At 67.7% G+C, this 115,343-nt stretch carries 80 protein-coding genes, 1 tRNA gene and 1 other RNA gene (1 of these 82 running past the window's edge); 45 read left to right on the top strand and 37 right to left on the bottom strand.

Annotation, left to right across the window (positions count from 1 at the left end; genetic code table 11):
* From N2652_07265 to rsmB, 5 genes are all read right to left on the bottom strand, one after another.
* Positions 1-184 (bottom strand): type I restriction-modification system subunit M N-terminal domain-containing protein (locus N2652_07265; GenBank protein ID MCX7818987.1); only part of this gene is annotated, 184 nt, incomplete at its 3' end.
* A gap of 64 nt (positions 185-248) precedes the next feature.
* Positions 249-325 (bottom strand) — tRNA-Pro (locus N2652_07270).
* A 38-nt stretch (positions 326-363) separates the two neighbouring features.
* Positions 364-1,047 carry an HAD family hydrolase gene (locus N2652_07275; GenBank protein ID MCX7818988.1) on the bottom strand — a complete coding sequence of 228 codons (684 nt, stop codon included), beginning with the start codon at positions 1,045-1,047 and terminating at the stop codon, positions 364-366.
* The gene (locus N2652_07280; GenBank protein ID MCX7818989.1) at positions 1,044-1,391 is read right to left on the bottom strand and encodes a hypothetical protein; all 348 of its coding nucleotides are present in this window, start codon (positions 1,389-1,391) and stop codon (positions 1,044-1,046) included. The genes N2652_07275 and N2652_07280 overlap by 4 nt, the downstream gene beginning before the upstream one ends.
* Positions 1,392-1,533: 142 nt before the next feature.
* The gene (rsmB, locus tag N2652_07285; protein ID MCX7818990.1) at positions 1,534-2,778 is read right to left on the bottom strand and encodes a 16S rRNA (cytosine(967)-C(5))-methyltransferase RsmB; all 1,245 of its coding nucleotides are present in this window, start codon (positions 2,776-2,778) and stop codon (positions 1,534-1,536) included.
* 158 nt (positions 2,779-2,936) lie between these two features.
* Here rsmB and N2652_07290 point away from each other — a divergent pair, with 158 nt between their 5' ends.
* Positions 2,937-4,748, top strand: a complete 1,812-nt coding sequence (locus tag N2652_07290) for a response regulator (protein ID MCX7818991.1) — start codon at positions 2,937-2,939, stop codon at positions 4,746-4,748.
* Positions 4,720-5,112 carry an Hpt domain-containing protein gene (locus N2652_07295; protein ID MCX7818992.1) on the top strand — a complete coding sequence of 131 codons (393 nt, stop codon included), beginning with the start codon at positions 4,720-4,722 and terminating at the stop codon, positions 5,110-5,112. The genes N2652_07290 and N2652_07295 overlap by 29 nt, the downstream gene beginning before the upstream one ends.
* Before the next feature lie 37 nt (positions 5,113-5,149).
* Here the strand turns inward: N2652_07295 and N2652_07300 are convergent, their stop codons facing one another.
* Positions 5,150-6,040 (bottom strand): glycoside hydrolase family 16 protein, encoded by an 891-nt coding sequence (locus N2652_07300; protein MCX7818993.1) that lies wholly within the window; start codon positions 6,038-6,040, stop codon positions 5,150-5,152.
* Positions 6,041-6,196: 156 nt separating this feature from the next.
* On the opposite strand from N2652_07300, the gene N2652_07305 reads away from it, so the two are divergent.
* A complete protein-coding gene (locus tag N2652_07305) occupies positions 6,197-7,108 on the top strand; it encodes a prenyltransferase (protein ID MCX7818994.1) in 912 nt (303 codons plus the stop codon).
* Between the two features lie 33 nt (positions 7,109-7,141).
* Here the strand turns inward: N2652_07305 and ssrA are convergent.
* Together ssrA and lhgO are read right to left on the bottom strand one after the other, a co-directional pair.
* Positions 7,142-7,491, bottom strand: a transfer-messenger RNA (tmRNA) gene (gene ssrA, locus N2652_07310).
* A gap of 107 nt (positions 7,492-7,598) precedes the next feature.
* On the bottom strand, positions 7,599-8,804 hold the full coding sequence (gene lhgO / locus N2652_07315) for an L-2-hydroxyglutarate oxidase (GenBank protein ID MCX7818995.1): 1,206 nt from the start codon (positions 8,802-8,804) through the stop codon (positions 7,599-7,601).
* Positions 8,805-8,959: 155 nt separating this feature from the next.
* Between lhgO and N2652_07320 the strand changes: the two genes are divergently transcribed.
* The 4 genes from N2652_07320 to N2652_07335 all read left to right on the top strand — a co-directional run bounded on the left by N2652_07320 (position 8,960) and on the right by N2652_07335 (position 16,018).
* Positions 8,960-10,690, top strand: a complete 1,731-nt coding sequence (locus N2652_07320) for an arylsulfatase (protein MCX7818996.1) — start codon at positions 8,960-8,962, stop codon at positions 10,688-10,690.
* A 96-nt stretch (positions 10,691-10,786) separates the two neighbouring features.
* Positions 10,787-12,370 carry a DUF1549 and DUF1553 domain-containing protein gene (locus tag N2652_07325; GenBank protein MCX7818997.1) on the top strand — a complete coding sequence of 528 codons (1,584 nt, stop codon included), beginning with the start codon at positions 10,787-10,789 and terminating at the stop codon, positions 12,368-12,370.
* 69 nt (positions 12,371-12,439) lie between these two features.
* Positions 12,440-13,744: a DUF1501 domain-containing protein gene (locus N2652_07330; protein ID MCX7818998.1), complete on the top strand. Its 1,305-nt coding sequence runs from the start codon at positions 12,440-12,442 to the stop codon at positions 13,742-13,744.
* Between the two features lie 21 nt (positions 13,745-13,765).
* Positions 13,766-16,018, top strand: a complete 2,253-nt coding sequence (locus N2652_07335) for a PPC domain-containing protein (protein MCX7818999.1) — start codon at positions 13,766-13,768, stop codon at positions 16,016-16,018.
* Between the two features lie 205 nt (positions 16,019-16,223).
* On the opposite strand, the gene N2652_07340 is transcribed toward N2652_07335, so the two are convergent.
* A complete protein-coding gene (locus N2652_07340; GenBank protein ID MCX7819000.1) occupies positions 16,224-17,138 on the bottom strand; it encodes a PmoA family protein in 915 nt (304 codons plus the stop codon).
* 309 nt (positions 17,139-17,447) lie between these two features.
* On the opposite strand from N2652_07340, the gene N2652_07345 reads away from it, so the two are divergent.
* Positions 17,448-17,609 (top strand): hypothetical protein, encoded by a 162-nt coding sequence (locus tag N2652_07345; protein ID MCX7819001.1) that lies wholly within the window; start codon positions 17,448-17,450, stop codon positions 17,607-17,609.
* A 751-nt stretch (positions 17,610-18,360) separates the two neighbouring features.
* Complete coding sequence (locus N2652_07350; GenBank protein ID MCX7819002.1) at positions 18,361-18,627, top strand: hypothetical protein; 267 nt, start codon at positions 18,361-18,363, stop codon at positions 18,625-18,627.
* An 89-nt stretch (positions 18,628-18,716) separates the two neighbouring features.
* On the opposite strand, the gene N2652_07355 is transcribed toward N2652_07350, so the two are convergent.
* Positions 18,717-19,175: a hypothetical protein gene (locus N2652_07355; protein ID MCX7819003.1), complete on the bottom strand. Its 459-nt coding sequence runs from the start codon at positions 19,173-19,175 to the stop codon at positions 18,717-18,719.
* Between the two features lie 187 nt (positions 19,176-19,362).
* On the opposite strand from N2652_07355, the gene N2652_07360 reads away from it, so the two are divergent.
* From N2652_07360 to N2652_07410, 11 genes are all read left to right on the top strand, one after another.
* A complete protein-coding gene (locus tag N2652_07360) occupies positions 19,363-20,814 on the top strand; it encodes a hypothetical protein (protein MCX7819004.1) in 1,452 nt (483 codons plus the stop codon).
* The gene (locus tag N2652_07365) at positions 20,814-23,162 is read left to right on the top strand and encodes an ammonia-forming cytochrome c nitrite reductase subunit c552 (GenBank protein MCX7819005.1); all 2,349 of its coding nucleotides are present in this window, start codon (positions 20,814-20,816) and stop codon (positions 23,160-23,162) included. Before N2652_07360 ends, N2652_07365 begins: the two co-directional genes overlap by 1 nt.
* Complete coding sequence (locus N2652_07370) at positions 23,159-24,901, top strand: bifunctional chorismate-binding protein/class IV aminotransferase (protein ID MCX7819006.1); 1,743 nt, start codon at positions 23,159-23,161, stop codon at positions 24,899-24,901. Before N2652_07365 ends, N2652_07370 begins: the two co-directional genes overlap by 4 nt.
* A gap of 134 nt (positions 24,902-25,035) precedes the next feature.
* Positions 25,036-27,321 carry an FAD-dependent oxidoreductase gene (locus N2652_07375; protein ID MCX7819007.1) on the top strand — a complete coding sequence of 762 codons (2,286 nt, stop codon included), beginning with the start codon at positions 25,036-25,038 and terminating at the stop codon, positions 27,319-27,321.
* The gene (locus N2652_07380) at positions 27,318-28,631 is read left to right on the top strand and encodes a BNR repeat-containing protein (protein ID MCX7819008.1); all 1,314 of its coding nucleotides are present in this window, start codon (positions 27,318-27,320) and stop codon (positions 28,629-28,631) included. Before N2652_07375 ends, N2652_07380 begins: the two co-directional genes overlap by 4 nt.
* Positions 28,632-28,859: 228 nt before the next feature.
* Positions 28,860-36,119 (top strand): lamin tail domain-containing protein, encoded by a 7,260-nt coding sequence (locus tag N2652_07385; protein MCX7819009.1) that lies wholly within the window; start codon positions 28,860-28,862, stop codon positions 36,117-36,119.
* 96 nt (positions 36,120-36,215) lie between these two features.
* On the top strand, positions 36,216-37,013 hold the full coding sequence (locus N2652_07390; protein MCX7819010.1) for a peptidylprolyl isomerase: 798 nt from the start codon (positions 36,216-36,218) through the stop codon (positions 37,011-37,013).
* Positions 37,014-37,029: 16 nt separating this feature from the next.
* Positions 37,030-38,070: a phenylalanine--tRNA ligase subunit alpha gene (gene pheS / locus N2652_07395; GenBank protein MCX7819011.1), complete on the top strand. Its 1,041-nt coding sequence runs from the start codon at positions 37,030-37,032 to the stop codon at positions 38,068-38,070.
* Positions 38,071-38,189: 119 nt separating this feature from the next.
* On the top strand, positions 38,190-38,933 hold the full coding sequence (locus N2652_07400) for a MotA/TolQ/ExbB proton channel family protein (protein ID MCX7819012.1): 744 nt from the start codon (positions 38,190-38,192) through the stop codon (positions 38,931-38,933).
* Entirely contained in the window at positions 38,930-39,346 is a 417-nt protein-coding gene (locus tag N2652_07405; protein ID MCX7819013.1) for a biopolymer transporter ExbD, read from the top strand. Before N2652_07400 ends, N2652_07405 begins: the two co-directional genes overlap by 4 nt.
* A complete protein-coding gene (locus N2652_07410) occupies positions 39,289-41,652 on the top strand; it encodes a tetratricopeptide repeat protein (protein MCX7819014.1) in 2,364 nt (787 codons plus the stop codon). Before N2652_07405 ends, N2652_07410 begins: the two co-directional genes overlap by 58 nt.
* Before the next feature lie 15 nt (positions 41,653-41,667).
* On the opposite strand, the gene N2652_07415 is transcribed toward N2652_07410, so the two are convergent.
* The 3 genes from N2652_07415 to N2652_07425 all read right to left on the bottom strand — a co-directional run bounded on the left by N2652_07415 (position 41,668) and on the right by N2652_07425 (position 45,484).
* The gene (locus tag N2652_07415) at positions 41,668-43,689 is read right to left on the bottom strand and encodes a tetratricopeptide repeat protein (GenBank protein ID MCX7819015.1); all 2,022 of its coding nucleotides are present in this window, start codon (positions 43,687-43,689) and stop codon (positions 41,668-41,670) included.
* Positions 43,690-43,775: 86 nt separating this feature from the next.
* Positions 43,776-44,501: a DUF1080 domain-containing protein gene (locus tag N2652_07420; GenBank protein MCX7819016.1), complete on the bottom strand. Its 726-nt coding sequence runs from the start codon at positions 44,499-44,501 to the stop codon at positions 43,776-43,778.
* Positions 44,498-45,484: a bile acid:sodium symporter family protein gene (locus tag N2652_07425; protein MCX7819017.1), complete on the bottom strand. Its 987-nt coding sequence runs from the start codon at positions 45,482-45,484 to the stop codon at positions 44,498-44,500. The genes N2652_07420 and N2652_07425 overlap by 4 nt, the downstream gene beginning before the upstream one ends.
* A 176-nt stretch (positions 45,485-45,660) precedes the next feature.
* On the opposite strand from N2652_07425, the gene N2652_07430 reads away from it, so the two are divergent.
* From N2652_07430 to N2652_07455, 6 genes are read left to right on the top strand one after another with little or no spacing between them, the layout of a single operon-like run.
* Positions 45,661-46,245 (top strand): type II secretion system GspH family protein, encoded by a 585-nt coding sequence (locus N2652_07430; GenBank protein MCX7819018.1) that lies wholly within the window; start codon positions 45,661-45,663, stop codon positions 46,243-46,245.
* A gap of 3 nt (positions 46,246-46,248) precedes the next feature.
* Complete coding sequence (locus N2652_07435; protein MCX7819019.1) at positions 46,249-46,977, top strand: prepilin-type N-terminal cleavage/methylation domain-containing protein; 729 nt, start codon at positions 46,249-46,251, stop codon at positions 46,975-46,977.
* Complete coding sequence (locus tag N2652_07440) at positions 46,974-47,507, top strand: prepilin-type N-terminal cleavage/methylation domain-containing protein (protein MCX7819020.1); 534 nt, start codon at positions 46,974-46,976, stop codon at positions 47,505-47,507. Before N2652_07435 ends, N2652_07440 begins: the two co-directional genes overlap by 4 nt.
* 8 nt (positions 47,508-47,515) lie before the next feature.
* Positions 47,516-48,301, top strand: coding sequence for a prepilin-type N-terminal cleavage/methylation domain-containing protein (locus tag N2652_07445; protein ID MCX7819021.1), 786 nt, complete (start codon positions 47,516-47,518; stop codon positions 48,299-48,301).
* Positions 48,298-50,670 (top strand): pilus assembly PilX N-terminal domain-containing protein, encoded by a 2,373-nt coding sequence (locus N2652_07450; GenBank protein MCX7819022.1) that lies wholly within the window; start codon positions 48,298-48,300, stop codon positions 50,668-50,670. The genes N2652_07445 and N2652_07450 overlap by 4 nt, the downstream gene beginning before the upstream one ends.
* 23 nt (positions 50,671-50,693) lie before the next feature.
* The gene (locus N2652_07455; protein MCX7819023.1) at positions 50,694-51,137 is read left to right on the top strand and encodes a YraN family protein; all 444 of its coding nucleotides are present in this window, start codon (positions 50,694-50,696) and stop codon (positions 51,135-51,137) included.
* Here N2652_07455 and N2652_07460 read toward each other — a convergent pair.
* Genes N2652_07460 through pyrE form a run of 3 tightly spaced genes read right to left on the bottom strand, consistent with a single transcriptional unit; the run spans position 51,134 to position 53,761 of the window.
* On the bottom strand, positions 51,134-51,772 hold the full coding sequence (locus tag N2652_07460; protein MCX7819024.1) for a Maf family protein: 639 nt from the start codon (positions 51,770-51,772) through the stop codon (positions 51,134-51,136). The genes N2652_07455 and N2652_07460 overlap by 4 nt on opposite strands.
* A gap of 11 nt (positions 51,773-51,783) precedes the next feature.
* Positions 51,784-53,157 (bottom strand): TrpB-like pyridoxal phosphate-dependent enzyme, encoded by a 1,374-nt coding sequence (locus N2652_07465; GenBank protein ID MCX7819025.1) that lies wholly within the window; start codon positions 53,155-53,157, stop codon positions 51,784-51,786.
* 34 nt (positions 53,158-53,191) lie between these two features.
* Complete coding sequence (gene pyrE, locus N2652_07470; GenBank protein ID MCX7819026.1) at positions 53,192-53,761, bottom strand: orotate phosphoribosyltransferase; 570 nt, start codon at positions 53,759-53,761, stop codon at positions 53,192-53,194.
* A 344-nt stretch (positions 53,762-54,105) separates the two neighbouring features.
* On the opposite strand from pyrE, the gene N2652_07475 reads away from it, so the two are divergent.
* Positions 54,106-57,051 (top strand): vitamin B12-dependent ribonucleotide reductase, encoded by a 2,946-nt coding sequence (locus tag N2652_07475; GenBank protein ID MCX7819027.1) that lies wholly within the window; start codon positions 54,106-54,108, stop codon positions 57,049-57,051.
* Positions 57,052-57,088: 37 nt separating this feature from the next.
* On the opposite strand, the gene N2652_07480 is transcribed toward N2652_07475, so the two are convergent.
* Genes N2652_07480 through N2652_07490 form a run of 3 tightly spaced genes read right to left on the bottom strand, consistent with a single transcriptional unit; the run spans position 57,089 to position 61,676 of the window.
* Positions 57,089-58,936, bottom strand: coding sequence for a trypsin-like peptidase domain-containing protein (locus tag N2652_07480; GenBank protein MCX7819028.1), 1,848 nt, complete (start codon positions 58,934-58,936; stop codon positions 57,089-57,091).
* Positions 58,933-60,354: a PDZ domain-containing protein gene (locus N2652_07485; protein MCX7819029.1), complete on the bottom strand. Its 1,422-nt coding sequence runs from the start codon at positions 60,352-60,354 to the stop codon at positions 58,933-58,935. Before N2652_07485 ends, N2652_07480 begins: the two co-directional genes overlap by 4 nt.
* The gene (locus N2652_07490) at positions 60,351-61,676 is read right to left on the bottom strand and encodes a Gfo/Idh/MocA family oxidoreductase (GenBank protein ID MCX7819030.1); all 1,326 of its coding nucleotides are present in this window, start codon (positions 61,674-61,676) and stop codon (positions 60,351-60,353) included. Before N2652_07490 ends, N2652_07485 begins: the two co-directional genes overlap by 4 nt.
* Before the next feature lie 167 nt (positions 61,677-61,843).
* On the opposite strand from N2652_07490, the gene N2652_07495 reads away from it, so the two are divergent.
* From N2652_07495 to N2652_07560, 14 genes are all read left to right on the top strand, one after another.
* Positions 61,844-65,551, top strand: a complete 3,708-nt coding sequence (locus N2652_07495) for a hypothetical protein (protein MCX7819031.1) — start codon at positions 61,844-61,846, stop codon at positions 65,549-65,551.
* Between the two features lie 136 nt (positions 65,552-65,687).
* Entirely contained in the window at positions 65,688-66,125 is a 438-nt protein-coding gene (locus N2652_07500; GenBank protein ID MCX7819032.1) for a hypothetical protein, read from the top strand.
* Positions 66,122-67,798 (top strand): ribose 5-phosphate isomerase B, encoded by a 1,677-nt coding sequence (gene rpiB, locus N2652_07505; protein ID MCX7819033.1) that lies wholly within the window; start codon positions 66,122-66,124, stop codon positions 67,796-67,798. Before N2652_07500 ends, rpiB begins: the two co-directional genes overlap by 4 nt.
* A 1,025-nt stretch (positions 67,799-68,823) precedes the next feature.
* Positions 68,824-70,317, top strand: coding sequence for a sulfatase (locus N2652_07510; protein MCX7819034.1), 1,494 nt, complete (start codon positions 68,824-68,826; stop codon positions 70,315-70,317).
* 4 nt (positions 70,318-70,321) lie between these two features.
* A protein-coding gene (prfB, locus tag N2652_07515) for a peptide chain release factor 2 (protein ID MCX7819035.1) occupies positions 70,322-71,459 on the top strand; the annotation gives its coding sequence in 2 pieces (ribosomal slippage) (positions 70,322-70,396 and positions 70,398-71,459; 1,137 coding nt in all).
* Positions 71,456-72,268, top strand: coding sequence for an indole-3-glycerol phosphate synthase TrpC (trpC, locus tag N2652_07520; GenBank protein MCX7819036.1), 813 nt, complete (start codon positions 71,456-71,458; stop codon positions 72,266-72,268). The genes prfB and trpC overlap by 4 nt, the downstream gene beginning before the upstream one ends.
* Entirely contained in the window at positions 72,237-73,460 is a 1,224-nt protein-coding gene (locus N2652_07525) for a UDP-N-acetylglucosamine pyrophosphorylase (protein ID MCX7819037.1), read from the top strand. The genes trpC and N2652_07525 overlap by 32 nt, the downstream gene beginning before the upstream one ends.
* Before the next feature lie 5 nt (positions 73,461-73,465).
* The gene (locus N2652_07530; GenBank protein MCX7819038.1) at positions 73,466-74,908 is read left to right on the top strand and encodes a hypothetical protein; all 1,443 of its coding nucleotides are present in this window, start codon (positions 73,466-73,468) and stop codon (positions 74,906-74,908) included.
* 14 nt (positions 74,909-74,922) lie between these two features.
* Positions 74,923-75,681 (top strand): ABC transporter permease, encoded by a 759-nt coding sequence (locus N2652_07535; protein ID MCX7819039.1) that lies wholly within the window; start codon positions 74,923-74,925, stop codon positions 75,679-75,681.
* Positions 75,678-76,457 carry an ABC transporter ATP-binding protein gene (locus tag N2652_07540; protein ID MCX7819040.1) on the top strand — a complete coding sequence of 260 codons (780 nt, stop codon included), beginning with the start codon at positions 75,678-75,680 and terminating at the stop codon, positions 76,455-76,457. Before N2652_07535 ends, N2652_07540 begins: the two co-directional genes overlap by 4 nt.
* Positions 76,454-77,446: an MlaD family protein gene (locus N2652_07545; protein MCX7819041.1), complete on the top strand. Its 993-nt coding sequence runs from the start codon at positions 76,454-76,456 to the stop codon at positions 77,444-77,446. The genes N2652_07540 and N2652_07545 overlap by 4 nt, the downstream gene beginning before the upstream one ends.
* 35 nt (positions 77,447-77,481) lie before the next feature.
* Positions 77,482-79,803, top strand: coding sequence for an ATP-binding protein (locus tag N2652_07550; protein ID MCX7819042.1), 2,322 nt, complete (start codon positions 77,482-77,484; stop codon positions 79,801-79,803).
* A 44-nt stretch (positions 79,804-79,847) separates the two neighbouring features.
* Positions 79,848-80,849, top strand: coding sequence for an ROK family protein (locus N2652_07555; GenBank protein ID MCX7819043.1), 1,002 nt, complete (start codon positions 79,848-79,850; stop codon positions 80,847-80,849).
* Positions 80,810-81,667, top strand: coding sequence for an SDR family NAD(P)-dependent oxidoreductase (locus tag N2652_07560; protein ID MCX7819044.1), 858 nt, complete (start codon positions 80,810-80,812; stop codon positions 81,665-81,667). Before N2652_07555 ends, N2652_07560 begins: the two co-directional genes overlap by 40 nt.
* Here the strand turns inward: N2652_07560 and N2652_07565 are convergent.
* The 18 genes from N2652_07565 to dnaG form a co-directional block, all read right to left on the bottom strand.
* Positions 81,639-82,574 carry a lysophospholipid acyltransferase family protein gene (locus N2652_07565; GenBank protein MCX7819045.1) on the bottom strand — a complete coding sequence of 312 codons (936 nt, stop codon included), beginning with the start codon at positions 82,572-82,574 and terminating at the stop codon, positions 81,639-81,641. The two genes, N2652_07560 and N2652_07565, sit on opposite strands and share 29 nt — an antisense overlap.
* A gap of 37 nt (positions 82,575-82,611) precedes the next feature.
* A complete protein-coding gene (locus tag N2652_07570) occupies positions 82,612-82,800 on the bottom strand; it encodes a ferredoxin (GenBank protein ID MCX7819046.1) in 189 nt (62 codons plus the stop codon).
* Between the two features lie 45 nt (positions 82,801-82,845).
* The gene (locus N2652_07575; GenBank protein MCX7819047.1) at positions 82,846-83,853 is read right to left on the bottom strand and encodes a dihydroorotate dehydrogenase-like protein; all 1,008 of its coding nucleotides are present in this window, start codon (positions 83,851-83,853) and stop codon (positions 82,846-82,848) included.
* A gap of 26 nt (positions 83,854-83,879) precedes the next feature.
* Positions 83,880-87,461, bottom strand: coding sequence for a pyruvate:ferredoxin (flavodoxin) oxidoreductase (gene nifJ / locus N2652_07580; protein MCX7819048.1), 3,582 nt, complete (start codon positions 87,459-87,461; stop codon positions 83,880-83,882).
* 615 nt (positions 87,462-88,076) lie between these two features.
* Positions 88,077-89,033, bottom strand: a complete 957-nt coding sequence (gene cysK, locus N2652_07585) for a cysteine synthase A (protein MCX7819049.1) — start codon at positions 89,031-89,033, stop codon at positions 88,077-88,079.
* Between the two features lie 4 nt (positions 89,034-89,037).
* Entirely contained in the window at positions 89,038-90,210 is a 1,173-nt protein-coding gene (locus tag N2652_07590; GenBank protein ID MCX7819050.1) for a cystathionine gamma-synthase, read from the bottom strand.
* Complete coding sequence (locus N2652_07595; protein MCX7819051.1) at positions 90,207-91,598, bottom strand: cystathionine beta-synthase; 1,392 nt, start codon at positions 91,596-91,598, stop codon at positions 90,207-90,209. The genes N2652_07590 and N2652_07595 overlap by 4 nt, the downstream gene beginning before the upstream one ends.
* A gap of 20 nt (positions 91,599-91,618) precedes the next feature.
* Positions 91,619-92,062 carry an OsmC family protein gene (locus tag N2652_07600; GenBank protein ID MCX7819052.1) on the bottom strand — a complete coding sequence of 148 codons (444 nt, stop codon included), beginning with the start codon at positions 92,060-92,062 and terminating at the stop codon, positions 91,619-91,621.
* 32 nt (positions 92,063-92,094) lie between these two features.
* Positions 92,095-93,399, bottom strand: a complete 1,305-nt coding sequence (locus N2652_07605; protein MCX7819053.1) for an O-acetylhomoserine aminocarboxypropyltransferase/cysteine synthase — start codon at positions 93,397-93,399, stop codon at positions 92,095-92,097.
* Positions 93,400-93,461: 62 nt separating this feature from the next.
* Positions 93,462-93,902, bottom strand: coding sequence for an Rrf2 family transcriptional regulator (locus tag N2652_07610; protein MCX7819054.1), 441 nt, complete (start codon positions 93,900-93,902; stop codon positions 93,462-93,464).
* A 517-nt stretch (positions 93,903-94,419) separates the two neighbouring features.
* The gene (locus tag N2652_07615; protein ID MCX7819055.1) at positions 94,420-95,241 is read right to left on the bottom strand and encodes a 16S rRNA (uracil(1498)-N(3))-methyltransferase; all 822 of its coding nucleotides are present in this window, start codon (positions 95,239-95,241) and stop codon (positions 94,420-94,422) included.
* Positions 95,213-96,388 carry a molecular chaperone DnaJ gene (gene dnaJ, locus N2652_07620; protein ID MCX7819056.1) on the bottom strand — a complete coding sequence of 392 codons (1,176 nt, stop codon included), beginning with the start codon at positions 96,386-96,388 and terminating at the stop codon, positions 95,213-95,215. Before dnaJ ends, N2652_07615 begins: the two co-directional genes overlap by 29 nt.
* Positions 96,381-96,983 (bottom strand): nucleotide exchange factor GrpE, encoded by a 603-nt coding sequence (locus N2652_07625; GenBank protein MCX7819057.1) that lies wholly within the window; start codon positions 96,981-96,983, stop codon positions 96,381-96,383. Before N2652_07625 ends, dnaJ begins: the two co-directional genes overlap by 8 nt.
* A 109-nt stretch (positions 96,984-97,092) precedes the next feature.
* Complete coding sequence (locus tag N2652_07630) at positions 97,093-99,657, bottom strand: PAS domain S-box protein (protein MCX7819058.1); 2,565 nt, start codon at positions 99,655-99,657, stop codon at positions 97,093-97,095.
* A gap of 84 nt (positions 99,658-99,741) precedes the next feature.
* Complete coding sequence (locus N2652_07635) at positions 99,742-100,509, bottom strand: hypothetical protein (GenBank protein ID MCX7819059.1); 768 nt, start codon at positions 100,507-100,509, stop codon at positions 99,742-99,744.
* A gap of 12 nt (positions 100,510-100,521) precedes the next feature.
* Positions 100,522-101,847 (bottom strand): AGE family epimerase/isomerase, encoded by a 1,326-nt coding sequence (locus N2652_07640; protein ID MCX7819060.1) that lies wholly within the window; start codon positions 101,845-101,847, stop codon positions 100,522-100,524.
* Positions 101,848-102,327: 480 nt separating this feature from the next.
* Positions 102,328-102,858 (bottom strand): hypothetical protein, encoded by a 531-nt coding sequence (locus N2652_07645; protein MCX7819061.1) that lies wholly within the window; start codon positions 102,856-102,858, stop codon positions 102,328-102,330.
* 222 nt (positions 102,859-103,080) lie between these two features.
* The gene (gene dnaG, locus N2652_07650) at positions 103,081-104,889 is read right to left on the bottom strand and encodes a DNA primase (GenBank protein ID MCX7819062.1); all 1,809 of its coding nucleotides are present in this window, start codon (positions 104,887-104,889) and stop codon (positions 103,081-103,083) included.
* 301 nt (positions 104,890-105,190) lie between these two features.
* Between dnaG and N2652_07655 the strand changes: the two genes are divergently transcribed.
* The 4 genes from N2652_07655 to N2652_07670 all read left to right on the top strand — a co-directional run.
* Complete coding sequence (locus N2652_07655; protein ID MCX7819063.1) at positions 105,191-108,652, top strand: pyruvate carboxylase; 3,462 nt, start codon at positions 105,191-105,193, stop codon at positions 108,650-108,652.
* Positions 108,653-108,654: 2 nt separating this feature from the next.
* Entirely contained in the window at positions 108,655-109,452 is a 798-nt protein-coding gene (locus N2652_07660) for a biotin--[acetyl-CoA-carboxylase] ligase (GenBank protein ID MCX7819064.1), read from the top strand.
* Positions 109,453-109,731: 279 nt separating this feature from the next.
* Complete coding sequence (locus tag N2652_07665; GenBank protein ID MCX7819065.1) at positions 109,732-112,191, top strand: fibronectin type III domain-containing protein; 2,460 nt, start codon at positions 109,732-109,734, stop codon at positions 112,189-112,191.
* A gap of 149 nt (positions 112,192-112,340) precedes the next feature.
* On the top strand, positions 112,341-115,343 hold the 5' portion of the coding sequence (locus N2652_07670; GenBank protein ID MCX7819066.1) for a hypothetical protein. The gene runs 558 nt beyond the window's last position; only the first 3,003 of its 3,561 coding nucleotides appear in the window; its start codon is at positions 112,341-112,343; its stop codon lies off the right edge, out of view.

The following is a 115,343-nucleotide window of genomic DNA, read 5'->3' on the forward strand; positions in this document are numbered from 1 at the left end:
GGTAATCCTCAAATGCGTCGGAAATGTATTTGAGGAAGATGAGGCCGAGCACGACGTGCTTGTAGTCGGCGGCGTCCATCGCACCGCGCAGCGCATCGGCCATGCGCCAGAGCTCCGCTTCGAATCCGGTGGTCGCACCGCTCGCGGAGCCGTTCCTCTCTGCTTTCAAACGACGTGGTGGCATCGCCCATCTCCGCCGGTTGTGATGCGCTGGGACGCTCACCGGCCCCCCCGCTTTCGCGCTGACATGGTCGGGGCGGTGGGATTTGAACCCACGACTCACAGCTCCCAAAGCTGTCGCGCTACCGGGCTGCGCCACGCCCCGACCCGCCCCATTCTAGCACAGGAACTGCGCAGCCGCGCTCAGATGCCGAGCTCGCGCAGCGTCCGCACCACCGGCCAGCCGGTCGCCGCCAGCCGTGCCGCGCTCTGATGCCCCGCCAAAACCAGCCGGCATTGTGCACCCATCGCCCGCGCGATCGCCGCGTCGTGCGTCGTGTCGCCAATCACCAGCACCTCGCACCCCCGCCAACCGGCCGCTCGAAACCACTCGAGCGCCCGCTCGCCCTTGCCGGCCGCGTAGATGTCATGGGCACCGACAATCGCCTCCATGTACCGATCCAGCCCAAAATGTCGCAGCAGCTGGCGGAGCGTGTCCTCGCGATAGGCCGAAATCACCGTCTGCCCGATGCCGCGCCGCGCAAGCCGCGTGATCGCCGCGCGCGCGCCGCGCCGCAGCCGGCACTCCAACTTCCGCCGCTCATACTCCTCGATGAACTCCGCGCCGACGCGCTCAAACGGCGTGCGCGCAAAGTCAAAGCCGAGCCGCCGATAGTAGTCGCGCACCGGAAAATCAAACGTCGCGGCATAGCGCTCGGGCGTGAGGCCGGGCAGTCCGTAGCGCCGCAGCAGGCGATCCATGATCTCCACGCACAGCCACGCGTCGTCGAACAGCGTCCCGTTCCAGTCCCACACCACATGCCGGACACTCTGCAGCACTTCCGCACACGCGGCCGAGGAGGGCGGACGGGGCACCGTGGCGCTCACCGCTCGAACACGCCCGCCGCCGACGCCCGTCCGCAGTACATGCAGATCGGACGGCCGCGCGTCATCGGGCGATGACCATGCGGGCATTCGCGCACCGGCGCCGCGCCGACGCGCCCGTTCGCGCGACCATCGTGCAGATCAATCTCCATCACCCGCCGGAACAGGTCCTCGTCGGTGTAGCCGTGCGGCTCCTTCCAGAAGGTCCACAGCGCCTCGCAAATCCTCAGCAGCCGCTCGATCTCGAACCGCCAGGGCTCCGGCGCCGCTGTCGGCCAGGCAGCGGGAAGCTCCGCCGACGACCCGGCGCCTTCGTCGAGCCGCTCTTGCAGCAGCGGGAACAGCATCGCGAACTCCTTTCGTTCGGCCGGCCGTCGGCGTGCGGCCGCGGGCTGGGCCGGCCACCACATTCTAGCCGGACACGAGAGCGTTGCGAGGGCCCACTCGCCGTCGCACCGCAGTTCCAGCACCGCGACGAGCGGAGGCTCTTCAACCGCGGCGGACGAGCAACGCGGCGTATGCGCCGTCGGTCGCCGTATCGGTCGGCACCAGTAGCCGCTCCGCGACGAGCACGAAGTCCGGCCGCCGGCCGAGGAACGCGACGATCTGCCGGTTGTTTTCTTCCGGCTCGAGGCTGCAGGTGCTGTAGACGAGCCGGCCACCGCCACGCACACGCGGTGCCAGCGCGTCGAGCAGCGCGGCCTGCAGACGGCACAGACGCTCCAGACGTTCCGGCGAGAAGGTCCAGCGCGCGTCGGGGCGGCGGCGGATCACACCGGTGTTCGTACAGGGGGCATCGAGCAGGATCGCGTCGAACTGCGCGGGCTGATCGGGGCCGGGGGTCCAGGTCGCCGCGTCCGCGCGCACGATCTCGACGCGCTCAAGGTGCAGGCGCTGCAGGTTTTCGCGCAGCCGGTCGAGACGGTCCTCGTGCAGCTCGAGCGCGATCAGCCGTCCGCGGCCGTTCATCCGCTCCGCGAGCAGCGCGGTCTTCCCGCCGGGGGCGGCGCACGCGTCGAGCACCGTTTCGCCCGGCTGCGGTGCGAGCAGTTCCGGCGCCACGGTGGTGGAGGGATCCTGGAGGTAGATAAGGCCCTCCTGAAACAGCGGCAGCGACGCCGGCCGAATCCCGTGGCCGAGCTCGACGAATCGGTCCGGCGCATATGGGTGCGGCTCGGCGGTGCAGCCGCGCTCACGCAGCTGCGCGACGTAGTGCTCCACGGGCGGGGCGCCGGGGCGCAGCCGCACGCACACGCGCGCGGGCTGATTGTTCCACTCGCAGAGGCGGTGCGCGCGCAGCGCGCCGAGTTCCCGCTCCCAGCGTTCCACCAGCAACGGCGGATGGGACAAGCGCACCGAGGGTGGCATGCGGCGCAGCCGCAGCAAAATCTCGCTGCGGTTCCGCTGCGCGCGGCGGAGCACCGCGTTGACCAGTCGCACGGCCCAGCCCAGACCCAGCTCGCGCGCGGCCTCCACCGTCTCGTGCACCGCCGCGTGGTCGGGCATGCGGTCCATGAAAAAGAGCTGGACCAGCCCGATGTGCAGCAGCGCGCGCAGCGGCGGAGCGGGCCGATCCTTCAGGTGCGTGCGCAGGATCCAATCGAGCGTTTCGCGCCGGCGCACCGCGGCGAACACCAGCTCCTGCACCTCCGGGCGGCGGTCCGCGACGCTCTCGAGCAGTCGGTTAGGGAACGCCCCGCTGCGGAGCCATCGCGCGAGCATGCGCGCGGCCACCGCACGGACGGAGTCGGCAACGGGCGACGGGGATTCTGGGGAGCGTGCATGCACGCGCGAGAGTATTCGAGCCGAGCGGGCGGGCCGCAAGCGGCATCGCGGCTTGTGCAGTACCGGGCCTGCGGGTAAAAGAGGACGGCCCGGACGGAGCCGCACGGATGACCGGAATCGCCACAGCTGTGCTTGCAGCGGCAGCCTTTCTGGCGGGATGGGCGGCCGGCTGTTTTCGCCGGCGACGCGAGCTGGAGCAGCGCAGCGCCGAACTGGAGAAGCTGCGGAAGGAGGCGGAGGCCGCGACCGCGGAGGCGCGCCGGCTCGCGGAGGAGGCGCAGCAGGCGAATCGTGCGAAGAGCGAATTCCTCGCGAACATGAGCCACGAGATCCGGACCCCGATGAACGCGATCATCGGGCTCACCGGCCTTTTGGAGCAGACGCCGCTGACCTCGGAGCAGCGAGACTATGTGCGCACGATCAGCGCCAGCAGCGAGTCGCTGCTGACCCTGATCAACGACATTCTCGATTTTTCGAAGATCGAGGCTGGTAAGATCGGCATCCACCGGGAACCGTTCGACCTGGTGCGGATGGTGGAGGGCGTGCTGGATTTGCTGGCCGGCGCAGCCTCCTCGAAGCAGCTCGAGATGGTGGCGCACGTCGCGGACGAACTGTCGACGATGGTGGTCGGCGACGAGGGGCGGGTGCGGCAGGTGCTGATCAACCTGGTCTCGAACGCGGTGAAGTTCACCGAGCGCGGCGAGGTGGTGGTGACGGTGCGGCCGGCGGAGGGCGCGGCGGAGGGGCGCATCCGGTTCGAGGTGCGCGACACCGGCATCGGCATCCCGCAGGAACAACGAGAGCGGTTGTTCCGCGCATTCTCGCAGCTGGACAGCTCGCTCACGCGCCGGCAGGGGGGCACAGGGCTGGGGCTGGCGATCTCGCGGCGGCTGGTGGAACTGATGAACGGCGAGATCGGCGTGGAAAGCGAACCGGGCCACGGCTCGACGTTTTGGTTCGAAATCCCGCTGTCCCCGGCGCCAGATCAGGAACGGCCAGCGCCGCTGGATCTCAGCGTGCTGCGGGGTCTGCGAGTGCTGATTGTGGACGACAACGCGACGAACCGGCTGATCCTGGAGCGCCAGGTCGAGGTCTGGGGTATGCGGTCAGAGACGGCGGTGGACGGGGTGGAGGGGCTGGACCGTCTGATCCGCGCGGCGGAGGCCGGCCAACCGTTTCAGATTCTGCTCACCGACATGATGATGCCGCGCATGGACGGCGCCGAGCTGGTACGGCGGATGAAGGAGGATCCGCGCCTTCGGGACGTACGGGCGGTGCTGATGACCTCGATTGGGCGGTCGGTGGTCACCGACCGCATCCGCGACGCGGGCCTGGCGGAATGCCTCACCAAGCCTGTGAAGCGAACGGTGCTGGCGGAGCTGCTGACGCGCCTGGCCACCGAAACGCCGGCGCCGGCCGCCGGACCACCCCCGCCACCGCCACGGCCGCGGCCGCGGCACGGCCGGTTGCTGGTGGTGGAAGACAACCCGGTGAACCGCAAGGTGCTGCTGCGGCAGCTCGAACGGCTCGGCTACCGGGCAGACGCGGTCGCGGACGGCATGGAGGCCCTGGTGGTGTTGCGGGCGGTGCCGTACGACGCGGTCTTGATGGACTGCCAGATGCCGGAGATGGATGGCTACGAGGCGACACGCCGGATCCGCGAAATGGAGGCGCGCCGGCGCGAGCAGGTCGAGCGAATGCTGCCCGGCATCAGCGTGGGCGCGCCGGCGCGAACGATCATCATCGCGATCACCGCCCACGCGATGCAGGGCGACCGGGAAAAATGCATTGAGGCGGGCATGGACGACTACATCGCCAAACCGGTTCGGCCGGAGGAGCTGCAGGCCGTGCTGGAGCGCTGGTTAGGTCAGCCCGGTGGGGAACCCGAACATGACCGAGCCGACACCCTCCGCACCTGAGTTGTGGGCCCACGAAGGCATCGCGTATTGGCGAGATCTGATTCCGGATATTGAAACACGAGCGGCGCCATTTCGGGTCTCCGAGCCGGCGACCGACGCGGAGATCCGCGAGATTTTCTGTGATCATCTGGCCGAGCAGCTGGGCGCCGCTCGCAACGCCTGCGCCGCGCACGATGCGGAGGCGGTGCGTGCGCTCGGGCACTCGCTACAAGGGGCGGGCGGAACGGTTGGCCTGGCGGCAGTCTCGGTGGTGGGTCTGGAGCTGTGCAGCGCCGCTCGGGCGGGCGAGTGGGATCGCTGCAGCGCGCTGCTGGAGCGGTTGCAGCAGTGGCTGACCGCGGCGCGCCGCGGCCCAGGTCCGTGACGGAAGCACCCTCCTGCCGGCCGGCGAGGGGGCGTTCTCAGCGGCCGGTGGGCGTTTCTTCGGTGGGCGGCGCGTACACTCGCACGTAGTCGCAGAACATGTGCGCTGGCGTTTCGACCCGCATTGGGCGATTCGGACCGCGCGGGTCGGGCAGTAGGGCCAGACAGATGAACAGCGGAACCTGCGCGACGCCGCGGCCGGTGCGCCAGCTTTCGCGGCCGTCCACGAAGAACACGTATTCCCGCTGGGTCCAGAGAAGACCGTAGGTGTGGAATCCGCCGCCGCCATGGTCTGCGGGGGGCGGCGTCAACACACCAACGCCGGCGGGAGGCGGCGCATTGGACACGACACGCACGACGCCGTCGCGGTTCGTGGTCAGATACGGGAACCCCTCGGGTGCGTTCCAGTAGACCGCGTGACCAAACGAGCGCTCGGCGAGGTCGGCGGTGATGCGGCTGAGGATCTGCACCTCTGCGCCGGCCGCGTCAGGGCGGTCTATTGGCTCGCCGAGTGTCGGGCTCATCAGCCAGAATGCGGCGCGCCACCCGCGCGCGGGTGGTGTGGCGAGTCGGGCTTCGAAATAGCCGTAGCGTCGGCGGTAGACGGCCTGACTGGACACCCATCCGAACAGGAAATCGCGCTCGTCTCGAATCGCGCTGAGCACCAGATTGCTGCCGTCATGCCCCACCGCCTGGCGCGAGGCCCTCGCCCAACTCTGGCGGTCGGGCGGGACAAACACTGACCAGCGGTCGGAGGAGATCGGCACATCGAACTCGTCGTGCCACTCCAGCGTGTAGCCCGGCGGCAGAGGAGCGGAGGGACGCGGCGCATTGGTGCTGGCCACAGCGGCCGCGATGCCGGCGAGCACAACGGCGCCCACTCCAACGTGGCGTCGCGTCGGCCCGAAGTTCGTCCGTGCGAAGTTCATCTCGCCCAGCATACTGGGCTGCGGCGCGCCGGCAACTGCCGCCGCTCTCCCTCCGCCCAGCCTCTTGACGGCTCGGTCGCTTCTCGTCACGCTGAATGGACCCGAGCGCGCCCGACTTCGGACGACGCCGGACGGCTGATGTGGAGAGAACCCCAGATGAAGGGACGACCCGGATGGGTGATGCGGCTGTGGGTTGCCTGCCGGCCGTGGAGTGCGCCGATTTCGACGATCCCCGTGTTGCTGGGCGTGGCCGGCGCGGTGGTGGTGGCCGGGGCTCCGATGCGCTGGGGCCGGCTGGTGTTGACGCTGCTAGGTTCATGGTTCGCGCACGCCTCCGCGAACCTCTGGAGCGATCTGGCAGACTTCCGCCGCGGTCTTGACCGGGTCGCGCTGCCGGTCAGCGGCGCGCTGGTACGCGGCTGGCTGAACGAGCAGCAGACGTTTGCGATGGCGGTCACCACGCTGCTGCTGGCCGGCGTCTGCGGCCTCGCACTGGCGGCGCTGGCAGGGCCGGTGCCGCTGTGGATCGCGGCGGCGGGATTTCCTCTGGCGCTGGCCTACCCGTGGCTGAAACGCATTGCGGCGGGCGACGCGGCGGTGTTTGCGGCGTTCGGTCCGCTGATTTCCGCGGGCGCCTGGAGCGTGATGACCGGCCGATTTTCCTGGGTTCCCGTCCTCTGGGCGGCGCCGTTCGGCCTGCTGGTCATCGCAGTGCTACACGCGAACAACTGGCGGGACGAGGAGAATGACCGGTCACTCGGCGTGCTCACCGTCGCGGGTGCACTGGGGCCGGAGGGTTCTCGACGGTATTTCGGCGTGCTGGTCTTCGGAGCGTTCGTGTTGACGGCCGCGCTGATCGTGGTTCCCCGCTGGGTACCGGCACTGCGCACGGCGGCGATGCCGTGGACGGCCGGACTGGTGTTCGCGGCACTGCCGAAGGCACTCGTCCTGTGGCGGCACGCCCGCGCCGCACCGCGGCCCACGACGCTGGACGGGGAAACGGCGGCGTTCATGTTGCCCTTCGGCGTGATGAACGTGGTGGGGCTGCTTTTGGCGGCCTGGTTCTGACCGCCGGCGCATGTCCTGAAGAGCGCCGCCAGATGGTGGAGGCGGGGGGGATCGAACCCCCGTCCGCACGAGTGTCCTCCCGGCTTCTACGCGCGTAGTCGTTCTTTCGGTCTCGCCCTTCGCGCTGCCGAACGACAGGCCACGCGAAGCGCCAGCGGCCACGTGGAAGTCTCGCTCCTCCCCCCGGCCACCCGGGCTCGGAGCCAGCCTGCTCAACCGTTCGACCCGCTCAGCAGGCGTCGGCGGCGAACGTCGCGGACTTAGGCCGCGAGAGCCATCTCAGCGTTGGCTGTTGTGTGTGTCCCGGATGATTAACGAGGCCAACCGGGATCCTCGGCGCGCAACCGGAACTCCACTTCGCACGTCGAAACCGCGTCGCCCCCACGGCAACATCTCCGCGGCCGCTCGCGCGAGCGGGCCGGTTCCACGGCTCAACTCTACATCCGCAGCGGTCCCCTAGCAAGCGGCCCGCACCCTCCTCGCCCGGTGTTCAGCCGAAATTTTCCAGCGCATAGCGGGCAATGCTGCGACCGATCGCGATCGAGGCGGTCGCCGCCGGAGAGGGCGCGTTCAGCACGTGGACCATCCGGGGCGCTTGCACGATGCGAAAGTCATCCACCAATGAGCCGTCGCGCGCGACCGCCTGCGCGCGGACGCCCGCCCCCCCAGGCGCCAGGTCATCGTCCCGGATCTCGGGCACCAGGCGCCGGAGTGCCTCCGCAAAACGGTGGCGGCTGAGCGAGCGGCGGAACTCGTCCAGCCCCATGCGCCAGTGCCGCGCGGCCATTCGCCAGAACCCCCCATACGTGGCCAGCTCCGCCAGGTCCAGCAGCGATACGTCGCTGCGCCGATAACCCTCTCGCCGGAACGCGAGCACCGCGTTCGGCCCCGCCTCGACCTCGCCGGTGATGCGTCGGGTGAAATGAACGCCCAGAAACGGGAACCGCGGGTCCGGCACCGGATAGATCAGGTTGCGAACCAGCCAGCGGCGCTCCGGCCGGATCGTGTAGTACTCGCCCCGAAACGGCACGATCGCGACGTCCGGCTCCACGCCGCACCGCCGTGCGACGCGATCGGAGTGCAGCCCCGCGCAGTTCACGAGGCCACGCACATACAACCGCTCCCGCGGTGTGTGCACGATCAGTCCGCTGCTTTCCGGCCGCGCCGCGAGGAACGGCGTACCCAACCGCACCGCGCCACCGCGCTCGCGCACTTCGTCGGCCATCGCGCGGCAGACCTCGCGGAAATCCACGATCCCGGTCTGCGGCACATGGAGGCCATCCACGCCGGCCGCGTGCGGCTCGATCGCACGGATCTCGGCAGGGCTCAGACGCCGAAGACCCGTCAGGCCGTTCGCCCGGCCGCGCCGTTCCAGCTCGTCCAGCCGGGCGCGGTCGCGCTCGTCAGTCGCGACGACGATCTTGCCGCACCGCTCGCACGGAATGCCGCGCCGTGCACAGAACTCGAACATCGCCTCGCGCCCGGCCGCACACAGCCTCGCCTTCAGCGAACCGGGCCGGTAATAGAGGCCCGAATGGATCACACCGCTGTTGCGCCCCGTTTGGTGCGCGGCAAGCTCCGTTTCCTTTTCCAACACCAGCACCCGGCGCCCGGCCTCCCCCAGCGCCATCGCGGTCGCAAGGCCGACGATGCCGCCGCCGACCACCACCACGTCGAACGTTTCGACTCCGCTCATTCGCTCGAGGATCCGCCGGCGCTGGACCCGTTCGCGCGCCGGCGCGCGAACTCTACCTGATCCGCCCCCACCGGAGCCACTCGGTTACGGCGCTGCGTGCTGCTAGTATGCGCGGCTAGCAGGCGGGACGCTCCCGCACGCTCGGAGGTTCGCCGATGAAGTCGGCCGGCATTCTCGGCGCGCTGCTCGCGGCGCTCGGTGCCATCGCCGCGCCCCGCCCAAACGTCGTGATCATCCTCACCGACGACCTGGGCTATGGCGATCTGGGCTGCCATGGGAATCCGATGATCCGCACTCCGAACCTCGACCGACTCCACGCCGAGAGCGTCCGGTTCACCGACTTCCACGTGGATCCGACCTGCTCCCCCACCCGCGCGGCGCTGATGACCGGCCGCTACTCCACGCGCGTCGGCGTCTGGCACACTGTGATGGGCCGATCACTGATGTTCCGCGACGAGACGACGATCGCGGAGGTCTTCGCCGCGCACGGCTACCGGACCGCCTGCATCGGAAAGTGGCACCTTGGCGACAACTACCCCATGCGCCCGCAGGATCGCGGCTTTCACGAGACGCTGATCCACGGCGGCGGAGGCATTGGCCAGACGCCGGACTGGTGGGGCAACGATTACGTCGACGACCACTACCTGCACAACGGCGAGTGGCGTGCGTTCAGAGGCTACTGCACGGACGTGTTCTTCGATGCGGCGATCGCCTTTATAGAGCGCCACCGCGACCGGCCGTTTTTCCTCTATCTGGCGCCAAACGTACCGCACTCGCCGTACCGCGCACCGGAGGCTTACCGGCGCGCCTGTGCAGATCGCGGCGTGCCACCGCCGATGGACGCCTTTTACGGCATGATCGAGCATCTCGACGAGGCGATCGGCCGGCTGCGCGAGCGTCTCCGCTCGCTGGGTGTTGCGGACAACACGATCCTGATGTTTCTGAGCGACAACGGCACTGCGGCGGGGATGCGACACGGGTCAGGTCGACCCGGCGAGTGGACCGGCTTCAACGCCGGCATGCGCGGCCAGAAGGGCAGCGCCTACGAGGGCGGCCACCGCGTGCCGTGTTTTCTGCACTGGCCCGCGGGCGGCCTCGCGGGCGGGCGGGACGTGCGCCAGTTGGCGGCGCACTTCGACTTGCTGCCGACCCTGGTCGAGCTGTGCGGTTTGAGCTGGTCGTCGCCCCGACCGCTGGATGGCCGCAGTCTGGTGCCACTGCTGCGCGGTCGGGAGGCGGAGTGGCCGGACCGAACACTCTTTGTGCACGTGCAGCGGGAGGAGATTCCGCCAAAATGGCGGGCGAGCGCGGTGATGACGCAGCGCTGGCGACTGGTGGACGGTCGAGAGCTTTACGACATCACCGCCGACGCCGCCCAGCAGCGCGACGTCGCGGCGCAATATCCGGCAGTCGTCGACGAGCTTCGGGCGCGGTACGAGGCGTGGTGGGCAACACTGGAGCCGGTGTTCGACCGCTATGCGTGCATCGTCGTCGGTGCTGACACGGAAAACCCCTGCCGCCTGACCTGCATGGATTGGCACGCGCCCAGCCTCGACGAGGTGCCTTGGGATCAGTCCCAAGTTGCGCGGCTGCCGCGCGCGAACGGGTGGTGGATGATCGAGGTCGCGCGGGCCGGCCGCTATCGTGTGACGCTGCGACATCAGCCCGCGACGGCACCCCGGCGGCTGGAGGCGCGCGTCGCGAGGGTGCGAGCGGGGGCGATCGAGGCGTCCCGGCAGGTTCCGGACGGTGCTGACGCGGTCGCGTTTGAGCTGGACCTCCCCGCCGGCCAGATGCGGCTACAGACCTGGCTGGAGGATCCTGCCAGCGGCGCTTCGCGCGGCGCGTTCTTCGTGGATGTGGAGCGACTGAACGACGGCCGATGAACGCCCCCGCACAAACGGGGGGAGAAAACACCCCCAGGAGGCCGGCAAATCAAACCTCTTGCGGCACAATATCGGCCGATGCCGCCCGTTTTTTCTATGGTGACACTGCAAACCGCCAACGTGTTCGCGGCCTTCGCGTTCGTGGCCGGCTCAGTGCTCGCCGCGGAGGGGCCGTCGGAGGTGTTTGACGGCGGGCCGGCCCGCCCGCGGGGGCGGATTGACGAGCTGGTGTGGGCGCGGCTGACGGAGCTGAAGATCCTGCCCGCCCGCGATTGTTCGGACAGCGTCTTTGTTCGCCGGGCGTACCTGGACATCATCGGGACGCTGCCGACCGAGCCGGAGGTGAGCAGGTTCCTGCGCGACCCTGCGCCCGACCGGCGGGCGAAGCTGATTGACGCGCTGCTGGAGCGCGAGGAGTTCGCTGACTATTGGGCGATGAAGTGGTGCGACCTGCTGCGCGTAAAGGCGGAGTTTCCGGTGAACCTCTGGCCGAACGGGGTGCAGGCGTACCACCGCTGGATCAGGGATTCAATTCGTCAGAACCTCCCCTATGATCGGTTCGCCCGCGCGCTGCTGACCAGCAGCGGCAGCAACTTCCGCGATCCGCCGGTGAACTTCTACCGCGCCGCGCAGGGAGGCGACCCCGTCGCGGTCGCGCAGTCGGTCGCGCTGACCTTCATGGGGGTGCGGCCGGACCGGCTGCCGCCGAGGACGCTGGCGGGCCTCGCCGCGTTTTTCACCAAGGTCGAGTTCAAGGGCACCGGCGAATGGAAGGAGTCGATCCTCGTCTTCAACCCTGCCCGGACGTGCACGAACCCGGCGGTCGCGCCCGCGCCGGTGTTCCCTGACGGGTCGCCCGCGCGCATCGCCCCAGGCCAGGATCCGCGCGTGGTGTTTGCGGACTGGCTCGTTCGGGCTGAGAACCCATGGTTTGCACGTGCGATCGCGAACCGCGTGTGGGCCTGGCTGCTTGGGCGCGGCATCGTGCACGAGCCGGACGATTTCCGCCAGGACAACCCGCCGTCCAACCCTGCGCTGCTGGAGTACCTCTCGCGGCGGCTTGCCGAGCTGAACTGGGACCTCAAGGGGCTGATGCGCGAGATTCTCAACTCGCAGACCTATCAGTTCTCCCCCATCCCCGCCGCCGAGCACCCGCAGGCGGCCGCGCAGTTCGCGTACTATCCGATGCGGCGGCTGGAAGCGGAGGTGTTGATGGACGCGCTGTGTATGATCACGGGCACCACCGAGGAGTACCAGAGCCCGATTCCGGAACCATTCACCTGGGTCCCCCGCAACGTTCGGACAATCCAACTGGCGGACGGGAGCATCACGAGCCCGTTTCTGGAGATGTTCGGCCGGCCGCCGCGTGACACGGGGCTGGAGTCTGAGCGCAGCAACCGCATCACCCCCGACCAGCGGTTGCATCTGCTCAACTCCACGCACATTCGCCGCAAGATCGAGCAGGGGCCGAAACTGGCGCCGATTTATGCGATGGTGAACAATCAGCCCGCGGAGATGGTCCGCCGAATCTACCTGACAATCCTCTCCCGCGAACCGACGCCGGCGGAGCGCCAGCGGATCGAGGCATATGCACGCTCCGGCGCCGCCCGCGGTCGCGAGCTGGCGGTGGATCTGGTATGGGCGCTCATCAACAGCTCGGAGTTTCTCTACCGGCACTGAGATGAACCGACTGGCTCCCAACCCCGACAGGAGGACCCATCCGTGAACACCCCGCATGGCCCACTGACCATGAACCGGCGCGAAGCGCTGAAAACCACACTGGTCGCCTCCGCCGGCTGGTGGCTGACGAACCGCGCGATCGCGGCGCCCGCCATCCCGACCGGCCGGGCAAAAGCGGTGATTCAAATCTGGATGTGGGGCGGCCCCTGCCACATCGACACGTTCGACCCGAAACCGAACGCCGGCCACGACTACTGCGGCGATCTGGACAAGGACATTCCGACGAACGTGGACGGCATTCGGATCAACGCGAACCTGCCGTTGCTGGCGAAACAGGCGGACAAGTTTTCGATCATCCGCAGCCTCACGCACGGCAACAACGCGCACGAGACCGCATCGTACATCGTGCAGACCGGTCGCAAAGCGGGCGACGGCCAGGTGTGGCCCAGCGCGGGCGCAGTCGTCTCCTACTTCAAGGGGTACAACGGCGGCTACAAGGGGCTGATTCCGCCCTACGTCGTGCTGACGCGTCCGCAGGGCCGCTTCTCGGAAGCCGGTTTTCTTGGCAACCGCTACAAGCCGTTTGCGACCGGCGGCGACCCGGCGAGCCGGACCCGGTTCGTCGTGGAGGGGGTAGTGGCGGAGGGGATCACCGAGGAGCGTCAGCGGGCGCGGCGGGACCTGATGCTGGGGCTCGACCAGCTGCGCGCGCGCCGACGGGAAGACCCGGCGGTCGCCGAGCTGGAGCGCGCAGATGCGCAAGCCTACGACCTGATTCTCGGTGACGCGGGCAAGGTGTTTGACCTGAGCGAGGAGAAAGAGGAGCTGCGCGAACGGTACGGCCGTACCCGCTTCGGCCAGTCCTGCCTGGTCGCGCGCCGCCTGGTCGAACGCGGCGTGCCGTACGTGACCATCAACTATGAGGGCTGGGACACGCACAAGCTGCACTTCCAGGCAATGCGCCGGATGTTGCCGGATCTCGACCGCGGCATGGCCACGTTGATCGAGGACCTGCACCAGCGTGGGCTGCTGGACTCCACGATCATCTGGTGGAGTGGCGAGTTTGGACGCACGCCGCGCGTGCAGTGGGAACCGCCCTGGAATGGCGGCCGCAACCATTTCGGCCGGGTCTTCTGCGCGGTGGTCGCCGGTGGCGGCTTCAAGGGCGGCCGCGTGGTCGGCAAAACCGACGAAAAAGGCGAGAACCTCGTGGAGCGGCCGGTGTATCCCTGGGATCTGCTCGGCACAATGTACGCGCTGCTGGGGATTGACGGCGCGGCGAAACTGCCGCACCCGCAGGGCAAGCCCGTCACCGTCAGCCCGCAGCCGGACGAGGGTTACGAGAGCGGCGGGCTGCTGACCGAGCTGGTGTAGCCCGCGCGGAGGTCTTGCACGATGACCTCGGCGGTTCCATTGCAGATCGGGCGTGCACGAACGCCCCTGGCGGCCGTGCTGGCGGTCGCCACCGCCACCGCGCAGGTGCGCGAGCCGCACGCGGGCTACATCTTCCCGGCCGGCGGCATGCGAGGCACCACTTTCGAGGCTGTCCTCGGCGGGCAGTACATCGAGGGGGCAACGAATTTGCTCGTCAGCGGCGGCGGCGTATCGGCGCAGATTCTGCGGCACGTGCGGCTGCTCGCGCCGCAGCAGCTGAACGGGATTCGAAACAACTTCGAGAAGTACATCCAGCTCGTCGACATGGGGCGCACAAATGCGCAGCGGAAGGCGGAGGCCGAAGAGCTGAAACAGCGCCTGATCGCGCAGTTGCGCGAAATCGGCATCGACGAATTCAGCATGCGGGCGCTGCAGGAGTACCGCCGCATGATGAGCGATCCGAAGCGCCAGGTGAACCCGGCGATTTCGGAGTACGTGAAACTGCGGATCACGATCGCGCCCGACGCCACGCCGGGCGACCGGGAGGTCCGGATGATCGGCGCGCTCGGCATGACCAACCCGCTGCGGTTCCAGGTGGGCGTGCTGCCGGAAAAAACTGAAAAGGAGCCGAACGACACCGGCCCGAACGTCGTCGCTGGTGAGCTGCCGTTGGTGCTGAACGGCCAAATCATGCCGGGCGACGTGGACCGCTTCCGCATTCGCGCCCGCAAGGGGGAACGTCTGGTCGCCTGGGCCCAGGCCCGCGCGCTGATCCCCTACCTAGCCGACGCAGTCCCCGGGTGGTTTCAGGCGGTGCTCTCGCTGCGCGACCTCGAGGGGCGCGAGCTCGCGTACTGCGACGACAACCGCTTCGATCCCGACCCCGTCATCTCCGTCGAGATCCCGGCCGACGGCGAGTACGACCTCGAAATCCGCGACGCGATCTACCGCGGTCGCGAGGACTTCGTCTACCGGATTGCGGTGGGCCGCATCCCGTACATCCAGGGGATCTACCCGCTGGGTGGCCCGCTCGGCCGGCCGACGACCGTTCAGCTGACCGGCTGGAACCTGCCGAATTCCGCGATCCCGTTCACCCCCGCCGCAGCGGGCGTTCAGAAAGTCGCCGTGCGGGCCGGCGAGCTCCTCTCGAACTGGCAGCCGTTCCTGGCCGACACCTGGCCGGAACTGTATGAGCGCGAACCCAACGATGACAGTGCGCGCGCCACCGCGGTCGTCGCGCCGGTGATCGCGAACGGCCGCATCGGCGCCCCCGGCGACCGCGACGTGTATCGGTTCGAAGCCAGCGCCGGCGTGAAGGTCGTTGCCGAGGTCTTCGCGCGCCGCCTGAATTCGCCACTCGATTCCCTGCTGCGGATCGCCGACGCGGCCGGCCGCGAAATCGCGGCAAACGACGACTTCAATGACAAGGGCGCAGGTCTGGTCACTCACCAGGCGGACTCTCGCATCGAGGTGACGATGCCGAGCAATGGTGTCTACACCGTCACGGTCGCCGACGCCCAGGGCAAGGGCGGCCCCGATTACGCCTATCGGCTGCGCTTGGGCGTGCCTCGGCCGGACTTCGAGCTGAGAGTCGTGCCCGCCACCGTGAATGTTCGACCGGGCCAGACCGTCGCGCTCACCGTGCACGTGTTGCGGCGCGATGGTTTTGACGGCCCGGTCGAGCTCCGGTTGACGAGTCCGACGAACGGCTGGTCGCTGACCGGCGCTCGGATCCCGGCCGGCGCCGATCATGTTCGGGTGACACTCACCGGCCCCGCGACCGCGCGCGGCACCGAACCGGTGGCGCTGAAGATGGAAGGTGTCGCCACTATCAGTGGGCGCGAGGTGCGGCGGGCTGCGACGCCGGCGGACGATCTGATGCAAGCGTTTTTCTACCGGCATCTGGTCCCCGCGGAGTCATGGCTAGCATGGACGGTATCGTCGCGGTTTGGCCCGATGCCACCTGTCCAGCTCGTCGGTGCAACTCCGGTGCGGCTGAGCCCGGGTGCGACCGCCTCCGTCCGTGTCCGGGTCCCCATGGGCGCGGGTCGACGCCGGTTCCAGCTGGACCTTAGCGACCCGCCCGAGGGGATCGGGTTGGACAAGGCCAACTGGAGCAGTGACCAGGTGGAGCTGCTGTTCAAAGCCGATCCGGAAAAGGCGAAGGCCGGCACGAGCGGGAATTTGATCGTGGAGATTCTTGCGGACGCGGGCGGTCGGCGCGTGCCGGTGGGGGTATTGCCCGCGATTCCTTTTGAAATTGTCCGCAACTAGGGACTTTCGGGCGCGCTTCCCTGCAGAGACGGCGCGGATGGGTGTTCCGGACGGAGTGGAAGCCGTCCCTCCAAGGTGACGGGTTCCTCCGCAATCTTCGGCGCAAATGGAGGGCCAGGTTCCACCCCGGCTGATGGATGGAGGGAGGGAGACTTCGGGGGTTTCGCGGACGGCGTGGAAGCCGTCCCTCCAGGGTGACGGGATCCTACTGGCTCCCTCGTCGGACCGATGGTTCGGCATCCCGCGGCAAGTCGGCGAACCAGCGCCATACTTCCTCAAGTCGTGACGGCGCTGGCATGCCCGAGTGCACGTAGAGTCCGTACCGCAAGCGCAGCGGCGGCTCTTCGCGCACCACCAGCGGCCCTCGCAGCGTAAGGCATGGTCCCATCCACCCATCATCCCGCACATGAAAGGGTGTTGGATGGTTCGGATTCTCGGGGTGATCGAGCAAGGTCAACCCCTCCACAATGCCGGGTGCAACCGGACCGGTGTAATCCACCCACTTCGCGGGACGCCGGAAGACGCCGGCTTCGTTGACGCCGCCTTCGGAATTGCGAATGGTCCCTCCCCCATCCTTCACGCCGAGGGTCTTCGCCACCCGCACTCCGAGGATGCCAAACGGTGTGGCACCAAGTTCAACCTCACCGGCGACCGCCCGCAGCTCAACGTCGAGCAAGAGAAGCCACTCGCGATTCGGCATCGCGCGTACCGCGATCCGGCGCCGCTCGAGCAGAATCGGCGCGCCGTTGGTGCCCAGCCACTCATTTTGGCAGAGCACCGCGGCCTCTTCCGCCCCGTCCGTCAAACGCTCGATCCGCCGGTGCGCGATCCGCGCCGGCCCGGGGCGGTCCTCCCAAAAGTTCACCCCCTCCACCGACTGGTGTGAGATCCAAACGGAGTTGTGATGCCCATGGCTCTCCGGATCGTGGGGATGTCCCATGCGCGTAAGGACGCGCCCCGCCGGGCCGATGACTGGAAACACGAACGGGCGGCGGAGCTCCGGCCCGAAGTGATAACGGGCGATCTCCAAACCGTCTCGCTGAAAAGAAATCTGATGGTAGGGCTGCGGGACCGCCTGCAGCGCCGGTACTACCGCCGTCGCCCCAGTCGCAAGGGCCATGAGCGCGACCTCGAGGGCCGCAAGACTAACAAGCGGACCAGGGATCTCGTGCTTCATCGGCTCCACTCGTCCAGGCCTCGGCCGCCCTCTGTGGGCCCACACCCCGCGCCCGGACGCAAGGTAAACTCATCGCAGAATTGTCACGGCGTGTAAACGTCTGCTCCGGCGCGCCCGCGGCCTCCAGTGTTTTTCCTCGCTCAACCATTGGGCAAGCTCTTGACGCCGGACCGCCGGTGAATATCATAGACGGCCGAATTGCTGCTATGGGCGCAAAGTTCCGACCCAAAGGCAGCATGGAGGACAAACAGAATGAAGACGATTGCGAAGGCACTCGCGCTGGTGGCGGCGATCGGCGTTGTGACCGCGATGGCGGACGCTGGCTGCGCGAAGAAGGAGGAGAAGAAGGAAGCTCCTGCGCAGACGAACGCCCCCGCGGAGAAGGCCCAGAGCCAGACCGGCGCGAACCAGTGACGTAGGCGGGGCCCGCGCGGTTCGCGCGGGAGACCGACGTTGTGAGCCCGTCGTCCTCTGGACGGCGGGCTCATTTCGTTTCCTCACCCGCTTTCCCGGTGGCCACCGGAGACTTTCGAGCCCGACCTACTTTTGCACGCCGCCGTCCAGAGTTCTCCGCCCGCCTTGTGGCCGGGCGGCCAACGATCACCACCTGAAACCGCCGATTTACAATGACAACTCGGGAGACGGCGAAGTGCTGCGTCATGACGCGGGAGCAGGAAGGACCGGGCGTCTCCTGCCGCACCTCTCACGAGGTCGTGGTCTGCCGCGGCACGCCCCCGGGTCAAGTTGACGTTCACCAGCCGCGCCGGCGGTGGTCGGATCCGACAGTGGACCGTCGACGCCCACCTGGAACCGCCGGAGGCTGGCCACGGCTCTCACGTGGAGGTCGAGAAGTTCCGCTGGAAGACATCCCCGTCCGCAATCCTAGCGCTGGCGATTGTCGACACGGATCTCGGCGGATGGGCGGAAGTGCTGTGCCGCCTAGTGGAGACCGACTACTTTCCGGAAACGTATCGAGGCCACGATGAGGTGTTCCGCGCGGTTGTTTCACCTCTCCGCATGACTCGGTTGACCAACCGACCCGCGCAGCCGTGGTACGGACGGATCACTGCGCCGCTGGTTCGGGCGTATGTGGGGCGGAAACGGGCCGTCCGGGTGCGCGTGGGGCCCGATGTCGGTCTTTGGAGGTCTTCTCGGAGCGTTGTCGGTGCCCGCGATCCCCGTCGAGGCCGTGGTCGACCGGATCCGGTCGCGACGGCTCGGCGAGGTGTTCTGGTTCGCAATGGTCTACCCATGGACGATCATGGTCACGATGGTCTCCTACCTCTCCTCGCTGCGCTGGCTGGCATGCGCGACGTATTTCCGCACACGGGTAGCGGGATTTCCAAGGCTGCCAGCATCGGGAGCTGGCAGAGGATCGCAACACGGGCACCGCAACGACACCAGCGACAGCAGCGAGGGGGAGACCGGCTGATCGCGGGTGCGACGCCAGAGACTCAACTGCGACAACGCGACCAGGACTCGGCGGCGACCCGGCGCTCATTCCTGAGGAGCCAGGGCGTCCTAACGTCGGACCCACACCTGAGTGTGGGGGGACTGCCCCTCGACAACCTCCAACACAAGCCGGTCGTTGGATTCCAAGCGGCCAATCTTCACCACATCATAGTTTTTGGATGGGTGATTCACATAAAGAATATGCTCTTCGACACGGACGCGCCCGTCCGGCGCAATCGCCGCTTCGGTCGGCACGGGGTACACGACCGGGTTCTTTGGATCCTGCCTGAATCCCTCGACCCGCGTGGTGCCGGCGTAGAGGCGACCATCCCACTTCAGCGTCATCGTCTCGGTTTTCCACGTCCAGGTGCCCTCGAGCGGGGCGGCGCGGTCGCGGTCATCGCGCTGGTCCGGCGGCGGAGACTCGTCGTCCCACGGCGCCTCGCAACTGGCAAGCAGCGCACCGACCGCGATCGCGAAGAACAGCTGGAAGGTGTCACGACGACTGGCTCTTCGGTGGTGGTGCATGGGCTGTTGTGGTTTTCTTCGTTCCGATTAGATCGCGCACATTGCTAGCGGGAGACGTCGAGGCGGTCAACTCGAACCACAAACCGCTACGATCGCTCGTCGGCGAGCCCGATCCTACGGAGCGGCCGACGCTTGGCGGGAACCCCCTCATACGATATCGTGCGCGCGACAACAGGAGTTGTCCGTCATGAACTCGAGCACCCGCACTCCGGCCGCGATCGAGGCCCTCTACCAGACCCGTCTCCGGCGCTATGTCACCGCGTTGCGCAACGAGAAGCCCGACTGTGTGCCGGTCCGCCCCTTTGCGGCGGAAATGACCGCGGTGCACTGCGGCTACACCTGCCAGGAGGTCACCCACGACTACCGGCTCGCGTTCGAAGCGGTGATCCGCTGCTGCAAGGACTATGACTGGGACGCCGCGGTCGCGAACATGGTGTACGTCTGGACCGGGCTCAGCCAGGCGCTCGGCCTCACCTACTACGGGATTCCCGGCCTCGACGTGCCACCGGACACCGGCTTCCAATACCGAGAACCGGATGCGGAACATGCGTTCATGCGCGCCGACGAATACGACGCGCTGATCGCAGACCCCTGCGCGTTTCTCTATGAAACCTGGCTGCCCCGCGTTTCGAACGCGATCGCGGGACCCGACCGGCCGAACACGGCGCGCAGCATGCAGGCGCTGGTGAAGGGGGCGATGGCGATGCTCTCCTATTTCTCCGCGTTCGGTCCGCAGGTACAGCGCATGCGCACCGAATGCGGCACAGTTTCTGCGATCGCAGGTATTCTGAAGGCACCCATGGACATCCTCGCGGACAAGCTCCGCGGGTACCTCGGGCTTGCGGAGGATCTGATCGAACGTCCCGCGAAGGTGAAAGCCGCTTGCGAGGCGCTGATGCCGCATCTGTTTCACGTGGCGCTGACCTCCTCCGACCCCTCGGGGTTGGTGCCGATCGGGTTCTGGATGCATCGTGGTTGTGTGCCGTTCGTTTCGATGAACGACTTCGAGACGATCTTCTGGCCGACGCTGCGTCCGATCATCACGGAGCTCTGGCGGCACGGACGTCAGACGATGTTCTATGCGGAGGGCAACTGGGATGCGCACCTGGACCGGTTCGCGGAGCTGCCCGAACGCAGCATCATCTACCACGTGGACCGCGGCGACCTGCGCCTGGCCCACCGGAAACTGCACCACAAGTTTGCGCTCAGCGGCGGCATTCCGAACTTCTTGCTGGCGTACGGCACGCCCGAACAGGTTCGCGCCTGTGTGCGCGATGCGATCCGAGATGTCGGCGCGGACGGCGGGTACATCGTGGACGCGTGCGCGATCATGCAGAACGAGGTGCGACCCGAAAACGTGCGGGCGATGACGGAGGCCGCGCGCGAGTTCGGAGTCTACAGCGGAGCGCCGACCGGTGACCTGCCCGTGCGACCGCCGGCCGACGGCGCCGAACGCCCGCCGCCCGCGCCCGAGCTGGCAGTGCCGCGCGTGCCACCGCCCGGCGTCTGCCGGACCTGGGACCAGGTTGCGCCCGAAATGCCCCCCGTCACCGGCGACGCAGACCTCGTGCGCCGCATCTGGACGGAGGTCGAGGGGTTCGCACACATGTTCATCTGGCAGGTGCTACTCTCCTTCTGATGATGGTGCCGGTCCGGTGTTGGCGGAGCGCGGCGGCGATCGGTGCGATCGGGGCGGCCGCAGCGGGGGGCGAGGTCCCCCTGAGCGCGATCTTCACCGGTTCCTCCGCCTGCCGCGACTGCCACCCGCGCTTCTACGAGCTCTGGGAGTCGTCGCACCACGGTCGCGCGATGCAGCCGGTCGGCGCGGTGCTTGCGCGCGGCGAATTGACCCCGCACGAAACACCGCTCGAGATCCCGCCGTACCGCTACCAGATGAGGCTGGAGGGCAATCGCGCTGACATGCTGGAAGAAGGGCCGGAGGGGCGAAAGACCTACCCGGTGCTGTACACGCTGGGCGGAAAAAACGTGTTCTACTTCCTCACGCTGCTGGACGGCGGACGCCTGCAGGTGATGCCGGTCGCCTACGACGTGGTCGGCCGGCGCTGGATCGACACCACTGGCAGCATGGTGCGCCACGCGGAAGGTCTGAACGACGAGGCGCTGTACTGGAAGGAACGGCCACTGACGTTCAACACCTCCTGCTTTGACTGCCACGTCAGCCAGATGTCCCGCGGCTACGACCCGGCGACCGACTCCTACCGCACCACCTGGAACGAGCCCGGCATCAACTGTGAGGTCTGCCACGGCCCCGGCGCTGAACACGTCCGCCGCTTCCGCGAAGCGCAGCAGCGCGGCGAACCGCCGCCCACGAACCTGTTTCTGATCCGAATGAAGGACCTCACGCCGCAGCAGCGCAACGACGCTTGTTCGCCCTGCCACGCAAAAATGCGGCCGCTGACGCCGCAGTACATCCCTGGCCAACGGTTTTGGGACCACTACGACCTGGTCACCTGGGAACACCCGGACTACTACCCTGACGGGCGCGACCTCGGCGAAAACTACACCCTGGGCTCCTGGTTGATGAGCCCCTGCGCGCGCAAGGGGGGCATGGACTGTCTCCACTGCCACACGTCCAGCGGCCGCTACCGCTTTCGCGGAGAAACCGCCAATCACGCCTGTCTGCCCTGCCACCGCGAGCGAGTGGAGAACGCAGCGGCACATACCCACCATCCCGTCGGCAGCAAGGGCAACGAGTGTGTGTCCTGCCACATGCCGATGACGTGGTTCGCCCAAATGCGCCGCAGCGATCATTCGATGCGCCCTCCCGCACCGGCCGCAACGATCGCGTTCGGCTCGCCGAACGCCTGCAACCTCTGCCACTCGAACCAGACGCCCCAGTGGGCCGACACGAAGGTGCGGGAGTGGCGCACGCGTGATTACCAGGCGCCGGTGCTCGCGCTCGGCCGGCTTGTGCAAGCGGCCCGTTCCAACGACTGGTCGCGGCTGCCGGCGATCCTCGAGTATCTGGGCCGACCCGATGCGGAAGTGATGGCCGCCGCCTCGTTGCTGCGCCTGCTGGCGGACTGCCCCGACCCGCGCGCCGCAGCGGCCGCCCGCCAGCGCCTTGCCATCGACCCCTCACCCCTGGTGCGCGCGGCCGCGACCGAACTGCTCGGACGACAGCGCGACGCTCCCCCCAATCGTGCCGCGCTGTTCGCCGGCTGCCGTGACGAGGCGCGCCTGGTGCGCATCCGCAGCGCGCTGGCTCTGTCCGGCGCGGTCGGACCAGCCGATCCCGAACCCGACCGCACCGCCTGGTCGGCCGCCATCGCGGAATACCGTGCCTCGCTCGACTGTCGGCCGGACGACTGGGCCTCGCACTACAACCTCGGCAATCTCCATCTCGACCAGGGCGACCCGCGCGCGGCGGTCGCCGCGTTCGCTGCCGCGGTGCGGATCGCCCCCGAACAACCCATGGCCTGGGTGAACGGTGCGATCGCGCACGCCCGCGCGGGCGACCTGGCACAAAGCGAGCAATGGCTCCGCCGTGCGCTTGCGATCGCGCCTACCAACGCGGTGGCAAACTTCAACCTCGCTCTCGCCGTCGCGGAGCGCGGCCGCCTCGACGAGGCCGAAACGCTGCTGCGCCGCGCGCTGGCCAGCGATCCACGCATGGCCGAGGCCGCGTACAACCTCGGGGTGCTGCTCGGGCGCCGATCGCCGGCGGAAGCCATCGAGTGGACCGCGCGGGCGGTTCGTTTTCGTCCGGCCGACCCGCGGTATCGCTGGACACATGCGTTCTACCTGCACCGCGCCGGGCGAATCGCGGAGGCGCGCGCGGAGCTTGAAGACCTGATGCAGCGGCGCCCGGTCTTTCCGGACGCGGTGATCCTGCTCGGCGAAATCTACGAAACCGAGGGCCGCGCGGCGGACGCGCGCAAGATCTACGAACTGGCGCTCCAAGACCCGGCACTCCCGTCCGACGCAGTACGCACGATCCGCGCCCGCCTTCGCGCGATGCGATGAGACGCCGCTCGGCCGTTGTCCCCATTCGCTTCCGAGACCCCGACCGCGGCGTCGAGTGGCGATTCTGGGCCACGGATGTGTTGTGCGCGAACCGACTTGCCGACGTGTTTCCGCTGCTGGAGGAGGTGGCCGCCGCGACGCGACGGGGCTGGTGGGCGGCGGGTTTTCTCGCGTACGACGCCGCGCCCGCCCTCGACCCGGCGATGCGGGTTCGCGGCGGCTGGCGCGGGCCGCTGGCGTGGTTCGCGCTGGCCCACGCCCCGCGCACCACTCCCGCCCTGCCCCCCGCGCGACCGCCCGCACCGCCGCGCGTGCAGTGGCACCCCCGGCCGGGTTCACTGACGTTTCGCGCCGCGGTCGCGGAAATCCGCCGCCGCATCGCCGCCGGTCGCGTGTACCAGATCAACTACACGATTCGTTGGTGCGCACGGCTGGCACCGCATATCGCACCCCGCTGGTTCGCCGCGCTGCTGGCAGCTCAGCCGCGCTCGTTTGCGGCGCTCATCCGGACCGCCACATGGACAGTCTTGTCGGTCTCACCGGAACTGTTTTTCCGGTTGGAAGGCACCCACATCGAAAGCCGGCCGATGAAAGGCACACGCCCCCGCGCGCCGGACGCGGCCGGTGACCAGCAACGCCGTTGGGAACTGGCCGCCTCGCCGAAAGACCGCGCCGAGAACGTGATGATCCTCGACATGGTCCGCAACGACCTCGGCCGAATCGCGCGGCCCGGCAGCGTGACGGTGCCCGCACTATGGACGGTCGAGCGGCATCCCACCGTCTGGCAGATGACGTCCACCGCCGCGGCGAAAACCGATGCGCCGTTGCCGGAGATCTTCCGCGCGCTGTTCCCGGCCGCCTCGATCACCGGCGCCCCGAAAATCGAGGCGATGCGCACCATCGCGGAGCTCGAACGCGCACCGCGTGGCCTCTACACCGGCGCCATCGGCGTGGTCGCACCGCGCCGCCGCGCCGTCTTCAGCGTCGCCATCCGTACCATCTGGCACGCTCACCACCGCGCAAGCGCCCGGTATGGCGCCGGCTGCGGAATCGTCTGGGACTCCGAGCCGCACCGGGAGTGGCGTGAGGCGGCCGACAAGACCCGCGTGCTCCAGCACCGATGGCCCCGCTTCGATCTGCTAGAGACCCTTTTGTGGCGGCCGAACCACGGCTACCGCTACCTGCGCGCCCACCTCGCGCGGCTTCGCGCCAGCGCTGAGTACTTCGAACGGCGCTTCGATCCGGCGGGCGTTCGTTCCTCGCTCGCCCGCGCAGTGCATGGCGCCGCCACCCCTCTGCGGGTACGGCTGCGGCTCGATCCGCAAGGACGCGCATCGGTCCAGGCAGAACCGTTACGCAACGGCCCCGCCGTTCGAATCGTTGGTCTCGCGCGCACCCCGGTGCGATCGGACGACCCGTTCCTACACCACAAAACCACCCACCGCGAAGTCTATGAGCGCGCGCGCCGGGAGCGGCCCGAGTGCGACGATGCGATCCTTGTGAACGAACGCGGCGAGATCACCGAGAGCACCATCGCCAATGTCGTGGTACGGCGAAACGGCGAGTGGTTGACGCCGGACGCCCGTTGCGGCCTGCTCCGAGGCATCCTTCGGGAAGTGCTTCTGGCGCAGGAACGAATCCGCGAAGCGGTGCTGCGGCCGGCCGACCTGCGCACCGCAGAACAGATCTGGCTGATCAACTCCGTTCGCGGCTGGATGCCGGCGCGCCTGCGCGATTGACCCCCGTTACTCCCGGTCACCCCGGAGGGACGGTCTGGCACCGGTATTGTCAGGTACCCCAGTCTGGGGCATGTTGTTCAGGTCCGACGAGGTGGTGTTCGCCAGGCCGCTGAATGCTCGAACGGAGGTGCGCGATGGGTGGGATACAATGGCGATTGGGTCTGGTGGCGTTGCTGACGGGATTCGGCGCACAGGGCGCGGTGCTGATCGAAGCGGAGTCGTTCGAGAACCTCGGCGGGTGGACGCTCGATACGCAGTTCATCCACATCATGGGGTCGCCCTATCTGCTCGCGCACGGTCTTGGCCGGCCCGTCGCTGACGCGGTAACGCGCGTGCGTCTGCCCAGCGCCGGCCGGTACCGCGTTTGGGCGCGCACAAAAGACTGGGTGGCGCGATGGGGGGCACCCGGCGCACCGGGTCGCTTCCAGATCCTGATCAACGGCCGCCCCCTTCCGCAGACCTTTGGCGACCGTGGCGCCGAGTGGCACTGGCAGGACGGCGGCGTTGTCGAACTCGACTCCGCGGAGGCGACGATTGCGCTGCGGGACCTCACGGGGTTTGACGGCCGTTGTGATGCGATCGTGCTCGCCGCGCCCGACGCCCCGCCACCGCCGGCCGGTGGCGACGCGCTATGGCGCTGGCGTCGGGAACGGCTCAACGCAACCGAGCCCGAGGACGGCGGCGAAGCCGATGTGGTGGTCGCCGGTGGGGGGTTGGCCGGCACGGCCGCGGCGATCTCCGCCGCGCGGATGGGATGCCGCGTGATTCTGATCCAGAACCGACCCGTGCTCGGCGGCAACGCGAGCGCGGAGATCCGCGTGTGGCCGCAGGGCAACACGCGGCTGCCACCTTTCCCGCGCATCGGTGAAATCGTCGAGGAGATCGCCGGCAAACCCAGCGAGAGTCCCGCGCGAACGGAGGAGTACATCGACGACAAACGCGAGGCGGTCGTCCGCGCGGAGCCGAACATCGCCCTGTATCTCCTCCATCACGTTCACCGCGTCGAAATGGAGGGCGGGCGCATCCGCGCGGTGATCGCGCTGGACGTGCGGCGCGGCGTCGACAAGCGGTTCCGGGGCCGCATCTTCGTCGACGCGACCGGCCACGCGGATCTCGGGGTGCTTGCGGGCGCGGACCACACGATCGCGGAGCGCGGCCACATGGGCATGAGCAACATGTGGCGGTGGCGCCGCGCGGACGGCCCACGGCCGTTCCCGGATGTGCCCTGGGCGCTGCCGCTGGAGCTGAACGACTTCCCCTTCCCGAAGAATTTCAAGGGCGAGTGGTTCTGGGAAAGCGGCTTTGACCTGCATCCGATCGACGATCTGGAAGAGGTGCGTGACCACAACCTTCGCGCGGTGTTCGGCGCGTTCGCAGCGATGAAGCGTGCGGAGGCGGGCGGCAAGCCGATGTTTCCGGATGCGGAGCTGGAATGGGTGGCTGCGATCGGCGGCACCCGCGAATCGCGCCAACTGCTCGGCGACGTGATCCTCACCGAGCAACACATCCGGCAGCGCACGGAGTTTCCGGACGCCTGCGTGCCGACCACCTGGGACATTGACCTGCACTATCCCGACCCGAAGTACACCAACGCCGCCCCCCATGCGCCGTTCATCTCTCGTGCGGTCTTCGGCAAGGCCGTGGACCGCACCGTCGGCTACCCGATTCCCTACCGCTGTTTTTACTCGCGCAACGTGCCGAACCTGTTCATGGCAGGTCGGTGCATCAGTGTCACCCGGGAGGCGCTCGGCACGATCCGGGTGATGAAGACGGGCGGCATGATGGGCGAGGTGGTGGGACGCGCCGCATCGGTGTGTCTGCGGAACAACGCGGATCCCCGCGACGTGTATCTGCGCCATTGGGCAGAGCTGCGGTCGCTGCTGGAGCTGCCGGGCGTCGCCCGACGTGCCCACTACCGGGATGAACCCGTCGTCCCACCCGACGCCCCCCCGCCCGCCCCGCCGCCGGCGCCGTCCAACCCAGATCGCAAACCGGGCATCTCGCCGGCAACCTTGCGGGGGGTGGTGGTCGACGACGAAGCTGCACGACTTTCGGGAACCTGGACGGCCGCCGACGGCTTGGAGGGATACGTCGGCATCGGCTACCGGTACAGCTCACCCGGCCGCGCCGCGACCGCGCGGTTTGAGTTCCCGCCCTCCCTCGCCGGTCGCCACGAAGTGCGCTTCGCCTATCGCCCGCACGAAAACCGCGCCTCGAACGTGTTGGTGCGCGTGATACACGCGGACGGCGAAGCGACCATCCGCCTCAACCAGCGGGAATCGCCGCCGCTGCCGGGCGGTATGGTCTCGCTCGGCACCTTTCGGTTCGAGGCCGGTCGCCCCGGCGCAGTGATCGTGGAGACCGGCGACGCGGGCGGTCACGTCTGTATCGACGCGGTGCAGGCGCTGCCATCCCCGTGAAACCGCAGCAAGTCGCCGCCGTACTCGGGTGGGCGGCGGGCGCTGGGTGGTCGGCTTCCGAAGAGATCACCGTGGACCGCGTCTGGGCAGGCCATCCCGTGCAGTTCGCACTGCTCACCGCCCCACCCCATCAATATGTCGGCTACTATGACGCCGACCGGTGGATGACCATTGCGCAGCGTCGGCTCGGCGCGACCAACTGGACCCGCTTGCGGCTGGACAGTCAGCTCGGCTGGGACTCGCACAATTCCATCGCGATGGCGGTGGATCGCACGGGTCGCCTCCACGTCGCTGGCAACATGCACTGCGTGCCGCTGGTGTACTACCGCAGCCGGGAACCTGCCGATGTCACGACACTTCAACGGCAACCCGGCATGGTCGGCGAACGGGAGAGCAGTGTCACCTACCCTGTTTTCTTTCGCGACGCGGCCGGCCGACTTCTGTTCCGATATCGGGAGGGACGCAGCGGCCGAGGGGATGACCTGCTGAACGTGTGGGACGATACGACGCAACGCTGGCGGCACTGGCTCGACACGCCCCTGTTCAGTGGAGAAGGCAAGATGAACGCCTATGCGACGGTGCCCACGCAGGGGCCGGACGGCCGGTTTCACATCGTGTGGGTCTGGCGCAACTCCCCCGACTGCGCCAGCTCGCACTCACCCGGCTACGCCCGCAGCCGCGATCTGTGCGCTTGGGAGGACGCGTTCGGACGGCCGCTGCCGCTGCCGATCACGCCGGCCGCCGGCGGAACCGTGGACCCTGTGGCCCCCGGCGGTGGCGTCATCAACGGCAATGTACGGCTGGGGTTTGACTCCGCAGCACGCCCCATTGTCACTTACCACAAGTACGACGTGAAGGGGGATCTCCAAATCTTTGTTGCGCGGCCGGAGTCAAACCACTGGCGGATTGTGCAGGTCAGCGATTGGGCCGGCTATCGGTGGTCGTTTGGTGGCGCAGGCTCGATTGCGTTCGAGGTACGGGTTCATCCGATCCGGTGGATCGCACCGGGCCGACTGCTATTGAGATGGCACCGACGCGACGAGTCCGGCGTATGGCTCCTGGACGAAACCACCCTTCGACTCCTCCCCGCGCAAGCGCCTCCTGACATCGCGGGGGCACGGGAGGCTGCGGAATGCCGACTTTTTTCAGAGCGGCCCGACCTCGAGCTGCGCACCGCACCCGACAGCGGTGAATCGCCGTCGGGCACCGTCTACCGACTTGTATGGGAAACCCTCGGCCCGAATCGCGACCGACCCCGCAACCCGCCATGGCCGGCCCCATCCCGGTTGCGTGTTGTCCGGATGAAGTAAGCGCGGCGCGGTTCTAGCGGCGAATCTGGGCGGCCGCGCAGGCCGTCACCTTCGCCAAGGGTCCCCCGGGCCGAACTACGTCCCCCGCCCCAGAACGGCGCCGACTTCTAGAGAACGCCACAAAAGCCGCCGCCAGACCCGGCAGACCATCGCGAGGGGCCACCCCCCTGCGGTTTGGTGAGGGGGTCGAACATTGTCAACAGCGGCATCCGTGGTAGTGTTGAGGTAATGAAGAAGGCTCCCTCACTTCTGCAGCCGCGTTACTTCGCGCACGCAGCGGCCATCGTGCTCGGGGTATCCGCCGCAGCGCAGGTTCCGACGACCGGTGTCTTTCGAGAAGTCTTTACTGACCTGGCCGGTAGTTCAGTCTGGAACCTCACGAACATGCCGGTCTATCCCCTCGGCCCGACCCTTGAAGGGTTCCTGCCCCACTTCGAAAGTCCGACGAACTGGGCGGACAACTACGGCCAGCGGTTGCGCGCACTGCTGCTGCCACCCACCAGCGGTCTGTACCGGTTTGCGATCGCCAGCGACGATGCGTCGGTGCTGTATTTGAGCCCGACCACGAATGAAGCCCAAAAAATCCCCATCGCCTCGGTCAGCGGCTGGACCAACTTCCGCCAGTTCGACAAGGAGACCAACCAGTGGTCGTCTCTGATTTCGCTGACGAACGGCTTCGCCTATTACATCGAAGCGATCCAGAAGGAGGGCACGGGGGGAGACAACCTGACCGTGATGTGGGTGCGTCCGGGCGGAGTGACGAACATCCCGATCCCCGGTGCAGTTCTTCGCCCGGTTGGTATGACTCCGCCGGTGATCACCTCGCAGCCGCCCGCCTCGCTGGTGATGATGGCCGGCGACCAGAGCGAATTCGCCGTCGCGGTGAGCCGCCAGCTGAACACCGGTTACCGATGGCAGCGGAACGAAACGGATATCCCCGGCGCAACGTTCTCCTCGTACTGGTTCGGCCCAGTGTCGCCGACGAACAACCAGGATCGGCTCCGCTGCATCGTCACGAACCTCCATGGCGCCACAACCACGCGCACCTGCGTGGTTACCGTCGTGCCGGACAACGTGCCCCCCACCATTACGGCCAGCCGCATGGTCGGCCCGCGCCACATTGAGATCTGGTTCAGCGAGCCGGTGAACGTGGACTCGGCGACCTGGGTGGTGGAGGGGGGAACGCCGACGACCGTGCGGCAATCGGGGGACCGTCGGTCGGTGTTGATCGCGTTGGCCGCGCCCGCGCCGACCGGTGTGACCGTGCGGGTGAGCGGAGTCCGCGATCTCGCGGAGCCACCGAACACGATTGCGGCGAACACACCAGCCGCGTCCGTGTTTGGGCCCGGCCCCACCCCCTTGGAGCTTTTGCTGGGAGGCCGCGAAATCGCCGGCCCCAGCAGCCGTCGCACCCCGATCGCGATCACCGAGATCCATTACAACCCGCCCGATCGGGCCGACGGTCGAGATGTGGAGTTCATCGAACTGTACAACTCGGTGGAATGGCCCTGGGACATCAGTGGGTACCGACTTGGTGGTGAGATCAGTTTCACCTTCCCGCCGGGTACCGTGATTTCCGGCCGCTCATACCGGGTGGTCGCGAAGGTGCCCGCCGACGTGCAGGCCGTCTATGGATTGGCCGCCGTGGACGGTCCATACGACGGGCGACTGTCCAACGGGGGCGGCGACCTCCGGCTCTACGGGCGCCTGGGCGAGCTGCTGCTCGAAATGGAGTACGACGACGAGGCGCCCTGGCCGGCTGCGGCGGATGGCGCCGGCCACTCGCTGGTGCTTGCGCGGCCGTCGTACGGCGAACGCGACCCCCGCGCGTGGTCCTCCAGTACACTCTTCGGCGGATCGCCCGGCGGCGGCGACCCGGTCGCCACCCAGTCCTGGCGGGGAGTCCTGATCAACGAGTGGCTCGCCCACACGGACGATCCGCAACAGGACTTTATTGAGCTCTACAACGCGACGACGCAGGCAGTCAGCCTCGCAGGGTTCTGGCTGTCCGACGACCCATCCACAAACAAGTTTCGCATACCCGAGGGCACCGTGATCCCCGCGGGAGGGCATCTGGTGTGGACACAATCGCAACTGGGGTTTGCGCTGGACGCCGCAGGGGAGTTCGTGGTGCTGCGCGCACCTGACGGTGCGACGGTGGTGGACATGGTCGCCTTCGGGCCCTCCGCGAACGGCGTCGGCTCCGGCCGCGTGCCCGATGGCGCGCCGGACTGGTGTGAACTTGCGGCGCTCACGCCCGGTGCGCCGAACGCGGGGCGGCGTTTGCGGCCCGTCGTGATCAACGAGGTGATGTATCACCCGATCACCGAGGACGACCTCGACGAGTTCATCGAGCTGCACAACTGGAGCGACCAACCCGTGAACGTGGGCGGCTGGCGCATCCGTGGCGGCATTTCGTTCAACATCCCCACGGGCATCGTGATCCCGGCCGGTGGCCATTTGGTGATTGCGGCCGATGCGGCGCGCCTGCGCCAACGCTGCTCGTGGCTGAACACGACGAACTGCGTCGGCAATTTCGCCGGCCGCCTCTCCGACCGAACCGACACGATCCGGCTGCAGATGCCGGAAGACCTCATCGCCACGAATGCCGCCGGCCAGTGGACCACTAACCGCGTGTACGTGATGGTGAACGAGGTCACCTACTGGGATGGCGGCCAGTGGGGCAGGTGGTCGGACGGCGGCGGCAGCAGCCTGGAGCTGACCGATCCTCGGGCCGATAATCGGCGCCCCGCCGCGTGGGCCGACAGCGACGAGAGCCAGACGTGTGGGTGGGTGACGATCGAGCACACCGGCGTGCTCGACCATGGCCACAGCTCCTATTCCGCAAACGAGCTCCACCTGATGGCGCTGGGGGCCGGCGAGTACGACGTCGACAACGTGCAGGTGTTGAACGCCTCGGGGCAGAACCTAATCACCAATGGCACCTTCACCACCGGCGCGGAGGGATGGACGCTGCGTGGCTCGCACCAGGACAGCACCTGGCGCGCGGACGCCGGCGAAAGTGGCGGCGGACTGCGACTGATCGCTTCGTGGCGCGGCGACCCCGGCGTGAATCGCGCCGGCGCAAAACTCACCGCAACCCTCGCCACCGGCACCGTCGCCACCCTCCGCGCCCGCGTCCGTTGGCGCGCAGGCCACCCCGAGGTGCTACTGCGACTGCGCGGCAACTGGCTGGAGGCAACGGGGCCGTTGCTGACCACGCAGGTGTTCGGTACGCCAGGCCGGCCGAACAGCCGTCGCACCACGAACTCGCCGCCGCAGATCTGGAACGTCACCCATCGCCCGATCCTGCCAGCGACCAACCAGCCCGTGGAAGTCTGGGCGCAGGTGGACGACCCGGACGGTTTCTTCATGCCGCGCTTGGTGTACCGATTGGACGGTGCCCCCGTCCGCAGTGTGGTGCCGATGGAGCCGCGCCGCGGCGGCTACTTTGTCGGCTCCATCCCGCCACCGGGCGGCACTACGGCGGTCACGTTCTACGTCGAGGTGGAAGACGCTGCGGCCGCGGGATCGTATCGTCGTTTCCCCGCAAATGCGCCCGCCAACGAGGGTCTGATCCGTTGGGGCGAGACCAACCTCGCCGGCACGTTCGCGCACTACCGGCTCTGGATCACGGAAGCAACGCGACGGATCTGGACCGACCGTGACAAAAACAGCAACCACCCTCTGCCCGGCACCTTTGTCTACAACGCGGATCGGGTGATCTACGACATGCGCTGCATGTACAGCGGCAGCCCCTTCCACACGCGTGGCTTCAATGGGCCGACGGGCAGCGCCTGGTGCGACTACTCCCTGGAAATGCCGAAGGATCAGCGGCTGCTGAACGCGACCGACTTCGTGCTGCAAATGGTCAGCGATGACGGCACCCGTCTGCGCCAGCAGGTCGGCTACTGGGCGGCTGAGCAGCTCGGCGTCCCCTACCTGCACCGTCGCTATCACCACCTCTCCGTCAACGGCGTCCGCCGCACGCCGCTGTCCGAGGATTCCCAGCAGCCTGCCGGCGACGTGGTCGAAGAGTTTTATCCGAACGATGATCGCGGGCCGTTGTACAAGATTGAAGATTGGTTCGAGTTCCAGGACGACGGCCTCACCTTCGCGAACGTGAACGCGACGCTGGGTGATTTCCGGACCGCCGGCGGCGTCCGCAAAACCGCGCGCTATCGCTGGAACTGGCGCCCGCGCGCGATCCGCGGCACCGCGAACGATTTCTCCCAGCTCTTCACTCTCGTGGACGCGGTGAACGCCACATCGCCCTACCCCTACGAGGCGGTCGTGCCGGCCACGCTGGACGTCCGCGAATGGATGCGGGTGTTCGCGTTCGAGCGGGTGTTCCGCAACTATGACTCCTACGGGTTTCAGCGGGGCAAGAACATGTACGCGTACAAGCCGGCGCAAAGCCCGTGGCAACTGCTGATGTGGGACATTGACTTTATCTTCGCCACCAGCAGCACGAACGAACCGCTGTTCGGCAGCGAAAACGACCCCGCGATGGCCCGGCTGAAGTCGTATCCACCGTTTCAGCGTCTGTTCTGGGCCGCGGTAAAAGAACTGCTGGACGGCCCGTTCCGCGAAGAAGTACTCGGCCCCCAGATGCAGATGCGGTATTCCGCGCTCGTCAGCAACGGTGCGACGCCCTCCGCCTACAGCAGTCTGCTCACCTTCGTGCGGGACCGCCGCGCGTACGTGCTGCAGCAGCTCGCGAGCGTGCAGTCGCCGTTCACCGTTGCACTGCCGCCGATCGTCTCCACGAACGCGAACTTCATCGAGTTGACCGGTACCGCACCGGTCGAGGCCGACCGGATCACCGTCAACGGCGTGGCGCGGACGCCGGAGTGGCTCTCGATGAACCAGTGGCGCGTGTACCTGCCCCTGGCGGAGGGCACCAACGCGATGCGCATCCACGCGGTGGACGTGCGGGGCTCGCCGATCACCAACGCGGCGGTCGATCGTGTGATCATCTCTGGCGCCGCGACCGAACCGGCCGTCGGCAATGTGGTGATCAATGAAATCATGTACCAGCCCGTCACCTCCGGCGCTGCGTTCGTGGAACTGCACAACGCGGCGACCTCCACCTGGTACGACCTCTCGCGCTGGGTGCTGCGCGGGGTGGGGCTGACGATCCCCGACGGCACGGTCCTGCCCCCCGGCGGCTTTGCAGTGTTTGCGGCGAACCGGGCGATGTTCGCACAGGTTTACGGGGCCGGCGTGCCGGTGGCGGCTGAATATCCGGGCGGGCTGGCCGACGAGGGCGAAACGCTCGCCCTCATCCGGCCGGGCCCCACCCCGGCGGAGGACGTCATCGTGGACCAGGTCGCCTATGAGTCCCGCCCGCCCTGGCCCCTCGAGGCCGCAGGACTGGGCGCATCCTTGCAGCTGCGTCATCCCCGGCTCGACCGACGACGCGCCGGCAACTGGGCCGCCACGCTCGGCTCCACCACCGCCACACCCGCGCAAACGCTGGTCGCGATGACAAACCTCTGGCGATACAACACCGGCGGCACAAATCTCGGCGCCGGTTGGATCGTCCCCACCTACAACGACACCGGATGGTCCACCGGCCGCGCGCTGCTCTACAACGACATTGCGCCGATGCCCGCCCCCACCAACACCTGGCTGCCGCTCACCAATGCCGCGGGCGACCGCATTGTCACCTATTATTTCCGCACACCCTTCGTGTACACCGGCAACCCCGCCGACATCACGCTGCGCATGACCACTGCGCTGGACGATGGTGCCATCGTGTACCTCAACGGCACCGAGGCACTCCGCATCGGCATGCCCGATGGACCCGCCGCGTGGACCACGCTGGCCGCGCGCGCCGTCGGTCACGCGGTGATCGAAGGCCCCTTCGATCTGCCCGCCGAGCTGCTGGTCCCCGGCACCAACTTCGTCGCGGTCGAGGTCCACCAGAACGCCACCAACAGCTCCGACGTCGCCTTTGGTCTGGCGCTCGTCGCGGAGCCTCGCTCCGTCGCCGCGGCGACGCCCGGCACGACGAACGCCGTGCTGTGCAGTCTGACCGACGTTCCCCCGTTGTGGATCAACGAACTGGTGGTCTCGAACCTGACCGGCCACACCGACAACGCCGGCCAGCGTGACCCGTGGCTTGAGCTCTACAACGCCCACTCCAACGCGATTCCGCTCGACGGCTGGGCGCTCACCGATGACCCTGCCGTGCCGTTGAAATGGCCGTTCCCCGCCGGCTCGTCCGTGCCCGGCCGCGGCTTCCTCGTCGTCTGGCTGGACGGCCAACCGACCCAGTCCGTTGCGGGTGTACCCCACACCTCGTTCCGAATCGGCGGATCGACCGGCGTCGTCGCGCTCGTGTGGGCGGGCTCCAACCGCGTGGCCGTCGCCGATCACATTCGGTGGAGCGGCGTCCCGGCCGACCGTGCGTTTGGGTCGTGGCCCGACGGCGACCCGATCGCCCGCAAGCTGCTTCGCACGCCCACCCCCGCCGCGCCGAACGACGGCACCGCCCCCCCTCTCCAGCTCCGCATCAACGAGTATCTGGCCGACAACGTCGCCGCGTTCGCCGATCCGGCAGACGGTCAGTTTGAGGACTGGTTCGAACTGTACAACCCGACCGACGACCCGATGGATCTGGGTGGTGCGTACCTGACCGACGATCTCTCCAACCCGACGAAGTACAGAATCCCCGCGGGCTTCTCAGTGCCAGCGCGCGGCTTTCTTCTGGTGTGGGCCGACAACGAACCTTCCCAGAACAACCTTTCGGTGCGTCCCGATCTACACGTGGGTTTTGCACTGAGCAAATCGGGCGAGGCCATCGCGCTCTACGACGCGGACCGCCGGCTCGTGGACTCCGTTGTGTTCGGCCCTCAGGTGACCGATGTCACCGAGGGCCGCTATCCCGATGGCGGCCCGCTCGTGGGGCGGCTCCCACGCCCGACCCCCGGCGCCGCGAATGCCGCGCCGGTGACGAACACCCCTCCACGCCTGCGGCCGCTGCCCGTCCAAACGGTGTTCCGCGGAGCTGTGCTGCGGCTGACATTCGTCGCGGACGATGCGGACCTGCCCCCGCAGACTCTCACGTACGCGGTGGACGGTCTGCCGCCGCTCGCGCAGTTTGATGCTGACACCGGCGAGCTGGTGTGGGCAGTGCCGGCAGTCGGTGGAGTGGAATCCATCCGTCTGGTCGCCCGCGTCACCGACTCGGGCACACCACCGCTGTCGGACGAACGCGAAGTGTTCGTGGTGGTGCTGCCGCTGCCAGAACTATCAGCGGCAGTGCCCGGCTCGCTCCCACCGGGCGCCGCGCCGCCCGGTTTCCGATTCGGCACGGTGCCGGGTCGCACCTATCAGATCGAATACACCGACTCGCTGTCGCCGGCGAACTGGCGCCCCTGGAGCTCGCTCTTCGTGGCGGAGGGCGAAACCGTGGAGTTTTACGACCCGGGCGTTGGTCGGCAGCGGTTTTACCGCGTCCGCGACGCCACCGCTCCCTGAGCGCCGGCCCATCCCGCGCTCGACAAGCGCATCGGGGAGGGGCAAAATGCCGCCGTTCCATCTGCGGTAGTTGAAGCCGAGGGAAAGGTGCACAGCATGCAGAAGATCATCCTGAGCCTGTCGCTGGGGGCCGCCGTCGCCATCGCCGTCGCGCAGCAGCCCGGTGCGACCAACGTGTTGCCCCACGTGGTGGACCAGACGATCGCCGCGGAACTGCTTCGGGGCGCAGTCGCCAATCAGTCCCTCAATGTGCTGGTCCAAAGTCCGGACCTTCAACGCAACTACGTCATCGGTGTGATCGAACAAGAGCTCGTGCAGGAGGCCGCCCGGCGGGGTCTGCAGGAACGGCTCGACGTACAGCGCGCTCTGATGCAAAGCCGCTACCAGATCCTCATCCAAGCGCTGCAGCAGGATGTCATGCGGCGCGTTCCACCACCCGCGGATGCGGAAGTGCAGGCCGCCTATCGCAAGGACAAGGATCGCTGGGTGATGCCGGAAGCGTATCGGCTCCTGATCTTCGCGGCCGACGACACCAACACCAACGCGGTCGCCGCGCTGCGCGCAGCCGCCGGCACAACCCCGCCGAACGCGGAGCGACTCACCGCCGCCGGCGCCCGCCCGCTGCTGCCCCCCGCCGCCGGGGAGATCTGGGTGACCGAGCGCGACATCGTGCCCGAAGTCTGGAAGGCGCTGCCCTCGCTGCGCGATGGCGAGTCGCGGACGTTCGGCGTACAAAACAGCGTATGGCTCGTCCACCGCATCGCCTACCGCAAGAGCGGGCCGATGACCTTCGAACAGGCGAGGGATGCGATTCGCGCCGAACTGTTGCAGCAGCGGCAGCGGCAGGAATGGGAGGCGTTCCTGGATGCCCGCCGCCGCGCGCTCGGGCTCTGAACCGACCGACCGGCCGGTGAGCGACACCCCCGATTCCGCCCCCACCGTCACCGAGGTCGCGCAGAGGACGGCGGCCGCCGTAGCGGAAATCAGCGCGGCGCAGGACCTCACCGCGCTCGAGGCGCTTCGCATCCGATACCTGGGGCGCAAAGGCCTCGTGCCCGCGCTAATGGACCGGCTGCGCGAACTGCCGGCCGAACAGCGCCGGGAGTACGGACGGGCAGTGAACGCACTGAAGGATGCGGTTGCGCAAGCCGTGGCCGAACGGAAGGCCACACTCGAGCGCGCCGCCGCACAGCACCCCCGCGCCGACGTCGACTGGACGCTGCCCGGCGAATGGCGCGGCCTCGGCCGGCTGCACCCCGTCACCCAGATCATCGAGCGGTCGGTCCAGATTTTTCGATCGCTCGGTTTCACCGTCGCGACGGGACCGGACGTTGAAACCGTGTACAACAACTTCGATGCGCTCAATACGCCGCCTGACCATCCCTCGCGCGACCCCCAGGACACGTTCTACCTTGACAATGGTGACCTGCTGCGCTGCCACACCTCGCCGGTGCAGGTGCGCTACATGATGTCGCGCCCGCCGCCGGTGCGAATCGTCGCGCCGGGACGCTGCTACCGGCGGGACACTCCCGACGCGACCCACAGCGCGAACTTTCATCAGATCGAGGGTCTCTATGTGGACCGCGCGGTCTCGCTCGCCGACCTAAAAGGCGACCTCTCCTACTTTGCGCGCGAGCTGATGGGGCCGGACGTACGCGTACGATTTCGCCCCCATTTCTTCCCGTTCACCGAGCCGAGCGTCGAGGTGGACTTCTCCTGCCACGCCTGCCGCGGCAGCGGTTGCCGGATCTGTAAGCAGAGCGGATGGATCGAGATCGCGGGCGCGGGCATGGTGCATCCAAACGTGTTCCGCGCAGTGGGCTATGACCCAGAGGAGGTCAGCGGCTACGCGTTCGGGATGGGCATCGAGCGCATCGCGATGATCCTGTTCGGCATTCCCGATATCCGCCTCCTCTACGAGAACGATCTTCGTTACCTCTCGCAGTTCTGAGCTGGCGCGGCGCCCCGCTCGTGGCTGGCGACAACCGGTTGGAGTTTTCCCGGGTCGCACGATATGCTTCGTTTTTGTGTGATGCGGCCCCGATGAGCGGGCCGCAAGGGGATAGCGCGATGAATCAGGTCGTTTTGATCCGACGTTGTGTCTGGCTCGCCGTCGCGACACTGTCCGTCGCCGCGCTCGCCGACGAGCCGACCGCTACGGACGCCGCGACGCGGATGATGACGCTGCGCGAGATCCTCGAGGCCGGCGGTGCGCTGATGTATGTGCTCGGCGCGCTCTCGGTCGCCGCGCTCGCGTCGATCCTGTACCTCGCGGTGACGCTGCGCCCAGCCGCGGTCGCGCCGGCGGATCTGCTGCATGACCTGCGCGAAATGCTCGGCGCGGGCCGCCGCGAAGAAGCGCGGCTGGCCTGCCGCCGAAGCCGCTCCGCACTGGCCGCGATCGGCGAGACCGCGCTCACCTGGCTGCAGCGTAACGAGGGCGGCGACCCGGCGATGTTGAAGGAGGTGATGGAAGGAGAGGGCAGCCGCCAGGCCGCGCTGCTGCAAAACTCGACCCAGTACCTGCACGACATCGCGGTGATCGCGCCGATGGTCGGCCTGCTGGGCACGGTGATCGGCATGTTGCGCGCGTTCAACGCGGTCGCGCTGGACCTCGCGCGCGCGCGCCCCATGACGCTCGCCGCCGGCGTTGCGCAGGCGCTGATCACCACCGCCGCCGGCCTCATCGTCGGCATTCCCGCGATGGCCTTCTACTCCTACTTCCGCGGCCGCGTCGCGAAGCTCACCGCCCAGCTCGAGACCGCCGCCGCGGACCTGCTGGCGATTCTGTCACCGGAGCGGAGGACCCGATGAACTTCCACGCCCGGCTGCGGCCCGAACCAATCGGCTTCCAGCTCGCACCGATGATTGATGTCGTATTTCTGCTGCTCTGCTTTTTCATGACCAGCCAGTTGTTTGCGCAGTGGGAGACGGACGTTCCGCTCACGCTGCCCACCGCGCGCACCGGGGAGACCTCCCGCCGATTGCCCGGCGAGATCACCCTCAACATCACAGCGGACGGGCGGGTGATCGTGAACGCAAAACCGTACACCGATGAGGAGCTCGCCCGTATGCTGGAACGGCTCGCCAAGCTGTATCCCGGCCAGCCCGTGGTGCTGCGCGCCGATCGCTCCACCCCCTACGAGCAGATCATCCGCGTGCTCGATCTGTGCCGTCAATCCGACATCTGGAATATCTCGTTCGCGACGCTGCCGCCGTCCCGTTGAGCCCTCGCGCCCCTTGGGCGGCGACCCTCGCGATCGCGGCGCTGCTCGGCCTGGCGACCGGTGCCGGCCATTGCGCCACGCTCGAAGAGCAGCAGCAGTTCGCCGATGGTCTTTACGCACGCGGACTCTACGAACTGGCTCTGCGCGAGTACATGGCGATTCTTCGCGTCGCACCGCAGTACTCCGCGCTGGACCAGGTGCTCTACCGTGTCGGCGAATGCTACCGCGAGCGCGGCAACGTCGCCGCCGCGGACCTGTTCTACCGGCGCGTGATCGCCGAACATCCCAACAGCCCCTTCCGCGCGCGGGCGGAACTCCGCCGTGCAGAACTGTTCCTCGGCGAGCGACGACCCGCCGAGGCGATCCAGATGCTCCGCGAGCTGGTCGCGCGGGCTCCGCCACCCGAGATCGAAGCCGGCGCGCACTACTACATCGGGATCGCGGCCCGCATGACCAACGGCCTCGCGGACGCGGAGGCCGAACTGCGCCAGGTGCTCGAGCGGTTTGCAAAAACGCCCTTCCATCCGCTCGCCGCAATGGAGCTGGCGGACCTCCGTCAGCGCGCCGGCGCGCCGCTCGATGAAGTGGCGCAGCTCTATCGCGAGGCGGCGGTTCATGCCGCTTCCAGTAACCTCGCCGCGGAGGCCTGGCAGCGGCTCGGCAACGCCGCGTATGCGGCCACGAACTACCCGCTGGCGGCGGAGGCCTACGGTCGCCTGCTCCAAGACCATCCCGGACATCCACGCGCGGCCGAGGCCTCGCTGCCCGCCGCCTGGTCGCTCTACCACGTCGGCCGGCCCGCCGACGCGCTCGCGCTCGCGGAGCGCGAAATCGCCGCGCGAGGCGAAACGGAGGAGTGGCTGTACCTAGCTGCAAATGCGCGCCGGGCGCTGCTGGACACGGATCGCGCAGTCGACACGTACGACGCGCTTGCCCGTCGGTTCCCCGCCAGCCGCCTCGCCGCGGCCGCGCGCTTTGAAAGCGCGCAGGCGCTCTTCCGCCAGCGCCGCTACGTGGAGGTGATCCGCCGTCTCGATCGCGCAGACTGGGAACCCGACCTGCGCGCAGAGGTGGACTGGATGCTCGCCGAATCGTACGCGCAGACCGGCTCGCCGGAGACCGCAATCCAGCACTACCGGCGCGTCGTCGAGGCGCAGCCCCCCTCCCCACGTGCGCCGGAGGCAATGTACCGGCTCGGCACGATGCTGGTGGAGCGCGGTGCGCGCGCGGAAGCCTCCGAGCTTCTGCGTGCGATGGTGGCCCGATATCCCGATCACCCGATGGCGCCCGCCGCGCTGCTGACCTCGGGCTTCGCGCACGCCGCCGACGAACGGTGGGAGGAAGCGATCGTGGACTGGGGCCGCGTGGAACGGTCCTGGACGAACTCTCCCCACGCGGAGGAAGCGCTCTTTCAGAAGGGTCTCGCGGAGCTGCGGCTGAAGCGCCACGCCGCCGCCACCGCATCGCTGCAGGCGCTGCTGCGCCGCTTTCCCTCCACCGAGCGCGCGGCAGAGGCGAACTACTGGCTGGCCGTCCTCGCCGACCAGTCCGGCGAAACGGCCGAGGCGGAAAACCGGCTCCGGCGCGTTTTGGAACTCGACCCGTCGCCGGATCTGCGCCGCAACGCGCGTTTTCTGCTCGCGCGCACGCTGCAGAAGCTGCGGCGCGACGCGGAGGCCGCCGACCTCTGGCAGGAGCTGCTCGCAACACCGTCGCGCGCAGAGATGCCCCCCGATCTGTTGGAATGGCTCGCGCTGTTCCGCCTCGAGCACCGCGCCTACTCGAACGCGCTCGCGGTCGCCGAAACGCTGCTCGCCGGTGCGCCAGACGACGCCTGGCGGCAAATCGGCGCTCATCTGCTCGGACGCGCGCGCGAGGGGCTCGGCGACACGACGGGCGCGCTGGCGGCGTTCGAGCAGGCCGATCGTGGCGCACCGGTCACCCGCGCTCGCGTCGAAGCACTGCTCGCCGCCGCCCGTCTGCGGCTGGCCGCCGGCGAAACGGAACGCGCCGAGCACGCCGCCCGCCGCGCTGCGGAGTTCGCCTCCGACGACCGCCTCGCCGAGCTGAAGGCGCGCGCGCTCCGCCTGCTCGGCGAAATTGCAGAAGCGCGCCGTGATCTCCCCTCCGCCGCCCGCTACTATCTCAGCGTCGCGATTCTCTACGACCACCCGGAGCTGTCGCCGGAGTGCCTCTGGCGCGCGGCCGCCCACCTCGCAACGCTCGGCGATACCAACGAGGCCGCTCGGCTGCGCGCGGAGCTCCGTCAGAGGTATCCCGACAGCAGCTACGCAAAACAGCGCTGACCAACCCCCGCGCGTTCAGCGTCCGCCACGCGCGCGCAACCACTGCCGGATCTTTTCTGCCTTCGGATCGTTTGGCGACAGCTCAAGGAACTTCCGCAACGCGCGGGCCGCCTCGATCTCACTGCCCGGATCGCGACTGAGAATCACGCCCAGCAGATAGTGCGCCGCCGCATGGTTCGGATCCCGCGCGATCAGCTGCGCCAGCTGCTCGCGCGCCACCGCGGTCTCGCCCAGCATGTCGAGCACCAGCGCCAGGTTGTAGCGGGAGTCGTTGTAGTCCGGATTCACCATCAGCGCCCGCCGAAACGCCTCGCGGGCCAGGTCCAGTTCGCCGGCGCGCAGGTACACGTCGCCCAAGTTGTGATAGGCCAGTAGAGACTGCGGATCGAGTTCGATCGCGCGCAGATATTCCTTTGCGGCACGGTCGAGGTCGCCGCGCTGCACGTACGCCCGCGCTCGATTGAACGCCTCCGTCGACGCCTTCAGGTCCCGCCGGTCCGACGCACGCACCGGCAGCGGCCGGCCGGCCGGCGGCGGCACCGCCGGGTCGGGTGCGGCCGGCGCAGCGGGGCGAACCGGCGGCGCGGCGGTCACCGCCAGCACGGGGAGACGAGCCGGTTGCGCGATCGCCCGCAACCGCTCCGCCGCCGTCAACGAGCGCGGGTCGCCCGCCGCGCGCCGCACGAACTCCTCGTATTCGCGTCGCGCATCGGCGGGGCGGTTCAACTGCTCGTCGTACAGCCGCGCCAGCGTCCAGCGCGACTCCGTGTCATCCGGATCAATCTCGAGCACTCGCCGCAGCGAGAGCACCGCCGCATCCATCTCCTCGCCGTTGCTGGACAGTGCGAGCCGGGCAAGCCCCCGATGCGCGTCGGCCAGCGCGGGGTTCAGCTCAGCCGCCTTCGCATAGGCCGCCCGCGCTCCCGTCGAGTCGCCCCGCGCCTCCAACCAGCGCGCCAACGCCAGATGCGCGGCCGGCTCCTCCGGCCCCAGCTGCACCGCGATCCGCAACGCGGTCTCCTCCGCCGCAGCGTCGCCCGCCGCGCGCGCCCGCGCGGCCGCCTCCAGGCACCGCTCCACCGCCTCCGCAGGCCGCCCGCGTGCGGCCAGGCGACGGCCGGCCTCGACCAGATCCGCCGGCGTGGGCGAACGTGCGCTGACGACTACACCGGTCGGTACCGGGACCGCACCTACCGCCGAGGTCGGAGCCGGCGGTCCTTTCACCACCGCCGCCGTGGCGGTGCCCAGCAGAGCCCGCGGCGCAACCACCCGGCTGCCCCCGCGCCGCGCTTCCAGCCACGCCCGGACCCCTACCGCTCGCGGGTCCTCCGCCGGCGCCGCTTCGAGAAACTGTTGCGCATAGGGTTCGGCCGCCGTCGCGTCGCCCAGCGCATGCGCATGGATCACATACAAGTTGTAGAGCGCCGGCGCATACCGCCGGTCGTGTTCCAGCGCTTTCAGCAGAAACTGAACCGCGGCCGCCGGACCGCGCCGGTGCAGTTCCACCTCCGCGAGCGAGGTGAGAATGCGCGGCGAAGTCGGGGCACGCTCGTGCGCGGCCTGCCACCGCGCCGCCGCGTCGTTCCACTGGCGGTGATCCGCGTGAATGCGGCCGATCATCTCCAACGGGCGGGGATCGTCCGGCGCCAGCCGCGCCGCCTCCGCAAAAAACTCGATCGCACGGTCGTACTGGCGCGCCTGGCGATACAGACATCCCAGGTTGTACCACGGCGCCGCCAGCGCCGGATTTAGACGGCGGCTCTCTTCAAACGCCCGCGCCGACGCGCCGAGATCCCCCAGCGCATGATGCGCCAGCCCCAGCAGATTGTACGCGACCGCGTTGGTCGGATGCCCCGGGCGCAGCTGAATCGAACGGTCCAACAAATCCCGGGCACGCACCGCCCGCCCGCGCTCCAGTTCGCGCCGGCCCAGCTCAAATTCCGCCTCGCCGCGCCCGCGGCAGGCGGCGGCCAGCACACACACGCCCAGCCCGCAGACAAGGCCCCGCCACCACCCAGCATCGGGAAGAGTCTTCACATCGGCGTCGCGCGATGGTAGGCCCCCGCACCGTCGCGGGCAAGCGCCCTCTCCAGACGCGATCCGCAGCCCGACTCCGCCCGAACTCAGCGGCCCGTCGGCCCTCCCCCAGCGCCGGCGAGATCGCGAATCCGAATGTTGCGGAACGCCACCTCGTCCCCATGGCCCAGAAAACCGATCCGCCCCGACCGGCGGTGGACGCCGCCGTGCTGATCCAGCCCCTTGCCATCTGCGGTGCCGCTCAGTTGCGAAAGATCCGCGTCCATGATCGTGCGGCCGTTCAGCACCACCGTGATCCGACTGCCGACCGCCCGCACCTCCTGCTCGTTCCACTCTCCCGGCGGTCGCAGCGCTCCCGGCGTCGCAGCCACCACTCCGTAGATCGAGCCGTGCTTCTGCCACGGCTGAAGTCGGTAATTGTGCACTTCAAAGTAGTTGTCGTCGTCAATGATCTGAATCTCCAGACCGTCATACGACGGATTTCCTCGCTCCGGAGCTCGGATCGCCAGGCCGTTGTTCGCACCGCGTGTGAGCCGGAACTCAAACCGAATCACGAAGTCGGAGAATTCCCGCCCGTAAAAAAGATTGTTCTTGCACCCCTTCGGGCAGATCAGCAGCCCGTCGCGCACCTCGTACCCGCTGCCGTCCGCCAACCATCCCTCCAGATCCCGTCCGTTGAACAGAGGGACAAATCCCTCCTCGCCACCGTTGGTCGCCGCCGGCCCCGCGCCGCGAGACGTGACCCCGATGCCCAGCACCAACGCCGCGATCACTGCCGCGCGCTTTCCCACGCCGCCACCCGCCCGATTCATGTGCTCTCCTTCCCTGGCGCCGGCCCGCCTCCCGTGGCCGGCTGCCTTCCATCCTGTGCCAGCGGAGGCGCCGGGCGCAACCGCCACCACGCCGCCAGCGCCGCCCCAATCACACAGTGGCAGAACGCCGAGATGGCAGCGGGCGCCGCGGCCGCCGGATGCGGCAAGTTCCTCGCCAGTGCCGAACCCAACCCCGAATTTTGCATGCCGACTTCGATGCTGATCGTCCGCCTCCACATCACCGGATATCCCCACGCGCGTGCCAGCGCATACCCCAGCGAAAATCCGAGCCCATGAAGCGCAACCACCGCACCAACCAGCCGCACGCCGCTCTCCAGGATCACCCGCCGCTGCGCGCCCGCGATCGCGCCGACGATCAGCACGATCCCCACCACTGAGATGAGCGGCGAAATTCGTTTCACCACGCCGAGATACCGGCCGGACATCTGGTTGATCGTAATGCCCGCCGCAACCGGCAGCAGCACGACCATCGCCGTGTCGCGGATGAGCGCAGCGCGGTCCACCGGCACGTACTGACCGGCCAGCCATCCGGTCAACAGCGGCGTCATCACCACCGCCAGCAACGTCGAGCACATCGTCATCAGCACGCTCAGACACGTGTCGCCGCGCGCCAAATGCGTGATCACGTTGCTGGCGGTCCCGCCCGGACAACACGCCACCAGAACCAGACCGGCCGCCAGACCCGCGGGCAAATTCGAGAGCCGGGCGATGAGCCAACCGCACAGCGGCATGATCAGATACTGGGCGAACACCCCGCTGCCAACCACCACCGGGCGGCGAGCGACCTCCCGAAATTCCCGCACCGTCAGCGTCAGCCCCATGCCGAGCATGATTACCGCCAGCCCCGGCGCAATGTAGGGCAGGAACCACGTGAAATCCGTCGGCCGCCACCAGGCCCACCCCACCCCCAGTACCGTCCACAGCCAAAAGAGATTTGTCAGCCGCTCAATGAACATCCGCATCCCGTCATCGTGCCCGATTTTTGAAGCCCCGCAACCCGCCACCCTTCCCGAGCCGGGGATGGACAGCGCGGCCGCGGGCGGCACAGCTTGCATTCGTGTATCGCGAGCCGATAATGCAGATGGAGAGCGGTAGGCCCCGTTGCGGCGGCGCCGCCGCTCCGAACCCGAGGTGCGCGATGACGTGTCCGCCCAGCCGAACGCGAAACCGACGGCGGCGCGCCATTCGGAGTCGGCGAAGCCTCCGCGCGACCGCGTTCACACTGGTCGAAATGCTCATTGTGATGGGCATCATCGGCATTCTGGTCGCGCTGCTCTACCCCACCATTCGAAGTTCACGGCTCGCCGCCGAACGCAACGAGGCCGGCCGCGCGGTCGCCGCGATCGAGGCTGCGATGAACGCCTACCAGAACGAATACGGGCGGTTCCCGCTCCAGCAAAGCGGCGCCGGCGATCGCGAGTACACCGGCAGCGACTACGTCGCTCTCTGGCGCATCTTGAGGGGACTCGATGCCCAGTGGAACCCCAAGGGACTGCCGTTCATGGACCTCCCCGACAAGGCGCTGACCTCCGACGGCCGTTTTCTCGACCCGTGGGACACCGAGTTCCGCGTCTTCGCCGATTTCAACAACGATCGGCAGATCAGCGCGGGCCCGTACGGGGTGGTCTTCGGGCGCAGCGTGGTGGTCTGGTCCCGGGGACCTGACCGGCAGGACACCACCCCCACCAACCGCGCCGACGACGTGCGCTCCTGGGGAGGCTGACCGATGAGCGCATCGGTGGTTCGCGGTGGCTGGAGCCGACGGGTGGACCGGCGGCGCGCGATGATTCGAAGGGCGTTCACGCTCGTCGAGCTGCTCGTCGTCGTCGGGATCATGGGCATGATGCTGGCGATCACCGTCGTCGCGTTCGAGGGAATCGGTCGCGGCGCGAAGATGCGGGCGGCTCTGATGACGATCAAATCCACCCTCGCGCTCGCCCGGCAGTATTCGATCACCGATCGCACTCTCTGCTTCGTGGTTTTTCCGGACGATCAGGTGAATTTCTCCGCCGTGACGAACCTCGGCGCGACCCGCTACTCGGCGATGTTCATCGGCACCACCGCTCGATGGAGCCGTATGCTCGCAAAGTGGTACCACCTGCCGCGGGGCATTGTGTTCGACCGCGACCGGCAGCCCCCCGCCTACCCCCGAGTGCTCAACGTGTTCGACCGCAGCAATACTAACAACGTCTCCGGGATTCCCTTTCCGATTGAGGCATCGAACCAGGTGGACCAACTGGTCGCATGCATGCGCTTTCACCCGAACGGCCGGCTGCATCAGCCCGACGCGATGACCGACCCGGCGATCATCATCACGGAGGGGACCATTCGCTACGATCCGTCAACCTCCGCGCTTCTGGAGTACTTCAAACAGCCGAATGCACCGGCGTACATGATCGAGGTGCGACCGCTCACCGGACGGACGAAAATCACGGAGCTTCCGCCGAACCCATGATCTTCCGACGACGTGTCTGCGGCCGTCAGGGCTTCACGCTCATCGAGATCGCGCTCGCACTGCTGGTGATTTCGATCGGAGTGCTCGGCGCGTTTTCGCTTTTCCCCCATGGCCTCGCCGAAGCGCAAATGGCGAGCTTCGAGACGCAGGCCGGCCTGATCGGCGAAATGATCTTCCGAAGCTACCGGGCGCTGGCGGTGACGCAGTCATGGAATTCGATCAACTCCTCGCTGCGAGTCCGCGTGCCCGGGGTGGAACCCGGCATCTGGAGCGGTAGCAGCACCACCGCGGAAATCTTCCCCGACGGCGCGGTGCGCGAACTGGTAATGGCCGCCAACATCCCCGCCGCGACCGGCGGCACCGGCGAGACCATTGACCATGCGATGCGCTACCGGCTGATCATCGAGGACCGGGTGCCGCAGCGGTTGAAGCGGTTCACGCTGTACCTCTGGCCGGGCCGCTACGGCTCGACCGACCCGTCGCTCGCCCGGATCTATGTGACGGAAATCTACAACATCCGAATGCAATAGGGGGCCCCATGAACCGGAGGCACCGGGCCGGCTTCAGTCTGATCGAAGTTCTCTCCGCGATGGCGATCCTCTCGATCATCGTGTTGATGGCCGCCCGGCTGTTCAACGACAGCGTTCAGATGTGGAAGATCGGCAGCCGCCGCGTCGAACAGGACATCAATGCGCGCGCATCGCTGGAGCTGATCGGTCGGCAGCTGACGATGGCGATGGTGGATCCAGTGCTGCAGATGCGAGTCGCGAACGGCGCGCAGGACTTGTACGGCAATCTCAGCCACACCGTCACCTTCGCCTCGTTCGATCACCGCGCGGAAAACAAGTGGTTTCAGAGCCTCAACGCGTCCCGCCCGTACCGTGACATTCAGCAGACGCGGTACGCCCTCTTCCGCCCCGCCACCAATCCGCCGATCGGCTTTCTGCTCCTGCGGGTGGTCACCGAAGACGAGTCGTGGACCACCTTTCGCGCCTACAGCGACCCCGCCTGGGCCGAGACGTTCACCGTCGGCATCACGAACGTGATGGCGGAACACGTCGCGCGCTTCAACATCTACACCTATTTGCCCGGCCCCGGCGGCCAGCCCGTGCGGCGCGACAGCTACGACTCCCGCTACGATCCGCCGCCGCTGTGGTTTGACATCGTGCTGTACCTGCTAGATGAAGACGACGCGATCAAGGCCGCGAACCTCACCGGCGGCACGCGCAACAACTTCCTCGATCGCAACGTGCGACGGTACGTCCATCGCGCCTATCCCCACAACGTGCCGGGCATGAACATCCTCGGGAGACCGACGCCGTGACCACCGCAGCCGCCGACCGCCGCCGCGGCATCGCCCTGGTGATCGTGCTGGGCCTGATGGCGATGCTCGCGATTCTCGGCATCAGCTTCGCGACGACCATGCGCACCGAACACCGCGCCGCCCGGATGGGTGGCGACAACCTCGGCGCGATCGAAATGACCTACTACGGCCTCGCCGAGGCGCTCTACCACATCGACCGCGACTCCGAATCGGCTCAGTGGGTCGCGCCAAACTGGACAAAATATACGATCCACTCCGGCCAGAACAGCTACCACCCCGACCGACAGGGTTCCGGGTTGAACGACATGCTCGTCGGCTACGGCGTGTGGTTCACCCCCAGCGCGATCGTCGGCGGCCCCGCGGGCGGCGGGGCGCGGGACGAGACGAACAACGTCCGCTGGATCCGCGTAAAGAGCCCCGAAGGTCAAGTGATTGGCCAGTTCTGCTACATGCTGATCGACGTCAGCGGCTTTCTCGACCCGAACGGCAACTACAGCATGGTCCCGGAGCTTGCCCGCAGCCAGCCGCGAATGTTCGGGACCAACGTGACGGAATTGGCGTTGACGAACCCGATCCTCCGGGAATTGAGAACCGGCCGCGAGCGCTTCATCTACGATGGCCGCATCGGCACGCCGCGGCGAAAACCCTACGGCCGCATCGAAACGCTCGCCGACATGCGACCGGCGCTCGCCTGGCAGGACCTCTGGGAAGGTACCGCGCCGATGTTGAACATCATCGCCACCAATTTCTTCCCCTTCTCGTACTTCCTCCCCGGTTATGCGGATGCCGCCACCCGAGAGGCAAAGCCCCAGACCGACCTGCGCGGGGGCGGCGCAGAGCTGGCCGCGCGCATCAACGAAATCCGCGCCGCCTGTCAGGGAATCCTCCCGTCCTCCGAGGTCGACATGTTCGTGAACAATTTGATTGATTACGTCGACAGCGACTATGTGCCGGGCGGTCTCGAAGAAACGATCAAACCGGGCGAGAACAACGCCGACTCGTTCTGCACCGAACCGGTGCCGATGCTCAACGAGCTGCAAATCGGCTGCGTGTATCAGGCCAGCGGAACGAAGTATCTTCTGCGGTTCCGCATTCATACCGAACTTTTCTTCCCGTTCCTGTTCACCAGCAATTCGATCGCCTCGGCACCGCCGTCCCCGATTCAGCTTCGTTTCCGCGGCCGCCTCGAGGGCGGCACGTTCGAGCCGAAAACCTTCAATGAAGTCATGACAATCGGATGGAACCCAAACTGGTGGGTCCGCAACCACGCCACCGCCGCGGCAGATCCGACCAGCCCGCAGATCACCACCTACGCGATGAACCTGACCATGTCCGCGGACAACACCAACGCGGTGGCGCCCGAGCGTTTCGTGATTGAAGACTGGAGCGTCACGCTGCCCAATGGCGTCGTACTGGACCGCCTCTCGCCCGCTGCGGGCGGGGTCGTCGCCTCGCTGCCGATGGATGAATATCTCAGCAGGAACATCAACTCACCTCAGGCCTTCTATTGCGGCTGGGAGTGCAATGACCCGCGCATCAACTGGCTGCTCGGGAACACGACCCACTGGCCCTATTCATACAAGGCCCGCGCGCTGAGCAACCCCTTCGATCCCGACGCAACCACTCTGAACAGGATCAACCGGTTAGCCGCCAAGGAGCAGGGCGAATGGGTGATGTACGTCAGCAACGGCCCGCTCTATTCGATCGGCGAACTGGGGTACCTTCTGTTTCACCGGAACCGGCCTTGGACGACCATTTCGTTCTTCCCCGCCGCCGGCGGCAGCGTGGCGATCATGCCCGTGCTGGACCGTTTCACGTTGTTCCCATATCCCCGACACGGGCTGGTCAACATCAACACCCGCATCACCAACGTCCTGGCCACCGCGTTCCACATGTGCCCGGTGGAGCTGGCGCCAGGAATACGCCTCAGCGGCAGCGCCGGCAACCCCGTGAACCCCGCCGAGGCCATGGAGCTGGCGGGCTGGATCGTCAGCCGACGTCCTTCCGTCGGATTCATCAACATGTCGGACATTCGAAACGTTCCGGAACTAGGCACCGCCGTGCCGCGCATCACCTCCTGGCTCGCCCGGGAAGGCCTCATCCGCAACACCCATGGGCTGCTCGGTATCCGGCAAAACCTGATCATGGCCCTCATCGCGGGACAGTCTCTCGAGCAGTTCACCGACCCAGAGAGCGGCAGCACCTCCGTCACCCGACTCGCCGGCCACCGCGCGTTCGCAACGATCTGGCGCGACCCCTACAAGGAAAATATCGGCGGACAGCTCATGCACCGGACGTTCGTCCGCAACTTCCGCTGGTACGACGAGTGGGTTGGCACCGGTGAAATCGTCGAGCCGGGCCTGCCGTAACCCCCCCGCGGCGCCGTTCGTTCATGTGGAAATGGTTTGAGCGGGCGATCCTTCGTTTAGGCCTCTTCGTTCGCCCCGTGTCTCCGCGTCGACCGGGCGAGTGGGGCGAGCGGGTCGCCGAGTGCCACCTTCGGCGCGCCGGCATTCGGATCATCGGCCGGAACGTCCGCGTCGGCCGACGTGACGAGCTGGACCTCATCGGTTGGGACAGCGACACGCTGGTCTTCGTAGAGGTCAAGACCCGCGCCTCTGAAGAGTTTGGCCCGCCGGTGAGCGCGGTCGGGCCGGCGAAACGCCGCCATCTCTCGAGGGCCGCGGTGCGCTTTCTCCGCGGACGATACCGCGGCCCGCCACCGGCCTATCTTCGTTTCGATGTGGTCGAGGTCGTTGGTCGGCCCGATCAGGGCAAGCCGCTCGTCCGGCACCTGCGCAACGTCTTCCCTCTCGAAGGCGGTTACCGCCCCTAAGCGCGGCCTTCGATGTCCGGGCTCGGCCGAACGCCCAGCCGCTGCAGCTCCACGACCACTTCCGCCAGGGGCAGCCCAATCACATTCGTCACTGAGCCGCACACCGCGCGCACAAAATGGGCCGCTCCCTCCTGAATCCCGTACGCGCCGGCCTTGTCCATGGGATCACCACTGCGGACATACGCCGCAATTTCCGCCGCCGAGAGACGGCGGAAAAGCACTCGAGTCTCCACCGCGAATACTCGCCGCCGCGGCCGCTGGCCCGGCGCTTGCCGGATCAGCGCCACGCCAGTGATCACCGAGTGCGAGCGGCCGCTGAGTTGCCGAAGCATCCGCCGCGCTTCCGCAGCATCCCTCGGCTTGCCAAGGATGCAACCGCCGAGCGCCACCACCGTATCGCACGCCAGTACAACCCGGAGCCGGCGGGCGGCAGCGAGCCCGTCAGCGGCCGCCCGTGCCTTCTCCAGTGCCAAACGCTGAGCACAGTCCGCCGGCGACTCTCCCCGGCGCGGCCGCTCGTCCACCGTCGGCACCACGACCCGCGGCCGATAGCCCGCCCGCCGCAACAGCACACGACGCCGCGGCGAAGCGCTGGCCAGCACCAGCTCAATCTCGCCGGCCGGCGCAGGAGGCATCGGCGGCCGCCTCACGCCAGCGGCGGCGGCTTCGGCAGGTTCGCCACCGCCTCCAGCGAACGCCGCATCTCCTCCTCCGTCATCACGTAGTTCTGCAGCCGGCCCGACAGAAACGCGTCGTAACCCGTCAGATCCATCAGCCCGTGCCCGGACCAGTTCAGTAGGATCACCTTCTCCCGCCCCTCCTCCGCCGCACGACGCGCCTCCCGGACCGCGGCCGCAATCGCGTGGGAAGTCTCCGGCGCCGGAATGAAGCCCTCGGTCCGCGCCCACATCACCGCCGCCTCATAACACTCCAGCTGCGGCAACGCGACCGCTTCGATCAAATCCAGCCGGCGCAAATGGGAAACCAGCGGCGCCATGCCGTGGTAGCGCAGACCGCCCGCGTGGATCGGCGGCGGCACAAATGTGTGCCCGAGGCTGTACATCGGCAGCAGCGGCGTCATCATCGCAACGTCGCCCGAGTCATACACGTACGGTGCCATGCTCATGCGCGGCGCCGCCGCCGGCTCCGCCGCAATCACCCGCAGATCGCGGCCATGAATCTTGTCGCACACAAACGGAAAACTGATCCCCGCAAAGTTGGACCCGCCACCCGCGCAGCCGATCACAATGTCCGGATACTCGCCGAACGCCGCCATCTGCTTCTTCGCCTCCAGACCGATGATCGTCTGGTGCAGGCACACATGGTTCAACACGCTGCCCAGCGAATAGCGCGTGTTCGGCGAGGTCACGCAGTCCTCAATGGCCTCGCTGATCGCAATACCAAGACTCCCCGGGGTGTTCGGATCCTTCTCCAGGATCGCCCGACCGGTCTTCGTCGCCGGGTTCGGGCTCGGCAAACACTCCGCGCCCCACGTCTGCATCATCATCTTGCGAAACGGTTTCTGATCGAACGAAATCCGTACCATGTAGACGCGGCACTGCAGCCCGAACAACCGGCACGCAAATGCCAGCGCGCTGCCCCACTGCCCCGCGCCCGTCTCGGTGGTCAATCGCTGAATGCCGAACACCTTGTTGTAGTAGGCCTGCGGCACCGCGGTGTTCGGCTTGTGGCTGCCGGCGGGAGAGACGCCCTCGTTCTTGTAGTAGATCCGGGCGGGCGTCTTCAGTGCCTGTTCGAGCGCGCGCGCCCGATACAGCGGCGTTGGCCGCCACAGCAGCAGTTTGTCCAACACCGGCTCCGGAATATCAATCCAACGCTCGGTCGAGACCTCCTGCTCGATGATGTTCATCGGGAAGACCGGCGCCAGGTCCTCCGGCCGCACCGGAGATCCGTCCGGTCGGATCGGTGGCGGCATCGGTTTGGGCAAGTCTGCCGCGATGTTGTACCACTGCCGCGGAATGTCCCGCTCGTCCAGCGTCACCTTGATTCGTTCCACCATGTGCGTCACCTCCCGCCGCCCCGGCGGCGCTTCCTCAGCTTCCCGGATGCTCTGCTCGTGAGCCGGCCGCGCACAGCGGACAGCTCGCCGGCGCCCACGTCGAGGGCGTGATCCTCAACAGCGAGATCAGCGGCACCGAAAACTGCGCCGCGCCCCCGCTGCGGTCCACCAGCACTGTAACGCCCACCGCGATCCCGCCGCCCTCGCGCACAATGTCGAGCGTCTCCTGCACCCGCCCCCCGCGCGTCACCACGTCCTCCGCAACCAGAAACCGCTCGCCCGGCCGGATTCGGAAGCCCCTGCGCAACACGAGCCGCCCCTCCTGCTTCTCCGCAAAAATCGACCGCACGCCCAGCGCGCGCGCCAGCTCGTGGCCCACAAACAACCCCCCCATCGCCGGCGCGATCACCGCATCCGCGGTCCACCCCGCCGCGCGCACGCGCCGCGCCAGCTCACCGCACAGCCGCGCCGCATGCGCGGGCCACTGCAGCACCAGCGCACACTGCACGTACTGGTCGCTGTGCAGTCCCGACCGCAACTCAAAATGCCCCGAGAGCACCGCGCCGGTCTCGCGCAGAATCGCGAGCACATCCGCATCGCTCATCGGACCGCCGCCGCCAACCCCGTCCGCACCCACACCGGCACCTCCCGCCTCCAAGGCTTGGAAGCACTCACCGCCAGCCCGTCCAACCCTTGGAATCGCGCACATTCTGCCGGCCTCACCGCAAAAGAAAAGCCGTTTCACCATCGCCGTGGGCATCTGGCACCTACGGCCGGGAACCCGCCGCCGGCCCTCCGAAATCCACCGGCCGCAGCGGGCATTGCGTTCCCCAACATTCGGTGTAGAGTTTGTCCGCGCTCGCCTATGGGTTGTGGTTTGGCCCGCGAGTGGCGGAGCTGGACGGCCGAGGTGAAAACGCGGATCATGAAACCCGGAGGATCTCTTCGATGATCGAACACGGCGGACGATTGTCTCCGACGAACACCGACGATCAGTCCACCGCGGCCCGCAGTGTGGACGCGACGGCGCGGCCGCGCAGCGCGCGCGGTCGGCGTCCGCGGCCGCTGAGCTGGCAGCGCGTGTTCACCGATCCGGCACGCGACGTCTTTGACACCGTCACCTGGGAAACGCGCAAGGCGCAAATCACCGACGACCGCGGCGAGGTGATCTTCGAGCAAAGCAACGTCGAGGTGCCCGCGTTCTGGTCGCAGCTGGCGACCAATGTGGTCGCGTCGAAGTACTTCTACGGGCCGCACGGCTCGCCCGAGCGCGAACATTCGGTCCGTCAGCTCGTTCACCGTGTCGCCCGCACCATCGCGGACTGGGGTCTTGAGGACGGCGTCTTTGCGTCCGCGGCCGACGCGGAGTCGTTCTATCAGGAGCTCGCCTGGCTCTGCCTGCATCAGTACGGCTCGTTCAACTCGCCGGTGTGGTTCAACTGCGGTCTGTACCAGATGTACGGCGTCGGGCGAGATGGCGGCCCGGGCCTGTGGTATTTCGACCGCGAGCTGAACGCGGTGCAGCGCGCATTGACCCAGTACGAGCACCCGCAGTGCTCCGCCTGCTTTATTCAGTCGGTGCAGGACACGATGGAGAGCATCATGGACCTCGCCCGCAGCGAGGCGATGCTCTTCAAGTACGGCAGCGGCAGCGGCACAGATCTCTCGCCGCTGCGGTCGTCGCGCGAGCGCCTCAGCGGCGGCGGCAAGCCGAGCGGCCCGCTTTCGTTTCTGAAGGTGTACGACGCGATCGCGAGCGTCGTGAAGTCGGGCGGCAAAACCCGGCGCGCCGCAAAGATGAACACGCTGAAGATCAGTCATCCGGACATCAAGGAGTTCATCCTCGCCAAGCTGAATGAGGAGAAGAAGGCCTGGGCGCTGATCGAACAGGGCTATTCTGGCAGCTTCAACGGCGAGGCCTACGCGTCGGTCGCATTTCAGAACGAAAACCTCAGTGTGCGTGTCACCGACGAGTTTCTGCGCGCGGTGGAAGAGGATCGGGAGTGGACCACCCGCTGGGTCACCGATCCCTCGAAGCCCGGGCCGACCTACCGTGCGCGCGACCTGATGCGGTGGATCGCGGAGGGCGCCTGGACCTGCGGCGATCCTGGTGTGCAGTACGAGGATACGATCCAGCGCTGGCACACCTGCAAGGCCGACGGCCCCATCAACTCGAGCAACCCCTGCAGCGAGTACATGTTTCTCGACGACAGCGCCTGCAACCTCGCCTCGCTGAACCTGATGAAGTTCTGGCGTGAGGAGACCGGCGTGTTCGATGTGCCGCGATTCCTCGCCGCGGTGGAAACGTTCATCACCGCGCAAGAAATCATCGTGGACCGCGCCAGCTATCCGACCGAGCGGATCGCGCTGAACAGCCACCGGTACCGGCCGCTCGGGCTCGGCTACGCGAACCTCGGCGCGCTGCTGATGGCGATGGGGCTGCCCTACGACAGCGACGAGGGCCGCGCGGTCGCCGCCTGCCTGACCGCGCTGATGCACGGGCACGCGTATGCGCACTCCGCCCGCCTCGCCGAGGCGCTCGGGCCGTTCGAGGCGTTCGAGCGCAACCGCGAGCCGATGCTCGGCGTGCTCGAACTGCACCGCAACGCCGCGCTCGCGATCCCGACGCTCGCGCCCCCCGAGCTGCGCACCGCCGCAATCGAACGCGCCGAGGCCGCGCTCGCCGCAGGCCGCACGCACGGCTTCCGCAACGCCCAGGTCACCGTGCTGGCGCCCACCGGCACCATCGGCTTCATGATGGACTGCGATACCACCGGCGTGGAACCGGACATTGCGCTGGTCAAGTACAAGACGCTCGCGGGCGGCGGGCTACTGAAAATCGTGAACCGCACCGTCCCGCTCGCGCTGCGCCGTCTCGGCTACGACGAACGCACCATCGCCGCGATCGTCGACCACATCGACCGCACCGACACGATCGAGGGCGCGCCCGGGCTGAAACCCGAGCATCTGCCGGTGTTCGACTGCGCGTTCCCACCCCGCAACGGGCGCCGCAGCATCCACTATCTCGCCCACCTGAAAATGATGGCGGCGGTGCAGCCGTTCCTTTCCGGCGCGATCTCCAAAACCGTCAACATGCCGAACTCTGCGACGGTGGAGGACGTCATGCAGGTCTACATGACCGGCTGGAAACTCGGCCTGAAGGCGGTCGCGATCTACCGCGACGGCAGCAAACGCAGCCAGCCGGTCAGCACTGCGAAGGAGGGCGAACGGAAGCCCTCCGCGGCCACCGTTTCGGCCGCCGCCGCACCGGGCGGCAACGGCGCACGCGCACGCCCGCTGCGCCGTCGCATGCCCACCACGCGACGCTCAATCACCCACAAGTTCGACATCGTCGGCCATGAGGGCTACCTCACCGTCGGCCTGTATGACGACGGCACGCCCGGCGAGCTGTTCATCACGATGGCGAAGGAGGGCAGCACCATCGGCGGATTGATGGACTCTTTCGGCACCGCCATCTCGCTCTGCCTCCAGTACGGCGTGCCGCTGAAGACGCTGGTCGAAAAGTTCGCGCACTCGCGGTTTGAACCCAGCGGCTTCACGAAGAATCCGGACATTCCGATCGCAAAGTCCATCACCGACTACATCTTCCGCTGGATGGCGCTGACCTTCATCGAGCGCCGCGAACCGTCGGAGCCGGACTCCGGCGCCACCTCGAGCAACGACACGCCCGAGCGCCGCACCATGTCCGGGACCGCGACCAGTGCGCCGCCGGCGAAACCGGCCCGGCCAGAGCCAGCCAGTGACCGAATCGACGCGCAGTTCCGGCACTTCATGGAGGACGCCCCGGTCTGCGACCAGTGCGGTGCGATCACCGTCCGCAACGGCGCCTGCTATCGCTGCTACAACTGCGGAAACTCGATGGGATGCTCGTAGTTCCGCGGGCGCGTCCCAGCGCCTCCCCGGCAGGCGCTCAGTTGCCGGCGGGCGGTGGGGTGTCGGTGTCGGCGGGGTCGGGCTCTTCGGGAGGGGAGTCGAGCGCCCAGATCGCGCGCCGGACCGCACGGGCGAACGCCCGCACGGAGGCGCGGTCGGCACCCGTCGCGGTGATCCACCGACCATCCGTCACCATCGCGCCGCCGACGTAGCGGCCGCCCAGCCTCTTCACTTCCGCTGAAAGTGCCGGATCCGTCGTCAGCTTTCGGTTGCGCAACTCCGGTACGCCCTCCAGCACCACCAGCACCGCCGGCCCCATCGCCGCCACCACACCGCCGCCCGCCCACACCGCCGCCAGCTGCCGCGCCACATCCGCGCGTCCCCGAAGACCTCCGACCGCATCGGCCAGCACCACCATCGCGTCCGGCGCCGCTGCCGAGCCGCTCTCCACCGTTTCAATCTCCGCGCCGTCCGCCAGCAGCTCCCGCCGCACCAGGTCCGCAAACACTGTGTTGGTGGTCGCCGCCAGCCATCCCACACGACGGCCTGCCAGCGGATAGGCCGGCGCCAGCGCGGTGGGCAGCCGCCGCCGTCCGCGCACCGCCTCGAGCTCAATCTCGGGAAGCCGCCGGGCCAGATTCGACTCGAGCACGGCGACGAACGTCGCCGCGTCCGGCGTCGGCCGGCCACCGAGCGATGTGACGATGTCGAACCTCCGCAGCCCCGCGCGCGCAGCCGCGCTGTAGGGTTGGACCGTCTGCACCAGCACGCCGCAGTCGTCCGGCAGCGAATGCAGCAGGCGGTGCAGCGTCACGATGGGCAACACTCCCAGCCCAAGCGCCTCAATGCGGGTCTCAACCAGTTCCCCGGCATGCCGCCCCATCGCCGGCAGCGGCTCCAACGCTTCCAGCCGCGCCCGTACCGTCAGGTTCGTGACGCCGTGGGCTGTCCGCCGCCGCACCGTGTAGGCCACCGTTTCTCCCGGCTGCCGAATGGACTGCTCCCACTCGAAGTCCAGCAGCTCCACCCGCCGCCGCGCCGAGCAGGGACGGCCGTCCACCTCGATCAACACGTCGCCATCCCGCAGCCCGGCGCGATGCGCGGCCGAACCTGGCAGCACGAAGTGAATCAAGATGCCGCGGTCTACGCCCATCGCGCGCGCGAGCTCGTCGTAGAGCTCGTCGGTGAGGAACAGCGGCACCACCGCCCGCACAAACCGCCCATACCGCAGGAAGTGGTCACGCAACACCAACGCGACATCAATCGGGATCGTAAAGCCGAGATTCTGCCCGCGCCCCGCATAGGTGTTCAGCCCCAGGACCCGCCCGTCACGGTCAAACAAAGGGCCGCCGCTGTTGCCCGGATTGATCGCAGCGTCCGTTTGGAACACCCGGGTCTCCGTACCGAGGTCCGCGCGTTCCACATTGCTCAGAATGCCGCGCGTGTAGGTCCGTTTGAGCCCAATCGGCGTGCCCACCGCGAAACACACCTGCCCGACGTGCGCCTCCCGAGGGTTCGCGAACTCGACCGGCCGCACCGGCCGGGGCGGATCCACTTTGAGCAGCGCGACGTCCGGATCCAGCGAAAACCCGATCACGCGCGCGGGCAGCTTCTGTTCGTCGTACATCACCACTGTGATCGAGCGCGCCGGCTGCGTCGGGTCCTCTTCGTCGTTGCCGCGCACCACGTGGCCGTTCGTGAGAAGGTAACCATCCTCCGAGATGAAAAACCCGCTGCCGGCCGCCCGCTCGTGCTGAATCGCGACGACGGAGGGATCGACCCGTCGCACGACATCATCGGTGATCTCATCCGTCGGCGCGGCCGCCAGCCGCATCCGGGTCGCGGTGGCGAGGATCACCATTGTCCACCGCCGGCCTGCGCTCATGGCGCAGCCCTCCGCGCCGCCCGGCCCAGCGTCAGGTTGAGCGCCTCGAAGTCGGTGGTACGGCCGCGCACGAGCCGGATCAACACCACCTCCGCGCGGCGCGCGCGCAGATCGTCGAGCACCGCGCGGAACCGGGCGACGTCGGGCGTCGGCCGCCCATCCATCTCCACAATCACATCGCCCGGCATGATCAGATTCCTACCAAACGCGCTGCCGGTCGCCGCGGGGCTGCCCTTCTCCACCGCGGTCACCAGCACGCCCCGCTCGACGAACAGCGAGCGCTGAAACACATCGAAGTCTTTCACCGTCTGCACGGTCAGGCCGAGATCCTCCGCCTGCAGTGTCTCCGGCTCGGGCCGCCGCTCGAGACGCCCCGCCAGCTCGAGAGTCCTCCCCTCCCGAAGCACGCGCAGACGGAACGGTTGGCCGGGCCGGTTACCCAACGTCTGAAAGAAAAACTCCGTCGCTCGGGCGCCGTAGAGCCGGATCGCTTGCCCGTTCACGTGCGTGACGACATCCCCCGCCCGCAGGCCGACCTTCGCGGCGGGGCTGCCCCCCGCGACGTGCGTCACCCAGATCGCCGAGGCCGGCCAGCCGCGACGCCTTGCAAGATCGCGATTCACCGGCTCGATGAACACGCCCAGCCAGCCCCGCGCCGCCATCACCGTGCCCGTGCCGCCGTCGCCGCGCGCCTCCGCCAGCAGCACCTCCAAATCCTCCGCCAGATCTTGGGCAACCAGCACCGATCGCCCGTCGAAAATGCCGGCCCAACGGCCCCGCAGGTCCGCCACCGGCGCTCCCCGCGCCTCCGACGGCAGCGACTCCACCAGATGACGGCGATATCGGCCCGCAATCTCGCCACGGCTGATCGCGGGAAACATGAAGCGTTCGTCCGCCTCCGCGGTGACGGTCGGCACGACCGCGACCAGCCAGTCGCCGGCGGCTGGCGGCGGCGCGGGCGACCGGTCCAGCGGCGCGAGCGGTGCCCGAGGCCGAAACTTTAGAATCGTGAGGTTCAGCGTGTCGCTCGATCGAACCGGCCGAGCGGGGTACGCATCCACTCCGATTCGCACCTCGATGCGGCCACCGTAATCGCTTTTGTACCGACCGGGCACCAGCACATGGCCCTCCGGCGTAAGCACCGTTCCGGTCAGATGCACCGCCGTCGGCGCCGCCGCTGCGGCGCCCTCGCCGGTGCGGCCGCTCTCACCGGCGGGGGGCGGTTCCGGCTCGATCGTGACGGCAACCACCGATGGCTCAATCGCGCGGGCCGCGTCGGCAAGGCCCGCGCGCAGCGACGCAGCGGCCAGCCGGCCCACGGCCGGTCTTGCGAAGCCTGCACACCCGCCGGCCGCCACGGCCGCCAGCAACACCGCGCCCACGCGGACCGCTGTCGCCACCAGGCGGCCTGTGCTCATGGCTGCAGTGGCCAGCCGTCCCGGTAGGTCCGCCGGAGATACGCGTTGGCGTCCGGCACGTTTGTGACCACGCCCCGCTCGCCGTCGTACTGCAGCTTCTTCCCCGCACGGTACGCCACCAGCCCCAGCAGCATCATCTCGATCATCAACCCCGCGTAGTCGAAGTTGCACGAGGTGCGCTTGTCCCCCTTGCACGCCTCGATCCATTCCCGCTGAAAGTGCTTCGGTTTCGGCAGCCGTTGGTCCGGCGAGCGCGGCCGGTAGTAAGTAAAGTCTGCTCCGTCGCCGACCGGAATCACCATCCGCGAGGTGAAATCGGCAACCACCACGCCCTGCGTACCCTTGAACATCGCGCCGTGGTCGATCTTCTTCAGATCCACCCAATCCTTGGGCGACTTCGGCATGTGCCCCCCCTGGCACCACTGCACCGTGATCGCGGGCCGCCAGTCGTTTTTCGGTAGCTCGAATGTCGCGGTGAGTTCCACCGGCGTGACGTCCGGGTTGAACGGCTCGCCCGTCGCCTCCGCCGACACCGGATGCGTGCCGTCCACGACGTTCCACACGATGTCCATCGTGTGACTGCCCATGTCGCCCACCTGGCCGCTGCCAAAGTCCCAGTACATGTTCCACTGCAGACAGTTCGCACCCGGGCCGCCCGAGAAATAGCCGGGGTTGTACGGATGGTACGGTGAGGGTCCCAGCCAAAGGTCCCAATGCAGCCACGGGGGCGGGTCGCCCGCGGGGGGCAGGTAGCCGCTGCGGCGGATCTGGCGATTGCCCCACGCCCACGCCGCCCGCAGCTCACCAATCACGCCGTCGTGAATCATTTCGCGCAGCCGGTTGAAGTTCTCGTGGGCATGGCGCTGCGTGCCCACCTGCGTGGCCAGCCGGTCGCGATTCTTCAGGTAGGTTGCGCGCACCACCCGGGCTTCCTCGACGCTGTTCGCGAGGGGCTTCTCCATGTACACGTGCAGCCCCCGGTGCATCGCCCAGTTCGCAATGTGCGCGTGCGTGTGATCCGCGGTGCAACAAACGATCGCATCCAGGTCCTTCTGCTCGATGCACTTTCGCCAGTCCACATACGTCTTCGCGTTCGGATACTTCTTCGCCGCCTCCGCGAGATGCTGCTCGTTGATATCGCAGAGCGCCACAATGTTCTCGTCCTTCAGCGCGTCGTACAGCGCCAGCGCCCGCCCCCACACTCCGATCATCGCAATGTTCAAACGATTGCTCGGCGCACCTGGCCCTCCCAACGCTCCCCCGCGAAGAATCAGGAAGCTTCCCACCGACGCGCCGGCGCGAAGAAAGGTACGCCGTTTCATGCTGACCACTCCTTGGTTGGGGCACACACCGCGCCGCACTCTAACGGACCTGTCACACACCTTCAAGCATTGCCAGTGCCGCGGCGCCGCACCAACCGCCCGGCCACCGTTCCACCGGTTGACATCGCCGAGCCGGTCGAGCACCTTCTGCGGTCAAAGGAGCCTCCATGCCTTCGATCGAGCGGTTCCTCGCCGTCGTGGTTTTCGCGCTGTTGCCGCTGGTCGCCACCGGCTGGTCCGGTCACCACACCCACGCCGACGGGCTGTGGCTCTCGATCCCCGAGATCGCACCGGTCGAACAGCCCTCGCTGCCGCAGCCGGTGGTGGTCGTTGTGTCCAACGGGCGGTCGAGCGAATGGCGGGGGCAGCTGCGAATCGAACATCTCGTGGACGACTGGCACTGCGACGGGCCGGACCGATTCGCGATTCAGCTGCCGGCCGCATCGGCGACCGCGCTCTCCACCCGCATTCGCAGCGGAGCGTTCGTGTTCGATGCGCTCTATCCTCTGCACGCACGGCTCTACCCAGAAGGAGCCAGCACCGCGCAGCTGCACGCGGTCCGCATTTTCGAAGTGCGACGCCCGGCGACCGCCGTCCGGCCACCTACCGTCGCGACCAACCAGACGATTCGTCTGCCCTTCGATCGCGCGATCGCGCTGCGGCCGACCCGCGCCCACCGGTTCGGCTGGGCCTATGACGGCGGGCCCGAACGGTTCGCCGCGGCCCCCGGCTGGACCGGCTCGGACCCCGTCTCGCGCGCGTCCATCGTGTTCGAACGGGTGTCGGCACCGGATCCCCGAGATGCGGTTGGACTGCACGTCCCCTTTGAAGGCGGTGTCGGCCGTGCCTGGGTTGAATGGACGGTGTCGCTGCCGCCGGCTGGCCCGGTGGAACTGCGCAGCGCTACGACGATCTACCACGCCGGTGAGAGCGCTCGCGGCCGCAGCGACGGCATCGTGTTTCGCGCGATGGTGATCGCCCCCCCGGCGCCACCGGTGTTGGTTCGCGAAGAAATGTGCACGAACCGCCAGTGGCAGAGTTTTTCTGCGGACCTCAGCGCTTGGACGGGCCGAACCGTCGCGATCCGTCTCGAGTGCGATCCAGGCCCGAAACGCAACACCGCATTTGACCAGGCATGGTGGGCGGAGCCGGTGCTGGTGGCCGGCAGCGCGCGCGAGCTGCTCCCCCCGCCCCGGTTGCTGCCGCCGCAACCGGAGCAGACGCGTTCGCTGCGACAGTTGGCCGAGGAGGTTGCCGCAGGACGGCGGAGCGCCGACGGCGCGGAGAGCTTTGCGCTTGGCCACAGCGCCGCGGCGGCACTGCGGCCAGGGCCGGCAGGTCTGCTGGACGGCCTCATCGCGCTGGCTGCACACAACGCCGGTTCGGTTGCGTTGGCCGGGCTGGAAGTGGATGTGGAAGGCCGTCCCGCCGGCCGTTATCCGAGTACCGTGCTATGCCGTGGAGCCGACGTCATGCGAGTTGATCGCGGGGTGCGCGTTCGTCACCGCATGGCGGACGAGCGGGGCGAGTTTCTCCTCGACGTGTCCGTGTGCGCAGAACGTGGCGCGCTGCGCCTGGCCGTCCAGTGTGAGCGCGAGGTGACCGCATTGCGGCTCGCTCCATGGGACCGTGTCCCGGCACGGGTGTACTGGGGTCACGGATACGTGGTGGAACAGCCGGACGCGAACGTCTGGCATGCCGGCGGCCACGGCATGGCCAGCAGCCATGTCGGCATCGAGTTCGAAGGGGGACCCGCGGTGCTGCAGGGGCTGGACGTTCCGCCCGCGTTGTTCACCGTGGACCCGGCTCGTCGGGTCGCCGCGATCGAGACCCGCATGGCCGGCACGCTCTCCCTCATGGTGGGGCGCCGCGCGATGGACCTGGCGATTGGCTGGCGCCAGGCCGATCCACGGCGCGCCGCCCCCGCGGTGCCCACGCTCGCCGGACGCTACGTTTTTGATATCTGGGGCGGCCGTTTCGCCGAGATCGAGACAAATCTCAACTGGATGGTGCGTTACGGGCTCACGAACGCCGTTCTGATCATCCACAGCTGGCAGCGGTGGGGCTACGACTATCGCCTGCCGGACATCTGGCCGCCCGATCCGCAAATCGGCACGATCGAGGACCTCCGACGCATCGAAGCGCTCGCTCGGACCTCGAACGTGCTGTGGGGGCTCCACGACAATTACATCGACTTCTACCCGGACGCGGAGGGCTACAGCTACCGACGCATCTACTTTACCGCCGATGGCCGACCGCACCCCGCCTGGTACAACGAGGGTCGCGACGCGCGCTCCTATAAATGGCGGCCGGACGCCATTCTGCCCTTCGTCCAGCGCAACGTGGGCCTGATCCGTGCGCACGTCCGACCCACCTGCAGTTTCGTGGACGTGTTTGCGTCGCAACCGTGCTGCGTCTGGTACGACCACGAAGGGCGCCGACACACTCCGGCTGAAATGCGCGACCACTGGGGCGCGGCGTTCGATCTGATTCGCCGCACGTTCGACGGCGCCCCCACAACCTCCGAGGCGGGCCATGATCACCTGATCGGCTGGCTCGACGGTGCCGACTGCCAGTGGCTGCGCCTGACCGACGAACCCCGCGCAACGTTTTCGATCTTCACCCGCGCCCGTCGTTGGGCGCGTGTGCCGTGGATGGATGCCGCCCACCACGACCGGTTCGTGCTGTATGGCGCGGGATATTCCTCCCGGTTCGCCGCCGGTCGCGGCCGATGGCACGGCATCAACAGCGACGAGTACCTCGCCGCCGAAATCCTTGGCGGTCATCCCCCCATGACGGACGCACCTTCATGGGGAGCCGCCGCGGTCCGCAAATACTGGCTGATGGCAGAGGTGGCGCGCACGCTGGCCATGTGCCAAATCGTCGCGCACGAGTTTGCCGATGACGACATCGCACGCCAGACCGTCCGATGGAGCAACGGCTCGATCGTGTCCGTGAATCTCGGCGACAATGACTGGAGCGTCGGCGGGCACACACTGCCCCCTCGCGGCTGGTATGCGGCGACGCCCACCGTCACCGCCGCGGTGGAGCGGATCGGTGCTCACCTTGTCGAGTGGGCGATCGGGCGCGGCACCGCCTACCTCTCCGCACGCACCTCGTTCCACGAACCCGAATCGCGTCCCCTTCGCGTGCGCCCGAGCGTCTCGAATCTCCGGATGGAAAACGGACGGCTCCACTATGAACTGAGCTGGGACTGCCGTCAGTCGCCGGGACGCAACCTGACGGTCTTCGTTCATCTCGCCCGGGAGAAGTTCGCCGACGAGAGCGGACCCACCGTCGCGCAGGACGATCACGAGCCGCCGCGCCCGACGCAGGAGTGGAGCGGCCAGCTGCAGTACGAACGCACGATGACGCTCCCGCCCGGGCTCCGCGGACGTCACCGCCTCCTGGTGGGCCTGTACAACCGGTGGGGACGCCGCCGGCTCGAAGGCACCGACGACGGCGAACTGCGGATCTGGGTCGCCACGTTGAAGTTCACCCCCTCCCCAACCGGGTCTCCTTCGCTCACCGTCAGTGCGCCGCCCGCCGCGCCGATCGCAGATCCTCCCGGCCTCAATCCGGAGGGAACCGCGGTGGACATCGGATGGGCCGCGACCGACGGTGCGTTCCGCCTCGAACTCGACGGAGCCGGCGGAGGGCGCATCGTCCCGTTGCCCGGCCACCCGCCCTGCGAAATTCGTCTTCGCCCGGCCCGTCTGCCCAATCTGGCCGACCCCAGGGTGGTTGAAGGTGAGCCGGCCTCGGACGCCACCACCGTTCCACCGGTAACATTCCGCTGGCAGGACGGCGAGCTGGTCATCCGTCACAACCCGGTGTTCCGCGCATATCGCTGGGCTCCAGCGCCCGGCCGCTGACCACTGCCGCGCGCGGTTGGCGGGTTGCGGCTGCCCCCTGGCAAGGCTAGCATGAAGCGCCGTGAACGGGACGCCCCCTGCGCGCGCAAAGCAAGAAATTTTATTTGTCTGCACCGGGAACACGTGCCGAAGCCCGATGGCCGAGGCGCTCTTCCGGCTTCGCAGCGGGCCCCGTTCCGACTGGACCGCGGCCTCGGCCGGCCTTGCGGCGGCGCGGGGCCATCCGCCCTCCTCGGCGAGCATTGAGGTGATGCGAGAGCTGGGCGTGGACATTTCCGGACACCGCACGCGCCCGCTGACCGCCGAACTGGTCGAGCGCGCCGCGTGGATCATCACAATGACCGGTGCACAGGCAGCAGAGATCACAGAGCGTTTCCCCGGAGTGACAGGCCGTGTACGAAGGCTTGGCTCGTTCCGGGTTGGCGATGCCGGCGACATCCCTGACCCGCTCGGCGGTCCCGTCGAATCTTACCGCCAGGTGCGCGACGAGATTGACAGGTGCGTGATGGATCTCGTGTTGACGTTGCGCGATGCGGACCCGGCCACGCACCGAGGCGAAAGGACCAGCGCATGAAGCTCGCCATTGCTTCCGACCACGGCGGATTTGCACTGAAACAGCACCTCGTCCGCCGGCTCACCGATCTCGGCCACGAGGTGGAGGACCTCGGCCCACAGACCGCCGAACCAGTGGACTATCCCGACTACGCGGTGAAGGTCGCCCGACGCGTCGCGGAAGGCCGCGCCGATCAGGGAGTCGTGGTCTGCACCACCGGCATCGGCGTTTCCATGGCCGCCAACAAGGTGCCCGGTGTCCGAGCGGCGCTCTGCATGACGCCGCGCATGGCGGAGATGGCGCGCCGCCACAACAACGCCAACGTGCTGGCGCTCGGCGGCGGACTGATTCCCCCCGCCGACGCCGACCGGATTCTGGAGGCGTGGCTCGCCTCCGACTTCGAGGGGGGACGCCACGAGCGCCGGGTTGGCAAGATCCGGTCACTCGAAGCGGCCGCGGGCAGCGAACTGCTCGCGAGGGAGGACCCCGAAGTGGCGGACGCGATCGCGGCGGAAGCCGCGCGCCAGCGAGACAATCTTGAGCTCATCGCTTCGGAGAACTACACCAGCCGCGCGGTGAGGGAGGCGACCGCCTCCGTGCTGACCAACAAGTACGCGGAGGGCTATCCCGGTAAACGATGGTACGGTGGCTGCGAACACGTGGACGTCGTCGAGCGCCTCGCGATCGAGCGCGCAAAAGCGCTCTTTGGCGCCGAGCACGCGAACGTGCAGCCGCACTCCGGCAGCAATGCGAACCTCACCGTCTACCTCGCACTGCTGAAACCGGGCGACACGCTGATGGCGATGAGCCTCGCGGAAGGCGGCCATCTGACGCACGGTCATCCGATGAACATCTCCGGCCGCCTCTATCGGATTGTCCCCTACGGTGTCGCGCGCGACACCGAGCGCATCGACTACGATCAGCTCGAGCGCATCGCGACGGAATCCCGTCCCGCCATGATCATGGCCGGCGCCAGCGCCTATCCGCGCCTTTGGGACTTCGAACGTTTGCGCGCCATCGCTGACAAGGTCGGTGCGCGGCTTGTCTTCGACATGGCCCACATCGCCGGTCTCGTCGCCGGCGGCGCGCATCCGAACCCCGTGCCGTGGTGCGACGTGGTCACCACCACCACCCACAAAACTCTCCGCGGCCCCCGCAGCGGCTTGATCCTTTGCCGCGCTCAGTTTGCCGCCGAGATCGATAAAGCCTGCTTCCCCGGCGTGCAGGGAGGGCCGCTGATGCATGTGATCGCGGCGAAGGCCGTCTGCCTGAAAGAGGCGATGAGCCCGGAGTTCCGCGACTACGCGCGCCGCGTCGTTGAAAATGCGCGCGTGCTGGCCGCCGCACTGGCGGAGGGCGGCGTGCGCCTCGTGTCCGGCGGCACCGACAACCACTTGATGCTCGCCGATGTCGGCGCGATCGGGTGGACCGGCAAAGACGCCGCCGCCGCGCTCGACCGCGCCGGCATCACCGTGAACAAGAATGCGATTCCGTTCGACTCTCGCAGCCCCTTTGTGACCTCCGGCATCCGGATCGGCACACCCGCGGTGACGACTCGAGGCATGGGGCCGGAAGAAATGCGGGCAATCGCCGGCTGGATCTTGGAAGTCCTGCGCACGCCTGGCGATGAATCCGTGATTGCGCGCGTCGGCGCGCAGGTGCGCGAACTCACCAGCCGGTTCCCCGTTCCCTAGCGGCGCAAGGACCATATGGCAGGCTCCTCCGATGGGGGGGCTTGCGGACCGCGGCGCGCCGCCGGCTGTGCGCGAGAACACACGGCAGCTCAACTTCCGGCCCGCGAGACTGTGCCCGAGGGCACCCTCCTCGCTCCGTCCCCGTTCGACTCAAGCGACCCTCAGCAGGGATGGAGATTCGCACGCGCTCGCCGCGAATCAAGTTTGGGCTTCCGCCGAGCAGAGTTTTGTACGGGTGCCCCGCAGTCCCTCGTCACTCCCGGCCGAAGGATCCATCCCGGGAAACAACCCGTGCCCGGAAACGCAAGGTGGGGCAGACCTTCAATTCTTGAACGCCCTGAGCACTCAGAGCTCGGTTCTCCAACGATTTCCAGGTCGCTCCACCTCCGCCGCGCCGCCCCCCCCCCGCGCCCGACCGGAATACGACGGCCCCAAGCTCTGTCCCTAAGGCCTTCCCTCAAGCTCCCCTCAAGCTCTGTCCCTTGGGTGCTTATCAGCTTTGTCTCTCGGGCGCTCTACCCGGCAGTCGAATCAGAGGACAAAAGTAACCGAGCTTCAGCCAATGCCCCCTCGGCACGCTCCCTGAAGGTGTCTGCGGTAAAAGTGAATATTCCGTGGAGACACTCGCGCCATGCACATGGGCGGCGCCGGCTGTGTGGTCAGCGCTGTCGCCCGGCTGGCCACACGGAGAACTGGAGCGTTGGGCGCGCGCGTCCAAGCTTTGGACACTGCCGGGCCAAACCTGTCCAAGAATTGGAAGACACCCGCCGATGGGATTTCCGCGCTGTCCGATGGGCGAAAACCTGGTTCAATGGCAGCGACGAGCTTCACGCGGGAATCCTGTGACCGCCCCGTGAAAGGCTAGCTCTGGCGCCAACTGGCCGGCCGTGGGCGACCGGCAACTACACACACCCACTCGGACAATGCCAGAACCTAACGCACCGGTTGCATCACAGCTGCGGAGGTGCACTTTCAGCAACGGCCAGTTGGTGCCGCACAGCCACCTTGGTATCATGGAAGGCACGATGAAGGCGCAGATCGCTAGATTGCTTGGCTGCATCGGCGTGCTCGTCAGCCTCTCCGGCGCACTGGCGGACGAGCGGCTCAATTTCGTGGTCATCTTTATGGACGACATGGGCTATGCCGATCCGGGTTGTTTCGGCGGCGCCGCCGGCCTGACGCCGAACATTGACCGGTTGGCGACGGAGGGCATGCGGTTTACGAACTTTCTCGTGTCGCAGGCGGTGTGCAGCGCGTCGCGAGCGGCCCTCCTCACCGGTTGTCACGCAGTCCGCGTGGGGGTGCTGGGTGCGCTGCCCCCCAACGCTCCGAAGGGGCTGGCGCCGGAAGAAGAGACGATTGCCGATGTTCTGAAGAAGCTTGGTTATGTGTCGGCGATGATCGGCAAGTGGCATCTCGGCGATCGGCCGCCCTGGCTGCCCCTGCAGCAGGGGTTCGACGAGTTCTTCGGCCTGCCCTACTCCAACGACATGTGGCCGGTGGACTTCGATGGCACCCCGATTCCGCCCGAGGGCCAGCCGTGGCCACCGAAGGATGGCCGTCCTCACCGCCCGCGCTATCCACCCCTGTACCTCATGGAGGGCAACGAGCAAGTCCGGGAGATCCGCACGCTCAGCGATCAGAACGAGCTGACGCGGCTTTACACCGAACGCGCGGTCCGATTCATCGAGCAAAACCGTCAGCGACCCTTCTTTCTGTATCTCGCCCACTCAATGGTGCACGTGCCCTTGGCGGTGTCCGACCGCTTCCGCGGGCGTAGCGGCCGGGGGCTGTACGGCGACGTGCTGATGGAGGTGGACTGGTCGGTCGGCGAGATCGTCGCGGCGCTGCGCCGCAACGCGCTGGAGCGGCGCACACTGCTAGTGTTGACCTCCGACAACGGCCCGTGGCTGAACTATGGTGACCACGCAGGTCAGGCCCGGCCGCTGCGGGAGGGCAAGGGCACCTCGTGGGAGGGGGGCGCGCGGGTCCCCTGCATCGCGTGGTGGCCGGGCCGCGTGCCGGCCGGCACGGTGTGCGACCGCCTGGCCGCCACGATCGACCTGCTACCGACCTTCGCAACCCTCGCCGGCGCGCCCCTGCCAAACCGCAAACTCGACGGGGTGGATATTTCGCCGCTGCTGTTCGGACAGCCCGATGCCGAGCCCCGCACGGAATACTGGTACTACTACGGGCGCACACTCACCGCGGTCCGGTGGCGCAACTGGAAGCTCATGCTCCCGCACGAGTCCCGAACCTATGAAGGGTTCGAACCCGGCCGCGGCGGCTTGCCCGGCCCCACCGGCATGCGGCAGGTGCCACAGGCGCTGTACGATCTGGACCGCGACGTCGGCGAGACGACGGACGTCCAGGATCGTCATCCCGAAATTGTTGAGCGCCTGCGAAGCATCGCCGCGGCCGCTCGCGCGGAGCTCGGTGACGAACCCTCGCGCCCCGCCGGCGGCCGCGCGTCTCGCTCGCAAGCCGAGGCGCCGCCCTCCCCCCCCAACCGGAGATGATTCCATGACCCTCCTTCTCGAAGACCTCGCCCAGCGGCGTGATCGCCTGGCGGCCCGCATGGACGACATGCGGGACTATCTTTGACCTGGAACATCGCCAGCGGCAGTTGACCGAGCTGGAAACGGCCGCCGCCGCGCCGGACTTCTGGAACGACACCGCGCGCGCCCGGGAGACCCTGGCTCGCGCAAACCGGTTGCGCTCGGTGCTGAACGCGTGGCGCGAAGCCCGCCAGGCGGTCGACGACGCCGCCATCTACGTCGAAATGGCATCCACGGAAACCGCCGAAACCGCGCGGCAGGCCGCGATCGCGGAGGGCAACGCGTTGCTCGATCGGGCCGAGACCATCTTGAACGATCTTGAAATCCGTTCGCTGCTGAGTGGCCGGTTCGACGAGCGCAACTGTTATCTCGAGCTCCACGCGGGCGCAGGCGGCACCGAGTCGTGCGACTGGGCCGCGATGCTGCTGCGGATGTTCAGCCGCTACGCGGAACGCAACGGATTCGCAGTCGAGGTGCTCGACGTCCAGCCGGGGGATGAGGCCGGCATCAAAAGCGCCAGCCTCTTCGTCTCCGGCCCCTACGCCTACGGCTATTTCAAATCCGAACGCGGCGTGCATCGTCTTGTCCGCATCAGCCCCTTCGATGCGAACCGGCGCCGGCATACGTCGTTCGCGGCGCTGGACGTCGTCGCGGAGCTGGACGACGACGTGGAAATTGAAATTCAGGACAAAGATCTGCGCATCGACACCTACCGCTCGGGTGGCGCCGGCGGCCAGCATGTGAACAAGACCGATTCCGCAGTGCGGATTGTGCACCTGCCCACCGGGATTGTCGTCGCCTGCCAGGCGGAACGCTCCCAGCACGCAAATCGCGAACGGGCGATGCGCATGCTGAAGGCGCGCCTCTACGAGATGGAAATGGACCGCAAGCGGCGGGAAATGGAGCAGTTTTACGGCGAAAAAGGCGAGATCGCCTGGGGCCGTCAGATCCGCTCGTACGTGCTGCAGCCCTACCAGATGGTGAAAGACCACCGTACCGACGTCGAGGTCGGACGGGTGGACGCGGTGCTCGACGGCGACCTGCGCCCGTTTGTGGACGCGTATCTGCGGAAGTTTCGTCCGCGGGATGGAGACGGCATGTGAGCGTGCTGGAGCGGATCCTCGCGGACAAACGGGCGGAGATCGCGCGACGACGGCGCGGTGGCTCCCCCCCTCCTCCCACGCAGCCTCCGCCGCCTTTCGCCGCCGCGCTGCGCTCGGTGCCGATCGGCCTGATTGCGGAGGTCAAGCGGCGCTCGCCCTCGGCCGGCGTGATCCGCGAGCCCTGGGACCCCGCCGCAATCGCGCTCGCCTACGCCGCGGCGGGCGCGCAGGCGATCTCGGTGCTTGTGGACGAGCCGTACTTCGGCGGTGGCGAAGCGGACTTCCGGGCGGTGCGGTCGAACGTGCCACTGCCGCTCTTGTACAAGGAATTTGTGCTGGACGAGTGGCAGGTCGCGCACGCGGCGTCGCTGGGCGCCTCCGCGGTGTTGCTGATCGTCGCGGCACTGGACGACGTCGCGCTGAAAGATCTGTCGGCCGCGTCCGCCGCCTACGGCCTCGAAACCCTCGTGGAGGTGCACAACGAGCGGGAACTGGAGCGGGCGCTCGCGGCCGGCGCCACCCTGATCGGCATCAACAATCGGGACCTACGAACCTTTCGGACGGACCTCACCGTGAGTCTGCGGCTGGCGCCGGCAGTGCCGCGGGGAACGACGCTTGTCAGCGAAAGTGGCATCCGCGATGCGGAGGACGTCCGGCGTTTGCAGAGTGCCGGTGTGCATGCGATTCTCGTCGGCGAAAGCCTGCTGCGACAGTCCGATGTCGCCGCTGCGGTACGGCGCCTGATGGCGCCGGCGCGCGGCGGGGAGGTGCCAGGCGATGGATCAACCTACGGCCCGAAAATGGATTGAGCGCGGTCTCGTGATGCCGTTGCCAGAGACGGTCGAGATCGCCCCAGAGGTCCGCCCCGAGCGAATTGCGCCGGGTGTCGTGATCCACCCCGGCTGCCGCATTCGCGGCGCCGAGACCTCCATCGGCCCGGGCTGTGTGTTGGGCGAGGAAGCCCCCTTGACGCTGGACAACTGCCAGTTGGGACATCGCGTTCGGCTGGCCGGCGGCGCCTGTTCCGGCGCGACGTTCCTGGATGGGGCCGCACTCGGCAGCGCCGCGCACGTTCGGCCCGGCACATTGCTGGAGGAAGAGGCCTCCTGCGCGCACGCGGCGGGTCTCAAGCAGACCATCCTGCTGCCTTTTGTGACGACGGGTAGCCTCGTGAACCTGTGCGACCTGCTGATCGCGGGCGGCACGTCGCGACGTCACCACACCGAGGTCGGTTCGTCCTATGTTCACTTCAATTTCACCCCCCACGGCGACAAGGCCACCGCCTCCCTGGTCGGCGACGTGCCACGAGGGGTGTGGCTCGACCAGCCGCCAATCTTCCTGGGCGGCCAGGGAGGGCTCGTCGGGCCGTCGCGGGTCGCGTTCGGCGTCGTGATCCCGGCCGGCATCATCTGGCGCGGCGACGCACTGGAGCCGGAAACGGTCGCGGTGCCGCCCCCTTCGGCCTCGCCCATGGCCCGGCCGTTCGTCGCCGGTGCGTACCGATCGGTGCGGCGGATCGTGCACGCAAACCTGACGTTCGTGGGAAATCTGCTGGCGCTCACCGCGTGGTACCGCCACATCCGCGCGCGATGGATGCAGTCCGACCCTTGGCGCGCCGAGTGCCATGCGGGGGCGTTGAGGCGCCTCGCCGAGGGAGTGGAGGAGCGGCTGCGGCGCCTTGACGAGCTGGCCGACCGCATGGAGCGATCGGTCCAGCTGGCCCGCAGCGACCGCCGATGCGCAATTCCGGCGGACTTGATCGCGGAGCAAGAGCGGTTCCGCCGGCAGTGGCCGGCGATCCGCGAAGCGATCCGGTCCTGTGGTGACTTTGAACCGCCACCGGAACTGGTTGCCGCCGTCGCCGGCGCGACCGCCCGCGAGGCGACAGACTGGCCCGCGGTAGTTCGCGCCGTGCCGGACGAGGTTCGTCATGCCGGCCGGGAGTGGCTAGAGCGCTTCGTGGAACGCTGCCGCTCATTGTGGCCGGCCCGCACGGGCTGACCGCGATGTCGCGTCGCCTGCCGACCGTATTCTTCGCCGGGGCAGCGATCCGCGCCGCGGCGATGTCCGACAGTGTGGTGGATTGGGGACCGTTGTACTACCGCGTGCAGTTGTCCGGCAGCGGCACCATCGAACGGGCGGTCGGGCCATTGTGGGAACGGCGAATCTCCGCGGACGGTCGGCTTTGGGCTCTTCGGCCGTTCATCGCTCGCGCAGCCAGCGCGACAAACCGTGTCGAAGGGGATCTGCTTTGGCCGCTGGGCGAATTCTCTGCGCTGCCCCCCGAGCGAGGGTGGCGGGTGCTCACCGCGTGGTACCACTGCTTCGATACGACCGCGGCTCGTCCGCGCTGGCGCCTCTGGATTTTGCCCGTCTATATCCAGGGCCGCAGCGCGGCCGGCAGGGACTATCTCGGCGTGGTCCCGCTCGGCGGACGCATCGAGGAATTCTTCGGCCTGGACGAATGCACCTTCGTGCTGTGGCCGGTGTGGTCACGACAACGCGATGGCCATCTGCTGACCACCGCGTGGCTCTACCCGATCTGGAGCCGGACGCAGGGCCCGACGGAGGAACGGTTGCGGGTTTTCCCGTTCTACGGCCGCGCCCGGCGGCACGGCCAATACGAAAAGCAGTTCATCCTGTGGCCGATCTGGACCTGGGCCCGCTACCACTATCCCACTTCGCACGGCACCGGTTGGATCCTGTTTCCGTTCTACGGCCGTCTGGACCTCAGCGACCAGACTTCCCGCCTGATCCTGCCCCCCTTCATTCGGATCACGCACGGCCAGGAGGTCCGGGGCATGGATGCACCCTGGCCGTTCGTGCGGTACCAAACGGGGCGCCGCAATCGTCTGCACATCTGGCCGTTTTACGGGCGCACGACGGACCCGGCGATCGACCGGGCCTACTTTGTGTGGCCGCTGGTGTGGCGGCTGCGCGTCACCCGGCACGACGAGATCCATCGCTCTTGGCACATCGTGCCCTTCGCGCACTGGCGCAGCTCCACGCCGCCGCAGGCGTCGCCGTCGCGGCGAGAGGGGCGCATCTGGCCACTGCTCTCCTGGTCGTGCGAGGGCGAGGCGTGGCACTGGCGGGCACCCGAGCTGTGGCCCACCTGGCCGCTGGCGCCGGTGGAACGGTCGTGGTCGCCGCTCTGGACGCTGATCCGCTACAGTCGCAGCGCCGGCGAAACGGAGTGGGAACTGCTCTGGGGCCTCGTGCGCCACCGCCGCGACGCGCAGCTCCGCCACACATCCGTGTTTCCCCTATGGGAGGCCAGCACCGCGACGTCGGCCCACCGCACATCGTGGTCGGTCCTGAAGGGACTGGTGGGCGTCCGTTGCGACGGGGCGAACGTCCACCTGCGACTGCTCTACGCACTTGACGTTCCGATCGGAGGATCCCGGCCATCGTCCTGCACGAACCCGACCACTTCGAGCCGCCGCTGAACCTGTTCGCGGCGGTGGGGCGTCGGTTGCTACTGAGCTGCCGCAACGCCGGCCGCGGGCTGATCGTGCTCGGCGGGGCGCTGCTGGAGCTGCGTCACATGCTTTCGCGACGCAACCGTCGCGAAGTGCTCACGCAGCTGTTCATCACCGGCATCAAAAGCCTTGGGGTGCTGACCGTGGTGGCGATGTTCACCGGCATGATCCTCGCGCTGCAAACCGGCCTGGAACTGCGGCGCTACGGGCAGGAGGTGAACATCGGCACCGCGGTGACGGTGGTGATGGTCCGTGAAATGGGCCCCTTCATGACGGGGCTGGTGATCGCGGCGAGCGTGGGCTCCGCCATCGCCGCACAGCTGGCGACGATGACCGTATCCGAAGAGGTCGCGGCGCTCGAGGTGATGTCGATCAGCCCTGTCCGCTTCCTGGTGATGCCGCGGCTCGCCGCGCTCCTCATCATGATGCCGGTGCTCACCGTCTACACCAACGTGCTGGGCGTGATCGGCGGCGCGATCGTGGGCCGCACCCAGCTGGGCGTCTCGCTGCCGGCCTACTTCGATAACGCGATCCAATACGTGCGCAACAAGGACCTCTACGTCGGGCTGCTGAAAGCCACCGTGTTCGGCGTGGTGATCGCAACGGTCGCCTGCCAGCAGGGCTTCCAGGCGACGGAGGGCGCGGTCGGCGTGGGCCACGCGACCCGCCGGACCGTGATCATTTCCTTCCTGACCATCCTGATGCTCGGCTACATGATCACCAGGTTGTTCTACCAGTGAGTGCGACGCCGGCGATCCGATTTGAGCGGGTGGTGAAGCGGCTGGGCGGCCGCCTTGTGCTCGACGAGGTCTCGTTCGAGGTCCAGCGGGGCGAAGTGTTTGTGATCGTCGGCGCGTCGGGCTCGGGCAAAAGCGTCACGCTCAAACACATGGTGCGGCTGCTCACGCCGGACGAGGGCCGCGTCTGGGTCGGCGAGGACTGCATCAGCGAGGCGCGCGGCCGCCGGCTCGCCGAACTCCGCGACCGCTTCGGTGTGCTGTTCCAGAGTTCCGCGCTGCTGCAGTGGATGACCGTCGAGGAGAACGTCGCGCTGCCGCTGCGCGAGAAGACCGCGCTGAGCGAGCCCGAAATCGCAGAGCGGGTGCACCGGCAGCTCGCCGCGCTCGGCCTCGAGGACGCGGCCGACAAATTCCCCGCCGATCTCTCCGGCGGCATGCAGAAGCGCGTCGGCCTTGCCCGCGCAATGGTGCTGAACCCTGAAATCATCCTGTACGACGAGCCCACCTCCGGTCTGGACCCCGTCACCTCGCGCCGCATCGACGACCTGATCCTGGAGCTGCGCCAGCAACACGGCATCACGAGCGTGGTCGTCACGCACGACCTTCACTCCGCGCTCGCGATCGCGACCCGCATCGCGGTGATCCACCAGGGCCGCGTGGTCGAGGTCCGCCGGCCCGCAGAGTTTTTGCGCTCAACCAACGAGATTGTTCGGTCGTTTCTTGACGCGCAGTACATCACGCGCCGCGGCGCGTGGGAGATGGAGACGATTCAATGAGACGGGAACGGATTCGCGAGACTTCAATGGAGGTCACCGTCGGCGCGTTCCTGTTCATGGTGCTGCTCGCGCTGGCGGTCTTTACGATCATTCTCAGCCGCCAGAGCCTGTTCGAGCGCACCGTCTACTACGAGGTCACGTTCCGCACGGTGCTGGGTGTGCGCGAGGGGGACAACGTCTACCTCCGCGGCGTGATCATCGGCAAGGTGGACGACGTGATCGTGGAGCGCCAGGGGGTGCGCGTGCGACTGGCGGTGAACCGCCCTCTCGACCTTCGCGAAAATTACCGCATCGAAATCCTTCCCTCCTCGCTGCTGGGCGGCCGCTACCTCGAAATCGAGGAGGGCGACGAGGACCGGCCCGCGATCCCGCCCGGCACGCCGCTGGTGGGCACCACGCCGAAAGACCTGCTCGACGAAGCGACCCGCGTGGTCGCTTCGATCCGGTCCACGCTGGAGGGCGGCGTGCTCGACAATGCGCGCACGATCGTTTCGAACGTGAACGCGATCGTTGCGCGGGTCGAGCGCGGCGAGGGTACGCTCGGGCGGCTCGTTCGCGACGAGACGGTGTACAACGACGCTCGCGCGATCGTCGCCAACGTCCGCGAGATCAGCGAGCGGCTGAACCGCGGCGAAGGTTCACTCGGCCGGCTGCTATCGGACGACGGGTCGATCTACCGGGACATCGAACAAACCGCCGCGAATCTCCGGCGCGCCTCCGACGATCTCGCGCAGGGCCGCGGACTGCTCGGCAAGCTGATCTCAAGCGATGATGCCGTTTACGACGACCTGCGTGCCACGGTCGCGTCGGTCCGGGAGGTGGCGGAGGGGCTGCGGCGGGGTGAGGGCACGCTGGGCCGGCTGCTGAAAGAAACGGAGGTCTACGAAGACCTGAAACAGGCACTTCGTGAGCTGCGCGCGACCATTGACGACTTCCGCGAAACCGCACCGATCACCACTTTTTCGAGTATTTTCCTCGGAGCGTTCTGACGTGTGGCTCGGCCGCGAAACCGAAAAAACCTGACATGCTGACGACAGTGCTGGCGACGCTGCTGTGGATGACCGGCCTGGCGGAGCTGGTTGCCGCCGCGAGCCTATTCCGGCGCACCCGCCGCCCCGGCATCCGGCCGTTGGCCGTGTTGCTGGCCGCGCTCAGCGTGTACACGGTTGCGTACGGCTTTGAGATTCTGCGCCCGTCGATCCCCTGGATGCTCGGCTGGCTCCGGGTCGAATATCTGGGGGTACCGTTCATCGGATGGGCATGGTGGTGGCTCGCCTGGGAAGTCTCCTCCGGGCGCAGTGGCGCGCCCCGGTGGCGTGGCTGGCTCGCGGTGGTGCCGGCGTGCACCGCGGCGGTTGCGCTATTGGGCGGTGGGAGTCAGTGGATCCATGCCCCCCCACATGAGGTCCGACTTTCCCCGATACCGATCTTTCAGTTCGAGCCCGGTCCGCTCTACAGGGCGATTTGGGCCTACAACTGGACGCTCGCCGCGCTCGGCACATCGCGGCTGCTGACGCGAGCCGCCATTTATGGCGGTGTCTATCGGCGCCAGCTCCGCGTCTGGTTGGCCGCGTTTGCGGTGCCCGCGCTCGCCAATCTCGCCTATGCGGCCGGCCTGCAACCGTCGGGCGCGTTCGACATCAACCCGTTCGCCTTCGCCATCGGTGGGGCGATTGTCGCCCCCGTGGTTCTCCGTAGATCGCTGCTGGATGTGATCCCGATTGCGCGGGCCCGCGCGTTGGACGCGCTCAGCGAGGGTGTCATCGTGATGGACGCCGACGGTGTGGTGCTCGATGTGAATCCCGCCGCGGCTCGAATGATCGGTGCCGCCCGGATTGGGCGCTCCTGCGAGCTCGCGTTCGAGATGTCGGCGGAGTTCGGACGCGCAATCTCCGCTGCAGAGGGGAGTGGCCCCAAGATTCTCCATGACGCCGGGCCCTCCCGGCGAGTGATCGAGTGGCGGCAACAACCGATCGGCGATCCCGCCTCGCCGGAGGGCCGCGTGGTCTGGCTGCGGGACATTACGGAGGAGTACCGAATGCAGGCCGAGCTCCGCGCCCGGGACCGGTTGCTCGCCGCGCTCGCCCGATCGGCCCGGCTGCTGCTGGGGCCGGCCGGCCTGCCGGAACTGCGCGGCTACATCCACGAGCTCGGCCAATCCTCCGGGGTGGAGCGTCTGCACCTGATCCTCGGAACGTTGCCGGACGGCACCACGCTGAGCGCACCGGTGGAGGTCGCGCGGTGGGATGCCGCGGAGCCGACGGCGGTCTCGCCGACGCCACCGCGCTGCCCCGCCGAGAACGCTGCCGATGTGCTCCGCGAGTGGGTGGCCGACCTGCGAGGGGCACAGAGCGTGGCGGGCATGCGGGAGACGTTTGCGCCTCCCGCGCGCGCGCTCCTGGAAACCCTGGGCTTGTCGGCAGCGGTCGCCGCACCGATTCTCTGGGGTCGCGATGCCGGCGGTCTGCTGATGCTCGGCCTCACGCGCGAGCACCGCGCGCCCACCGCCGCGGAAATCGAGTTTGTGCACGGCGCCGCGCTGCATCTCGCGCTCGCGCTGCGGCGCGACCGGATGGAGGCCGCGGCGCACGAGGCGCGCCAGACCGAATCCGTCGGCCGGCTGGCGGCCGGTCTCGCGCGCGATTTTAATAATCTCAACCAGGTCGTGCTCGGCTACACGGAGACGCTGCGCGACGCGTTCTGCGAGGGGGATTCGCGCCGTGCCGACCTCGCAGAGATTGAAGGTGCGGCCCGGCGTGCCGTGCAGATCACCCGTCAGCTGCTGGCCGTCGGCGAATCGCTGAACCTCTCCATGGTACCGATGGAGGTGCACGCGCTGCTGCGCCATCTGGCCCCGATGATCGAACGCATGCTCGGTCCCTCAATCGTCATGGAGCTGCGACTGGACGCGCCCGACGACCACGTCATCGCCGACGCATCGCTCATCGAGTACGCGTTCCTCGGTCTGGTCGCGAACGCGCGGGACGCAATGCCGCTGGGGGGACAGCTTCTCATCCGTACCCGCAACATCGAAATTGCCACGGGAGACACTGCGATTGGCGAGCTTGCCGCCGGCCGCTACCTGGGTGTGGACGTTAGCGACAACGGCATCGGCATGAACGAGACCACGCGCAGCCATCTGTTCGAGCCGTTCTTTTCGAGGAACCCCGGGGGGCGGAGCATCGGCCTGAACCTCGCGGCAATTCGCGGCACGCTCAAGCAGCATGGAGGGGATGTTCGGGTCGAATCGGTTGAGGGCCGAGGTTCCACCTTCACCGTGCTGCTGCCGGTTCGCGCGCCTCCTTCCCCCTCGGCTGCGGCGCCGGCCACTGCGCAGGCCGTTTGAGTTTCTGCAGGTCCACGCCCATACTGGGGGGTTGAGATACGGCGATGAAACCAGCACTGGGCGTGGATTTTGGTGGCACCGCGGTGAAAATCGGCCTGGTCAACGCGCAGGGGCGCGTGCTCGGCGAGGACGGCTTCGCCACCGCCGGCGTCCGCGGAGTCGAGCGATGGCTGGACGAGGTCGCTGCCGCGGCAGAACGGCTGGGGGTTCCCGCCGGCCGGTGGTCGCGGGAGCTCTCCGGCATCGGCGTCGGCGTGCCCGGGTTTGTAGATTTCGAACGCGGATTCATTCACAACCTGACGAACGTACCCGGCTGGACCGCAGTACACCTCGCGCGGCTGATGCGGGAGCGGTTTGGTGTACCGGTGGTGGTGGACAACGACTGCAACGCAATGGCGTTCGGGGAGTGTCAGTTCGGCGCGGGCCGCCGCTATCGTCACGCGGTGTTTCTCACGCTCGGCACCGGTGTCGGCGGCGGGATTGTGCTGGATGGCCGCGTCTGGCGGGGCGCATATTCGATGGCCGGCGAGATCGGCCACGTGCCGATCGATCTGCACGGCGTGCGCACGCCGACCGGCCGCGGAGGACTGGAAGAATATGTCGGCAACCGGCAGATCGTCCGTCGTGCCCGCCGCCTGCTCCGTCACCGGCGGTCAATTCTGCCGGATCTGGTGGGTGGCAACCTGCGCGAGCTGACCCCGCGGCACCTCGCCGACGCCGCTGCGAAGGGCGACGCGGTTGCGCTGGAGGTGTTCGACTACATGGCCGACTGTCTGGCCACCGCGCTGGCCGGCATCACCTACCTGCTGCAGCCCGAGGCGTTCATCGTCGGTGGCGGCGTCGCAGCCGCCGGCGACGTGCTGTTTGGGCCGTTGCGCCGTCATCTGACAGAACGGCTGAGCCCGTTCTTCGCCAAATACATTCGCGTGGAACCAGCGGCGCTGGGCAACCGCGGTGGGATGATTGGCGCCGCCGCGCTGGTGTTGAAGTCGAACGAGTCTTCCCCATGCATCGGCCCGCGGTCCAGACGCGCTCGGCGGTCGTAACCGGCTGTTCAACCGGTATTGGTCGCGCGACCGCGCTGCTGCTTCGAGAGCGCGGCTGGCGGGTGCTGCCCACCGCGCGCAAGCCGGAGGACCTCGATCGCCTCCGGAGCGAAGGATTCGAGGCGGTGCGGCTCGATCTGGCCGATGAGGCCTCGGTCGAAGCGGCAGCCCGGGAAGTTCTGGAGCGGCTGCACGACGGCCTCGGCGGCATTGTAAACAATGCCGGCATCGGCGTGGGCGGTGCGGTCGAGGATCTCTCGCGCGAGGCGTTGCGCCGCCAGTTCGAGGTGAACGTGTTCGGATTGGTGGATTTCACAAACCGGCTTCTGCCCGCGATGCGCGCGCAGGGCTGGGGCCGCATTGTGAACGTCAGCTCCGTGCTCGGCCGTGTTGCGACGCCGCTGGTCGGCGCCTACTGTGCGAGCAAGTTTGCGCTCGAAGCGCTCTCCGACGCGTGGCGGGTGGAGTTGTGGGCGACTGGTATCGCCGTGAGTGTGATCGAGCCCGGGCCCATTGAGTCCGAGTTTCGACGCAACGCCGCGGAGACGGCAGCTCGGCTGCTGGATCCGGAGCGCTCGCGGTTCGGCCGGGAAATTCGCCGCCAGATTGAACGCCGACAGGCCCGCGACGAAGGCCGCCGCAGATGGATGTGGCCGCCGGAGACCGTCGCGCGGGCGATCGCGCACGCGCTGGAGTCGCAACGGCCACGCCGGAGGTATCCGGTCACCTGGCCGGCCCGGGCCGGCGCGCTTGCCGCGCGCTTCGCGCCGATGGCCTGGCTCGACTGGATCAATCGACGGGCCGTGCCGGACGGCTGAGCCGCCCGGCGGGCGCATCTCCTGCCGCGGGCAAGGGATCGAGAACCCAGCGCCGGTTGTACCAGAAATACTGTTCCGGCCGCTCGAGGATCACCGGCGTCAGCACATCAAGCACATCCTGCAGGAGGCGACGCCTCCGCTCATGCCGAGATCCCTCCGATGGCGGCCGCACCGCCGGCCAGATCCGCACGGTGTGATCGAAAGTGGAGGTTCGCCAGACCGCGCACGGTAGCACCGGCGCATGCCCCAGTTCCGCAAAAAAGGCGAGCCCGCCAGCGAGATTCGCCTCCCGGCCGAGAAACACCGCACGTACCCCAGGGCGCGGCGAGCGCAGATCGACCGGCATCGCCAGCACCGCCCCCTCCGCAAGCGCCCGGAGGATCCGTCGCGTCGCGGTTCCGCCCCGCGGCACCACCGTCACCCCCCGCCGCGCGCGCCAGCGAACGAGGTGGCGGTCCACCAGCGGATTCCGCTGCCGCGCGACGAGGGCGACCAGCCGGTAGCCGAACAGCGGTCCGAGCATGCCCGCCATCTCCCAGCTGCCGAGGTGGGGCACGGCGAGGACGGCGCCACGGCCCTCCGCCAGGGCTCGGCGAAGGTGATCCTCCCCCTCCACGCGAAAATGTCGCCGCACCCATTCGGGCGAATGTCGTGGGGCGTACACCGCATCCACCACCGCCCAGAAAAAATGGCGCAGCCCCTCCCTGGCGATTTTCTCCGCCGCCGCGCCCGCGCCCAACACCCCGGCCACGCGGCGCATCGCTTCGGACCGCCGCCACCCGAAGTCGAAGAGGATCCGCGCGGCCGCTGCCGCCAGCCGGAGCGCCACCCCGTAGGGGAGCACCCCGGCGACCATCAGCGCGCCGCGCAGCGCAACATACTCGGCAACATGCCGCGGCCGGGCCATTCGCCGGCGCCCGCTGCCTGCGGACCGTCGGCCGCCCTTACTCGGTCACCTGAATCGCCTGCACCGGGCAGTTGGCGGCCGCGTCGCGGACCGCATCCTCCAGCCCGGCCGGCACCTCGTCCACCTTCACCTTCGCGACCGAGCCGTCCATCACAAACACGTCCGGCACCGCATCACAGCAAAGCTCGCACCCGGTGCAGGTATTCGCGTCCACCGTCGCTTTCATCTTCGGCATCCTTTCACATCTCCGCCGGGCCGGGCGGACCTCGCCTCAGGCGATCGCATAGCGGCTCTTGTACTCTTCGAGAATCCGGATGTAGTTGGCGCGCTCGAACGCAGCCGGATTCGCGACCGCCCGCTGGCTCATCGCGCCGCGCATTTGTGCGACCGACTCGTACTCTTTTTCCGCCATCCAGCTCTCCAGCTCCTGCAACATGGTGCGCAGATGGCCGATCCCGTTTTTCAGCAACGCGGAGCAGGTCTGCACCAGGTCCGCGCCGGCCAGCAGAAGCTTTGCGACGTCTAGCCCGCTATGCACACCGGTGGTCGCCGCCAGCGAGAGGTTTACGCGGCCGTGCAGAATCGCGATCCACCGCAGCGGCAGCCGCATCTCCGCCGGCGTGCTCAGGTGAAGGTCCGAGCGGACGTCCATTTCGTCGAGGTCAAAGTCGGGCTGATAGAAACGGTTGAAGAGCACCACACCGCGCGCGCCGGCCTGCTCCAGCCGGCGCACCATGTTCGCGATCGAACTGAAGAACGGCCCGATTTTGACCGCGATCGGCACCTGAACCGATCGCGCGACCGCGCTGACGACATCCACGTACATCTGCTCGACCTCCGCGCCGGACCGATCCGGGTCGGTCGCCAGGTAGTAGGTGTTCAGCTCGATCGCCCGCGCGCCCGCCTGCTCGATGCGCCGCGCATAGTCAATCCATCCCTCCTTGGAAACGCCATTCAAGCTGCCGATCACCGGGATGGACAGCGCCTGCGATGCCTCGTGTACGAGCTCCAGATAGCGCTCCGGTCCCACCAGGTAGTCGCCCACATCCGGGAAGTAGGAGAGCGCCTCCGCGTAGCTTTCCGCGCCCGCGCTCATGAGGTGATCCAGCGCTTCCGCGTCGTGGTGAATCTGCTCCTCAAAGATCGAGAACATCACCACCGCGCCGGCGCCCGCGTCCTCCAAGCGGCGCAGGTCGTCCAGCCGCTGCGAAAGCGGCGAAGCGGCCGCGGCCAGCGGATTTCGAAGCTTCAAGCCCATGTAGGTGGTCGTCAGGTCCATGGTCGGCTCCTCGTCGTTCTGTCCGCTCAAGCCCGCGCCGGGGATTCCGCGGCCTTCGCATCTTCCGCCATCCAGCGCTGATAGAGCTGCCAGCGGCGCTCCACGTCCGCTTGCGCCAGCTGCAGCAGGCGTTCGGCCTCCTGCGGCCGGCTCATCGCCAGCATCTTGAAGCGCGTCTCGTTGTACGCGTAGGCCTTCAGCGGAATCGACGGCGCGCGGGAGTCGAGAATCAGCGGTGACTTGCCCTGCGCAGCCAGCTCGGGATTGTACCGGTACAGCAGCCAGTGGCCGCTCTGTACCGCCAGCTTCTGCTGCTCGAGCCCTTTCTGCATGTTGATGCCGTGCGCAATACAGTGTGAGTAGGCGATGATCAGCGACGGCCCGTCATACGCCTCCGCCTCAAGGAACGCCTGCAGCGTCTGCCGCGGATTGGCGCCCAGAGCGACGCGCGCCACGTAGATGTTGCCGTAGCACATCGCCATCATCCCCAGGTCCTTCTTCGCAGCGGGCTTACCACTGGCCGCAAACTTCGCCACTGCGCCGCGCGGCGTCGCCTTGGACGCCTGCCCACCGGTGTTCGAGTACACCTCGGTGTCGAGCACCAGCGCATTCACGTTCCGACCGCTCGCCAGCACGTGGTCCAGTCCCCCGTAACCGATGTCGTACGCCCAACCGTCCCCGCCCACCAGCCAAACGCTGCGGCGCACCAGGTTGTCCGCAATCGCATCGAGCTGTCGCGCCTCCGGCGACGACAGGCCGGCAATACGGCGCCGCAGCTCCGCAACCCGCGCCCGCTGCGCGGCGATGTCCGCCTCCGTCCGCTGCGGCGCCTGCAGCAGCGCCTCCACCAGATCCCCGCCGATCGACTCGCGCAGCCGGCCGAGCAGTTCCGCCGCATAGGCACGATGCTGATCGATCGTCAGCCGAAAGCCGAACCCAAACTCCGCGTTGTCCTCGAACAGCGAATTCGACCACGTCGGTCCCCGGCCATTCGCATCGGTACACCAGGGCGTGGTCGGCAGGTTGCCCCCGTAAATTGAGGAACAACCGGTCGCGTTCGCGATCAGCGCACGATCGCCGAACAGCTGGCTGAGGATCCGCACATATGGCGTCTCCCCACAGCCGGTGCAGGCACCGGAAAACTCAAACAGCGGCCGCGCAAACTGCACGTCACGAACGGAGCTCAAGTCCAGCTCGGCTCGATCGGTGTCGGGCAGCGAGAGGAAAAAGTCCCAGTGGCGACGGCCCCGTTCGTGGATCGGCTCCTTCTCGGCCATGTTGATCGCCTTCCGGCCGACTTGCTCCTTGCTTTTCTTCGGACAGGCCTCCACGCACAGCGCACAGCCGGTGCAATCCTCGATCGCGATCCCCAGCACGTACCGCAACCCCGGCCGCTGCGGGTCCTTCCACTCCGCAGAGAGAAAGCCCTCCGGCGCACCCGCCAGCGCCTCCGGCGGCACCCGCTTCGCGCGAATGCAGGAGTGCGGGCACACCAGCGCGCAGTTCCCGCACTGGATGCACAGCTCGGCATCCCAGACCGGCACAAACAACGAAATGTTCCGCTTCTCCCACTGCGTCGTCGCGGTGGGAAACGTCCCGTCCGGCGGAATCCGGCTGACCGGCACCTCGTCGCCCCGCCCCGCGATGATCGGCGCCAGCACCTCGCGCACAAAGGGCGGGGCGGACTCCGGCACCGGCGGCGGCAGCTCCCGCGTGCTTGTTGGGGCGGCCGGCACCGGAATCTCCCGCAGGTGCTCCAGCGTCATGTCCACCGCACGGAAGTTCTTCTGAACGATCTCCTCCCCTTTGCGCCCGTAGGTCTTCCGGATCGCGGCCTTGATCTTCGCGATCGCCTCGTCCCGCGGCAGCACGCCCGAAATCGCAAAGAAACACGTCTGCATGATTGTGTTCACGCGGCTGCCCATCCCCGCCTCGATCGCAACCCGGGAGCCGTCAATCGCGTAAAACTTCAGCTTCTTCTCGATGATCTCCTGCTGCACCTTCCGCGGCAGGTGGTCCCACACTTCTTCCGGCTTCCAGGGACTCGAGTTCAACAGAAACACCGCGCCGGGCTTCGCGTACTTCAGGATGTCCACCTGGTCGAGAAACACGAACTGGTGGCAGGCGACAAAGTTCGCAGACTCGATCAGATACGGCGCCGGAATCGGCTCCGGTCCGAAGCGGAGATGCGACACCGTCCGCGAGCCGGCCTTCTTTGAGTCGTACACGAAGTAGCCCTGCGCGTACATGTCGGTCTCTTCGCCGATGATCTTGATCGAGTTCCGGTTCGCGCCGACCGTGCCATCCGCGCCCAGTCCAAAGAACATCGCGCGCACAACGTGGTCCGGCTCAATGATGAAGGAGGGGTCGTACTCCAGGCTCGTGTGCGTGACGTCGTCACGAATGCCCACTGTGAAGCGATTCTTCGGCTCCGGCTTCGCCAGCTCGTCGAACACCGCCTTCGCCATCGCCGGCGTGAACTCCTTGCACGAGAGCCCATAGCGGCCCCCGATCACGCGCGGCAGCGCAAACGGCAACCGCCCGGCCGCTGCACGCTCACCCAGCGCGGTCACCACATCCTGATACAGCGGCTCGCCCGCCGCGCCAGGCTCCTTCGTGCGGTCCAACACCGCGATCGCCCGCACGCTCGCCGGCAGCGCCGCGATGAAGGCGTCGGTGGAAAACGGCCGATACAGCCGCACCCGCACCACCCCAACCTTCGCGCCGCCGCGGTTCAACGCGCGGACCGTGTCCCATACCGTTTCCGCGGCCGACCCCATGATCACGATCACCCGGTCCGCGTCCGGAGCCCCATAGTAGTCGAAGAGCCGGTACGAGCGGCCGGTCAGCTGCGCGAAGCGGTCCATCATCGCCTGCACCACCGCCGGACACCGCTGATAAAACGGGTTGCACGCCTCGCGCGCCTGGAAGAAGAAATCAGGGTTCTGCGCGGTTCCCCGTATCACCGGCCGGTCGGGCGACAGCGCCCGCCGGCGATGCTCCAGCACTCGCTCCTCCGGAATCATCGCCCGGATCACGTCGTCCGTCACCAGCTCGATTTTCTGCACCTCGTGCGAGGTGCGAAAACCGTCGAAGAAGTGCAGAAACGGCACCCGCGACTCCAGCGTGGAGGCCTGCGCGATCAGGGCCATGTCCATGACTTCCTGCACGGAGGCCGACGCCAGCATCGCAAATCCCGTTTGCCGTACCGCCATCACATCCGAATGATCGCCAAAGATCGACAGCGCATGGGTCGCCACCGTCCGCGCCGACACGTGGAAAACCGTCGGCGTCAGCTCCCCCGCGATCTTGTACATGTTCGGGATCATCAACAGCAGTCCCTGCGCCGCAGTGAACGTCGTCGTCAGCGCGCCGGTCTGCAGCGCGCCATGGACCGCACCTGCTGCGCCCGCCTCGCTCTGCATCTCGATGACCGTGGGCACCGACCCCCAAATGTTGGTGCGCCCTTCAGCCGACCACTGGTCCGCCCACTCGCCCATGTTCGACGATGGCGTAATCGGATAAATTGCGCAGACTTCGTTGGTCTTGTGCGCGATGTACGCGGCGGCCTCGTTGCCGTCCATAATGACGATTTTGCTGCTGTCCATGGTCTGAATGTCTCTCCGCCGGCGAAAAACCGGACGGTCCTGTATACACGGTCATCTGCCCGCGGGCAAGCAGTTCCACCGGCCGCCAGAGTGCCGCACAACCCCTGCTGGCTCAGAGCGTCCCGCCTCCCAGCGCTCCCCCCTCTGGCCCACCGCCGGCCACCTCACATCGGAACACACCGGAACGGGCGGGCGCCGGTCGGAGGGAGGGGGCCCGAGATCCCCCCTGTACCCGGTCCAAGCGTTGGAGGCCTTGCTCCCGAAGCGCCCCAACCCTTGGAACACGTATGCCGGGCGGCATGGCCACCTCCCGACAGAACCAGCCCACCGCGTTCTCTCGACCCTCCGGTGAAGGCTTGCGATCTGCGCGCTCGGACTACCCGCACTGGGTCGCCCATCCGTGGCTCAGTTCGTGCCGACGCGGAGGCTGCGAACACCATCCGGACTCGTCGGTTGACGAAAAAGGATCGGAGCTGTATGGTATCGGAGGGTGGCGCGCGTTTTCCCTGGGTTCCCCACCCAACCTCCTTGGCGCGCGCCGCCCTTTTTTTTACCGGCTGCCCTCCGCCAGCGGCCGCGCGCTCTCCGCCACCCCCTACCTGAGAACGTGACCCCTCAGCCAATCCCTTCAAACAGAGCCGTGGAAAGGTAGCGCTCGCCCGCGTCGGGCAGCACAACGACAATCGTCTTGCCGGCCATCTCCGGTTCCCGCGCGACGCGCACCGCCACCGCCGCGGCCGCCCCGCACGAGATGCCGCTGAGAATTCCCTCCTCACGCGCGAGGCGGCGGGCCATTTCGATCGCCTCCTGGCTGTCCACCTGCTCCACGCGGTCCACCAGCGAAAGATCGAGCACATCCGGGATGAATCCGGCACCGATCCCTTGGATTTTGTGCGGGCCGGGCTTCAGCTCCTGCCCGGCCAGCTTCTGCGAGATCACGGGGCTCTCACGTGGCTCAACCGCGATCGACAGCAGCGGCCGTCCACGAACGCGCTCAAAATAGCGCGACACGCCAGTGATCGTCCCACCGGTGCCAACGCCGGCCACCAGCACATCCACCTGTCCATCCGTATCGTTCCAGATTTCCGGGCCGGTCGTCGCCTCGTGGATCGCCGGATTGGCGGGGGTTTTGAACTGCTGCGGCAGGAAATAGCGTTCCGGGTCCGAGGCGGCGATCTCCTCCGCGCGGCGGACCGCGCCGCGCATGCCCTCGTTGCCCGGCGTCAACACCAGCCGCGCGCCAAACATCGCCAGCACCCGGCGACGTTCCAGGCTCATCGTCTCCGGCATCGTCAACGTCAGCGGATAGCCTCGTGCGGCGGCGACGAACGCGAGCGCGATGCCCGTGTTGCCGCTGGTGGGTTCGATGATCTCCATCCCTGGCCGCAACACACCGCGCTTCTCCGCGTCCCATACCATCGAGGCGCCGATCCGGCACTTCACGGAATACGCGGGATTGCGTCCCTCGATCTTCGCCAGCACCGTTGCCTTTGCGTTGCCCACCACGCGATTCAGCTTCACCAGGGGCGTGCGGCCAATGGACTGCGAGTTGTCCGCGTAGATCGTGCTCATGCGTTCAGTCTCCTTTCGATGCCGCCGGCGCGCAATCCGGCTGCAGGCCCTGCGCGAGGTCGGCGATCAGATCGTCGGGGTGTTCCAGCCCGACCGATAGACGCACCAGGTTGTCGCCAATCCCACGCGCGCGCCGTTCGGACGGCGGAATCGAAGCGTGCGTCATCCGCGCGGGGTGGCACACCAGCGATTCGACCCCTCCCAAACTTTCGGCGAGCACAAACAGCTTCAGCCGGCTCACCAACCTCTCCACGGCGGCAAAACCGCCGGCCAGTTCGAAACTGACCATGCCCCCCCCAGCGCCACCCATCTGCCGCCGCACCAGCTCGGCCTGAGGATGGTCCTCCAATCCCGGATACAACACCCGCTCGACCGCGGGTTGGCCGCGCAACCACTCCGCGACACGCCGCGCGCCACGACAATGCGCCGCCATCCGAACACTCAGCGTCTTCAGACCGCGCAGCACCAGCCAGCAATCCCACGGTCCCGGCACTGCACCGAACGCGTTTTGGTATAGACGCAGCCGGCGCCCAAGCTCCGCGTCCGACCAGATCACCGCACCGCCAATCAAATCGCTGTGGCCGCCGATGTACTTCGTTGTGCTGTGGACCACCAGATCCGCCCCCAGCTCGAGCGGCCGTTGCAGACATGGAGTCGCAAAAGTGCTGTCCACCGCCAGGTGCGCGCCATGCTCGTGCGCCACCTGTGCGACCGCGGCGATGTCGACCAGCCGCAACAGGGGATTCGTCGGCGTTTCAATCCAGATCAGCCGGGTTTCCGGGCGCATCGCCCGACGATAGGCCTCGGGCTCGGTCGCGGTCACATAGTCGAATCTTAAGCCCCACGGCCGAAAGTATCGCTCGAACAGCCGGTACGTGCCGCCGTACAGATCGTCCGCCGCCACCACATGATCGCCGGGCCGCAACAGGTGAAGCACCGCCGCGGTCGCCGCAACGCCCGAAGCAAACGCCGCGGCGCCACCCCCTCCCTCCACCGCGGCCAGTGCCGTTTCCAGCGCGGTACGCGTCGGATTGCCCGTCCGGGAGTACTCGTAGCCGCGCGGCCGCCCGATTCCATCCTGCTGGAACGTCGAGGTCTGATACACCGGTACCGTCACCGCACCGGTCAGCCGGTCCGGATCCTGCCCCGCGTGAATGGCGAGCGTTTCGAACCTCACAGCCCGGCCCCCGGATCGCCGTCCTCCGGCTCGTCCTGCCGCATGATGAACAGGTCGATCAGATCCATTTTCGTCACCACGCCGGTCGGCGCCCCGTCTTTCGTCACCAGAATCGCGGGTGCACCGGCCAGGAAACGCCGATACGCCGCCGCAATGTCCACGCCCTCTTCCAGCTCCGGCAGCGGCCGGCCCATCACCGCGCCGACCTCCTGGTTCGATGCGTCGATGCCGTCGAGCAGCAGCTTCATGATCGTCGCTTCCTGCAGACTCCCGACCGCTCGCCCCCCCTCAATCACCGGCAGCTGCGAAATGTTGTAGACATGCATCAGCTCGACCGCGCGGCGCAGCCGGTCCCGCGGCGCCACCGCGATCAGCTCTGGCATCATGTATTTGCGACGCAGCACGTCCGCAAGCGTGCGGCGGCGGCGGTTCTCCCGCTCCCAAAAGCCGTGCTCTCGCATCCAGTCGTCATTGAAACACTTGGTCAAATAGTTCCGCGCGGTATCGGGCAGCAGCACCACAACGATCCGCGGCGGCGAGAGCGTCTCCGCGTATTTCAGCGCAGCAGCCACCGCCGTGCCGGACGATCCTCCCGCAAGGATGCCCTCTTCACGGGCCAAGCGCCGAGCGGTCTGAAAGGACTCGCGGTCGCTCACGCGGATCATCTCGTCCACCACGGGCCGATCAAACGTGCGGGGCACGAAATCCTCGCCGATACCCTCCACCAGGTAAGCCCGGGGCTGATCCCCCGAGAGGATCGAGCCTTCCGGATCCGCACCCACGATGCGGATCTCCGGGTTGCGCTCTTTCAGGAACCGGCCCACGCCGGAGATCGTTCCGCCGGTTCCCATCCCCGCGACAAACACGCCGATCCGCCCTTCCGTCTGCTCCCAGATTTCCGGGCCGGTCGTGCGGTAGTGCGCCTCCGGGTTCGCCTCGTTCGCAAACTGGTTCGGGCGGAACGCGCCGGGGATCTCACGGGCGAGACGGTCTGCGACACCGTTGTAGCTGTCCGGCGAATCCGGCGGGACATTCGTCGCAGTGACGACGACCTCCGCACCGAGTGCCCGCAGAAGCCGCATCTTGTCCTCGCTCATCTTATCCGGCATCACGACAATGAGCCGGTACCCCTTCACGGCTGCGACCAGCGCAAGCCCCACCCCCGTGTTGCCGGCGGTCGCCTCGATGATCGTGCCACCCGGCCGCAGCTGGCCGGAACGCTCCGCCGCCTCGATCATCGCTAGCGCCGGGCGGTCTTTCACACTGCCGCCCGGATTCATGAACTCGGCCTTCACGTAGATGGGCGATGCAAGATGTTGCGCCAGCCGATTGAGCCGAATCAGCGGCGTGCGGCCGATCGCCTCGAGCACGTTCGCACAGGTCTTCACTCGACCTCACCGCCCTCCGTTCAGACCGCCCGTTCGACCTCGACGCGCACCGGCGTCGTGTTCGCAAGGTTGTCCGACACGGGGCACCGACGCCGCACCGCCTCCAGCCAGCGATCGAGCGCGGCGGCGGACGCGTCCGAAACGACGCCCAGCTTCACGCGGATTTCGCGGAACCCGGCACGCGCCTCGGTGGGCTCCCCCAGAAATCGCGCCGGATCCAATACACCGCTCACCGAAATCCCCAGTGACCGGATGTGGATGCCCATCTCCTTCGCCACCACGTGCGCCACCACGTTCAGGCAGCCCGCCAACCCCGCCAGCACGTGTTCCACCGGGTTCGGGCCGCGATCACTGCCGCCGAGTTCGGCAGGTTCGTCCACGAGCAACTCGAATTGGCGCGCACGCACGCGCGTGCGAGTTGGCGATTCCGACGCGCCTTGCACCGCAAATGTCAGCTCCGGCATCGAGCAGACCCTCCAGCGGGCGGACCGTCCTCTCAGGCAGTTGCGGCCCGCAACGCCTGCGCGATGTCCGCCTGGATGTCGTCGAGGTCCTCCAGGCCCACCGAAATGCGGATGTAGTCCGGCGTGACACCAGTCTCCGCTTGCTCCTCGGGTGTCAGCTGCGAATGCGTCGTGGAGGCAGGATGGATCACCAGCGACTTCGCATCTCCGATGTTTGCGAGATGGGAGAGCAGTTTCACGTTGTTGATGAACCGCACCGCCGCGTCATAACCGCCGCGGATGCCGAAACCGACGATCCCGCCAAACCCGTTCTTCAGGTATTTGGCCGCCACGGCGTGGTCGGGCGAATCCGGCAGGCCGGGATACGTCACCCAGCTCACCTCGGGCTGTTCGCGCAGCCAGCGGGCGAGCGCGAGCGCGTTCTCCGAGTGTCGGCGCTGGCGCAGCGGCAGCGTCTCGAGGCCGAGCAGAAACTGATGAGCATTGAAAGGGCTGAGCGCGGCGCCAATGTCACGCAACAGCGTCACCCGCACCTTCAGGATGAACGCGACATTGCCCATGCCCGGCACGTTGCTGAGCGCGTCCCAGTACACCAGGCCGTGGTAGCTCGGGTCGGGCTCGGTGAATTCCGGGAACTTTCCATTGTTCCAGGCGAACCGACCGGAGTCCACGATCACCCCGCCAATCGACGTCCCGTGGCCGCCGATGTACTTGGTGGCCGACGAGACGATGATGTCCGCGCCAAACTCGATCGGCCGCACCAGTCCGATGCCGACGGTGTTGTCCACCACCAGCGGCACGCCCGCCTCATGGGCGATGGCAGCGATCACCTCGAAGTCCGGCACATCCAGCTTCGGGTTGCCGATGGTCTCCACATAAAGTGCGCGAGTGCGCTCGGTGATTGCGGCGCGAAACGCGTCCGGGTTTCGAGAGTCGACGAACTTCACCGTGCGGCCGAGCTTCGGCAGCGTGTAATGGAAGAGCTGGTAGGTGCCGCCGTAGAGATTGTTGGCGGAAACGATCTCGTCGCCGAGCCGCGTAATCGCGAGCAGCGCGTACGTGATCGCCGCCTGTCCCGAGGCGACCGCGAGTGCACCCGTCCCGCCTTCGAGCGCGGCAATGCGCCGCTCGAAGACATCCGTAGTCGGATTCATAATCCGCGTGTAGATGTTGCCGAACTCTTTCAACGCGAAGAGGTTCGCTGCGTGCTCGGTGCTGCGGAACACGTAGGATGTGGTTTGGTAGATCGGGACGGCCCGCGCTCCAGTCGTCGGATCGGGTACCTGCCCCGCATGCAGCGCGAGGGTGTGGAGGCCTGGGTTGTTGGATTGACTCATCGGGTTCTTCCTTTCTTCTCGTTCGGTGGTTTTGGTTCCTTCGAATCGGGCGATCCTTCGCCTCAAATTTGAAAATCTCCGACGAGCTCGCTTTGACGAGCCCGGTGCTCGCGAAGCAGCGTCTCCAGCGTTACGCTGCGAAGCTCCTGGCTCCAATCGGCCGCCAGTTTATGGCCGATCGCAGAGAGCACGGCGTTGAACGCTTCGTCACGCGCCGGGTCGAGACCATCCAGCCATTCGACCCAGCTGCCGTCACACGCCTCTATCACATCGCCCAAAGTGATCGCCGCGGCGGGACGAGCAAGTCGAAATCCGCCCAAGGGACCCCGGACTGCGTCGACGATCCCCGCTTTATGCAGGGAGGACGCGGCCAACCACAGATACTTTTCAGAGATCCCATGACGGCGAGCCACCTCGTGGGCGGTCACCGGCTTCTGATCGCCGTGCCCTGCGAGCTCCGCGAGGAGCCGCAGCGCATAGCCAACTCGCTTCGTAACTTTCATCTTCCAGTAATAGAATCGTCAGTGTTCAGAATATCCTGCCTAATGGATTTGTCAAGTTTGTCGATTCGTTTTTTCCATCAAGGTGTGTTTCGATGAGAAGGACGCGAGGAATTCCTCTTGCTTCGCTCAAACGGTGCCGAAGATTACCACGCTGCTTGGGTCTCTGTCCCTCTCCTCGCCCGGACCTCTATGGATCGGTTCCGCTCCGGGCCCCACCTCATGGAGAGCGATCAGATTCTCCCGCCCCGGCCCGCCGTGTTCTCTCTCCCCATCCCCGAACTTTTCGCTGCAATTCTCCGTTCCCCGGGTCGGCCTACCGCTCCATCTCGCACAGGCGTGCCATCCCTCATCTGCTATGCTGACCAGACCCGCCGCTTGAGCAGATCGCCTGAGAAGGCTCTGTCCCCAGCTCGTTTCGAGGGCCCGACGGATTCAATCCCCGCTGGAAACTACCCCCGCCGACCTCTCCAACCAAAGGCCCCTACCCCCCAGTATTCCCCTCCACACTTCACAGCACTCAACCCTTGCTCGATCTGAACTCCAACTCCGCCACCATCAGCGCCATCATCGCAATCGCCGCGGTCTCGACGCGTAAAATGAAGCCCCCGATTCTCACCGGCCGAAAGCCAGCTGCGCGGAAACGCGCAAGCTCTTCGGCCGTCCACCCCCCCTCCGGACCGACCGCCGCGCACACATGTTTCCAAGACGAAGAGCACCCCGCCGCGGCCCGCGCCTCCGCCCATGAGTGCACCCCTTCGCCCGCCTCGCATACGAACGACGCGCCCGCCTCACCGCCCGCTTCAAGGGCCCTCTCAATCTCCCCCGCCCAAACAATCTCCGGCAGCCAGTTACACCCTGACTGCTTCGCTGCCGCCACCGCGGCCGACCGCCAGCGTTGCCGCCACCGCTCCACCTCTCTTGGAGCGGGACGGGCCACGGAGCGCTCGGCGGGAAAGAACACGACTCGCTGAACGCCGAGCTCGACCGCCGCGCGAACGATCATCTCTTTCTTGTCACCTTTCGGCGCGCCTTGAATCAGCGTCGCGCGCCAATCCGGCAACACCTCCGCACGGGCAGGTCCAACCTCGATCCACACCTGCGTTCGCTGCACCTCGGCAATGCGCCCCAACGCGCGCCGGCCAGCCCCGTCAAACGCCTCCACCGCCGCTCCCGGCCCCAGACGCAACACGACCACCAAATGTCGTGCCTCTTCCGGCTCCAGCAGCACCATCCCCCCTTCGGGCGGAAGCAGCGGAGCGAAACAGCGTGGCGGCCGGTGAGTGGGACACACGCGCGCACGACCCCCCGCTTCACTGCTGGAGGGTGGCCTTGCGTTCATAATACCGCTGCACCCGCTGCTCAAACTCTGCGATCTGCGGGTAGTTGGACTCGTCTAGCACCGCCTTGAACTCCTCGAGCGCCCTCCGCTGCCGCGCCGACAGTCGGTGTGGCACTTCCACTCGCACGCGCACGAGATGGTCACCGTGGACCCCGTGGCGCGGGTTTCGGACACCCTGGCCGGAGAGCCGGAACACTCGCCCCGTCTCGGTGCCCGCCGGAATCTTCAGCCGCGCAATCCCGTGAATCGTCGGCACCTCGATCTCGCCGCCCGTGACCGCCACATCGAAGCGGATCGGTACCTCGCAGAGAATGTCATCGCCATGCCGCTGGAACACGTCGTGGGGCCGCACATGCAGCACAACGTAGAGGTCTCCCGCAGCACCACCACGAAATCCCGCTTCCCCGTGGCCGCTCAGCCGCAGCCGCGAACCCGTTTCCACTCCCGGCGGTATGCGCAGCTCAACCGTGCGACGGGCCTTCACCCGGCCCTCCCCCCGGCAGGTTCGGCACGGACGCGCCAACACCTCGCCCGTCCCCTGGCAATGCGGACACGTCCGCCGCACCTGGAAGAAGCCCTGGGAGTGAACAATCATCCCGCGGCCCCCACACTGCCGGCACCGCTCCCGCCCGCTCCCGCGCTCCGCCCCGCTACCGCCGCAGTCCGGGCAGGGCTGAAAAATCGGCAGCTGCAGCTCGCGCCGCGAGCCGAGCACCGCCTCCTCGAAGTCAATCTCCAGATCCAGCCGCAGATCCGAACCGCGGTGCGATTCCGCCGCCTCCTCCCGCGCTCCGCCGAAGAAATCGTCGAAGATGCTGCCCCCTCCGCCAAACGCGCTCATGAAGGTGCGCAGCGCCTCTTCGAGGTCGATACCTCCAAACCCTCCCTCGAACCCGCCGCCCGGGCCCGCGCCGGCACCAAATGCCGCATGTCCGAACTGGTCGTACTGTCGCCGCTTCTCCGGATCGCTCAGCACCTCGTACGCCTCAGAAATCTGCTTGAATTTCTCCTCAGCAGATTTGTCGCCCGGGTTGCGGTCCGGGTGATACTGGAGCGCAAGGCGCCGATATGCCTTTTTGATCTCCTCCGCGCTGGCGTCCCGCGAGACGCCCAGCACCTCGTAGTAGTCGGGGCGTCGCTCAGGCATCGTCGCTCTCCGAGGCTGCCGGCTGCGCCGGCCCGGCCACCACCACCTGGGCGGCCCGCAGCAGACGGTCGCCGATCCGATACCCCTTCCGCGTCACGCGCAGCACCGTCTCCGGCGGCACATCGGCCGTCGGCTCGTGCGCCACCGCCTCGTGCCAGTGCGGGTCAAACGGCCGACCGAGCGCCTCAATTTCCTCAACACCCCAGCGCTTCAACACCTCTCTAAACTGCGCCCGCACCGCCTCCAGCCCGGCACGAATCCCGTTGGAGAGCCCTCCGCGCTCGGCCGCTTGCAACCCCATTTCGAAGTGGTCCATCACCGGCAGAAGATCCGCCAGCAGCTCCTCCATCACCTGCCGGCGCAGCTCCAGCCGTTCGCGCTGCGACCGCTTCCGAAAGTTGTCAAAGTCGGCCTGCAACCGCAGCAACCGGTCGTTCAGCGCGGCGATGTCCGCCTGCAGCTCTGCGTCCGTCGTCGCCGCAGTTTCTGCGGCGGCCGGCAGCGCGTTCGCGTCCGATGGCCCAGAAGATCCTTCCGCTCCCGCGGCCGGGCCGGCAGCCGCACCGACTTCAGAAGCTTGCTGTTCCTCGTTCATGTGATGTCCGATTTGTCCCAAAATAACGCTTCAGCATAGCACATTCGGCCGGGACGCAACGCGAAGTCCCCTCCCGCCCTCGCGGTGCCCCAAAACTCCACAAGGCCGATCAGGTGGGCGCCCGCGGGAGCACGTCGCCCAGCGTGCGAAGCAGCGTATCGGGCAGGTACGGTTTGCGCAGTATTGCGTCGGCCAGCGCCCAGCGTACCGGGTCCTCTTCCGGCACGATCTCATGCCCGCTGGTCAGCACAATTCGCATGTCGGGGCAGCAGCGACGAACGGCGGCGGCCAGATCCAATCCATGGCCATCGGGCAACAGCACGTCGGAGAGGAGAACCGCGAAACGCTCACAGCCCTGCTCGAGCACCCGTCGCGCCGCGGCGAGGCTGCCGACCGCGGTCACGCGGTAGTTGCCCGCAGTCAGAACCCTCGTCGCAAGAGCCCGCAGACACTCCTCATCCTCCACCACCAACACCTCGTGGCCCGCTCCTTCTCCGGCGGATTGCCCGCCCTCGGCCACCTCGTCAGCCGCCGGTCGCCCGTTCCCCGCCGAACTGACCGGCAGATAGATCCGAAACACTGTTCCGCGCCCAACTTCGCTGGCCACATCGATGAAGCCCTCATGCTGGCGCACCAGACCGTATACCACTGAAAGCCCCAGCCCGGTGCCGTCCGAAGCCGGTTTCGTTGTGAAGAACGGCTCAAAAATCCGGGCCAGAACAGCCGGCGGCATGCCGTGCCCTTCATCCTCGACCTCCAACAGCACAAACCGGCCCGGACGCGCGCCCTCGACGGCCGGCACCTCCTCCGACCTGAGCTGCACCAGAGCCGTCCGAATGTGCAGCGCACCGCCCCGCGGCATCGCATCGCGCGCATTGACGGCCAGATTGACCAGAATCTGCTCCAGCTGAGCGGCGTTCCCCCGCACGGAGGGCAGATCGCCCGGAAGGTCCAACACCAGCCGCACGTGCTCCGGCAGCAGCCGCCCCAGCAACCGCGCAGCTCCCCGGATCACCTCGTTCAGATCCAGCGCCACCATCTCCGGCTTTTGGCGGCGGCTAAAGAGCAGCAGCTGGCGAGTGAGTTCCGCCGCGCGCCGAGCTGCCTTTTCGATTTCCATGACATCGGCTCGTCGCGGGTCGGATTCCGACAGATCGGCCCGCAGCAGCGCGCTGAACCCCAAAATCGCCTGCAACAGATTGTTGAAATCGTGCGCGATGCCGCCCGCGAGCCGGCCGATGCTCTCCAGCTTGTGCGCCTGAATCAGTTGCTCGCGCAGCTGCATGCGCTCGGTCACATCCTGCTTAATCGCGACAAAGTGCGTGACGCGGCCGCCCGCGTCCGTCACCGGCGTGATCGTCATTTCCTCTACGCAGATGCCGCCATCCTTCCGACGATTGCGAATCTCGCCAGCCCAGACCCGGCCGGCGCAGATCGTCTCCCACATCCGGTGGTAAAACTCCGCGTCGTGTTCACCGGATTTCAGAATCGCTGGCGTGCGGTCAATCAGTTCGTCCGCGGAGTAGCCCGACATGCGGCACATGGCCGCGTTGACCCAGAGAATACGTCCTCGCGCATCGGTAATCATCACGCCGCTGGCGGCGGTGGCCAGTGCGGTCCGTTGCAGCGCGGATTGCTCCTCCACGCGCTGACGATGAATCGCCTGGGCGAGGATCTCCGCGCCCACCCGCAAGGCCATCTGCTCCGCGGGCAGCCAGATCCGCTCGCTCAGACAGTCGTCAAATCCCAAAAATCCCCACCATTTGCCCTCCACGTGCACGGGCGTGACATGGATCGACCGGATCCCCTGCCGCTGCAGCAGCGGCCGCTCGCTCGGCGGTAGCAGCGCGACCGGCCCACTGATCGGCTCACCCGCTTCCAGCCTCTCGACCCACCGCTGGAAACCGGCGGCGCCCATATCCAGCTTCTGTAGTTCGGCGTTGTGGATCTGCGGCTCAATGCCCTCCGCCACCCACTCGAATAGCTGGCTTGTCAGCAACCGCCCGCGCTCGTCCCGCCAAACGTCAAACAGGTACGTGCGGCTGGCCTTCGCGGCGCGCCCCATGCGTTCGAGGAACTCGTTCATATGCGGCCGCCAGTCCACGTCGCGCAGAAACACGGCGGCGCACGCCGCAGCCGCCTCGAGCAGCGCATCGCGGCTGTCGCGTTCTTCCGCCAGCAGATGTGGCAGGATCGCCACGCTGATCGCATCGTTCACCGCGCACAGTCGCGCGCAGTGCACCGGCTCCAGTGCTGGTTCCCCTTCGTACGATTGCACCACCAGCACACCGTAACACTCGGACTGCCGCCGCAGCGGAATTCCGCACCACACTGCGGGCCGAACCGCCGGCAGCTCGAAGTGACCGGCGGCCGCCGCCTCCGTCAGCGCACGCGCATCCCCGACCCAGGGACGGCCCGTCCGCAGCACCTGTTCCACAGGACTCCGGCCGGATGCGGTGACCGCAGGCACAGGACTCCTTGAATCGCACCAATACACCACGCGGATCATCCCGCTCACCGGGCAGCGGATCGCCAGATGCACATTCGCCGCCGGCAACACCGAGGCCAGCGCCTCATGCACGCGACGGGCGACCTCCTCGAGGGAGGCCGCATCCGCTCCCGCGTTGCACAGTCGCTGGAACAGAAGGGTGATCTCGTGGTTGTCGGCCGCCATCACGAGACTTTCATTGCAGCTGGCGCCCTGCAGTTGTCGCGCCCCCTTCTCCCTCCCACCGCAGCTACTTCGGCGGAGCGGACGCTACCACCCCATGCTCGGCTGCCGGGGGCCAATGCGCACCTCTGCACCACCCATGCCGAAATTGTACGGCCATGTGGGTGTCCCGGCCCCCGTCGGGCGGAATGTCTCGACGCGATGGCGGCAATCCGGCCCCGCCAGCGGTGGCACAACGCCCCACGCCGGCACCCAGTAGACCCACGGCTCGACGTACCACACCGTCGTGTTGCCGCTCACCAGATAGGGTGGCGCAACGCGTCGCCGTTCGCGCCGGGCGCTCTCCTCCCGCTGCGCCTCCAGCTCCTCGGCCAGTTCGCGCGAGCGCCGCTCGCGGCGTTGTTCTTCTTCGAGCGCGCGTTGCGCCGCCAGCAGCGGTGCGGCGATGGAGACTCCAGGGTGCGCCTGCGCGAACCGGGCCAGTTGCTCGATCTGCTCCGCGGGCGTCAACGCGCGGTACTCCTCGCTCTCGATCAGCGCCCGCAGCTCGCGCTCACCTTGCGCCCGCCGGTGTCTCCGCTCCGCCTCCTCGCGGCGGCGTGCGAGCAGCTCCGCCTCCCGTTCCGCACGCGCCTGCTCCGCGGTGCGCATCTGAAGGGCAACCACCCGTCCCCCCCGAAGCTGGACGGTGCCAGAAGGATAGTAGAGAAGCTCGAAGTCCGAGCCGCGGATGTGCCCGCTCGGTGGGCCAAGTTCCGCCAGAACCTGCTCCCGTGGGTCACCGATGCGGACCGCTGCCCCCGCGCAGCCAGCCGCTGCGCAGAGCGCGACAACCATGGACCGCATCGCGCTCATTCGATTCACAATCTATGCCTCCGCGGTCCGTGTGCAAGCGCCGCCGGACTGCGCCGACGCGGACCTCATCACCTCGATGAACTTTAGAAACGCCCGCACATCGTGGTAGTTTGCCTTCCAGCCGTGGGCGCGCGCGGCACGCGCGGGCCGGCCATCCGCCTCCACCGAATCCCACCATACTCCCGTCTCGGGATCGGTCATCCATTGGTCCGCAAACTCCCACAGCCGGCGCATCGCCGCCGCCCAGCGCGGATCACGGTCCAGCGCCCAGGCTTCCGTAAGCGCCGCCAGCATCTCCGCCTGTACCCACCAGACCTTCCGTCGGTCCGTGGCGGGCTGTTCGCCCTCGCCGCGATGGTAAAGCCCCCCGCGCTCCGCATCCCAGCCGCACCGCAGCGCGTGGTCCAGATGTGCCCGAAAGTGCTCCAACGACAGCGGACGGCCCAGCGCCCGTTCCGCCTCGAGCATCAACCAGCCGAACTCGACGTTGTGACCGTAGGAGAGACCCGCACTGCGCGCATCGTCCACGGGGGACCAGTCCGGCTGACGGTGGAAGCAGGCCCGGGCGGGATCGCGCGGGTAGAACACTTCGCGATTGATCCGCAGCACTTCCTCCAACGCGTCGCGCACGTCCGCCTCACGCGTTTCCGCGTACAACTCGGTGAAGGCCTCCATCAGGTGCAGGTGGGTGTTCGCGCTCTTCAGTCCGGCCACTTCCGGCACCCCGGCGGGATCGCGCAGCGGCAGCGGCCGCCAGTCGCGCTCAAAGTGTTCCACCCAACCGCCGTGCCGGCGATCGTACGCTCGCTCGCGCAACAGCCGGAACCAGGCAAGCGCCCGCTCCAGCGGCTCGCGCCCTCCGCCCGCGCGCGCGTGTTCCACCAGCGCATAGATGCCGAACGCCTGGCCGTACATCATTTTTCTCGGATTGGTCGGCTGTCCGTCGGCGGCCACCGCCCAATACGCGCCGCCGTGCTCGGCGTCCCAGAACCGCCGCATCAGGTAGCGGTAGCCGGCGGCCGCGATCGCGCCATAGTCGCGGCGCGCGTCGCTGTAGCCAAGCCGGTGCACCCGCGAAAAGGTCCACACCATCCGGCTCTGCGTCACGAGCATCCGCTCCGGCGGGCCGCCCCGGGGCGGGTCATCCAACACAAACCCTTCCTGCTCGATCTGTTCGATGTTTCGGCCCCGCGCCGCCCAGTACGGCAGAATACGTTCGCGCAGATCGCGATCGAGACGCTCCGCCCGTGCCCTCAGCCACTCGATGTCATCCGCACCGCCCACGAGCGCCGCCGCCACGAGAGAGCCGGCCACACACCGCCAATCACAACACTTCATCTCCTCTTCACCTCCGGCACCTCGCTCCGATGAGTCAGTCTGAGCCGGCCGGTCTGCCCGCGCAACTCCCACCACTGCCGAACGCTCTCCAGCGGTCGCCGTCCTCCCCGAGAGCCGGCGCCGGCATCGGTTTCACCGATCGACGTCGCACCCCTGAACGCTCGCGACGCTCGCCGCTCAATCGCCCACCATTTCACTACCGCCAGCGCGTCTCTCCACGGCCGTTTTTACAACGGCGACTGCTTCGCACACAGATCGCCCAAGGACCTCCGCACAGCCCGTCCGCTCATCTCGGGCCGCGGCTCGACCGGCGCCGTGCCGAGACGGACGGCCGAAAGCTCTGCACCGAGCCCACGATCCCATCGGAAGTTTGGCCAAAAGCCGCCGCCCGTGGCCTCCTCGAGCGCGGAGCGCAGCTTCCCGATGCCAGCGCGGGCACGCACACTCGCCCCGGGCGATGCGCCCAAAACTCGAAACCGGTCATTCGGTCACGAAGACGCCGAACCGGTTGGAGTTGTACCGCCCCGTCGGCAGCGCAATGGCGACGGTGTTCGACGGCACCTGCACAATCGCCTGAAATTTCGTGACGCCCAGCCGCGGAAAATACCGGCTGGACACGATCACCTGCCGGGCCACCGTCTCACCCGGCGGCAGTTCCAACAACGCCTCTCGTCCCAGCGATACCTGGGACACCATCGGAGTCATTGTGTTATCTCTCTGCCCGGTCGGATAGGTCCAGACCAGCACCACCGTCGGCTCCTTCGGCAGCCAGATCGTCTGAGGGGAAACGTTTTGGATCACAACTTCAAAGGGGATCGGCTCGCCCCGGCGAACGCGGACTTGTTTGGAAGACAGCGCCACGGCGAGCGGCGGGTTCGTGACCGTCTCCTCCAGCCGCCCAACCGGCGCGGAAGGGCCGCCGGGCACAGTGGTGGTTGTCGCACAACCCGTCAGGCCAATGCACGTGGCCGCCATTGGGATCCATCTCCGCCGCCAGTCGCTCGGTTTCATGGTGGTGGACCTCTCGCCGCCGAACACGATCTCACCCTGCGCGCTCGAAACTCGCTCGCGTGGCCAAGAGGCGATTGCGGCGGACACCGAAACCATACGCCCGCCGCCGCGCTTCTGCGAATCGCGGCGCCATTACGGACGCAGAGCGAGGCCCGGCGGCCACCTGTTTTTCTCCGTCGCCCATGCTGGCGTCAATTCGCTGGTGCCAGCCGGCCCCGCTACTCACTCGATCAGCTCGAGCACTGCGACCGCCCGCTCCCACTTCTCGCGCAGCCGCCGGATCTGCAGCGTAAGCACCTGCGCCTCCCTGCGAAGCTCCTCCGCACGGGTGCCGTCCGCGACGGCTGCCTGCTGCAGCAGCTCCTGGCGGCGCCGGCTGAGATGGTTCCGCCAAAGCTGCAACACACACCCTCTGGCGGCCTCGAGCCTCATTTCCGGAGATCGGAGCGCCAGCGCGCGGTCCGACATCTCCAGCCGGGCAACGAGCCGCTCGAAGTCGGCGTCCTCTCCTCCCGGCGGCCACTCCACGGCGCCCTCGCCCGCGGCCAGCACCCGCTCATACACCCGCCGCAGCACTGGGTGGCTGATCAGTTCCGGTCGCGCGTAGGTCTGTAGCAGCGGTCGGCACTCGGGGTGGTGCAGCGCGATTTCCACCGTTTGCAGTTCGTCGTCGGGCGGCGGGGCGGCGGGAGCCGCCTCGGTCTCTTCGGAGACGCCGGGCTCCGCCCGGCCCTCATGGCGACGCCGCCATCCGTCAAACTCGTCGCGCATCGCCGCCGGCGTCACCCCCAACAGCTGCGCAATTCGCAGCAACATCTGCTCGCGCATCGCGGGAGAGGCAATCGCGCCAACCAGCTCCATCAATTGGCCCAGCAATCGCCGCCGTCCTGCGTCACTGCGCAGCTGCCCCCGCCCCGCGGCGACACGCACCACGAAGTCCACCACCGGCATCGCCGCCTCGATCGCGCTGGTCACCGCCTCCGCGCCGGCCCGCACGATCAGGGAATCCGGGTCCTCCCCCGCCGGCAGCACCGCGACGCGGACCGCCAGGTCCTCCTGCAGCAGTGTCTTCGCAGTGCGCACCGCCGCCGCCTCCCCCGCCAGATCGGCATCGAGCATCACAACGACCTCATCGGCATAGCGACGCAGCGTGCGCGCGTGGTCCGGCGTCACCGCGGTTCCCTGCGCGGCGACCGCCACCTCGATGCCGGCCAGCTGGCAGCGCAACGCGTCAATCTGCCCCTCGCACAGCACCGCCCGCCGCGTCTCGAGAATTCGCCGGCGCGCGAAGTGCAGCGCGTACAGCACCCGTCCCTTCTGAAACAGCGGCGTCTCCGGGCTGTTCAGGTATTTCGCGGGCGACTGGTCGTCGGGCAGGATTCGGCCGCTGAATGCGATCGGCCGGCCCTGCTCGTCGCAGATCGGGAACATCACGCGCCGGCGGAACCGGTCGCGGAGCCCGTCCTCCGTCCGCACCGCCAAGCCGGCGGCCTCCAGTAGCTCCGCGCTCCAGCCCGAGCGGGCGCCCCAGCGCAGCAGCGCGTCGCCGTCGCCCGGCGCCCAGCCGATCCGAAAGCGTCGCGCCGCCTCGCCGTCGAGGCGGCGTTCACGCAGATATCGGCGGGCCGCTTCCGCGTCCGCCGCTTCCGCCAGCGCGGCCTGAAAAAACGCCGTCGCGGCCTCATGCAGCGCCAGCAGCCTCGCGCGCTGGGAGACCGCCACCCGCTCACGCTCGTCCAGCTCGATCGGCACCCCCGCCCGCCCCGCCAGCATCCGCACCGCAGCGACAAAATCCAGCCGTTCGTATTCCATCACGAACCGGATCACGTCGCCGCCCGCACCGCATCCAAAGCAGTGATAAATCTGCCGCGCCGGGTTCACGTGAAACGACGGGGTTTTCTCCTTGTGGAACGGGCACAGCGCCCGGAACGAAGATCCCGCACGATGCAAAGGCAGATAACTGCTGACCACGTCTACGATGTCGCATCGCGACCGGATCAGCTCGATCGTTTGTCGGGAAATCGTCGCCACGGTGCCCGCCGAACTCTGCTCAAGTCTGTCCCCGACGGCCGCCGCCCGCAACCCCGCCGGCCGCCGCCGCGTGCTGCGGGCGCATCGGGCGCGCACGGTGGTGAGCGCGGCAGCCGCTGGAGACCGTGCGATGGTGGCAATGTCCAGTTCACCGGCTCGGTGGAGGGTGATAGGTCTTGACAGCGTACCTGTGCGGCGTTATGCTGGAGGACTCAAGAAGGTCCGCAGGACGTGAGCAGGAGCCTGAACAACTGCATGCAGCCCTCCATTCTCGGAGAGGGTCGGTGCTGATCCGCCCGATATGAGAAAGATCGAAAAACTGCTGGTGGCGAACCGAAGCGAGATCGCGATCCGCGTGATTCGCGGTGCGGCGGAGCTGGGCCTTCGGACCGTTGCGATCTACAGCCAGGAGGACCGCTTCGCGCTGCATCGGTTCAAGGCCGACGAGACCTACCTGATCGGCGAAGGCAAGGGGCCGGTCGGCGCCTACCTCGACATACCGGGCATCGTCGCACTGGCGAAAAAGGTTGGCGCGGACGCGATCCACCCCGGTTACGGGTTCCTTTCCGAGAATGCCGAGTTCGCGCGGGCGTGCCGCGACGCGGGCATTCTGTTCATCGGTCCGACGCCGGAAATGCTGGCGACGTTCGGCGACAAGATCGCGGCAAAGCAGATCGCGCAGCAGGTGGGGGTGCCGACGGTACCGGGCACCGACAAGCCGGTGCGTCCGGGTCCGGAGCTGCGACGGGCGGCGGCGCGGATTGGTTACCCCCTCATCCTGAAGGCCAGTTTCGGCGGAGGCGGACGGGGGATGCGGGTGGTCGAGAAGGCCGCCGACCTGGAGCCCAAGCTGGAGGAAGCGATGCGCGAGGCCGGCGGGGCGTTTGGCAACCCCGCGGTCTTCATTGAGCGCTACATCCGTCGCGCCCGCCACATCGAGGTGCAGATCCTCGGCGACGGCCGGGGCGGCATTCGGCATCTCTGGGAGCGCGACTGCTCCGTGCAGCGGCGCCACCAGAAGGTTGTGGAGATCGCGCCGGCGCCGAACCTCGACCCCGAGCTGCGCCGTCGCATCTGCGAGGCGGCCGTTCGGATGACCCGGGCGGTGAACTACCTGTGCGCGGGCACCGTCGAGTTTCTCGTGGATGCGGACACCGGCGAGTTCTATTTCATCGAAGTGAACCCGCGCATCCAGGTCGAGCACACCGTCACGGAGATGGTGACCGGCATTGACATCGTGCGGGCGCAGATCCTGCTGGCGCAGGGGCATGACTTTGACTCGCCCGAGCTCGCGATCCCGCCGCAGGAGGAGATCCGCGCCAACGGCTTCGCCATCCAGTGCCGCATCACCACGGAGGATCCCGAAAACCGGTTCATTCCGGATTACGGACGTATCTCGACCTATCGCTCGCCGGCCGGCTTCGGCATCCGGCTGGACGGCGGCACCGCCTACACCGGCGCGGTGATCACGCCCTACTACGACTCGCTGTTGGTGAAAGTGACCGCCTGGGCGCCGACCTTCGCGCAAACGATCCAGCGGATGAACCGCGCGCTGAGCGAGTTCCGGATCGGCGGCGTGCGCACCAACATCGCGTTCCTGAACCACCTGATTCTGCACCCGACGTTCCAGCGCGGCGAGGCCACCACCACGTTCATCGACGATACGCCCGAACTCTTCCGCTGGCCGAAGCGGCGCGACAGCGCGTCCCGGCTGCTCGCGTTCCTGGGCGAGGTGATCGTGAACGGCAACCCGGAGGTGAAGGGGCGCAGCGACGGCCGCGCGCTCCCCACCCCCCGCATTCCGCCCGTGCCCGCGGGTGAGCCGCCGGCGGGCCTGCGCCAGCAACTCCAGGCGCTCGGTCCCAAGAAATTTGCGGACTGGATCCTCACGCAGCGACGGCTGTTCCTCACCGACACCACCTTCCGCGACGCACACCAGTCGCTGCTGGCGACGCGGGTCCGCACCCGCGACATGGTCAATATCGCACCGTTCGTCGCGCACCGGCTGTCCGGCCTCTTCAGCCTCGAAATGTGGGGCGGCGCCACCTTCGACGCCGCGATGCGCTTCCTGAAGGAGGACCCCTTCGAGCGTCTCGCGGAGCTGCGCCGCGCGATTCCGAACATCCCGTTCCAGATGCTGCTGCGCGCGGGCAACGCGGTCGGCTACACCAACTATCCCGACGACGTCGTGCGTCGCTTCGTGCACGGCGCCGCGGAGCGCGGCATCGACATTTTCCGCATCTTCGACTGTCTGAACTGGCTGCCGAACCTCCGGCCGGCGATGGACGCGGTGCTCGAGACCGGCGCGGTCTGCGAGCCGGCGATCTGCTACACCGGCGACCTGCTCGACCCCCGGCGCGACAAGTACTCGCTGAAATATTACGTCAAGCTCGCGAAGCAGCTCGAGAAGGCCGGCGCCCACATTCTCGGCATCAAGGACATGGCGGGTCTCTGCAAGCCCTACGCGGCGGGCAAACTTGTGAAGGCGCTGCGGGAGGAGATCTCGATCCCGATCCACTTCCACACGCACGACACCGCCGGCGTGCAGGCGGCGGCCATCCTGCAGGCCGCCGAGGCCGGTGCCAGCATCGCGGACTGCGCGGTCGAGTCCATGAGCGGCTTCACCAGCCAAGTGAACCTGAACTCGATTGTCGCGGCGTTCCGAAATACGCCGCGCGACACCGGCCTGGATGCGGATGCGCTGAGCGAGTATGCGGCCTACTGGGAGGCGGTACGCGCGCTCTACTACCCCTTTGAAGCGGGGATGAAATCGAGCACCGCGGAGGTCTACCGCCACGAAATTCCAGGCGGCCAGGTCACCAACCTGCAGGAACAGGCCCGCAGCCTCGGCCTTGCGGACCGCTGGCCGGAAGTGCTGCGCGCCTACGCGCAAGTGAATGAGCTCTTCGGCGACATCGTCAAGGTCACGCCCACCAGCAAGGTCGTCGGCGACATGGCGCTGTTCATGGTCGCGAACAACTTGAAGCCAGAAGACGTGCTGGACGAAACGCGGCAACTGTCGTTCCCGGAGTCGGTGGTCGAACTCTTCGAGGGTAAGCTCGGCCAGCCGGTGGGCGGCTGGCCGAAGAAGCTGCAGCAGATCGTGCTGCGCGGCCGCAAGCCCCTCACCCGCCGGCCCGGTGAACTGCTGCCCCCGACCGACTTTGAGGCGATCCGACGCGAGCTGGCCGCAAAGCTGCACGAGGAGCCAACCGAAACGGACCTGCTGGCCTATCTCATGTACCCGAAGGTGTTCCTCGATTTCGCGCACCACCGGCGCCAGTACGGCGACACGTCGCTGCTGCCGACCGATGTCTTCTTCTACGGCATGACGCCGGGCCGCGAAATCACCGTCGACCTCGAACCCGGCAAGACGATCATCGTTCGATTGCTCGCGGTCGGTCAGCCGGGCGACGACGGCGCGCGCGATGTATTCTTCGAACTGAACGGCCAGCCGCAGAACGTCCGCATCGTGGATCGGTCGCACAAGAGCGCGACGGTCCGCCGCAAGAAGGCGGAACCCGACGCGCCGGGCCACATCGCCGCGCCGATGCCCGGCAAGATCTCCACGCTGGCGGTGCAGGTTGGCCAGTCGGTGAAACCGGGTGACAAACTGCTCAGCATCGAGGCGATGAAAATGGAGACCGCGGTCTATGCGCCGGTCGGCGGCGTGATCCGCGAACTCCACGTACAGCCCGGCACCGCGGTCGAGACGCGCGACCTGCTGCTGGTGATTGAACCTGCGGGCAGCAAAGCGGCCTGATCGTGCGCGACCCGATCCGTTCCGGTCCCTTGCGTCGCGCGGTCGCTCCGGCGCAGGTGCGAGTGTGGTCGCGGCTCGGTTCCACTCAGCAGCGCGCGATCGCAATGCTGGAGGCGGGCCGGCTCCGTCCGCCGGCGCTCCTGGTGGCCGCCCACCAGACCGCCGGCATCGGCCGGGGCACCAATCGATGGTGGGCGGATGAGGGATCCCTCTGCGCAACGCTGGTGCTCCCCGTGGTGCCAGCGATGCCCGTCGGCCAGGTGCCGCTGCGGGCCGGCCTGGCCGTCGCCGAGACGCTCGCCCGACATCTGCCGCCTCGCACCGTGCAGGTGAAGTGGCCGAACGACGTGTGGATGCGCGGCCGCAAGCTCGCCGGCATCCTCTCCGCCCGGGTGCGGGAAGCGGACGTGATCGGCATTGGCATCAACGTCACCACCGACCTGCGCCGCGCACCGGCCGACGTGCGCGCGATCGCCACCTCGCTGCGCGAGTGGCTCCCCGCTCCTCCTTCGCGCGCTGCGCTACTGGTAGAGATCTGGCAGGCCGTGCTCGCCACACGCGCGGCCACCGACTGGATGGAACGCTACCGTAAACGCCACGCGCTCGAAAACCGGCTCGTGCTCGCGGAGCTCAATGGCCGCCTCGTGCGGGGACGGTGCGAGGGCCTGGACAACGAGGGGCGGCTGCGCCTGGCCGTCGGTGGCGCACACCTGGCCATCACCGAAGCGACGGTGCAGCTCTGTGGCCGCTCCTCGGGCCAGCCGAAGTCCGCCACTGCAACCGGCCTCGAGATCGCCTGAGCGGCTCTGGCGCCGACTTCGTCGACGTTCGCGACGTGTCTTGCGGGGCGCTCTTCGGACCGCGCCACCCGAAGCCTGAGCGCCATTCCAAGGCTCGGAACCCGCTGCCTCGGCGGCATCCCACATTTGGAGGGATCTCCGCCGCTACTCTGCCGGCGCCATCCGCAGGCGGGCATCCCAACCCACGCGGCCCATCTGCGCGCGACGCGGCGGCCTATTGCACCCTTCCGGCTTTCCCTAGCCGCCCGGTTCGTCTATAGTGGCACTGGAGCTCATTCCGTGGCTCATCTCGTTGCTGGGCGGCCGATCCCGCCCCTTCGCGGAGGGACGGTAGGGGCCTTTTGTGCGACGATCGTCGCGATGGGACTGACCGGCTGCGCGACCGTACCCACGAATCCCTACTTTTCCTCCGTGCGCTCCGCCGCAAATGTGTATGTGGCGCCGGTGCGCGCCGACGTTGTGAAGATCGCGGTGTTGCCGTTCAAAGCGCCCACGGAGCTGATCGGCGCATCCGTCGCGGACATGGTGGTGACGGAAATGCTGAAGCTCGGCCGCTACACGCTGGTGGAGCGCAGCCAAATGGCCGGCGTGCTGAGCGAAACCGAGCTGGCGATGGCGGGCCTCTCCGAACGCCGAGCGATGGAAGTGGGCCGGATGCTGGGCGCTGATGGCGTCGTGATCGGCACGGTGGATGAATACTCCACCCAGGCGCGGGGCGGCCGCACCCACGCGGTGGTGGGTCTCTCGATCCGGCTGATCCACTCGCAGACCGGCCAGATTCTCTGGAGCGCGGACCTCGCGAAAATGGCGGAGGACCCGAACGTGCCGCTGGCCGCGCACGGTCGAGCGGTGGTGCACGAGCTGATCGCAGGCTTGTATCAGCGTTTGGGCGCGCAGCGCTCCACGCCGGCGCCGGGCACCGCGATGGGCGCGCCCGTGCCGGCTTCCGCCCCCGCGGCACCTGCCCCGCCGCCACCACCTCCTCCGCCACCGAGCGACCTGAAGGCTTCGGACCTCGGCCTTCGCGAGGTCACGCTGACCTGGAGCGTGCCGAGAGAAGCGATTTCGGCCTACCGCATCGAGCGCGCCGAGTCGCTGCAGGGGCCTTTCGTAAAGATTGCGGAAGTCTCACCCCTACGGGGCATGTACACCGATCGGGATGGCCTGAAAGATTCGTCGACCTACTACTACCGCATCATCGCGGTGGCTGGCCCCGGCCGACTGAGCGAGCCATCCAGGCCCGTCGAAAGCATGACTGCACCACCCCCGGATCCGCCGCCGACGGTGAGCGCCGTCGCCACGGGATCTCGCGCGGTGACGCTCACGTGGACCGCACCCCGCGCGGAGGGCATTGTGCGCTACCGGATAGAGCGCGCGTTGGCGGCGGACCTCCAGCGGCAGTGGGTCCCGCGGGGCGAGACCACCGGCACGACATTGGTCGACGGCGGCCGGCCCGGCACGGACCTACTGGATAGCACGGAGTACCTCTACCGCGTCGCTTCGATCAACCGGGTCGGCGCAGTGGGGCCGCCCTCCGAGCCGGTCCGAGTCATGACGCTGCCACCGCCGGCACCCATTGCGGATCTGCGCGCCGCCTCGGACGAAGTGCGGTGCGTTCCGCTGCGCTGGACGGCCAGCCCGGAAGGGGATGTGACGGGGTACGAAATTGAACGCCGCGCCCCCGGAGAGGACGCGTTCAGGCTGCTGGTGACCGTTCAGGGCCGACTGAGCACCAACCACCTCGACGGCCTGCGCGATCCCGGCAATCTGAAGGATGAGGCCTGCTACATCTACCGCATCCGGCCGTTCAATGCGGTGGGCTCTCGCGGCGCGTGGTCGCCGCCGGTGGAGGCCGTCACTCGGGCACCGCCGCCCGCTCCCCAAAGCGTCAGCGCACGCTCCGGCCTCCCGCGCGCGGTTGAAGTTGCGTGGGCCGCCTCGCCGGATTTAAAGGTCACCGGCTATCGAATCGAACGTGGGGAGGGTGAAACTGGCCCCTTCGTGCTCGTCGGCCAGGTGAGCGGCCTGACAACAACGCAGTTTCTGGACCGGGCCGGCGCGTCGAGGTCGTCGCCGGTCGGCCATTTGAAGGACGGTACGCGGTACCGTTACCGCGTCAGCGCGTTCAACACCGCGAATGCCGCGTCGCCGTGGTCCGAGACGGTGTTGGCGACCACGAAACCCGCGCCCTCCGTGCCGACCGGCCTCACCGCGACGACTAACCGCCCCAAGTCCGTTGCCCTCGCCTGGGCTCCCAACCCCGAGCCGGACATCGTCCGCTACGTGGTGGAATCCCGTGCGGCGGACAGTTCGCGCTGGCGCGAGGTGATCAGCACCAGCGGCACCGTCGCAGTGCACGCGGGGTTGAACGACGGCGAAGTTCGGTATTACCGCCTCCGCGCGGTGGATCGCGACACCCTGGAGAGCGCCGCCTCCGCAGAGGCCCGCGGCGCGGCGCGGCCGCTGCCGCCGGCGCCGGAGAGCCTGGCGGCGGAATGGACAGCGGAGGGCGCACGACTGAGCTGGGAGGGGCGGCCGGGCATGAAGGAATACCGCCTCTATCGCAAAGGATTTCTGTCGTCGGAACGGCTACTGGCGGTTGCCGGGCCGCCGGCATTGCTGCCGGCGGCGGTGGTCGGAAAAGGTTTGACGGTGGTGGTCACGGCGGTGGACGAGGAAGACCTGGAGAGCCGGCCATCGGCGGCGATTAAGATCCGCCCGCCGGCAGCGCCGCGTTGAGACCTCCGGATTCGGCGGCCCGCGCGGCACGAGGAGCCGTGCGATGAAGGATCGCCGCAGCATGCGGCATCGGTGCGCGAGGCCGTGCCCCGAGAAGCGGGTGGTGTTGAACGTGTTCGGCGGCAAGCCGTACAGGGAGGATCAGCATCATGAACGCGGTTGAGTTCCAGGGGGAGTCTGGTCGGCCCGGGACCGGGCACACCGTGTTCGCTACAACGGTTTTCTGCCTGACGATCCTCTCGGCAACGGTCGGGTCCGCCGCCGGTCCTCCCGGCTCGGACCGCGAGGAGAACGCGGGGGGGTATCGGGCGCCCGTGGGCACGGCCGGACATCGCGCGGGCGAGAGTGGCGGGGCGGCGGCCGCCCCATCCGCGGCGCGCGATCCCGAGCGCGAAGCCGCTTGGCAACGGGCGCGCGCGGAGGCAAACCGGCGGGTGCGGGAGTTTGAATCGGCGCTGCAGTCCGGCGATCCCGCGCGGATCCGGCGCAGCGCCCTTGACTTGCAATCGGACCCGCTGGCGATCCACCACATCAACCGCAACCGCCCGGATCTCGTGGAGGCGAACAATCAAGTGGTGCGCGAGATCCGCACCGAGGCGACCCGGCAGATGCGCGAGGCGGCGGCGCGAGAATGGAACCGCGCAAACCCCGACAAGCCGCCCGTCACCGCCGACGATGTCGAAATCTACCAACCCCGCAACTGGCGCAGCCCGGACGCGCCGGCGACCAGCCCCCAGGACTGGGACGTCACCGTCCGGGTGCGCGGACAGGATCTTCCGCCAAGCCGCGCACGACGCATCGTCGAGGAATCGTTTTACCACGCCGCGGGCGGCGAGCAGACCTTTGGCAAGGGAGCAACCCCGGAAAGTGTCGCACGACGCCAGCGCGTCGAGACCACCAGCGGCCGAAGCCCGGAAGCCTACAATGAACCGCAGAGAATTCTCGGTACACCGGACGCACCGCCGCGGCCCGGCGAACCACTCCGTGATCCGGAACAACTGACCCGCGCCATCGAGCACAAGAGCAACGCGGCGCGAAACGAGTCGGATGCCGCCCGAGGCCGGGGCGACCCCGTTCAGGCAGCGCACCACGAATTCGACCAGATGTACCAGGCCGCCAAACAGTACGAGCGCATCACCAGACCCCGCGTTGAAGCGGCGGGCGGGCGGGTGGATCCGCGGGTGGAGGAGGGCATGCGGATTCTGGGACAGGTCGGTCCGGACGGCATTTCGCCGGAAGAGGCACGGGCCCGGCTCGCGCAAATGGGCGAAACGCCAGAGTCGATCATCCGCAAGGCGTCGGGTCAGGCGGAGGCGGCCCAGGTGCTCGGCAGGGGACGCGGCACTCAGGCGGACACGCCGGAGGGGGCCGCACGCGGCGCCACAGATGCGCCCGAAGGCCGGGCTCGCGGCCCCTCGGATGCGCCGGAGGCCCCACCTCGAGGCCCCTCCGATACCCCCGACCGCGTGCCGGGCAGAGTCGGCAAAGCGCTGGAAACCGTTGGAAAGGGCATGCAGGCAGTGGACATCCTCGCAGGTGCGGACGACGCCAAAAAGGCAATCCAGGACGGGGACATGGGGAAACTGCGGGACAGTGTGGTCAACACCGCGGATGGGCTGGCGGGCGGTCCCCTCGCCACCGGCCGAATGCTCGAGGAGCGCCTGGGCAAGAACCGCACCGAGAAAAATGAAGCACAAGAACAGGCGCGCCAGGCGGCCGAAGCGGAGCTGGAGCAGCGTATGCGCGTGGAACTTCGGCAAAGCGGGCTCTCAAAGGCCGAAGTGGAGGCGATCATGGAGGCGCGCGCGCGCGGTGATGACCGGCCGCTGCGCGACGCCTACGAGAGGGCGGGCCGAACGCCACCGAAAGGTGAGTCGCCGGATCCTGGCTGGCGCGACTCCCTGAACAACTACGGTTCGGAAGTGGTCGCGAACACGAAGGAGGTCGCGCAGGGAATCGCGGACCGCGCGGAGAAGGCGAAAAACTTCGTCACTCAGACCGGCCGGGACCTCGCGGAGATCGGCGCGGGGCTGACCGAGAAAGGGGTCGCCCGCGAGCTGATCGAGAAACAGAAAGACAACCTGACGAAGGACAACCTGAAGGCCGGCGTGGAACACCTTGCGGAAAAGGGGAAGGAACTGATCGGGGTGAAAGAGACCGATCGCGAACGCGAGGGCCGCGCTGCACAGGATCTCGCCGAGAAGCTGATCGAAAAGGGTGTCGATCCGGAGACCGCCCGGCGGGTGGCCGGCGACTACATCACCCATGCGGGCGGCAAGGGGACACGGGGACAGCTGCGCGACGTGCTCGAGAGCGCGCGTTCCTCTTCCAAGGGTGGCATCTCCGCTGCCGGGACGGCGACCGAAGGAGGAAGTCGTGAAAAGGACGCGCGCACGACCTCCGCCCGGAGCGGCCCGCAGAAAGAACGCACCGAGTCAGCCCGCGAACGTCCCCCGGATCGTGAGGTCGCACCGTCCCCCTCGCCGCCGACGACCGCGGGCCGCGAACGCGGCCCTTCGAAGGAAGACAGGGAGGCACCGCGCAACGACGCCGGCGAGCGGGTGGATGCCGGACAGTACCGCGACGGTGACACGATCGTCGTGCGCGACGGCACTGAATACGTGAAGCAGGGCGACCGGTGGGAGAAAACAGGTCGCAACTATGGTTCCTACACCGCCGAACGCGGTGCGCGCGGCGGTCTGGCTGGCGCGGAGCCGGCGGCGGGCGCGACGGCCAGCCGCGGCGATGCGAGCTCACGGGCCGGCGGTCTCGGGGGCCTGATCGACGGCCGGAGCGAGAAAACTTCCGCCCAGACGCAGGGAGCGCTCGGTCTGATGGGCGGTCAACAGAATCTCGCGCACGCCTCCACCCGCGGTGACGCTGCTGCGCGGGATGCGCGGACGCTGGTGGATGCCGCCGGCCGGGAGGCGCATACGTCGAGCCAGAAGTCGGCCGCCGACGTCGCCAGCGCCAATCGGGAGGGCGGTTGGGGCAAAGCCGTTGCCGACGGAGTCCAGCAGGCGGTCGAAAAAGGTCTGACGGCAGCGGGCCAGTCGTTGGGCAAGGCCGCCGCGGACGCCGCCGCCAACTCGATATTCAAGGACGGCCAGAGCGCCGGTGGTGCTCCGGCCACCGGCGCCTCCGCCGGAAGC

This window comes from Kiritimatiellia bacterium, assembly GCA_026417735.1.
GTDB lineage: Bacteria > Verrucomicrobiota > Kiritimatiellia > PWTM01 > PWTM01 > CAACVY01.

Coding starts and splice junctions, on each gene's coding strand:
- N2652_07455 (MCX7819023.1), top strand. CDS start 50,694: ATGTGGAAATGGTTTGAGCGGGCGATCCTTCGTTTAGGCCTCTTCGTT.
- N2652_07370 (MCX7819006.1), top strand. CDS start 23,159: ATGAGACGCCGCTCGGCCGTTGTCCCCATTCGCTTCCGAGACCCCGAC.
- N2652_07400 (MCX7819012.1), top strand. CDS start 38,190: ATGAATCAGGTCGTTTTGATCCGACGTTGTGTCTGGCTCGCCGTCGCG.
- N2652_07575 (MCX7819047.1), bottom strand. CDS start 83,853: ATGGACCTGACGACCACCTACATGGGCTTGAAGCTTCGAAATCCGCTG.
- pyrE (MCX7819026.1), bottom strand. CDS start 53,761: ATGAGCGATGCGGATGTGCTCGCGATTCTGCGCGAGACCGGCGCGGTG.
- N2652_07570 (MCX7819046.1), bottom strand. CDS start 82,800: ATGAAAGCGACGGTGGACGCGAATACCTGCACCGGGTGCGAGCTTTGC.
- N2652_07300 (MCX7818993.1), bottom strand. CDS start 6,040: ATGAACTTCGCACGGACGAACTTCGGGCCGACGCGACGCCACGTTGGA.
- N2652_07420 (MCX7819016.1), bottom strand. CDS start 44,501: ATGAATCGGGCGGGTGGCGGCGTGGGAAAGCGCGCGGCAGTGATCGCG.
- N2652_07445 (MCX7819021.1), top strand. CDS start 47,516: ATGAACCGGAGGCACCGGGCCGGCTTCAGTCTGATCGAAGTTCTCTCC.
- N2652_07480 (MCX7819028.1), bottom strand. CDS start 58,936: ATGAGCGCAGGCCGGCGGTGGACAATGGTGATCCTCGCCACCGCGACC.
- N2652_07510 (MCX7819034.1), top strand. CDS start 68,824: ATGAAGGCGCAGATCGCTAGATTGCTTGGCTGCATCGGCGTGCTCGTC.
- N2652_07605 (MCX7819053.1), bottom strand. CDS start 93,399: ATGAGTCAATCCAACAACCCAGGCCTCCACACCCTCGCGCTGCATGCG.
- N2652_07345 (MCX7819001.1), top strand. CDS start 17,448: ATGAAGACGATTGCGAAGGCACTCGCGCTGGTGGCGGCGATCGGCGTT.
- N2652_07440 (MCX7819020.1), top strand. CDS start 46,974: ATGATCTTCCGACGACGTGTCTGCGGCCGTCAGGGCTTCACGCTCATC.
- N2652_07615 (MCX7819055.1), bottom strand. CDS start 95,241: ATGAACGCAAGGCCACCCTCCAGCAGTGAAGCGGGGGGTCGTGCGCGC.
- N2652_07560 (MCX7819044.1), top strand. CDS start 80,810: ATGCATCGGCCCGCGGTCCAGACGCGCTCGGCGGTCGTAACCGGCTGT.
- N2652_07365 (MCX7819005.1), top strand. CDS start 20,814: ATGATGGTGCCGGTCCGGTGTTGGCGGAGCGCGGCGGCGATCGGTGCG.
- rpiB (MCX7819033.1), top strand. CDS start 66,122: ATGAAGCTCGCCATTGCTTCCGACCACGGCGGATTTGCACTGAAACAG.
- N2652_07655 (MCX7819063.1), top strand. CDS start 105,191: ATGAGAAAGATCGAAAAACTGCTGGTGGCGAACCGAAGCGAGATCGCG.
- N2652_07435 (MCX7819019.1), top strand. CDS start 46,249: ATGAGCGCATCGGTGGTTCGCGGTGGCTGGAGCCGACGGGTGGACCGG.
- N2652_07500 (MCX7819032.1), top strand. CDS start 65,688: ATGGCCGAGGCGCTCTTCCGGCTTCGCAGCGGGCCCCGTTCCGACTGG.
- N2652_07630 (MCX7819058.1), bottom strand. CDS start 99,657: ATGGCGGCCGACAACCACGAGATCACCCTTCTGTTCCAGCGACTGTGC.
- N2652_07425 (MCX7819017.1), bottom strand. CDS start 45,484: ATGCGGATGTTCATTGAGCGGCTGACAAATCTCTTTTGGCTGTGGACG.
- N2652_07290 (MCX7818991.1), top strand. CDS start 2,937: ATGACCGGAATCGCCACAGCTGTGCTTGCAGCGGCAGCCTTTCTGGCG.
- N2652_07340 (MCX7819000.1), bottom strand. CDS start 17,138: ATGGCCCTTGCGACTGGGGCGACGGCGGTAGTACCGGCGCTGCAGGCG.
- N2652_07325 (MCX7818997.1), top strand. CDS start 10,787: ATGGTGACACTGCAAACCGCCAACGTGTTCGCGGCCTTCGCGTTCGTG.
- N2652_07320 (MCX7818996.1), top strand. CDS start 8,960: ATGAAGTCGGCCGGCATTCTCGGCGCGCTGCTCGCGGCGCTCGGTGCC.
- N2652_07640 (MCX7819060.1), bottom strand. CDS start 101,847: ATGAAGTGTTGTGATTGGCGGTGTGTGGCCGGCTCTCTCGTGGCGGCG.
- N2652_07385 (MCX7819009.1), top strand. CDS start 28,860: ATGAAGAAGGCTCCCTCACTTCTGCAGCCGCGTTACTTCGCGCACGCA.
- N2652_07565 (MCX7819045.1), bottom strand. CDS start 82,574: ATGGCCCGGCCGCGGCATGTTGCCGAGTATGTTGCGCTGCGCGGCGCG.
- N2652_07405 (MCX7819013.1), top strand. CDS start 38,930: ATGAACTTCCACGCCCGGCTGCGGCCCGAACCAATCGGCTTCCAGCTC.
- N2652_07485 (MCX7819029.1), bottom strand. CDS start 60,354: ATGAGCACAGGCCGCCTGGTGGCGACAGCGGTCCGCGTGGGCGCGGTG.
- N2652_07330 (MCX7818998.1), top strand. CDS start 12,440: ATGAACCGGCGCGAAGCGCTGAAAACCACACTGGTCGCCTCCGCCGGC.
- N2652_07545 (MCX7819041.1), top strand. CDS start 76,454: ATGAGACGGGAACGGATTCGCGAGACTTCAATGGAGGTCACCGTCGGC.
- N2652_07495 (MCX7819031.1), top strand. CDS start 61,844: ATGCCTTCGATCGAGCGGTTCCTCGCCGTCGTGGTTTTCGCGCTGTTG.
- N2652_07360 (MCX7819004.1), top strand. CDS start 19,363: ATGAACTCGAGCACCCGCACTCCGGCCGCGATCGAGGCCCTCTACCAG.
- N2652_07280 (MCX7818989.1), bottom strand. CDS start 1,391: ATGCTGTTCCCGCTGCTGCAAGAGCGGCTCGACGAAGGCGCCGGGTCG.
- N2652_07525 (MCX7819037.1), top strand. CDS start 72,237: ATGGATCAACCTACGGCCCGAAAATGGATTGAGCGCGGTCTCGTGATG.
- N2652_07645 (MCX7819061.1), bottom strand. CDS start 102,858: ATGAAACCGAGCGACTGGCGGCGGAGATGGATCCCAATGGCGGCCACG.
- N2652_07475 (MCX7819027.1), top strand. CDS start 54,106: ATGATCGAACACGGCGGACGATTGTCTCCGACGAACACCGACGATCAG.
- N2652_07390 (MCX7819010.1), top strand. CDS start 36,216: ATGCAGAAGATCATCCTGAGCCTGTCGCTGGGGGCCGCCGTCGCCATC.
- N2652_07490 (MCX7819030.1), bottom strand. CDS start 61,676: ATGAAACGGCGTACCTTTCTTCGCGCCGGCGCGTCGGTGGGAAGCTTC.
- N2652_07305 (MCX7818994.1), top strand. CDS start 6,197: ATGAAGGGACGACCCGGATGGGTGATGCGGCTGTGGGTTGCCTGCCGG.
- N2652_07465 (MCX7819025.1), bottom strand. CDS start 53,157: ATGGTGGAACGAATCAAGGTGACGCTGGACGAGCGGGACATTCCGCGG.
- N2652_07610 (MCX7819054.1), bottom strand. CDS start 93,902: ATGAAAGTTACGAAGCGAGTTGGCTATGCGCTGCGGCTCCTCGCGGAG.
- N2652_07530 (MCX7819038.1), top strand. CDS start 73,466: ATGTCGCGTCGCCTGCCGACCGTATTCTTCGCCGGGGCAGCGATCCGC.
- N2652_07460 (MCX7819024.1), bottom strand. CDS start 51,772: ATGCCTCCTGCGCCGGCCGGCGAGATTGAGCTGGTGCTGGCCAGCGCT.
- lhgO (MCX7818995.1), bottom strand. CDS start 8,804: ATGAGCGGAGTCGAAACGTTCGACGTGGTGGTGGTCGGCGGCGGCATC.
- cysK (MCX7819049.1), bottom strand. CDS start 89,033: ATGAGCACGATCTACGCGGACAACTCGCAGTCCATTGGCCGCACGCCC.
- N2652_07430 (MCX7819018.1), top strand. CDS start 45,661: ATGACGTGTCCGCCCAGCCGAACGCGAAACCGACGGCGGCGCGCCATT.
- N2652_07550 (MCX7819042.1), top strand. CDS start 77,482: ATGCTGACGACAGTGCTGGCGACGCTGCTGTGGATGACCGGCCTGGCG.
- nifJ (MCX7819048.1), bottom strand. CDS start 87,461: ATGGACAGCAGCAAAATCGTCATTATGGACGGCAACGAGGCCGCCGCG.
- N2652_07555 (MCX7819043.1), top strand. CDS start 79,848: ATGAAACCAGCACTGGGCGTGGATTTTGGTGGCACCGCGGTGAAAATC.
- N2652_07635 (MCX7819059.1), bottom strand. CDS start 100,509: ATGAGCGCGATGCGGTCCATGGTTGTCGCGCTCTGCGCAGCGGCTGGC.
- N2652_07295 (MCX7818992.1), top strand. CDS start 4,720: ATGACCGAGCCGACACCCTCCGCACCTGAGTTGTGGGCCCACGAAGGC.
- dnaJ (MCX7819056.1), bottom strand. CDS start 96,388: ATGCCTGAGCGACGCCCCGACTACTACGAGGTGCTGGGCGTCTCGCGG.
- N2652_07335 (MCX7818999.1), top strand. CDS start 13,766: ATGACCTCGGCGGTTCCATTGCAGATCGGGCGTGCACGAACGCCCCTG.
- N2652_07375 (MCX7819007.1), top strand. CDS start 25,036: ATGGGTGGGATACAATGGCGATTGGGTCTGGTGGCGTTGCTGACGGGA.
- N2652_07625 (MCX7819057.1), bottom strand. CDS start 96,983: ATGAACGAGGAACAGCAAGCTTCTGAAGTCGGTGCGGCTGCCGGCCCG.
- N2652_07355 (MCX7819003.1), bottom strand. CDS start 19,175: ATGCACCACCACCGAAGAGCCAGTCGTCGTGACACCTTCCAGCTGTTC.
- N2652_07600 (MCX7819052.1), bottom strand. CDS start 92,062: ATGCCGGAGCTGACATTTGCGGTGCAAGGCGCGTCGGAATCGCCAACT.